This is a genomic window from Microbacterium hibisci, from assembly GCF_015278255.1.
Classification (GTDB): domain Bacteria; phylum Actinomycetota; class Actinomycetes; order Actinomycetales; family Microbacteriaceae; genus Microbacterium; species Microbacterium hibisci.
The window spans coordinates 681,467-796,125 of record NZ_JADIJC010000001.1 but is presented as its reverse complement, the minus strand read 5'-3'; the positions used below and the strand labels follow the sequence as shown (position 1 = coordinate 796,125).

Sequence of the window (114,659 nt, the reverse complement as noted above, 5' to 3'; positions counted from 1 at the left end):
GTTCATGCAGCCCGGCGGCAAGCCCGAGCCGGGGGAGAGCCCGCGCGAGACGCTGAGCCGGGAGCTGCTCGAAGAGCTGGGGCTCGCGGTCGACGCGGCTGAGCTGCAGCCCTTGGGGCTGTTCACGGCCGCGGCGGCCAACGAGCCGGGCTTCCTCGTCGTGGCGGACGTGTTCGAGGTGGCGATCGGCGATCAGGTCCCCGTCATCTCCGCCGAGATCGAGGAGCTGCGCTGGGTGGCGCGCGCCGACGCGGGCGAACTCGAGATCGCGCCGCTGGCGCGGGATAACTTCCTGCCCGGCTGACCGCGCTCCGTCCTACTGCACTGCGCGTGCCTACGGTGCACGGGACAGCGCTGCGCCTGACCGCGCTCCGCCCGACTGCGCTGCGCGTGGCCACGCTGCGCCTGACCGCGCCCTCGGCTACCCCGCAGGCACCTCGTGGATGTCGGATTCGAACGACGAGCCGTTGAGGTCGAGATACAGGCGACGCTCGGTGATCGAGGCGGTCATCGTGTTGCGTCGCTCGAGCGGGCTGGTCGCCGCGTCGAAGAAGCCCGGGTCGAAGCTGTACAGCGGGATCTGCTCCGCACGATGGATGCGCTTGCCCGCCCACAGCGGCGCGACCTTCGCGGGGTCGCGCTGGGTGTACACCGCGACGCGAGAGGCCTGGAGGCTTCCGGTGTGCAGGCGCGCGGCATCCGGAGCTCCCACTTCGATCCACGCGACGAGCGCGCCGGTCAGGTCACGCACCAGAACCGCGGGCTCGTCGGTCGCCGAGATGCCCTCGCTGAACGCGATGCCCTCCTCGTACTCGAGGCAGTACGCGAGCACGCGCGTGAGCATGAAGGCGTCGGTCTCGGACGGATGCCGTGCCAGGCGCACCGACAGATCCTCATAGACGCCGCGATCGACGTCGGCCAGCTGGATATCGAAGGTGTGCATCGTCGCGCCGATCGCCATGAGGATCGAGCCTACGCGGTCACGCGACGAGGCCAGGACTCCCTGCCGCCGTGCGCCGAGTTCAGCCCCTCGGCCACTCGATCAGCAGCAGATTCTGCTTCGTGTCGGCGACCTTCACGTGGCCTTCACCGAAGAGATAGGTCATGCCGTAGCCCTCGGCATCCGTCGCGATCGCGGTCTCGGCGCTCTCGGTGATGTACACGCCCGTCGGGTCGTCGTCTTCTCGCAGCCATCCCTGCGCCACGAGCTCCTCCTGGGTCTCGGTCGCCTCGGACTCCGAGATCGGCGCCCAGCCGTACATCTGCCCGTGGTCGCCCGCAGGGCCCTGGAAGTCGGCCCACATGCACTGCAGGCCGTCGGCCATCTCGGTGCTGCCGATGTAGAGGGGGGACTCCTGCGCCGTCCAGCCGAGGCGCTCGAACTCGGCGACGACGGACGCGCTGATGATCGTCTCGCAGGTCGGCTTCTCTGTCGACGCGGGCTCGGGCTCGGGCGTCGCGGTGGGCCCCGGGGCGGCGGCGGTCGGGGTCTGGGCGTTTCCCGTCGGCTCGGGCGCGGCTTCGGGCGAGCCGGCGCAGGCCGACAGGATCACCGCGGACAGGACGAGGACGGCAGCAGCGCCGAGGATGCGAGGGGCGGGCATCGAGGGTCTCCGTGGGGGATGGGAGGCGGTCGGGGTGTCAGGCGGAATGGAGCAGGTCGAGGTAGGCGTCGTGGAGCACGCGATTGGTCGCGAGCGATGAGCGCTCCGACAGGGAGTCGACGCCGTCGAACGACGTGAAGCGGCCGCCGGCCTCGATGACGATCGGGACGTGCGCGGCGAGGTCGTACTCCTTGACGCCGAACTCGGCGACGAACTCCAGGCGCCCTTCGGCGAGGAGCATGTAGGGCCAGGCGTCGCCGTAGCCGCGGTCGCGCCACACCGACGACGTCAGGCGCTCGAGCGCATCGAGCTTGCCGGCGTCGCGCCATTGGCCGATGCTCTGGAAGCTCACGCTCGAGTCGCCGATCGCGTCGACGGCCGACACGGCGAGGGGCCGGGGTGCGCCGGCGGGCGTGTTCGTCCACGCCCCGTGCCCGGTGGCGGCCCACCAGCGGCGGCCGATCGCGGGCTGGCTCACGACCCCGACGCGCGGAACGCCGTCGATCGCGAGCGCGATGAGGGTCGACCACATCGGGATGCCTTTGAGGTAGTTCGCGGTGCCGTCGATCGGGTCGATGATCCACTGCCGAGCCGAATCGCCGGTGATCCCGAACTCCTCGCCGAAGATCCCGTCGCCCGGACGCTCGGTCTCGAGCAGCGCGCGGATCGCGCGCTCGGTGGCCAGATCCGCCTCCGTGACGTGGCTCGCGTCGGCCTTCAGGCGCACGTCGAGATCGGCGGCATCGAAGCGGGACATGGATGCCGCATCCGCGGCATCCGCCAGGCGCAGAGCCAGTTCGAGGTCGGCCTCGAGGTCCCCCTCGAACGGCGTGTCGAACGTCGACGCGGAGCGAGGGGAGGTCACGGGATCAAGGATAGCCGGGGAGGTTCCCGCCTCGATTTCATGAGACGCGATCGTGATGCTAATGTTGATCCTCGTTCGCCTCGTAGTGAACAACGCACCTCTAGCTCAATCGGCAGAGCAACTGACTCTTAATCAGTGGGTTCAGGGTTCAAGTCCCTGGGGGTGCACCATCACGAAGAGCCGCCTCCTGCACATGCGTGCGCGAGGCGGCTCTTTTCGGCTGTCGTCGTCGCGCAGGAAGGCGAGAATCGCATGAGCTGGGTGCTCTACCGGGAGGGTAGGCGCCGCCCACCCGAGAACGACAAGCGCCGGCTGGCCGCTCGATAGGGTGGGCCACGATGTCAGCTTCTACAATCCGATTCCGCGGCACACCGGTCAGCACGAGCCGCACGACGGTGCGCGCGACCGTGACGGCGTTCCTGGTCGCGACGGCCTCGGTCGCCCTGGTCGCCTGCGCACCGGATCCCGACCTCAGCGCGGTCGAGAGCGAGCTCGCCGCCGTCGAAAACGTGACGGCGGCCACCGCGTCGCCCCAGCACTCCAACTTCCCGTGGGAGACGCAGGTGAACATCGACCTGTACGTCGAGCAGACCGGCGAGGAATCGCTCCTGCACACCGTGCGCGAGATCGCCCCGGTCCTGGCAGCCGACCGGGCGACCTCCCGGTTCAAGACGACCATCAACTTCTACGAAGGCGAGCCGGCCGACTACGGCGAAAACGGGGCCACCAGCTTCGATGTCGCGTATGTGCCGCAGAGCGGCGGCGTCTTCGAGCAGGAACTGGGACTCACCGAGTTCGCCGGCATCGTCTTCGAATCGGGTGACGCCCAGCGCCTCGCCGAAGAGTCCGACTGACCACCGGCGTCAGGCGGCGTCGCCCACGAGCACCGCGGCGGCCTCGTCGGCGGCATCCGCTTCCCGCTCGTCGATGCGGGCGAGCGCGCGTCGTCCGAAGAGGATCGTCGCTGTCGCGATGAGGACAGATGCCGCGGCGAAGACGTACGGCACCGTCGGGCCGTAGGCGTGCCACAGCCACGCGGCGAGCGGCGGAGCGGCCGCCCCACCCAAGAACCGCACGGCGGAGTACGACGACGAGGCGACGGAGCGGGGGAGGTCTGTGGCCTCCATGACCGACTCCGTGAGGACCGTGTTCATGACGCCGAGGAGCAGGCCGCCGACGATGATGCAGAACACGAGCGCCCTGGCGTCATCTACCAGGATTCCCGCGATGACCAGGTCGATCGCGAGCAGCGGCAGCGTCAGCAGCATGACGGTCGTGCGCGCCAGGAAGCGCATCAGGAGGGGTGCGACCCAGACGCTCGTGATCGCGAGGGCGACGCCCCAGCCGAAGAAGGTCAGGCCGATGCCCATGGCCCCGAATCCGAGCGGGAACGGCGAGAAGGCGAGCAGCACGAAGAAGCCGATGTTGTAGAACAGCGCCGTCACGGCGAGCACCGCAAGCGAAGGGATGCGCAGCGCCTGGAACGGCGCCGACAGCTTCACCGGCGCCGGCTTCTCACCGGTTCCGCGCAGCAGCACCAGCACGGCCACGAAGGCGATCGCCATCAGGGCCACGACACCGAAGAACGGCCCCCGCCAGCTCACCTCGCCGAGCAGGCCGCCGAGGAGCGGACCCACGGCGATGCCGAGGCCCAGGGCCGCCTCGTACAGCACGATGGCGGCGCCGCTTCCCCCCGACGCCGCGCCGACGATTGTCGCGAGAGCCGTCGAGATGAACAGCGCGTTGCCGAGGCCCCAGCCGGCGCGGAAGCCGATGATCGCGTCGACGCTGCCGCTCAGCGCGCACAGCAGTGCGAACACGACGATCAGGCCGAGTCCGATCAGCAGCGTGGCCTTCGCGCCGATGCGACTCGAGATCCAGCTGGTGACGAGCATCGCGAGGCCCGTGACCAGCAGGTAGCTCGTGAAAAGCAACTCCGTCTGCACCGGGCTCGCTGCGAGCGACTCGGCGATCGCGGGGAGGATCGGGTCGACCAGGCCGATGCCCATGAACGCGACGACGCAGGCGAACGCGACGGCCCAGACCTGCGCGGGCTGGCGCCATACCGACCCGGTGCTGTGTCCGTGCGCGCTCACCGGGCGACCTCCTCGGCGGTGGCCGACGCCGCGGTGCGCGAGCGGTCGAGCTTGCGCATGAGGACGGATGCCGTGGTCCGCAGCGCGTCCCACTCCTCGGGTTCGAGGTCGTCGAAGTGGGGTGCGAGAGCGGCCGTGAGCTGCCGCATCCACGTCTGGAGCGCCTCGAGTCCCGGCCCGGTGACCTCGACGACGGTCGCGCGCGAGTCCGCGGCATCCGTCGTCTTCTCCACGAGTCCCTGGTCGGCCATCTGGCCGACCAGGCGCGTCATGCCCGGCTGCGTCACGCGGCTGAGGCGGGCGAGTTCGCCGATGCGCAGCGCGCCGTGGTCGCGCAGGATCGTGAGCGTCCGCCATTGGGCGGCCGGGGTCTCATTGGCTGTCTCGAGCGCCGCGACGCGGGTGAGTGCGTGCGCGGCGACGATCAGGGTCTCGATGTCTTGATCGCGGGTCACCAGAGAAGCATACCTGAGATATATATCGGAGGTATCCAAATCGGGCCGACGTTCCGATTCGGTAACGGGCCCGGCGCGGCGGTCGCGCCGACTTGACCGCGACCGCATCTGTTTCCTAGATTGCAAGAACCTGAATCGGATCTCATGTTTGGGATCGAAGCACCGGTTCAGCGCACCAGATCCTTCCAATGGGGAAAGGCACGCACATGCGGGTTACGAAGAAGTTGCTCCTGGGCTCCGTGGTCGTCACGGCAGCGCTCGCCCTGGCGTCCTGCGCGCCGACCGCCGAGACGCCGTCCGGCGAGGCGACCGACGGCGGCGGCCCCGCCGAGGTCACCGTCGGCATCGTCACGAGCGAGTCCGGTCCGCTCGCCGGCTACGGCAAGCAGTACCTCGACGCGTTCGAGGCCGGACTCGACTACGCCACCGACGGCACCGGCGAGATCGACGGCACGACCATCACGGTCGAGAACCGTGACGACGCCGGCGACCCCGACAAGGCCGTCACCGCGGTCAAGGAGCTCATCGGCGAGGGCGTGAACATCATCGCCGGCACCGCGTCGTCGGGCGTCGCGCTGGCGGTCGCGGAACAGGCCGCCCAGAACAAGGTGCTCTACATCTCGGGCCCCGCCGCTGCCGACGCTGTCACCGGCATCAACGAGTACACGTTCCGCTCGGGCCGCCAGAGCGCCCAGGACGTCGCCACCGCGGGCACCTTCCTCGATGACATCGAGGGCAAGAAGGTCACCGTGTTCGCGCAGGACAACGCATTCGGCCAGGGCAATGTCGCGGCCGTCCAGGCGATCCTGGGCGGCAAGGGCGCGACCGTCGAGTCGGTGCTCGTCGCCGAGGACGCGACCGAGTTCACGCCCTTCGCGCAGCAGGTCCTCGCCGGCGCGCCCGACCTCGTGTTCGTCGCGTGGGCAGGCGCAACGTCGGGTGCGATGTGGCAGGCGATGAGCCAGCAGGGCGTGCTCGACGAGATCCCCGTCGTCACCGGCCTGGGCGACGCCGCGACGTTCGGCGCCTACGGCGAGGCCTCCGAGAAGATCAACTTCCTCAACCACTACTTCCCGGGCGCGCCCGGCAACGACGTCAACACCGCGATGGTCGAGGCGATCGAAGAAGCCGGTGGCACCCCCGATCTCTTCAGCCCCGACGGGTTCAACGCGGCGATCATGATCGTCCACGCGATCCAGGAGGGCAAGGGCGACGTCGACGCCATGGTCTCCGCTCTCGAAGGCTTCGAGTTCGAGGGTCCGAAGGGCACCATGACGGTGCGCGAGAGCGACCACGCCCTGATCCAGGAGATGTACCAGGCGAAGCTCGTCGCCAAGGACGGCTCGTTCGTGCCCGAACTCGTCGACACCGTCGCTGCCGACGAGGTCGCGCCGGCCGAGGCCGAGTGACCGGGAACCCCGCGAGCACATGAACAATCCAGTCCCGTCCGCGCCGGTGCCGCCTGCGTTCTCGGCGGAGGCCGCGCGCCGCGGCTCACCGCTGAGGATCGAAGGCCTCGGCCTGCAGATCGGCGGCGCGACGATCCTCGAGGACGTCGAGCTCGACGTCGCCGCCGGCTCCCTCGTGGGCGTCATCGGTCCCAACGGCGCCGGCAAGACCACGCTCTTCAACGTGATCTCCGGGCTCATGAAGCCCACCGCCGGCCGCGTCGTGCTGGACGACCGAGATATCACGACGGCGTCGGTGCCGGCGCGGGCGCGGGCGGGACTGGGCCGCACCTTCCAGACGTCGAGCCTCTTCCCGAAGCTGTCGGTGCTCGAGAACGTGCGACTGGCCGCGCAGGTCTCGCTCGGCGGCTCGGGCTCGCTGCTGCGGTTCCCGCGGCGGACGGATGCCGCAACGGAAGTGGCTCTCGAGAAGCTCGAGGTGGTCGGACTCGGCCACATGCGCGAGGCGCTGGCCGGCGACATCTCGCACGGCGACAAGCGCAAGCTCGAGATCGCGGTGCTGCTGGCTACGGAGGCGAGCATCGTGCTGCTGGACGAGCCGATGGCGGGCGTCGCCTCGGGCGACGTGCCCGGGCTCGTCGAGAACATCCGCGAGATGCAGCGCGAGAAGGGCTGCACGCTCCTGATGGTCGAGCACCACATCGATGTGCTGATGGGCCTCGTCGAGAAGGTCGCCGTCATGTACTTCGGCACGATCATCGCCTACGACACCCCGCAGCGGATCATGGAGAACCCCCTGGTGCAGAGCGCCTACCTCGGCACCGGATCCGCCGGGACGGAGGCCGCATGAGCGCCGCAGAGGCCGCGGCCGCGGCATCCGCCATCCTCACGGTGAGGAACATGCGCTGCACCATCGCCGGGCAGCAGGTCGTCGAGGACGTCTCGTTCGACGTCCCCGCGACCGGCATCACCGCCGTCCTCGGGCGCAACGGCGTCGGGAAGACCTCGACGCTTCGCGGCATCCTCGGGCTCATCTCGCGTCGCGGCGAGGTGCGCCTGGCGGGTGAGCGGATCGACGGACTCGCGACGCACCGCATCGTGCGGCGCGGCGTCGGCTACGTCCCCGAGGACCGCGAGGTCTTCTCGAAGCTCACCGTCGCCGAGAACCTCGCCCTCGCCGAGCGGCAGAAGAACCCGCGGCGGGAGTTCGTCGCCGAGCTCTTCCCCGACCTCGTCGCGCGACGCGATCAGCAGGCCGGCACGCTCTCGGGCGGTCAGCAGCAGATGGTGTCGGTCGCGCGGGCGCTGCTGAACGACAACCGGCTCCTCCTGGTCGACGAGCCGACCAAGGGTCTCGCCCCGAAGATCGTGGGCGAGGTGGCCGACGCGCTGCAGGAGGCCTCGAAGACCGTTCCGATCCTCCTCGTCGAGCAGAACCTCGAGGTCGTCCGCCGACTCGCCGACGACGCCGTCGTCATCGCCGGCGGCCGCGTCGCGCATGTCGGCAAGGCCCGCGAGCTCCTCGACGACGAAGACCTCACCCGCCGCCTCCTCGGCGTCCACGTGGAGCACGCTGCATGAGCACCCTCGTCCTCACCCTCATCACCGGCGTCGGCCTCGGCGCCCTCTACTTCCTCGTCGCGAGCGGGCTGAGCCTGATCTACGGCCTCATGCACGTGCTGAACTTCGCGCACGGCGCATTCCTGACCCTCAGCGCGTTCATGGGCTTCATGGTCGCGCAGGCGGTGGGCACCGACTCGTGGGGCTCCTTCCTGCTGTCGGTTCTCGTCGGAGCCGCCGTCGGCGCGGTGTTCGCGACGCTCACCGAGCTCGTGCTCATCCGCCCGCTGTACGAGCGTCACATCGAGCAGGTGCTCGTCACCGTCGGACTCTCGTTCGCCGCGGTGGCGCTCTTCGAGGGCATCTGGGGCACCGACCCCATCCACATCTCGGGGCCGGCGTGGCTGAAGCAGACCACCGAGGTGCTCGGCGCACGCATCCCGAACACGTACTGGGTGCTGATGATCGCCGCCGTCCTGGTGCTCGCGGCGCTCGTGCTGTTCCTGCAGAAGACGCGGTACGGCATGATCATCCGGGCCGGCGTCGAGAACCGGTCGATGGTGACGGCGCTCGGGATCGACGTGCGACGCTCGTTCACCCTGGTCTTCGCGATCGGCGGCGCGGCGGCAGGCATCGGCGGCGTGCTCGCCATGCACTACTCGACCTTCGTCTCGGCCCACCTCGGGCAGACGCTGCTCATCTTCGCGTTCATCGTCACCGTCGTCGGCGGCCTCGGCTCGCTCACGGGAGCTGCCGTCGCCTCGGTCCTCGTCGCGGTGCTCCAGCAGTTCGCGAACTTCTACCTCGGCGGCACCGGCGACTTCATCGTGGTCATCCTGCTGGCACTCGTGCTGCTGGTGCGTCCGACCGGACTCCTCGGGAGGAAGGCATGACCCTTCGACAGGCTCGGGGACCGGTAGAGCGTTCGGACTCCGGCATCCGTCGACTCGTCCCGGTCGTGATCGGTGCGGCACTGGTCGTCCTGATGGCGATGCTGCCGCTGCTCAACCTCTCGCTGCCCGGGATCCTTCCGACGCCCACGTACATGGCGGGCACCCTCGCTCTCCTGTCACTGTGCATGGTGTTCGCCGCGCTCGCGCTGTCGTACAACCTGCTGCTCGGATCGGGCGGCATGCTGTCGTTCGGGCACGCCCTGTACTTCGGAGCGGGGGCCTACGGGCTCGGCATCGCGCTCGAGCACTTCGGCGTGCCGCTGTGGCCCGGCATCTTCGTCGCCCTGATCGGCGGCATGATCATCGCCCTGGTGACCGGTGCCGTGTCGATGCGGGTCTCGGGCATTCCGTTCGCGATGGTGACGCTCGCGTTCGCGCAGGCGGGCTCGGTGCTCGTACGGCGGAACTCGCAGGTGACCGGCGGTGAGGAGGGTCTGAGCCTCAACACCGAGCAGGTGCCGGACTTCCTGATCGGCGTCGTCAACACGCGCAACCTCTACTGGTTCACCCTCGCCGTGCTCGTGATCGTCTACCTCGTCACGCTCTGGGTCGACACCTCGCGGCTCGGCCACCTGGCCCGCGCGACGCGCGAGAACGAGCAGCGCGTGCGCGTGCTGGGGCTCTCGCCCTACCGCGTGCGGCTCATCGTGTTCGTGATCGCCGCCGCGCTCGCGAGCCTCGCGGGTGTCGCGTACATGCTCCTGCAGTCGGGCACCGTGCCGCGCGCCGTCTCGGCCGACCTCACGATCACCGTGCTCGTCATGGTCGTGCTCGGTGGCGTCGGCTTCCGCTGGGGTGCCATCGTGGGCGGTGTGCTGTACACGCTGCTGGATCAGCGACTGACGGTGCTCGCGGGATCCGAGGTCATCGCCGGCCTTCCCGACGTGCTGCGCATCCCGTTGTCGGAGCCGCTCTTCCTCCTGGGCGTGCTGTTCATCGTCGTGGTGATGTTCCTGCCCGGCGGGATCGCCGGCACCATCGACGCGGCCGTCCGCCGACGTCGCGGCGAGAAGGTGCGCGGGTCGCTGCGGGGCCTGGACGACGCCGAGCACGCCGCCGAGACCGCCGACGCGCCGGTCGAGGTGCGCGCGTGACCTGGACCGACGACCCCGCCCTCGACGACGGCCCCCACACCATCGGGCGCTGGATCGTCGACCGCGCCGCGCAGGCGCCGGAGCGCATCGCGATCGACGACCGCGGCGTGACCACCGACTACGCGACGCTGGCGGCACGCGCGACGGCACTCGCCGATGCGCTGCGCGCCGCCGGCTACGGTCCCGGGGACCGCGTCGCGACGGTGTCGGGCAACTCGACCGACCACGTGGTCGCGTTCTTCGCGTGCGCGGTGGCCGGTCTGGCGTTCGTGCCGCTGTCGTGGCGTCTGACGCCGCGCGAGCTGGCCGATGTGCTCGGCCGCTCGGCGCCGGCGCTGGTGCTGATCGAGGACGAGCACGCGTCGCTGGCCGGTGAGGCGCTGCGCATCGCCGACGGGACCCCTCCGGTCGCGGTGCTCGGCACGACCGGGGTCGAGGCCGGCCCGCCGCCGCGAGAGGCTCCGCGCGACGCGCCGGCGGCGCAGGGAGAAGCAGTGGGGACCGCTGCGCATCGACGGCCTCCCCGCACGCGCCGTCCGGTGCGCGACGACGATCCGCTGCTGATCATCTACACGTCGGGCAGTGAGGCGGCGCCGAAGGGCGTCGTGCTGACCCACGCGAACTGCTTCTGGAACAACCTCGCGCTCGCGCAGGCGCTGCCGCTCACGCAGGACGACGTGGTGCTCGCGATGCTGCCGCAGTTCCACGTCGCAGCCTGGAACTGCCAGCCGCTGCTTGCGTGGTGGGTGGGGGCGACCGTGGTGCTGGAGCGCTCGTTCCAGCCGGCGCGTGTGCTGCAGCTCATCGCCGAGCGCGGTGTGACGGCGATGATGGGCGTGCCGACGCAGTACGCGCTGCTCGCCGTCGACCGTGATTGGCCGGCGACGGATGCCTCATCCCTTCGTCTCGCGCTCGTCGGCGGTGCCACGATGCCGGTCTCGCTGCAGGAGGCGTGGGCGGCGCGGGGCATCGCGCTGACCCAGGGGTACGGCCTCACCGAGGCGGCTCCGAACGTGCTGCACCTGCCCGCGTCGGAGGCGTCCGCGGCGCCCGGCGCGGTCGGGCGTCCGTATCCGCACGTCTCGGTGCGCGTGGTCGATCCGGTGTCGGAGCTGCCGCTCGACGGCGAGGCCACGGGCGAGCTGTGGGTGCGCGGGCCCAGCGTCTTCGCCGGTTACCTCGGCGACGACGACGCCACCGCGCGCGCGATGCGCGGCGAGTGGCTGCGCACCGGCGACCTGGTGTCGCGCGATGCCGAGGGCGTCTACCGGGTCGTCGACCGCCTGAAAGACATCTTCATCTCGGGCGGCGAGAACGTCGCGCCGGCGGAGGTCGAATACGCGCTGTGCCTGCACCCGCTCGTCGAGGCGGCCGCCGTCGTCGGCGTGCCCGAGCCGGTGTGGGGCGAGCGCGGCGTGGCGTTCGTGGTCCCCGTCGCCGGTGCGGCCCTTTCGATCGACGAAGTGCTGGCGCACGCGCGGCGGAATCTCGCGGCCTTCAAGATCCCGGTGCACGTGGAGTTCGTCGACGCCCTGCCGCGCTCGACGATCGAGAAGCTGGCCCGGTCGCGACTGCGCGAGCGCGCGCGGGCGCTGATGGAGCGCTCGGGGGAGAGCGCGAACATGGACGGCGCGCACGCCGGCGGCGTGCGCACGAGGGGGGAGTCCCGATGAGCATCTCCGACGAACTGGTCGATCATGAGGAGGAGCTCGTGTCTTCCGCGACCGGGCGGCCCCTCACCAAGCGCGGCGAGGCGACGCGACGCCGACTGCTCGAGGCGGCGGAGCAGGTGTTCGCCGACCAGGGCTACCACGAGGCCTCCATCGTCAAGATCACCGAGCGCGCCGGCATCGGCCTCGGCACGTTCTACCTCTACTTCGACAGCAAGCAGTCGATCTTCGAGGCGCTCGTGCTCGACCTCAACCGCCGCGTGCGCCACTCGATGTCGGAAGCGATGGAGGGGGCATCCGGGCGCCTCGAGGCGGAGCGCGCCGGGTTCGCGGGCTTCTTCCGCTTCACGGCCGAGCACCCCGCGCTGTACCGGGTGGTGCGGGAGGCGGAGTTCGTCTCACCCGAGGTGCTGCGCACCCACTACACGCGCATCGTCGAAGGCTACGAGGCCGGGCTGCGCGCTGCGCAGACGACCGGCGACGTCGACCCTCAGCTCGACCCGGCCGTCGCCGCCTGGGCGCTCATGGGCATGGGCGAGCTCATCGGCATGCGGTTTCTGCTGTGGGAGCGCGACGCCGACGGCAAGCCGCCTGCGCAGCTCGACCCCGAGGTGTTCGCCGGAATGACCCGGTTCATCGACAACGCTCTCGCGCCGCGAGCGAGCGGAAAGGACGCCTGATGGCAGAGCAGGATCTCGGAGGCAGGCGCGCGCTCATCACCGGCGGCGCGAGCGGCATCGGCCTGGCGTGCGCGCACGAGTTCGCGGCGCGCGGTGCGCACGTGATCATCGCCGATCTGAATGCGCAGGCGGCGACGGATGCCGCCACCGCCGTGGGCGGCGAGGCCTGGGCCGTCGACCTCAGCGACACCGCCGCGCTCGACGACCTGACGCTCGACGTCGACATCCTGGTGAACAACGCGGGCATCCAGCGCGTCTCGCCCATTCCGGAGTTCGACCCGGAGGCGTTCCGGCTCATCCTCCGCCTCATGCTGGAGTCGCCCTTCCTGCTGATCCGCGCCGCTCTCCCGGGGATGTACGAGCGAGGCTGGGGACGCGTGGTGAACATCTCCAGCGCCCACGGCCTGCGCGCGAGCGCCTTCAAGTCCGCGTATGTCGCCGCCAAGCACGGACTCGAGGGGCTTTCGAAGGTCACCGCGCTCGAGGGGGCCGCACACGGCGTCACGAGCAACTGCATCAATCCGGCTTATGTGCGGACCCCTCTTGTCGAGAAGCAGATCGCCGACCAGGCGAAGGTGCACGGCATCCCCGAGAGCGAGGTCGTCGAGAAGATCATGCTCACCGAGAGCGCGGTCAAGCGCCTCGTCGAGGCCGACGAGGTCGCCTCGCTCGCCGGCTGGCTCGTGTCGGACAAGGCCGGCATGGTCACCGGCGCGTCCTACACGATGGACGGCGGGTGGACGGCCCGATGAGCGGCGACCAGGCGGTTCCGGCCACGGCCGGCCACGATTACCGTGCGATCGACGTGCCGGTGGACGGCGGATCGCTGCACGCGGGCGTCTGGGAGCCGACGGGTGCGCACTCCGATTCGCCGACCGTGCTGCTGGTGCACGGAGTCACGGCGTCGCACCTGGCGTGGCCGTTCGTCGTCGACCGGCTGCCGGGTGTGCGGGTGGTGGCGCCCGACCTCCGCGGCCGAGGGCGCAGCAACGGCATCGCCGGCGTGGCCGGCATGGCGGCGCATGCCGCGGACCTCGCTGCGCTGCTGGACTCCCTGGACATCGCGCAGACCGTTGTCGTCGGACACTCGATGGGCGGATTCGTGTCCGTCGTCTTCGCCCACCTGCACCCGGAGCGCGTCTCGCGCCTCGTGCTCGTCGACGGCGGACTGCCGCTCGATGTGCCGGCAGGACTCGACGCCGACGAACTCGTGGCCGGCATCCTCGGACCGACGGCGGCGCGGCTGTCGATGAGGTTCGCGGACACGGGGGAGTACCTCGACTTCTGGCGCAAGCATCCCGCTTTCGCGTCCGATTGGACTCCCGAGCTCGAGCGCTACCTCGCCTACGACCTCGTGGACGACGGCGAGGGGGCGTTCCGGCCGGCGACGAGCTACGCCACGACCGCCGACGACACCGTCGACATGAACACCGGCGACGCGCTGCCGGCGGCGCTGGCCGGGCTGCGGCATCCGTCCCGCCTCCTCACCGTGCCTCGCGGACTGCAGGACGAGCGGCCCGGCCTGTACGCGCCGGAGCATCTCGATCGCCTGCTCGCGGCGTATCCGGGCGTCGAGCACGAACGCATCGACGGCTTCAACCACTACACGATCGTGATGTCGCCCGCCGGCGCCGACGTCGTCGCGGCCGCGGTGCGCGCAGAGCTCGCTCTCGCAGAGGTCTGAGCGGACGTCCGAGGCGTTTCGTCTCGCTCGTTCCTCGCTCGCTCAACGACCGGATCCCAGAGCGCGGTCGTTGAGCGGAGGGCGCTCTGGCGCCCGCAGACGAAACGCTGCGACCGGTGTCAGCGCGAGGCGGCGATGCGCGTCGTCAGCTGGTGGGCATGCGCGAGGAGCGTGCGGCCGAGTTCGGGAAGCCGGTCGGGGCCGAAGCGGAACTCGACGCCGGTGAGGCTCAGCGCCCACTGCGGGTGACCCTCGCGGGTGAAGACGGCGGCGCCGATGCCGTACGAGCCCTCGACGATGAGGCCCGGGTTCACCGCGTATCCCCGCTCCTGGGTGTCACGGAGGCGGGAGCGCAGCCGCTGTTCGCCGTGCGCGGCTCCCCACTCGCGGGGCAGCTCGGGGTGGCGCTCGAAGTACGCGTCCACATCGTGAGGCGGCAGGAACGCGAGGATGGCCAGACCGGCCGACGCGACGCCCAGCGGGAAGCGCACGCCCTCCGACAGCACGAAGGAGCGGATCGGGAAGCTGCCCTCCTCGCGCAGCAGGCAGACCGTCTCGTCCCCTCGGCGCACCGAAAGGAACGCGCTCTCTTCGGTGCGCACGGCGAGGGACCGCACGATGTCGCGTGCCACCGAGGTGATGTCGTAGCGGGATGCCGCGACCGTGCCCATGAGGAACAGCTCCGGTCCGGGCATCCAGCGTCCCGTGTGCTCGTCCTGGTCGACCAGGCCCTCCTGGCGCAGGGCGGTGAGAAGCCGGTGCGTCGTCGGCCGCGTGAGATCGGCGCGCCGGGCGAGGTCGGCCACCGGCATCCCATCGGCTCCGCCCGACGTGACCAGACGCAGAAGGTGGGCCGCCCGCGCGATCGACTGGGCGCCCGGAACGCTGCGTTTGGCGGGGCTGTCCACGATATGGACGCTACGGCGCATCGTGGCCACATGGCAAGCGGACGGGTGGCACCTTCCAGCCGTCCGGCGCAGGATGAGGTCGGACGTCGATGCAAAGGAGCAGAATGATCGACAAGACGTGGGGCTCGGCGGCCGAGGCCGTCGCCGACATCCCCGACGGCGCCTCGCTCGCGGTGGGAGGATTCGGCCTGTCGGGCAATCCGATCGCGCTGATCGACGCGCTGCTCGCACAGGGCACGCGAGACCTCAGCATCGTGAGCAACAACTGCGGTGTGGACGACTGGGGGCTCGGCATCCTGTTGAACGCCAAGCGCATCCGCAAGATGACGTCGTCGTACGTGGGAGAGAACAAGGAGTTCGAGCGCCAGTTCCTGTCGGGTGAGCTCGAGCTCGAGCTCACGCCGCAGGGCACTCTCGCCGAGAAGCTCCGCGCCGGCGGGTCCGGTATCGCCGCGTTCTACACGCAGACGGGTGTGGGCACCCAGGTGGCGGAGGGCGGGCTCCCGCGTCGCTACGCCGCGGACGGCAGCATCGCGGTCGCGTCGCCGGTCAAGGACGTCCGCAGCTTCGACGTCTCGGGCACGGCGAGCGACTACGTGCTCGAGGAGGCGATCGTCACCGACTTCGCGCTCGTGCACGCTCTCCGGGGCGACCGCCACGGCAACCTCGTCTTCAACAAGGCCGCGCGCAACTTCAACCCGCTGGCCGCGATGGCGGGTCGCGTCTGCATCGCACAGGTGGAGGAGCTCGTCGAGCCGGGCGAGCTCGACCCCGACACCATCCATCTGCCCGGCATCTACGTGCACCGCGTCGTGGCGGTCGGGTCCGACATCGAGAAGCGCATCGAACGCCGTACGGTCTCGGTCGCCCAGGCCGCCGCGCGCGAGATGCCGGAAGGAGCCTGACATGCCGCTCACCCGCAACGAGATGGCGGCGCGCGCCGCCCAGGAGCTCCCCGACGGCGCCTACGTCAACCTCGGCATCGGCCTGCCCACCCTCGTGCCGAATTTCGTGCCCGAAGGCGTCACCGTGGTGCTGCAGTCCGAGAACGGCATCCTCGGCGTCGGGCCGTATCCGACCGAGGAGCACGTCGACCCCGACCTCATCAACGCCGGCAAGGAGACCGTGACGACGCTGCCCGGCGCCGCCTTCTTCGACTCGGCGACGAGCTTCGGGATGATCCGGGGCGGCAAGATCGACGCCGCCATCCTCGGGGCGATGCAGGTGTCGGCGAGCGGCGATCTGGCGAACTGGATGATCCCCGGCAAGATGGTCAAGGGCCCGGGTGGCGCGATGGATCTCGTGCACGGAGCCGCGAAGGTGATCGTGCTGATGGAGCACGTCGCGAAGGACGGCTCGGCGAAGATCGTGAGCGAGTGCTCGCTGCCGCTCACCGGCCGTGGTGTCGTGGACCGCATCATCACCGACCTCGCGGTCATCGACGTGACGGATGCCGGACTCGTGCTGGTAGAGGTGGCCCCCGGTGTCACCGTGGACGAGGTGGTCGCGGCCACCGAGCCGGAGCTGACGGTCCCGGACGAACTCAAGGTGGAAGCATGAACAACAACGACGACATCGTCATCGTCGCCGCCGCGCGGACCCCGCAGGGGCGGCTGAAGGGCCAGCTGGCTCCGCTGACGGCGGTGCAGCTGGGCAGCGCCGCGATCAAGGGCGCGCTCGCGCAGGGCGGCATCCCCGCCGAGTCGGTGGACGCGGTGCTCGTGGGTCAGGTGCTGCCCGCCGGCAGCGGTCAGAACCCCGCGCGCCAGGCCGCCGTCGGCGCCGGCATCCCGTGGGACGTCCACTCCAGCTCGGTCAACAAGGTGTGCCTGTCGGGGCTGACGGCGATCATCGACGGGGCACGCATGATCAAGGTGGGCGACGCGACCGTCGTGGTCGCCGCCGGCATGGAGTCGATGACGCGGTCTCCGCACCTCATGATGGGGTCGCGCGACGGCTGGGCGTACGGCTCGATCGAGGTGCTCGACCACATGGCGTACGACGGTCTCACCGACGCCTACGACCGCGAGAGCATGGGCGCATCGACCGAGCGGCACAACGGCCGGCTCGAGATCACGCGCGAGGCGCAGGACGCCGTCGCCGCGCGCTCGCACCAGCGGGCCGCAGCCGCGCAGGCGGCCGGCGTGTTCGACGCCGAGATCGTGCCGGTCGAGATCCCCCAGCGGAAGGGCGACGCCGTCGTCGTGACCAAGGACGAGGGGGTGCGTCCCGACACCACCGTCGACACGCTCGCCGGTCTGCGCCCCGCCTTCGCCGAGGGCGGGTCGATCACCGCCGGCAACTCGTCGCAGATCTCGGACGGAGCGTCGGCCGTCGTGCTCACGAGCCGCTCGCACGCGGATGAGAACCGCTGGTCCGTGCTCGCGGTCGTGGGAGCGTCCGGTCAGGTGGCAGGTCCCGACAACTCTCTGCACTCGCAGCCCGCGCGCGCGATCGAGACGGCGCTCGCGAAGCAGGGGATCGCCGCCGATGACCTCGACATCGTGGAGATCAACGAGGCGTTCGGCGCGGTCGTGGCCCGCTCCCAGTCCGAGCTCGGGCTGTCGGACGACGTGGTCAACCCGCACGGCGGGGGCATCGCGATCGGCCACCCCATCGGCGCGTCCGGCAACCGGCTCGTCGTGCACGCGGTGCACGAGCTCGTGCGCCGCGGCGGCGGTACGGCCGCGGTCGCGCTCTGCGGGGGCGGCGGGCAGGGAGACGCGCTCATCCTGACCCGCTGACAGGCGGTCACCCGAGGTGTCGCGACGGGCCGCTTCCTCGCAGAGGACGCGGCGCGTTGTGGCACCTGGAGCGTGCGGGTGAGGCGATCAGTCCTCGATCTGCCGCTTGACGCGCTCCTTGCGGAGGGCGCGCTCGTTCCCGTGGACGGGGGAGTCCTTCGCGATCTCCTTGCCGCTGCCTGCGCGGCGCAGATCGACGATGGCGCCGACCACCAGGGCCACCGAGATGCCCCAGCTGATCCACGCCAGCACTTGGCGCCACGTGAACGGCTCCTTCTCACGGAGACCCCTCAGCAGCGTCAATCCCCCCGTGAAGGCGGTGAAGAGGCCGGTGCCGAAGAGGTACTTGCGCATGGGCCCACGTTAGCGCGGCAGGTGCGACGCATGCGCCCCTTGACATGGGTGCTCGTGCTCGTCAAGGCCGGACGGCCGGCGCGGGCTCGCTGTTAGCCTGAGCGTGCCGAGTCCACGAACCGTCTGGAGACCGCGTGACAGAGCCCGCCCCCACCGCAGATCTCGTCGTCGTCGCCAACCGGCTGCCCGTCGACCGGGTCCTCGACGACGACGGCGAACCGGGGTGGCGTCGCTCGCCGGGTGGACTGGTCACCGCGCTCGAGCCGGTGATGCGACGCGCCGACGGCGCGTGGGTCGGCTGGCCCGGTCAGCCCGACATCGATGTCGATCCCTTCGAATTCGAGGGGACGCACCTGGTGCCTGTCTCGCTGAGCGCCGACGAGGTGGAGAAGTACTACGAGGGCATGTCGAACGACACGTTCTGGCCGCTGTACCACGACGTGATCGCCGAGCCGCGGTACCGCCGCGTCTGGTGGGACACCTACGTACGGGTCAACCGACGGTTCGCCGAGGCGGCCGCGGCCGTCGCCGCCGAGGGCGGCACCGTCTGGGTGCAGGACTACCAGCTGCAACTCGTGCCGCAGATGCTCCGCGACGCGCGGCCCGACCTCACCATCGGGTACTTCCACCACATTCCCTTCCCGGCATACGGTCTCTACTCCCAGCTGCCCTGGCGGCGGCAGGTGCTCGAGGGGCTGCTCGGCGCCGACGTGATCGGATTCCAGCGGGTGGCGGATGCCGGCAACTTCGCCCGCGCGGTCCGGCGCCAGTTCCGCTACCAGACGAAGGCCACCGGCATCACGGTGCCGAACCCCGACGGAACGACGCGACGGGCCCTGGCCAAGGCGTTCCCGATCTCGATCGACGCGACGTCGTACATCGAGCTGGCTCGCCGGGACGACGTCCGGGCGCGCGCCCGCGAGATCCGCGAGAGCCTGGGCAACCCCAAGAAGATCCTGCTCGGCGTCGACCGTCTCGATTACACCAAAGGCATCCGCCACCGCATGAAGGCGTTCGGCGAGCTTCTCCAGGACGGCCGCATCTCGGTCGAGGACGTGACCCTCGTGCAGGTCGCCAGTCCCAGCCGCGAGCGCGTCGAGGCGTACATGCAGCTGCGCGACGAGATCGAGCTCACGGTCGGCCGCATCAACGGCGATTTCGACACCATGGACCACACCGCCATCCGGTACCTGCACCAGGCCTATCCGCGCGAGGAGATGGTGGCGCTCTTCCTCGCCGCCGACGTGATGCTCGTGACCGCGCTCCGCGACGGCATGAACCTCGTCGCCAAGGAGTACGTGGCATCCCGGATAGACAACAGGGGAGTCCTGGTGCTCAGCGAGTTCGCCGGCGCGGCCGACGAGCTGCCGAGCGCGATCCGCATCAACCCGCACGACATCGACGGCATGAAGGACTCGATCATGCGCGCGATCGAGATGCCCACCGCAGAGCAGGGGCGCCGCATGAGGGCGCTCCGCAAGAAGGTGATCGAGAGCGACGTCGCCCGATGGTCGCGCTCGTTCCTCGACGCGCTGGAAGAGGCGCGCCGGCTGCGCCGCAGCGAGGAGAAGGTGGACGCGTGAGCTCGACCCTCACCGACGCGGCGCGCGACGCGATCGCCCGGCTCGCGGCATCCGATCTCCTTCTCGTCGCCCTGGACTTCGACGGAACGCTGTCGCCCCTCGCCGACGAGCCGATGAGCGCGAGGATGCTCCCCGCGGCACGCGAGGCGGTCGATGCGCTGGTCGCCGCGCCCGACACCGTCGTGGCCTTCGTGTCGGGTCGCAGCCTCGTCGATCTGCGCGTGATCGCCGAGCACGACGACGCCTCGCGGGTGCTGCTCGCCGGATCCCACGGCGCAGAGTTCTGGTCGCCGGGGGAGGGGATCGTCAGCCACGGCGAAGACGATGCCGACGTCGCGCTGCGCGACGCGCTGCGCACCCACGCCGAGCAGCAGACCGCCGGCCTCGACGGCGTGTGGATCGAGCCGAAGACGTTCGGCTTCGGGGTCCACACCCGTCGTGCGACGCCCGAGGTGGCGGCCGAGGCGAACCGGCTCGTCGACGACCTCGTCGCGGCCGAGGCACCACAGTGGCGGCGGCGCACGGGGCACAACATCGTCGAGTTCGCGTTCCGCCACGAAGGCAAGGACTCCGCCATCGCCGAGCTGCGGGAGCGCCTCGGCGCCGATGCGGTGCTCTTCGCCGGCGACGACGTCACCGATGAGGACGCCTTGGCCAGCCTCGGCCCGGACGACGTCGGTGTGCGCGTCGGCGCGGGCGAGACGGCCGCGAGCGTGCGCGTGCCCGACATCGCGGCGCTCGCGGAGCTGCTCCAGCAGCTCGCGGCGGAGCGCACCCGACGACGCGGCTGACGCGGCGTCGCGGGCTCGTCACTCGGGCCGGGGCGCCGTTCCCACGGGAATACACTGAGTCAATGGCCCAGCCCGATTCGCCCGCTGACAACTCCATCGACATCAAGCCCCGCAGTCGCGTCGTCACCGACGGCATCGAGGCCACGACCTCCCGCGGCATGCTCCGCGCCGTCGGCATGGGCGACGCGGACTGGGACAAGCCGCAGATCGGCATCGCGTCGAGCTGGAACGAGATCACGCCCTGCAACCTGAGCCTGGACAGGCTCGCCCAGGGCGCGAAGGAGGGCGTGCACGCGGGTGGCGGCTATCCGCTGCAGTTCGGCACGATCTCGGTGTCGGACGGCATCTCGATGGGCCACGAGGGCATGCACTTCTCGCTCGTCTCGCGCGAGGTCATCGCCGACTCGGTCGAGACGGTGATCATGGCAGAGCGCCTGGACGGCTCGGTGCTGCTCGCGGGCTGCGACAAGTCCATCCCCGGCATGCTGATGGCCTCGGCCCGCCTCGACCTCTCCAGCGTCTTCCTCTACGCCGGCTCGATCGCGCCCGGCTGGGTCAAGCTCTCGGACGGCACCGAGAAGGACGTCACGATCATCGACTCGTTCGAGGCCGTGGGCGCGTGTCTCGCGGGCAAGATGAGCGAGGCCGACCTCAAGCGCATCGAGTGCGCGATCGCCCCCGGTGAGGGCGCTTGCGGCGGCATGTACACCGCCAACACGATGGCCTCCGTCGCCGAGGCCCTCGGCCTGAGCCTCCCCGGCTCGGCCGCACCTCCCTCGGCCGACCGTCGCCGCGACTACTTCGCGCACCGCTCGGGCGAGGCCGTCGTCAACCTGCTGCGCCAGGGCATCACCACGCGCGACATCCTCACCAAGGAGGCGTTCGAGAACGCGATCGCGCTGGCGATGGCCCTCGGCGGTTCCACCAACGTCGTGCTGCACCTCCTCGCGATCGCGCGAGAAGCGGATGTCGACCTCAGCCTGCACGACTTCAACCGCATCGGCGACAAGGTGCCGCACGTGGCCGACATGAAGCCGTTCGGCAAGTACGTCATGAACGACGTCGACCGTCACGGCGGCATCCCCGTCATCATGAAGGCGATGCTCGACGAGGGCCTGCTCCACGGCGACGCGCTCACCGTGACCGGCAAGACGCTCGCCGAGAACCTGGCCGAGCTCGACCCCGACCCGATCGACGGCACGGTCATCCACACCTTCGACAACCCGATCCACGCGACCGGCGGCATCACGATCCTGCACGGTTCGATGGCGCCGGAGGGCGCCGTCGTGAAGACCGCCGGTTTCGACGCGGCCGTCTTCGAGGGCCCGGCCCGCGTGTTCGAGCGCGAGCGCTCCGCGATGGACGCGCTCGAGGCCGGCGAGATCGCCGCGGGCGACGTCGTCGTGATCCGCTACGAGGGCCCCAAGGGTGGCCCCGGCATGCGCGAGATGCTGGCCATCACCGCCGCCATCAAGGGCGCGGGGCTCGGAAAAGATGTACTACTCTTGACGGACGGACGATTCTCAGGCGGCACAACCGGCCTGTGCATCGGCCACATAGCACCCGAGGCGGTGGACGCAGGTCCCATCGCATTCGTGCGCGATGGTGATCTGATACGGGTCGATATCGCGGCTCGCACTCTCGACCTACTCGTCGACGAGGCTGAGCTTGACTCCCGCCGCTCTGGCTGGGAGCCGCTTCCCCCGCGCTATACCCGTGGCGTCCTTGCCAAGTACTCCCGACTCGTGCGCTCCGCTGCAGAGGGCGCGACGACCGGTTGAGCCTGGCTTCCGACATCCCTCCGACCCACTGCTGAGGAAATCACCATGTCAGCCGATACCGCCGCGGCCGTTCCCCGGCCGCCAGCCCGCACCGCCTCGACGCCCGTGCTCACGGGCGCGGAAGCGGTCGTCCGCTCGCTCGATCTGCTGGGGGTGACCGACGTCTTCGGGCTTCCCGGCGGCGCGATCATGCCCGTCTACGACCCGCTCATGGACGACGAGTCCGTCCGCCACATCCTCGTGCGTCACGAGCAGGGTGCCGGGCACGCCGCCGAAGGCTACGCCGCGGCATCGGGCCGCGTCGGCGTGGCCCTGGCCACCTCGGGCCCGGGTGCGACGAACCTCGTCACCGCGATCGCCGACGCCTACATGGACTCGGTGCCGATCGTGTGCATCACCGGTCAGGTCTTCTCAACGCTGATGGGCACGGATGCCTTCCAAGAGGCCGACATCGTGGGCATCACGATGCCGATCACCAAGCACTCCTTCCTGGTCAAGCGCGCCGAGGACATCCCGGGTGCGATCGCGGCCGCCTTCGAGATCGCCTCGACCGGCCGCCCCGGACCGGTGCTCGTCGACATCACGAAGGACGCGCAGCAGGCGGAGGCGCCGTTCGTGTGGCCGCCGAAGATCGACCTCCCGGGCTACCGTCCGGTGACCAAGGCGCATGGCAAGCAGATCCAGGCCGCGGCGCAGCTCATCGCCGAGGCCAAGAAGCCGGTGCTCTATGTCGGCGGCGGCGTCGTGCGTGCGCGTGCGTCGGACGAGCTGCGCGCCCTCGCGGAATCCACCGGCGCACCGGTCGTCACGACGCTGATGGCGCGCGGCGCGTTCCCCGACTCGCACCAGCAGCACCTGGGCATGCCGGGCATGCACGGCACGGTGCCCGCGGTGCTCGCGCTGCAGGAGTCCGACCTGATCGTCGCGCTGGGCGCGCGGTTCGACGACCGCGTCACCGGCAAGGCGGCCCTCTTCGCGCCGAACGCCAAGGTGGTGCACGTCGACATCGACCCCGCCGAGATCTCGAAGATCCGCACCGCCGACGTGCCGATCGTGGGCGACCTCAAGGACGTGCTGGTCGACCTCGACACGGCCTACCGTGCGACGAACCCGGCCGGCACGCTCGACATCGCCGAGTGGTGGTCGTTCCTCGACGGTCTGCGCGACGAGTTCCCGCTCGGCTACACGCAGCCGACCGACGGGCTCATGTCGCCCCAGTACGTGATCCAGCGCATCGGTGAGCTCACCGGGCCCGAAGGCGTGTACGCCGCCGGGGTCGGCCAGCACCAGATGTGGGCGGCCCAGTTCATCAAGTACGAGCGTCCGAACGCCTGGCTGAACTCGGGCGGCGCGGGGACCATGGGCTACTCGGTGCCCGCGGCCATGGGTGCCAAGGTGGCCGAGCCCGACCGTGTCGTGTGGGCGATCGACGGCGACGGCTGCTTCCAGATGACCAATCAGGAGCTCGCGACCTGCGCGATCAACAACATCCCGATCAAGGTCGCGATCATCAACAACTCGTCGCTGGGCATGGTGCGCCAGTGGCAGACCCTCTTCTACGACGGCCGCCACTCGAACACCGACCTCAACACCGGGCACGGCACCGTCCGCATCCCCGACTTCGTGAAGCTGTCGGAGGCATACGGCTGCCTCGCGATCCGCGTCGAGAAGGAGGAGGACGTGGATGCCGCGATCAAGACGGCGCTCGCGACCAACGACCGCCCGGTGGTCATCGACTTCGTCGTGAGCGCCGACGCGATGGTGTGGCCGATGGTGCCCCAGGGCGTCAGCAACAGCTACGTCCAGTACGCGCGGGACCACTCGCCCGCCTTCGCCGAGCAGGAGGACTGACCCCATGCCGAGTCACGTGCTGAGCCTCCTGGTGGAGGACAAGCCCGGTCTGCTGACCCGCGTCGCCGGCCTGTTCGCGCGCCGCGGGTTCAACATCGAGTCGCTCGCCGTGGGCGTGACCGAGGTTCCCGGTCTGTCGCGCATCACCGTCGTGGTCGACGTCGACGAGCTGCCCCTCGAGCAGGTCACCAAGCAGCTGAACAAGCTCATCAACGTCATCAAGATCGTCGAGCTCGACCCCGCGGCATCCGTGCAGCGCGAGCACATGCTGATCAAGGTGCGCGCCGACAATCAGAACCGCTCCAACGTGCTCGAGGTCGTCAGCCTCTTCCGCGCGCAGATCGTCGACTACGCGCCGGATGCGCTCGTGGTGGAGGTCACCGGCGACAAGGGCAAGGTCGAGGCCTTCCTGCGCGCGCTGGAGCCGTTCGGCATCAAGGAGCTGGCGCAGTCCGGCCTCGTCGCCATCGGCCGCGGCGGCAAGAGCATCACCGAGCGCGTGCTGCGCGGCTGAATCCAGACCACGGTCGCTGAGCCTGTCGAAGCGTCCGCCACCCACAGACGGCCCTTCGACAGGCTCAGGGACCGCAAGACCACTACATCAAGGAGAAACACGAAGATGGCTGAGATCTTCTACGACGCCGATGCCGACCTGAGCATCATCCAAGGCAAGAAGGTGGCGATCGTGGGCTACGGCTCGCAGGGCCACGCCCACGCCCAGAACCTCCGCGACTCGGGTGTCGAGGTCGTCATCGCGCTCAAGGACGGCTCGAAGTCGACCGAGAAGGCGCAGGACGAGGGCTTCGAGGTCAAGTCGGTCGCCGACGCGGCCGAGTGGGCCGACCTCATCATGATCCTCGCGCCCGACCAGCACCAGCGCTCGATCTACAACGAGAGCATCAAGGACAAGCTGACCCCGGGCAAGACGCTCGCCTTCGCGCACGGCTTCAACATCCGCTTCGGCTACATCGAGGCGCCCGAGGGCGTCGACGTCATCCTCGTCGCCCCGAAGGCGCCCGGCCACACCGTGCGTCGCGAGTACGTCGCGGGTCGCGGCATCCCCGACATCATCGCCGTGGAGCGGGATGCCTCGGGCAACGCGTGGGCGACCGCGCTCTCGTACGCGAAGGCCATCGGCGGCACCCGTGCCGGCGTCATCAAGACGACGTTCACCGAGGAGACCGAGACCGACCTGTTCGGCGAGCAGGCCGTCCTGTGCGGCGGCGTCTCGCAGCTCGTGCAGTACGGCTTCGAGACCCTGACCGAGGCGGGCTACCAGCCGCAGATCGCCTACTTCGAGGTGCTGCACGAGCTCAAGCTCATCGTCGACCTCATGTGGGAGGGCGGCATCGCCAAGCAGCGCTGGTCGGTCTCCGACACCGCCGAGTACGGCGACTACGTCTCGGGCCCGCGCGTCATCGACCCGCGCGTCAAGGAGAACATGCAGGCGGTCCTGGCCGACATCCAGTCGGGCGCGTTCGCCAAGCGCTTCATCGACGACCAGGACAACGGCGCCGTCGAGTTCCTCGAGCTCCGCGAGAAGGCGGCCGCCCACCCGATCGAGTCGGTGGGCAAGGACCTGCGCTCGCTCTTCGCGTGGAAGCAGCAGGACGCGGACTACGTCGAGGGCTCGGCTGCGCGCTGATCCCATCTCGTGGCTCGGAGGCCCGGCACCCACCTCGTGGTGCCGGGCCTTTCGCGTAGCTGAGAGATTCCTCATCGAGTGGCTCTTGTCGGCGCCGCCGCGCGCGTGATGTGATCCTCGCCATGGGAGAACACATGCCTGAACGCGCGCCGGAATCCGACCTCGAACCCCTGGGCGACAACCCGGCCCGATCCGGTCTCAGCCGACGCAATTTCCTCGTGGGCGTCTCCGCGGCGAGCGTGCTCGCCGCGGCCGGATGGTCGCAGACCCCGAAGGCGGTGGCCGCGCCCGGCGGGCGCTCGGTCACGATCACCGTCATGGGGACGTCCGACATCCACGCCAACGCGCTCAACTGGGATTACTACAAGGACGCCGCCTACAGCGACAGCGCCGGCAACACGATCGGCCTCGCGCGGGTGTCGAGTGTCGTGAACCAGATCCGCGCTGACCGCGGCCGCGATCGCACCCTGCTGTTCGACGCGGGCGACACCATCCAGGGTTCTCCGCTCGGCTTCTACTACGCGACGGTCGATCCCGTCGACGAGTCGGGAGCGGTGCATCCCATCGCGGCGCAGTTCAATGCGATCGGCTACGACGCCGTCGCCCTCGGCAACCACGAGTTCAACTACGGTCTCGACTTCCTCGACTACTGGATCGGGCAGCTGGATGCCCCAGCCCTGGCGGCGAACGCCGTGCACGCGGGTACGACCGAGCCGGCGTACCGGCCGTACATCGTCAAGAAGATGAAGGTGCCGGGCTACAAGCCGATCCGTGTCGGCGTGCTCGGTCTCACGAACCCCGGCGTGGTGATCTGGGACAAGGCGAACGTGAGCGGGCGCGTGGACGTGCTCGACGTGGTCGAGACCGCCGCGCGGTGGGTGCCGGTGATGCGCGGCGAGGGGGTCGACGTGGTCGTCGTCAGCGTGCACGCCGGTGACAGCGGACTGTCGTCGTACGGCAGTGACATCCCCGTCGAGAACGCGTCGGCGATGCTGGCCGAGCAGGTGCCGGGCATCGACGCCATCCTGTTCGGCCATGCGCACAACGACGTGCCGAAGCGCCTCGTGACGAACCCCGACACCGGCAAGCAGGTCATCATGAGCGAGCCCGGGCGCTGGGGGCAGCGGGTCAGCGTCTTCGACCTCACGCTCATGATGGAGCGCGGGCAGTGGCATGTCGAGGCCGCCGAGTCGTACACGGTGAACACCAAGACGGTCGCAGAGGATCCTGCGCTCGTGCAGGTCGTGCAGGCGCAGCACGATGCCGTGGTCGCCTATGTGAACACGCCGGTGGCGACCTCGACCGAGGAGCTGTCCGCGGCCGAGTCGTGCTGGAAGGACACCGCGATCCTGGATTACATCCACCACGTCCAGATCGACACGGTCTCGAAGGCGATCGCGGGCACGCCCGAGGCATCCCTCCCGATCATCTCGCTCGCAGCCCCGTTCAACCGTGCGGCGACCTTCCCTGCCGGCGAGGTCACGATCAAGGACGTGGCGGGGCTCTACATCTACGACAACACCCTCCTCGGGTCGGTGCTCACGGGCGCGCAGATCAAGGACTACCTGGAGTACTCGGCCAAGTACTTCCTCACCGTGGCGCCGGGCGCGCCGGTGGCCCCCGCCACCTGGACGAACGCCGCCGGCACGCCCGACTACAACTTCGATCAGTTCTCGGGCGTGACGTACGACATCGACATCTCGCAGGTCACGGGCTCGCGGATCGCGAATCTCGCCTTCGACGGCACGCCGGTCGCGGCCGACCAGCGGTTCGTCGTCGCCGTGAACAACTACCGGCAGTCCGGCGGCGGTGGATTCCCGCACGTCGCCGCAGCCCCGGTCGTCTACAACGCCCAGGTGGCGATCCGCGAGGCGATCGTCGCGTACGCGTCGGCCACCGGCGTCATCGATCCGGCGGACTTCCATGTCGTGAACTGGAGGCTGGTCCGCGCCGGCGTGCCCGTGTTCTGACCCGGGCAGCGCGCGCATCGTGGGCGATGAGCGGCTGTGATCGCGGCCGGGGCGTATCACCAGGGTCCGGCCGCGACTCACAGCACTCATACCTCGCCAACCGGCGAGCACCACGAAAGGAAACGGCCATGGACGGGTACAGCCTGACCTTCACGGCCGACCGGCTCGATCGCGAGCGGGCGGCCGCCCTGAATCGCGAGAACGAGATTCTTCGCAGCATCGCCGATCGCGGCGTCACCATCGGCCCTGAGAGCCCGACGGCCCACGTCGGCGCGCGGGTGGGCGTCTGGATCCGCGACCTTTTCGCGGGACCGCGTCCCGTGCGATTCGCCTGAATCCGTAGAGACCCGCCGCCCGGAGCGCGGCGGGTCTCACCATGTCTGCGGGCCTGCTCCGGCCCGGCTAGGCTCGCGGCATGTCAGCTGCGCGTCCCGTCGAGATCGCCGTCCAAGACCCCGCCGGCGCACGGGCGGCCATGCAGGCGGGCGCCGCCCGACTCGAACTCTGCCAAGCTCTCGAGCTCGGCGGGATCACGCCCTCTCTCGGTCTGCTCGAGGCCGTCCTCGCGGCGGTCCCCCCTGCCGCGGTGAATGTGCTGGTGCGCCCGCGCGGCGGGGGATTCGTGTACAGCGAGGAGGAGGTCGCGGTCGTCGCCGCCGACATCCGCGCCTGTGTCGATCGCGGCGCGGGCGGCGTGGTGGTGGGCGCGCTGACCGCGTCGGGCGACCTCGATGTCGAGGCATTGCGGAGATGGCGGGATGCCGCGGGCTCGGCGACGCTCGTGTTCCACCGTGCCGTCGACGCCGCGGCCGACCCGTCCGCGGTGTTCGACGCGCTCGTGGCGGAGGGCGTCGACCGCGTCCTCACGTCGGGCGGTGCCGCTCGATCCATCGACGGGCTCGACGCCCTCGCGCGCTTCGCCGCCCGCTCCGGCGCGGTGGAGGTGATGGCGGGTGGGGGTGTGCAGCCGGCCGACATCCCGGCGCTCTTCGCCGCGGGCGTGAATGCGGTCCACCTGTCGGCCCGAGGTCGCGACGGGTTCGACGCACCGGCCGGGCCCGGTGGCGGTTCCGCCGGACACGATGTGACCGACGCGACCATCGTCGCCGAGGCCGTCGCTGCGGCGGCGCGCTGAACCGACCGTCTCGACGACGTACACCGACTGATCGCCCGGCCGCCCGCGCGGGTTCACCTCGGCGGGCCACGGTCGAGGCGTGCACGCCACGTACCGTGTGACCACATTCCTCGCCGCATCCGTGATCCTCGTGGGGGTGGCGGCGGCGCTCGGCGGCTCAGGCGGCGCCGCTGCCGCGCCGGTCGCGTCGCGCGCCGGATCGCCCGCGGTCGCGTCCGCCGCCGGAGCGCCCGCGGGCGCGTCGCCCGCCGCACCGCACGCCGGCGCGTCGCCCGCCGCACCGGTGGCCGCAGAGCGCATGCCGGCGAGGTCAGGCGCCGTCCGGCTGACGGAGGTCGCCCCCGCCCGAGCGTCGGGGCGCTCTGAGGGCTTCTTCGAGCTCATGAACCCCGGCGAGCATCCGGTCGAGCTCAGCGGCTACGCGGTGTACCGCTGCGATGACGAGGGACTGCGGGCGCGCCCGACCGACCCCGAGGCCGATCTGCGCGGCGTCGCCCTGGCGCCGGGAGAGCGGCGGGCCTTCGCCACGGCACGGCTGTCGGAGCGCGGGTACGGCCTGGTCGTCGTCGACCCCGAGGGTTCGGTCGTCGACGCGGTCGCCGTGTTCCCCGACGATCCCGCCCCGATGATGTCGGAGTGCGGCGGGCGCGCCGAGCTGCCGGTGACCACCGCCGCGGCGCTCGATGAGAGCTGGCAGCGACTCGAACTCGGGAGCGGCGCCGATGACCGGTGGCTGCGGGCCACCGCGACGCCGGGAGCGTCGAACGGGCTGCCTCGTCCGGCGACGTCCGGCGTGAGGATCGACGAGATCGCCGCGGCGGGTCCCGGCGGCCACGGCGACGACTTCGTCGAGCTGAGGAACACCGCTACCACCGCCGTGGCGCTCACCGGCTGGCGGCTCTACCGCTGCACGGCGAGCGGCGCCGCACCGACCGAGGCACTGCAGCACGTGTTCGGTGCCGGTGCCGCACTCGCACCGGGGGAGCGCCTCGTCATCGGCGGCCCGGACTTCGAGGGCGCCGCCTCCGTGCGTACCGCCACCTCTCTGGCGGACAGCGTCTCGGGTGCGCTCCTCGTGACATCAGACGGGCGGCGGGTCGACGGCGTGGGCGTGTCGTCCCACGAAGACACGGCCTGCCAGACCGGTCGCGACAAGCTGCCCTCCGCGCTGGACTACCGCACCGGCGAGAGCTGGCAGCGGCAGCCCGACGGCGGCTTCTCGATCGCGACCCGCACTCCCGGCGACGAGAACGCGGCGCCGGCCGCGGGCGCGGCATCCGTCTCCGCCTTCTCGTACCGCGACGGACCGGGTGTCGTCGTCAGCGAACTCGCCAACGATCCGGTGATCGAAGGGATGCCGCGCCGCAACTTCGTCGAGCTGGCGAATGTCGGCGACGTCGAGGTCGACCTGTCGGGCTGGACGCTCGTCGCGTGCGGAGTGGACGGGTTCCGCCGCGTCGAAGACCTCGCGGTGATCGCGCCGCGCACCGTGCTCGCCCCCGACGAGACGTGGACGGCAGCGCTGGCCGGCACTCCGCTCGCCGGCGCGGCGGACGCGCGCTTCGAAGTCGCGCTCGCGCTCGAGGGTGCGGGGGTCTGGCTCGAAGACGCGGAGGGACGCCGCGTCGACAGCGTGGGCGTCTACCACCGCAATGAGATGGACGCCAGCATCGACCGCGACAGTCCGTGCACGAAGGGCATGCCGCTGTCGACGTTCGCGGTGGACCGGCTGCGCGGCGAGACGCTCCAGCGCACCGGCTTCACGGGAGATGATGCGACCGACTTCGTGCCCGCCGCCGCGACCCCGGGGGTGCGCGCCTGGCCGCGGTCGCCCTCGACCGATGACCTGGTGACGAGAGCGCTCGACCTCGCCCGCGCGAGCGCCGCCGACGACGCCGTCGGCACACCCGCCGCGTCGGGAGTGCAGACCGCCCCTGTGAAGCAGGGCACTCCCGTGGAAGTCGTGGAAGCCTTCGCCGGGTCGTCGCCGGCGCCGCTCGAGGCACTCGACGCGCCTGAGGAGCGGGCTGTCTCCACCGCCGAGCCGGCCGCCCGCGACGACGCCTACGGCCTGCCGTACGTGCGCCTGCGCGTGGCGGTTCCGCCCGACGGCAGCGCCCTGACCTGGCAGGGACGCACGGTGGGTCGCGCGCTGCTGAGGCTCTCGGTGTGGACGCCGTCGTCCGTCGCGGCCGCAGGCGCTTGGCGGACGCTCGACGAGGCCGCGGGCGGCGCGACGGCGGCGGATGCCGCGGCCGACGCGCGCGTGACGCTCGAGGGATCCGTGCGACCCGTCGAGGTCGTCTCGGGCGTCGCCGAGCTGCTGGTGCAGGTCGTGCCCGGCGACACCGCGGTCTCGGAGCCCGACGGGATAGCCGACGCCGCAGACTACGACCTCGCCATCGGGCACGTCACCGACACGCAGTACTACTCGGAGGCGTATCCGGAGGTCTACGCGGCTCAGGTGGCCTGGCTCGCCGAGAACGCGGATGCCCGCAAGCTCGCCTTCGTGACGCACACCGGCGACCTCATCCAGAACTGGGTCGATCCCGCGCAGCCCGAGGACCGTGCGCGTCGCGAGTACGCGCTCGCCTCTCGCATGCAGGCGGTGCTCGACGCGAAGGGCATCGCCAACAGCGTGCTGCCCGGCAACCACGACAACAAGCGCGGTGTCAGCAACGCATTGTTCAACGACTACTTCGGCCCCGCGCGGTACCGCGACCAGCCCTGGTACGGCGGGTCCCTCACGCCCGACGACAACAGTGCGAACTGGTCGGCCTTCGAGGCCGGGGGAGCCCGCTTCGTCATGATCTCGCTGCCGTACGCCTACGGCGAGCGCGAGATCTCGTGGGCGGAGGCGGTCGTCGCGGCGCACCCGCGGGCGAACATCGCGATCTCCACGCACGAGCACCTCACCCCGGCGACCGGCGGCGTCGGCGCCGAGCGCTCCACCACGTCGCGCTGGGTCTCGCACGGCGACCTGCTGTGGGAGCGGGTGGTCGCGCCGAACCGGAACGTCGTGCTCGTCCTCTCGGGACACTTCCACGGGGTGGGCGCGATCGTGACCGAGAACGCCGGCGGCATCCCCGGTCACACGGTGGTGGAGGCGCTCGGCGACTATCAGGAGTTCCGCACGCCGACGGGGGAGCGCGCCACGGGCTTCCAGCGGCTGCTGCAGATCGACCTCGCCGCCGGCGTGCTCGCCGTCGACACCTTCTCGGTCCCGCTGTCGGCCACCGCGAGCCACCCGTACGACTACGTTCAGTTCCTGCCCGACGACGGCAATGCCGCCACGCCGTCGAACGAGCGCCCCTGGCGCATCCTCGCCCAGGGCCTGCAGGGGCGGTACACCGCGGGCGACGACGCCTTCTCGGTGCCGCTCTCGCTCCAGCACGCGAAGGCGGTGGAGACGGATGCCGTCACCTCGGCACCGTGAGGTATCACGGCGCCCGTGATCCCCTCCGTAGCGAAGGGGGCGATCGCCCGCCATCCGCATCGCTAGGAGTCGTCATGAACGTCGAACCGTGGAGCACCGTCGCACCGGGAACGCCCACCCAGCTGGCCTGGAGCATCCAGCACCTGCTCAAGGCCCACGGGCACGCCGTCGCCCTCGACGGGGTGTACGGGCCCGCGACCGCCGCGGCGGTCGCCGCCTTCCAGACCTCGAAGGGTCTCGCCGCCGACGGCATCGTCGGCCCCCTCACCTGGCAGCAGCTGGTCATCCCCGTGAAGCAGGGATCGACGGGCGATGCCGTGCGCGCACTCCAGCGGCTCGGCCTGCAGCGGTCGCCCGGCGAGCCCGTCCTCGCCGTCGACGGGAACTTCGGCCCGATCACCAAGGAGCGCGTCGAGTTCTTCCAGGAGTCGTGGGGTCTCACGCTCGACGGCATCGCGGGCCGCGAGACGTGGTCGTTCCTCAGCACCTTCGTGCCCGGTCCGCGTCCGTGGCCGCTCGTGAAGCAGGGGTCGTCCCAGGCCACGAACTGGCGCGTGCTCGCGGCACAGCACCTCCTGCGCGCCCGCGGCGCGACCATCGCGGCCGACGGCGTGTTCGGCCCGCAGAGCGGGCAGGCGACGCGTGCCTTCCAGCAGACGCTGCGCGCGGTCGAGATCTCGACCACCCTGGGCCAGCTCGACTGGCCGAGCCTCATCATGACCGTGAGGCAGAACGATGGGCCCGAGAGCCCGAAGGGCGACGCGGTGCGCGCGCTGCAGACCCTTCTGGCAGATCTCGTGGTCGACGGCGACTTCGGCCCGGCGACCGATACCGCCGTGCGCGAGTTCCAGGGCATGTTCGCGCCGCCGGCGGACGGCATCGTCGGCCCGAACACCTGGCACGCCCTGGTGATGCGCCTCTTCGACTGACCGGACTGCGCCCTTCGGCTGACCGGACTGCGCCCCTTCGGCTGACCGATCGGGGCCGTCGAGCCGCCGCCTCGCCGGTGTGCTCGCGGCCCCGCCGGGTCGCCCGCACTACGCTGGTGGCGTGACGACCGGACGCGACGACGACGCCCTCACCTGGGACGGCGACGACGACCCCACGCTCGACCTCGGCGCGTCCGTGGGGGCCGACGAGACCGACCGCCCCGATGCGCCGCGCACGTCGGCGGAGGCGTCCGGCGCGACCTCTCCCGGCGCGTCGTCCGGCGCGACCTCTCACGGCGCGTCGTCCGGCGCGACCTCTCCCGGCGCTGCGTTGCCGGAGGGCTACACGGCCGTGGGCAAGGGCAGCGAGGCGGTGGCGTCCGCGAATGCGCGGGCCGAGGCATCCGTCGCCGCCGAAGTCGCCGCGGAAGAAGGAGTCGAAGCCGCAGACCAGCGACCGTCCCTCGGGAACGGCGCACTCGTCGGCCTCGGCGTGCTCGGCGGCGTGTACCTGCTGTACGCGATCGGCTGGCTCATCGGCGGACTCCGCCTGCAAGGCCGCGCACAGTATCTCGTCTTCGACGTCATGTACCAGGGAAGCCTGTGGCTCGCCGTCCTGGCGCCGCTGCTGTGGTTCGGGACGACGTTCCTGCTCACCCGCGGCTCGCGCGCGTGGGTGCGGTTCGTCTGGCTCGCGGCGGGTGTCGTGCTGCTGCTGCCGTGGCCGTTCGTGATGATCGGGGCGATCGGACAATGAGCGAGAACGTGACGGATGCCGCGACCCCGGCGTCGAAGCGCGGCAAGACGCCCACCTGGCTCGTCGCGGCGATCGCCGGCATCGTCGGCCTCTTCTACGCCTACGCGGTCTGGAACGCCATCGGCAACCTCGTCGCCACGGTGCAGGTCTTCTCCGACGCCGGGGTCGCCCTGAACGCCCTCGGCTGGTTCATCTGGATCTTCGCCGCGGTCTTCCCCCTCGTCGTGTGGGGCGGCGCCTTCGCCATCGGGTACCGGCGCGCACCCCACGAACTCCTGCTGGTGATGCTGACCGGGCTGGCGCTCGTCGCCGTCTTCTGGCTGAACGTCGTCGCCTACACGACGCTCAACTCGGCGTCGTTCCTCGCCTGAGCGTCGTCACACGGTCGGGCGTGCGGGCGCACGGGAGGTAGGCTGGCACAGGCCTCGCCCCCGACGGCGTGCGGCGCGGCATCCGGTCTGCCCTGCTCCGCGCGTTCGCGCATGCCCCACGAAGGAACACCCGTGCCGAAGCCTGTCGTCCTCATCGCCGAAGAGCTGTCTCCCGCCACGATCGACGCCCTGGGTCCGGACTTCGACGTCCGCACCGTGGACGGCACCGACCGGCCGGCGCTCCTGTCGGCGCTGGCCGACGCGAACGCGGTGCTGATCCGCTCGGCGACGAAGATCGACGCCGAGGCGATCGCCGCCGCGCCGGTGCTCAAGGTCGTCGCCCGCGCGGGCGTCGGACTCGACAACGTCGACATCAAGACGGCGACCACCGCGGGCGTCATGGTCGTGAACGCGCCGACCTCCAACATCATCTCGGCCGCCGAGCTCACCGTCGGCCACATCCTGAGCCTCGCCCGCCGCATCCCGGCGGCGCACGCGTCGCTCGCGGCCGGTGCGTGGAAGCGCAGCTCGTACACGGGCACCGAGCTCTTCGAGAAGACGGTCGGCATCATCGGCCTCGGGCGCATCGGCGCGCTCATCACCGCGCGTCTGCAGGCGTTCGGCGTGTCGGTCATCGCGTACGACCCCTACGTCACGCCCACCCGCGCCCAGCAGCTCGGCGTGCAGCTGGTCGAGCTCGACGAGCTGCTCGCCCAGAGCGACTTCGTCACGATCCACATGCCGAAGACCCCCGAGACGACCGGCATGATCGGCACCGAGCAGTTCCGCCTGATGAAGCCCACGGCGTACGTCGTGAACGTCGCACGCGGCGGCCTCATCGACGAGGAGGCCCTGTTCACGGCCCTCACCGACGGTGAGATCGCCGGCGCCGGCCTCGACGTCTTCACCAGCGAGCCGCCGGCCCAGGACGGCACCGCGTTCCCGCTCCTCAGCCTCCCGAACGTCGTCGTGACGCCGCACCTCGGCGCGTCCACCGACGAGGCGCAGGAGAAGGCGGGCGTCTCCGTGGCGAAGTCGGTCAGGCTCGCCCTCGAGGGCGACCTGGTGCCCGACGCGGTCAACGTCGCCGGCGGCATCATCGACCCGTTCGTGCGTCCGGGCATCTCGCTCGTCGAGCAGCTGGGCCAGTTCTTCACCGGGCTCGCGCACAGTGCCCTCACCAGCCTCGACATCGAGGTGCGGGGCGAGCTCGCCGCCTACGACGTCAGCGTCTACCGCCTCGCCGCGCTCAAGGGCATCCTCGCCAACGTCGTCAGCGAGAACGTCTCGTACGTCAACGCCCCGCTGTTCGCCGAGCAGCGCGGGATCGAGACGCGCCTGATCGTCGAGGCCGAGAGCCCGCTGTACCGCAACATCACGATCCTCCGCGGCACGCTCGCCGACGGCTCGGTGCTCACGGTGGCCGGCACCCTCGCCGGCACGCGCATGGTGCCCAAGGTCGTCGGCATCAACGGCTACGAGATCGAGGTGCCGATCGAGCGCCACCACCTCGTCATGCGCTACGCGGACCGCCCAGGCATCGTCGCCATCTACGGCCAGAAGCTCGGTGACGCCGGCATCAACATCGCCGGGCTGCAGGTCGCCCAGGCGGACGCCAGTGGCCGCGCCCTCTCCGTGCTCACGGTCGACTCGCCGGTGCCCGACACCGTGCTCGACGAGATGCGCCAGGCGGTCGGGGCCGACCTCTTCCGCCTCATCGAGGTCACCGAGGACTGACGGCGACGTGCCGCTGCGTCCGGCCCGGCCCCGGGTGCGGCCCCGGACTGCTCAGTCGCGCGCGGCGCGCTCGACGAGGGCGACGAGGTCGTCCATGGCGGGGCCGCGGGGGACCGGTCCCGGGATCGCGCCGCCCGACAGGGCGTTGTTGAAGTAAAGGCCGTCACTGACGAGCATCACGAGATCCAGCGAAACAGCGTCCCTGGTGTGATCGCGCAGCGCGTCCGCCCATCGCTCGCGGATGCCCCGGAGCGCTTCGGCGGCGGCTGCGCTGCCACCCTGGGCCAGCCGCGAGGTCGCCAGCACTGTGCGGTCGAGCGGGTCGTTCTCCATGGCCGAGGAGCGCAGGAAGTAGGCGATCGGCCCCTCGGTCGCCGCGGTCATCGCCGCGACGTCGGCGTCGACGAGCTCCGACAGCCGCGCGACGAGGCCGGCTTCCAGGGCTTCCTTCGTGCCGAAGTGGTACAGCAGACCGCCCTTCGACACCCCGGCGGCCCGCGCGGTCGCGTCCATCGTGGCCGAGCGTTCACCTTCCTCGATGAGGATGTGCTCGAACGCGTCGAGCACCTTCTCGCGGGCGAGGGGAGGGCGGCTCATGCGGTCGATCGTATCGACAGCGGCTGCGGCATCCTGTTACTATACCGGCTGGACGGTGTAGAAATGATGACGCTCACTCAAGAACTCTCGCTCGCGGACGCCCAGGCGCGAAAGGTCGGCTGGCGCGGCTGGGCGGCGCTCGTCGTGCTCATGCTGCCGGTGCTGCTCGTCTCGGTCGACAACACCGTGCTGAGTTTCGCGCTGCCCTCGATCGCCCTCGAGCTCGGCCCCACGAGCGCGCAGCAGCTGTGGATCATCGACGCGTACCCGCTCGTGCTGGCGGGTCTTCTCGTGACGATGGGCACCCTCGGCGACCGGTTCGGACGGCGACGGATGCTGCTCATCGGCGCCACCGGCTTCGCTGCGGTGTCGGTGCTCGCCGCCTTCGCGCCGAGCGCCGCATGGCTGATCGCCGCGCGCGCCGCGATGGGCGTGTTCGGGGCGATGCTGATGCCGTCGACGCTGTCGCTGCTGCGCAGCATCTTCACCGACCGTGACCAGCGCCGTCTGGCGATCGCCGTGTGGGCCGCGATGTTCTCCGCCGGCGCCGCGCTCGGCCCGATCGTGGGCGGCCTCCTGCTCGAGCACTTCTCCTGGGGCTCGGTGTTCCTGCTGTCGGTGCCCGTGCTCATCCCGCTGCTGGTGCTCGCCCCCCTCCTCGTTCCGGAGAGTCGCGACCCGAAGCCGGGCCGGATCGACCCGCTCAGCATCGCGCTGTCGATGGCGACGATGATCCCGATCGTGTACGGCATCAAGGAGCTGGCCGTCCACGGCTTCGTCGTGGCCGCGTGGCTGCCGATGCTGGTCGGACTCGGCTTCGGCGTGGTCTTCGTGCGGCGGCAGCTGCATGCCGCATCGCCGATGCTCGACATGCGGCTCTTCCGCCTCGGGACCTTCAGCGGCGCGCTGCTGGTCAACCTCCTCAGCGTGATCGCGCTCGTGGGCTTCCTGTTCTTCGTCGCCCAGCACCTGCAGCTGATCGTCGGCCTGTCGCCGATGGAGGCCGGCCTCGCGCTCGTGCCGGGGCTCGCGATGATGATCGCCGCGGGGCTCGCGGTCGTGCCGATCTCGAAGAAGTGGCCTGCTCGACTCGTGGTGCCGGTCGCGCTGGTGTTCTCCGTCGGGGGCTACGTCACGGTGGCGTTCGCGACCGGGCCCGAGAGCATCGCGGCGCTCGTCGCCGCCTTCGTGTCGCTCGGGATCGGCATCGGCGCGGCCGAGACCGTGTCGAACGAACTCGTGCTCGCCAGCGCCCCGCCCGCGAAGGCCGGCGCTGCGAGCGCCGTGTCCGAGACCGCGTACGAGCTCGGCGCGGTGCTCGGGACCACGGTATTGGGCGGCATCCTCACCGCTCTGTACCGCGCGAATCTCGTCGTGCCGGAGGGGGTTCCGGATGCCGCGGCCGCCGCCGCGTCCGAGACGCTCGCCGGGGCCGTCCACGAAGCCGAGGCCATCGGCGGCAGTGCGGGCCAGGCGCTGTTCGACGCAGCCGCCACCGCGTTCGACGCCGGCGTCACGGTCACCGCTCTCATCGGCGCGGGTCTCGTGGTCATCGCGGGTGTGATCGCGGCCACTACCCTGGGAGGATCCCGCCAGAAGTCGTAGGAGCACCATGTCGCGTGTCGTGAAGCTGGCCGTCATCCCGGGTGACGGCATCGGTCCCGAGGTCATCGCCGAGGCGGAGAAGGTGCTGGATGCCGCAGCAGCGGGCAGCGGCATCCGTTTCGAGAAGACCCGATTCTCGCTGGGAGCGGGACGCTTCCTCGAGACCGGCGACACCCTGACGACGGACGACCTCGAGGCGATCAAGGGGCACGACGCGATCCTGCTCGGCGCGGTCGGGGGAGTGCCCGGCGACCCGCGGCTCAAGAACGCCAACATCGAGCGCGGCCTGCTGCTGAAACTGCGGTTCGAGCTCGACCACTACGTGAACCTGCGCCCGTCGAAGCTCTACCCCGGCGTCCCGGGGCCGCTCGCCGAGCCGGGCGAGATCGACTTCGTGGTCGTGCGTGAAGGCACCGAGGGCCCGTACGTGGGCAACGGCGGATCCATCCGCACGGGCACGCCGCACGAGGTGGCCAACGAGACCTCGGTCAACACCGCCTTCGGTGTGGAGCGCGTCGTGCGCTACGCCTTCGACCTCGCGGAGCGCCGAGGCAAGAAGCTGACGCTGGTGCACAAGACCAACGTGCTCGTCCACGCCGGCGGGATATGGAAGCGCCTGGTGGACGAGGTGGCGCTCGAGCACCCCGACGTGACCGTAGACTATGTGCACGTCGACGCGGCCACCATCTATCTGGTCACGAACCCGGGCCGATTCGACGTCATCGTCACCGACAACCTCTTCGGCGACATCCTGACCGACCTGGCCGGCGCCGTCACCGGTGGCATCGGCCTCGCCGCCTCGGGCAACATCAACCCCGACGGCGCGTTCCCCTCGATGTTCGAGCCCGTGCACGGTTCGGCGCCCGACATCGCAGGACAGCAGAAGGCCGATCCCACGGCCGCGATCCTCTCCGTCTCATTGCTGCTCGATCACCTCGGGCTGCACGACGAGGCCCAGCGCGTCACCACCGCGGTCGAGGAGGATCTGGCCGCACGCGGCTCCACTCCCCGTACCACCGCGCAGGTCGGCGACGCCATCGCCGCACGGCTCCCGGCGTAACCTGGAACCGGCAAGCGCCTCTCCGCCCCGCGGTACACGCCCGCACGAAAGCACAGGCCCGTCATGACTCTCATCGACTCCGATCCCGACACCGGACTCGCACCCCTCGAGTTCACCGTCAACCGCAACCTCCAGGCGAAGAGCGCCGAGGCGCGGGACCAGATCCTCGCCAACCCCGGCTTCGGCACCAGCTTCACCGACCACATGGTCGACATCTGCTGGTCGGTCGGCGGCGGATGGCACCGTCCCCGCGTGCAGCCGTACGGTCCGCTGTCGCTCGATCCCGCTGCCGCCGTGCTGCACTACGGCCAGGAGATCTTCGAGGGCATCAAGGCCTACCGCCACGCCGACGGCTCGATCCACACCTTCCGCCCCGATCAGAACGGTCGTCGGCTGCAGCGCTCGGCGCGGCGCCTGGCGCTTCCCGAGCTGCCGGTGAGCTACTTCATCCAGTCGCTGCGCGAGCTCATCGCGGTCGACGGTGACTGGGTGCCGTCGGGTGAGGACCAGAGCCTGTACCTCCGGCCGTTCATGTTCGCCAAAGAGGCGTTCCTGGGCGTGCGCCCGGCGCACAAGGTCGGCTACTACGTCATCGCCTCGCCCGCCGGCGCCTACTTCAAGGGCGGCGTGCGGCCGGTCTCGATCTGGCTGAGCGAGGACTACGCGCGCGCCGGCAAGGGCGGCACGGGCGCGGCGAAGACCGGTGGCAACTACGCCGCGAGCCTGCTGCCGCAGTCGGAGGCGTACGAGAACGAGTGCGACCAGGTCGTGTTCCTCGACCAGGACCGCAACGTCGAAGAGCTCGGCGGCATGAACGTCGTCTTCGTCTACAAGGACGGCACGATCGTCACCCCGCAGTCCGATTCGATCCTCGAGGGCATCACGCGCGACTCGATCCTGCAGCTCGCCCAGGACCGCGGCCACAAGGTCGAGGGCCGGGCGGTGGCCTTCGACGAGTGGCGCGAGGGCGTGGCGTCGGGCGACATCGTCGAGGTGTTCGCGTGCGGCACCGCAGCGGTCGTCACTCCCATCGGCGTTCTCAAGGGCAAGGACTTCATCGACGAGCAGCCGACCGGAGAGCTGGCTCTGTCGCTGCGCGAGGAGCTCACCGACATCCAGTACGGCCGACGCGAAGACAAGCACGGCTGGCTCGTGCGCCTCGACGCCTGACGGCCACCGTCGCAGAGCCCCGACCGTGCCCCGCACGGTCGGGGCTTTCGGCGTCGGAGGGCATGGCTAGGCTGAACTGGTGAGGATCGCGCGCTTCAGCCACAACGATGCCATCCGGTTCGGAATCGTCGACGAGGGAGACCTGGTCGTCCTCGCTGGAGACCCGATGTTCGCCGGGTTCGAGACGACGGGGGAGCGCGTGCCGCTTTCCGACGTCGCGCTGCTGGCACCGGTGATCCCGCGCTCGAAGCTGGTGTGCGTCGGTCGCAACTACCGCGACCACGCGGCCGAGCTCGGCAACGACGTCCCGACGGCGCCGATGCTGTTCTTCAAGCCGAACACCTCGGTGATCGGGCCCGGCGACGCCGTGGTGCTGCCCCAGGGTTCCGACTTCATCAGCTTCGAGGGCGAGCTCGCGGCGGTCATCGGCCGGATCGCGAAGAACGTCCCCGCCGAGAAGGCGCTCGAGTACGTCTTCGGCTACACGATCGCGAACGACCTCACCGCCCGTGACTGGCAGAAGTCCGACGGTCAGTGGGCGCGCGCCAAGGGCTTCGACACCTCGTGCCCGCTCGGCCCCGCGATCGAGACCGACTTCGACGTCGACGGACCGGCGGTCATCACCACCCGGCTCAACGGCGAGGTGCGTCAGGAGGGGCCGATCAGCGACATGATCTTCTCCCTCGCAGACGTCATCGCCTTCGCATCGGCGGCGTTCACCCTCCTCCCCGGCGATGTGATCCTCACCGGAACCCCCGCCGGCGTGGGGCAGATCAGCGCGGGCGACACGGTCGAGGTCGAGATCACCGGGCTCGGGACGCTCCGTAACCCAGCCCGCGATGCCTGACACCGGCGCTGCCCCGACCGCCGACGTCGCGCCGACGCCTGCGGAGGTCGCGGGCGTTCAGCGACGCACCGTCTGGGTGCTGTCGCTCGGGCAGGTGCTGGGCGGACTGGCGTTCGGTGCCACCCTGTCGCTGGGCGCCGTGCTGGCCGCCGAGCTCTCGGGCGATGAGTCGTTCTCAGGACTGGCGGCGGCGGCGGTCACGTTCGGCACCGCACTGACGGCGGTGCCGCTGGCGGCGATCGCCCGGCGTCGCGGTCGGCGGCTGTCGCTGACGACCGGTATGGCGGTGGCTCTCATCGGCGTCGCGCTGGTCATCGTCGCGGTCGGCGTGCGCGCCTTCCCTCTGCTGCTGGTCGGCTTCCTGATCATCGGGTCGGGTCAGGCGGCCAATCTCCAGTCGAGGTTCGCGGCGACGGATCTGGCGACGGATGCCTCGCGCGGGCGCGACCTGTCGATCGTGGTGTGGGCGACCACCGTCGGCGCGGTCCTCGGTCCCAACCTCACGGGTCCCGGCGAGGTGGTCGGCGCGGCCGTGGGCATGCCGCCGCTGACCGGCGCGTACCTGTTCACGCTGGTCGCCCAGGGCCTCGCGATCGTGCTCTACCTCGTCGCGATGCGCCCCGACCCGCTCCTGCTCGCTCAGCGCGTGGTCGCGACCGCGCCCGCAGGGAGCCGCCCGATCGCCCGCGCCGACCGTCCCGTGGCGGCGCGGTACGCGATCTTCGCCGTCGCGGCCGCGCACGGCACGATGGTGTCGGTCATGGCGATGACGCCCGTGCACCTGACCCATCTGACGCACGGTGCCAGCGAGGCGGCCACCCTCTCGATCATCGGACTGACGATCAGCCTCCACATCGCCGGCATGTACGTGCTCTCGCCGGTCTTCGGCATCCTCGCCGACCGCATGGGTCGCGTCCCGACGATCCTCGTCGGGCAGGCGCTGCTCGCCGCGGCGCTGCTGACGGCGTCGTTCGGCGAGGCATCGACCACCGCCGTGACGGTGGCGCTGATCCTGCTCGGCCTGGGCTGGAGCGCCTCGACGGTCGCCGGCTCCACGCTGCTCACCGAGTCGTCTTCAGAAGTCCTGCGCACCCGCCGACAGGGCATCAGCGACTTCACGATGAGCATCGTGGGCGGCATCGGCGCGATCGCCGCCGGGGCGGTGCTCGGCTCGATCGGCTACGGCGGGCTCGCTCTCGTCGTCATGGTGCTGGTCGCCGCGTCGGTGCTCCTCGCTCCGCTGGGCTGGCGGGCGTCCGCGCGGCCGACGCCGGAGCCGGCGAACGGCTGACGCCACCCGCCCGAGACCGGCGACTCAGAACCGCGTCTCGATGAGGTCGGTGACGACGGCTGTCTCCGGATCGAAGGTCGCGTCGTCGAGCGACTCCACCACCGGGATCAGGCACCACTTGTCGAACATCGTGCAGGGGTGCGAAAGCCCGAACACCACCAGGTCGCCGATGCGGAGCCGTGAGTCGGGCGAGACCCGCACGAAGCCGTGCTGATCGCTCAGCTTGGTCATCTCGGCACCGGGCAGCGGCATCCGCGCGCCTTCGGCGCTGATCGCGTACAACGGCACCGGCAGTCCCTCGTCGAAGGGGAAGTCGCGCTTGCCCGCGTCGACGATCGCCGTCTCGGCGTCTCGGCGCGACACCACGCGGGCGAGTCCGCGGGCAGCGGCACGCAGCCCCGCGCCCTCGAAGGGTGAGTTGCGGCGGTAGTAGCCGTGGTCGTGGACCACGTACGCCCCGGAGCGCAGGACGAATCGCGCGCGATCGCCGGCGACGGATGCCGCGGCGAAGGCCTTGCCGACGACGTCGGGGTACGCGCTGCCGCCGGCCGAGACCACCACGTCCCGGTCGTCGTACAGGTGGGCGATCGCGTCGTGGACCGCGAGCAGCTCCCCGATGTATGCACGCGCCGAGGCCAATGCGTCATCGCCCCGGCCGTGCGCGACCGATCCCTCGTATCCGGTGACGCCGGCGAGTCGCACCGCCGGCGACGCGGCCGCGCGCTCGGCCACCGCGACGGCGTCCGCGAACGACCGGGCGCCGGTCCGTCCCCCCGGTCGGCCGACGTCGACGAGGACCTCCAGCGGCGCGGCGGGCGCGTCGCCGAGGGCCCGCTCGATGAGATCGATCGCCCGCGTATCGTCCACCCAGCTCCACACCCGTGTGCCTGCGCCGACGAGATCGGCGGTCCAGCGGACGACCTCGGGCTGCGACAGCTGGTTGGCGAGCATGATCGCCGGGATGCCGGCATCCGCCGCCACGCGAAGCTGCGCCGGGTTTGCGACGGTGATGCCCGTCGCCCCGGCGTCGAGCTGACGCTGCCACAACTGCGGCGCCATCGTCGTCTTACCGTGGGGCATCAGCTCGAGACCGCGTGCGGCGACCCACTCGGCGAGGAACGCGATGTTGGCGTCGAGTGCGCCGTCGTCGACGACCAGGAGCGGTGTCCAGAGATCCGCGAGCCGCGGTCCCGCGGCCAGGAAGTCGGCGACGGTCCGTCCGGCCGCGCCGACGGGCAGGCCCTTCTCGCCCGCGTCGAGGATGCGGGTGGAGGGGCGCGGAAGGGGCGCCATCAGTGGCCCGGCAGCACCGCGACGACGTCGATCTCGACGAGGATGTCGAACAGCTCGGAGCCCACGGTGGTGCGCACCGGGTACGGCTCGGCGAAGAACTCCGCGTACGCGCGGTTGTACTCGGCGAAGTCCCGCTTGAGGTGCTGGAGGTGCGCCGTCACCTTGACGACGTCGTCGAACGACGCCCCCTGCGCGGCCAGCACGCTCCCGACGTTGCGGAGCACCTGCTGCGTCTGCTCGTAGACGCCGCCGGCGACGACTTCGCCGGTCGCCGGATCCTGCGGCCCGAAGCCGGCGGTGAACAGCAGCCCGGCGGCGGCGACGCCGTGACTGTAGGGCCCGGCGGGCTTCGGTGCGTTCTCGAGGAGGACAGCGTGCTTGGTCATGGGTTTCCTTTCGAGGGGGAGGGGGATCGGCGCAGTCCACGCCCGGTGACGACACCGGTGAGGGCTCCGCCGCGGAGCACGTGCCCGCCGTTGACGAACACGTCGTCGATGCCGTCGGCCGGCCGGCGCGGGGATTCGTAGCCGGCGGCATCCGTCACGGTCGCCGGGTCGATGACGGCGACGTCGGCCACGGCGCCCGTGCGCAGGATGCTGCGATCGGCGAGCCCGAAGCGGTCGGCCGTTCGCGACGACAGGTGCACGGCGGCCTGCTCCCACGAGAACGACCGGCCGACGTAGGTGCCGAGGAACCGTGCGAACGCGCCCCACGCGCGCGGGTGCGGAACCGCGCCGACGAAGATGCCGTCGGAGCCGCCGGTGTGCGCCGGGTGGGCGAAGAGGCGGGCGAGGTTGTCGATCGGCCGCTCGTCGCTGACGGCCATGACGGCGTTCACCTCCAGGCGTCCGGCGATCAGCAGGTCGAGCGTCGCGTCCTCCACAGAGGTGCCGCGTCGGCCGGCGATCTCGTGGAGAGTGAGTCCGGGTGCCCACGCCCAGTCGGCTGCCGGTGTGTGGCCGACGCGGATCATCGACGGCCATCCGGGCCCGAGGCTCGGCTTGTCCGCCACGGTCGGAAACCACTCGGCGCGCAGGCGCGCGCGCTCGGCGGGATCGGCGAGGCGCGCGAGGGCCGTGTCGACGTCGAGAGCGCTGTACTCCGGCGGCAGCACGGCCATCGACACGAGCGTGCAGCCCCGCGTGTACGGGTACATGTCGAACGAGAGGTCGGCGCCGGATGCCGCGGCCTCCGTCAGCAGGCGCTCGGCGTCGGCCGCGTCGACGTGCAGGTGCGAAATGTGGCCGCGGACGCCACCGTGCGGCTTTCCCGGAGCACAGATCGCGACGACCTCGCGAAGCCCCGCCGCGGTGTTCGTCTCGTAGCCGCCGCGCATGTGGGTCGCATAGAGCGCGCCGGCCGCCGCGACCGGAGCGCAGAGGTGCGCGAGCTCCTCGGTGTCGGCGAAGATGCCCGGGACATAGTCGAGGCCCGTCGACAGCCCGAGCGCACCGGCCTCGAGACCCTCGGCCACGAGCCGCTGCATGCGCGCCAGCTGCGCGGCATCCGCTCGTCCGAGCTGCATCCCCATCACCTCGTGCCGCACGGTGCCGGCGGGCACGAGGTATCCGACATTGACGGGCGTCGTCTCGTCGTAGGTGCGCAGCAGCTCCGCCACACCGCCGCCGGTGTAGGTGGGGTGCGGGCCGTTGATCGCCGCGAAGTACCGGCTCGCCCACACGCCGTCGCCCGGCGCGTACGAGACGCCGTCCTGACCGCCGATCACGGTCGTGATTCCCTGACGCAGCAGTGCGAGCTGCACATCGGCGTCGAACACCGCCCCGTCGGCGTGCGAATGGGCGTCGATGAATCCGGGCATCACCAATCGCCTGGCACAGTCGACGACGGCATCGCCGTCGCGCGCGTCGACCTCGCCGATGCGCCCGATCCGGTCGTCGACGATCTCGAGGTCCGCCCTCCGCCCGACGGCGCCGGTCCCGTCGATCACCGTGCCGCCACGGAGCACCGTGCGGTCGGGGTGGGGGGTCATGCGGCCTCCGTCGGTGCGCGGCCCGGTGATCCGCGTCAGCAGTCTACGCAGTCGGCGGAGGCGCCCGCGGGCGCCTCGTGGGCGTCAGCGACCGAGCGCCGCCAGGGCCAGATCGACGTCGTCCTCGTCGTTGAAGAGGTGGAACGCCACACGCGCCCGGCCCGAGCGGCCCGATGCCGTGATGCCGGCCGCGGTCAGCCGGGCGAGCGCCGCGCCGTCGCTGTCGGTCCACGTCACGATCGCCGACGCCCGTTCCGGCTCGGCGACGCCCAGGCCCCGCCGGAACGCCGCCGCGAGCCCGGTCGCGTGCGCGTGCAGCTCCGACGGCGCGAGGGCCGCGAACAGCTCCAGCGCGGGCGCCGCACCGACGAACGCCTGCCACGCGGGCGAGACGTCGAACCGCCGCGCGTCGCGCGCGAGCTCGACGTCGGGCCCGTAGCACGACGCCCACGGGTCGTCGCCGGCATACCACCCGGCGTGGATCGGCGACATCCGTGCGGCGAGGCGCTCCGAGACGGTGAGGAACGTCACGCCGCGGGGCGCGCAGAGCCACTTGTAGGCGTGGCACACGACGGCATCGAAGGCGGATGCCTCGACCGGCAGCCATCCGACCGCCTGCGTCGCATCGCACAGCGTGAGGGCGTCGTGGGCGGCAGCAGCCGCGGCCACGGCGCCGGCGTCGGCCACCTCGCCGGTCGCCGACTGCACCGCGGAGAACGCCACCAGCGCCGTCTCGGGTCGCACGTGGTGCGCGAGCTCCCGCAGGGGAGCGGTGCGGACACGGATGCCGCGCCCGGCGTGGACGAAGGGGAGCACGACCGACGAGAACTCGCCCTCCGGCACGAGGACTTCGGCGCCGTCCGGCAGGGCCGAGGCGACGGTGGCCGCGGCGACCGACGTCTGGGAGCTGATCGCGACCCGCTCGGCGCCGACGCCCACGAGTGAGCCGAACAGCGCGCGCGACCGCTCGACCGCTGCGCCGTAGGCCGCGAGATCCGGTCGTCCGGACGCCGAGGCGTCGAGGTCGGCCCGCACGGCGGCGCGCGTGGCGCGGGTGGGCAGGCCCACGGTGCACGCGGCGAGGTAGTCGCGACCGCCGTCGAACTCGCGGCGCGCGGCGTCGATGGCAGGCGAGGAGGCGATGACGGACATGTCTCCAGGGTCGCGGTGTTCACACGTCACGTCTACGGCAGGTGTTCCATGAGAGACATCACGTCTGGTTATGATTCCGGTGTGACCGATGCGTTCGACGACGACCCGGGGTTCGACGCCCGCGAGCTGCGCGTCGTCAAGGCGGTCTCCGACGCGGGGTCGATCACCGGGGCCGCGGCGGCGCTGGGCTACAGCCAGCCCGCAGTGAGCCAGCAGCTCAAGCGACTCGAGCAGCGCCTCGGCGTGCCCATCGTCGAGCGGGTCGGCCGGAGCGTGCGCCTCACCGACGCCGGCCGGATCCTCGCGCGCCACGCGCCGGCGGTGACGACCGCCCTGGATGCCGCTGCCGGCGAACTCGCCGAGCTCCGTGGCCTGCGCGCGGCGCGCGTCCGCCTCATGGGCTTCCCCTCGGCCTCGCCCACGATCGTGCCGCGGCTGCTCGCAGACCTCGCGCAGCGGCATCCGGGCATCTCCCTCACCTATGTCGAAGCCGAGCCGCCCGAAGCCGTCGACGCGGTGCGCGAGGACCGCACCGACATCGCCCTCACCTTCAGCTATCCGGGCGACCGCGAGGACCCGCACGGCAGCAGCGCTCGGGGGCTGGCGGTCACCGTGGTCGGCACCGACGAGCTGCTCGCGGTCGTGCCTGTCGGGCACCCGGCGGCGGGGAGCACGGTGGTCGAGGTCGGCGCCCTCGCGGACGACGACTGGATCGCCGGCTGTCCGCGGTGCCGCGGCCACCTGCTCGAACTGTGCGGACGCGCGGGCTTCGCGCCCCGCATCGCGTTCGAGACCGACAACTTCGTCGCCGTCGAAGGGCTCGTCGCGCAGGGCATCGGGGTGGCGACGCTGCCGCGCATGGCCGTCGAGTCGTTCCCTCAACTCCCGGGAGTGGCGGTCGTGCCGCTGCCCGCCGGTGAGCAGCGCACGATCCACACGGTGACCGCTCGTGGCGCCGAACGCGTGCCCGCCGTGCGCGCCACGCTGAACGCCCTCGCTCGCCTCATCGCCGAGCCGGCACTCCGACTGTGACGGCGGCATCCGGTCGCGCAGCCGCCGCCGATGCCCACGGCGGCGGCTGACTAAACTCGGAGGCGATGTCTTCTTCGCCTGATCCCCGCACCACGACCGCCGCCGGTGCCGATGTCCGCGTCCGCTTCTGCCCGTCGCCCACGGGCCTGCCGCACGTCGGTCTCGTCCGCACCGTGCTGTTCAACTGGGCGTACGCGCGTCACAACGGCGGCAAGCTGGTGTTCCGCATCGAAGACACCGACGCGGCGCGCGACAGCGAAGAGAGCTATCGTCAGCTGCTCGACGCGCTCACCTGGCTGAAGATCGACTGGGACGAGGGGGTCGAGGTCGGTGGCCCGCACGCGCCCTACCGCCAGTCCGAGCGCCACGGCATCTACCGCGAGGTGCTCGACAAGCTCATCGCGTCGGGTGCGGTGTACGAGAGCTACTCGACCGCGGAGGAGATCGACGCCCGCAACGAGGCCAACGGCCGTGCCAAGCAGCTCGGCTACGACAACTTCGACCGGGACCTCACCGACGATCAGAAGGCCGCGTTCCGCGCCGAGGGCCGCGAGCCGGCCTGGCGGCTGCGCGTGCCCGACGAGGACCTCACCTACGTCGACCTGATCCGCGGCGAGGTGACCTTCCCCGCCGGATCCTTCCCCGACTTCGTGCTGGTGCGCGCCGGGGGAGTGCCGCTGTACCCCTTCGTGAACCCCGTCGACGACGCGCTGATGGGCATCACGCACGTCATCCGCGGCGAAGACCTCATGCCGTCGACGGCCCGCCAGCTCGCGCTCTACGGTGCGCTGGTGGATGCCGGGGTCACGACGTTCATCCCGCGCTTCGCGCACATGCCGCTCGTGCTGGGCGAGGAGGGCAACAAGAAGCTCTCCAAGCGCGACCCGAAGGCCGACCTCTTCCTGCAGCGCGAGAAGGGCTTCATCCACGAGGGGCTGCTGAACTACCTGGCGCTGCTCGGCTGGTCGATCGGCCCCGACCGCGACGTCTTCTCGCTGGAGGAGCTCGTCGCCGCCTTCGACATCGTCGACGTCAACCCGAACCCGGCCCGCTTCGACCAGAAGAAGGCCGAGTCGATCAACGGCGACCACATCCGGATGCTCGAGCCCTCCGACTTCGCCGCGCGCCTCGTGCCCTATCTCGCGGCCGCGGGCGTGGTGGACGAGTCGCCGACGCCCGCGCAGCAGGCGATGCTCGCCGCGGCGGCCCCGCTCGTGCAGGAGCGGATGCAGCTGCTCGGCGATGCGCCGGGCCTTCTCGGCTTCCTCTTCTCGGACTCCATCGCCTACCAGGAGGACGCACTGGCGTCGCTGCCCGCGAACGCGAACGAGGTGCTGATCGCCTCGGTCGGCGCCCTCGAGGTCGTGCCCGAGACGGAGTTCACCGCCGCCGCGGTGCAGGACGCACTGGCCGGCGCGCTCGTGTCGCCCGTCGAGGACGGCGGCCTGGGCCTCAAGCCCCGCGTCGCCTACGGTCCGCTGCGCGTCGCGCTGAGCGGACGCCGCGTGTCGCCGCCGCTCTTCGAGTCGATGGAGCTGCTCGGCAAGTCCGCGTCGATCCGTCGCCTGGCGGCGCTGGTCGACGCGCGCGGGTGACGGCTCGGTTTGGAGCACGTGCCGGCGTCGCGTAGACTCATTCCTCGGCACGGCTTCGGCTGACAGCCTTGGGGTATGGTGTAATTGGCAACACGGCTGATTCTGGTTCAGTTGTTCTTGGTTCGAGTCCAGGTACCCCAGCAGTAAATTTCGCAGGATTCCGCAGCAGAATCTACCCTCGTTTCGAGGTGTCTGCACCCGTCTGATCGGGCTCGGGACCAGAAACGGGACCAAGTCCTGGCACCCATGCCCGTGCGCGGGGTTCGTGTCCCGATCTCCACGCTCTGGGGGCATCGCCGTCTTCGTGGGACGGATGCCTATGCGGACTCGGGTGGATCCTGTGCATCATCGCCTGGCGCGCGCGACGGGATGTCGGTTGGTTTCAGCGAGCGGAGGCGTTCCTTCGCACGGGATTGAAGCGGGGTTGGAGGTTTCGACCTGTCCGCGTGCCGGTCCTCCGCTCTGGCCTCCGCCCCTCGCTTGTCGCGAGCGGCCCCCCGTTGGTCCGGCGCCTGGTCATTCGGCTGATCGGATCCGCTGCTCATCTTGTGACGGTAGGGCCCTCACATGTGCACGCTCTCAGGAACCGAGCGCGTCGCCACACGAACGCCGGCGATCACCGCGGATGTTTCGCGCTCGAGCCGTGCCCTGCGACGGCGGCGTACGCTCGGTGGATGGAACCGCCGAACGCGTGCAAGGCCAGATTCGACGAGGTGGTTGCCGGCGGCCGCCGCCGCGTCACTGTCGGCATCGAAATCCTCGACCGGGAGTCCGACGGGTCGGTCCCCACCGCAGCGTGGTTCCGCGGCGAGGAATACCGCCTCGACATCGAGGATGAGGCGGGCGTTGCAATCTACGTGAGACGCCTCTAGGGGATCGCACCGGCGTTCGCCGGGCGACGGCTGCCGGCATCGACTTTTCACGTGAGCGCCGGCGCTGACGCGGTCTCATCGGCATGAGCAATGGCGACCAGGACTTGTTGCAGGAAGCCGGCGACGATATGCGCATCGCCGAGCGTCAGACCGGAGGCGATTGCGCGCAGGGCGGTGGTGAGCGGGTCGACATCGTCCGGGTTCACGGTGTCGTCGACCAGACGGACGATCTTCTTGCGACGGTCATCAGGGCTGCGGGCGACCCTCACGAGGCCGCGGGACCGCAGCCGGTCGACCAGCGCGGTGCCCGACGGAGCCGCGAGACGCAACGCAGCCACGATCATCGTCGCGGTCACCTCGGAAGTCTGTCCGCTCTCCGCAAGGAACCGCATTGCGGCTCGTTCCGTCTCGCTCAGCTCAGAAGCCCGGGACCGGCGCCTCCCGATCCGCGCATCAGCGCGTCGCACGCTCTCCAGCAGCGCCCAGACGTCGGGACGGCGCAGCTCGGCTACGCCCTCGGCGGCAACCATCTCCGACATGTCATGCCCCTTGTCCCGGACCCCCAGCGGAAACCCGGATTGGATGTTCTCTCGCGCTTGGACCGTCCTTGACCGAACGTTTCGACATTGAAAGGTGAGACCGGCAACCTCACCACACCGTCGCGTCGATCGCGTACGCCATTGACGCGCGCCGCGATCGCGGGTAGCAACACACGCGGGCGGACCAGAGGCATGCGTCTTCGATCTGCAGCTGAAGGAGTCGGTACGACCGCCCGGATCGACGAGATCCAGATCGACCTCGGTGAGGGTCCGTCGTGGGAGGCGCTTCGTACGCGGCGCCCGGTCGCCGCAGCCGATCTGCGAGCGCAAGGCGGAGCACGCTGGCCGGGAGCCTGCGCGGCGCTCCTAGAACTGGAGGTGGGGTCGCTCTACGCTTTTCCCCCCTTCGTCGGGACGGTGAGCATCGGGTCGATCGGGATCTACTCGGCCGGCGCGCGCGATCTGTCCGACTCCGACCTTGCAGGTATGAGTGGGCTGGCCGCGATCGTCTCGGTCACGCTCCTGCGCCGGGCATTGGATCGTCTCGAGGTGCTGGTCGAGGAGTCCGAACTCGCGCAGGCACAGCTCCAGCGTGCGCTGGACAGCCGGGTGGTGATCGAGCAAGCCAAGGGATATCTCGCTCAACGGCACAACATCGACATGGATCAGGCGTTCGCGCGAATCCGGAGTCACGCCCGCTCCACGCAGGCTCGGATCGGCGTCGTCGCAGCCGACATCATCGCCGGGCGACTGGTCTTCTGACCGCGCCGGCGTGCCGCCGCTTGCCGGATCCGGCTAGACGGTTTGCCGATGCTGGAGCAGCGGACACTCGAAGGGGTCGCGTTCGCCGAGCCCCACCCTGTTGATGTAGCGGACTACGAGTCCGTACGACTGCCAGAGACCCGTCTCGGTATACGCCACGCCGTTCTCCCGGCAGTAAGCCCGGATCATCGTGGACGCCTGGCGGAGATGCGGTCGGGGCATCGACGGGAACAGGTGATGCTCGATCTGATAGTTGAGCCCTCCCATGGCCGTGTCCAGCAGTCGGCTGCCTCGGATGTTCCGGCTCATGAGCACCTGACGACGGAGGAAGTCCACCTTCACGTCGGCCGGGACGAGAGGCATCCCCTTGTGGTTCGGAGCGAACGCCATACCCATGTAGACACCGAACACCCCGAGCTGAACGCCGATGAAGGCGAACGCGATCCCCGGCGACAGCACCAGGAACACGAGTGCGACGAACCCGATGATCCGGACGGCGAGGAAGGCGATCTCGATCGGACGGCGACGCAGCGGCTCTCGCGAGAACACACGACGCACGCTCGATGCGTGCAGCGAGAGACCTTCCAGCAGCAGGATCGGGAAGAAGAGCACCCCCTGGTGAGCGATCAACCAGCGCAGTGGTCCGCTGCGGCTGGCGCGCCGACGGTCCGCCTGCTCCGGCGTGAACGCGATGACAGGGAGTTCGATATCGGGATCGCTGCCGATCTTGTTCGGGTTGGCGTGATGGCGTGTGTGCTTGTGCTGCCACCAGCCGTAGCTCATGCCCACAAGGAGATTTCCGATCACCAGAGTGGTCCAGTCGTTCCACCGACCGGACCGGAAGACCTGCCGGTGTGCAGCATCGTGCCCGAGCATGGCAACCTGCGTGAGAACGACGGCCAGCACGGCTGCCGTCACCAGCTGCCACCAGGTGTCGCCGATCAGGACTAGGCCGGTGAGCACACCCGCGATGGCGATCGGGGCCGCGACGAGCTTCGTCCAGTAATAGCCGTAACGACGACGCATGAGGCCGCTTCGGATCACCATCTGCGACAGTTCCGTGTAGTGATTCGGCGTCGCGGACCGCACGGATGCTGTGATCGATGCGGAAGGAGAGACGGCCATCTTGTGCTCCTGTCATGTGAAGCGCGCACAGATCGTGTCGCATCAATGACGAAGTCCGGGCCATCTGCTCTCAGGGTAAACCCGTGAGACGCCGCCTCCCGCGGCGTCACGGTGAACCCACAGGAAGGCGGCAAGCGGCAAGACCCCGGACGCCGGCGGGGCAGCAGCCGAGAGACGCTCGATCGGCGCGACGGCATCGGTCGTGGCCGGCGCCGCGCGCGGAGTTCGCGGAACCTGTGAGGCGCACATGTTGGGGGCGTACCGTCAGGTCGTGGAGACGCAGACACGAACGAGCGGTGCAATCGCCGCGACGCTGGGCCCGGGATCGGTGCTGGTGGGGTCACCGAGCGTTCCCGCTCGTTTACGGCATCACCGGGCTGAAGAGAGGGCGTTCATGTCCGGATGGTGGGAAGAGCTTGTCCATGCGGTCACCGGGCGCGTCCGTCGTCATGATGACCTGCCAGACCTGCGTCGGTTGGAGTCGCGCTCTGTCGCCTTGGAACGCACTCACTACCTCGTCAACGATCGCGAGCGTCAGGGGCGTGAGCGTCGCCCCTACGTCCTTCGATGCGAGCCTGACAGCTCCCGAGGGTCGGTCAACATCGCCGTGGTGTCGAACGGGCGGGGTGTGGGCTATCTGCCGGCCGATGTGGCGGCGGAGATTCGGCCCTTCCTGGACCGGATCGGAGGCGCTGCCATCGTCAACGGTGCCGGGGTGAAGACCGGAAGCATCCGGCTCTGGGTCGATCTGCCCACGCGGAGCGCACTTCACGGGTTCGTCAGCGCGGAGGCGGCGCACATGACGGACGCCGGCGAACGAAGAGAGACAGCGCGAGGGAGCCAATCGGACCGGCAGAGGTTCGCCCGCTTCAGTCGAGCGGAGCAGTGAGGCCGGCCTCGGAGATCGCGGCGACCGCCCGCACCCTCAGTTGTTCTCGGCTCAGTCCACGCACGCCGGCCACACGAGAAGACCTCCGCTGCGGGTGGCTTTCGTCCCCGTGCCGGCAGTCCGGCGCTCGCCGCGCCCAAGTTCCGTGAACTCACGGATCTGCCGGGCGGCGCAGGGTGTGACGCTGGGCAGGTGCGCATCGAGATCTGGGTCGACAGCAGTGATCCGCCGGCGGGCCGCGTCGGGGACGATGGCGAGGCGCTGCCGTTCTGCGGATGGATCGATCTCTTAGCCGTGCTGTCCCGCGTCGTCGGATCGTCGGGCGATGTAGAGGGCGAGTTCGGTGCGGGAACGCAGGCCCAGCTTGCTGAGGACGTTTGACACGTGCGTCTCCACCGTGCGGCGCGACACGCTCAGCGACTGAGCGATCTCCGGGTTGGTCGCGCCGGTGGCCACATGGCCCGCTATGCGCTCCTCGGTGCGGGTGAGGGCCTCCCAGCCGAACATGGGCCGCGTGCGGGGCTGGTTGCGGATCGGGATCCCCGCACGACGGAACACGGCGCGGGCGCGGATGACGTCATGGTCGGCGCCCACGTCGGAATACGAGCGGAGGGATGCCTCGGCCAGCACCCGGCGTTCGTCCTCGGGGGTGGTCGACGCCTGCGCCGCGAGCTCCGCCGTCCGGGCATGATCGAGGCGACGCGGTCCGTCCGCGAGCATGCGCGTCGCCTCGACGAGAAGCTCTGCACTGCCGGTCGCGCGTCCGCGGACGGCCAGCGCGGTGGCGCGCAGATGCGAGACACCAGGGTTGCGGGCGGCCAGCGCGGTCAGCACGTCGACCACTTCGTGAGCACGGTCGCGGGTGCCCGCGACCGCGTGGGGCGCGGCATCCGCCATCATCGCGGCGTCGACGAGACCGAGGGCGACTTCCGCGCAGTCCATCAGCATGTCGGCGTCGCGCAGCTCCTCCCAGCCCTGCGACAGCACGGTGAAGACGGCGTCGTCGTCCGGACGGGCGCGGTGGGGCTGGCTCAGGCCCAGCCAGATCCAGCTGCGTCCGCGCCCGGCCCACCGCGCGCGGTCGGGAAGCGGGTCGAGCAGCGCCGCCCATTCGCGCGACGCGTCGGGCCCGTGCTGACGCGCGACCACGCACGCCCGCAGGCCCGTCACGGGGCCGCTCATGCGCACGTCCATCGAGCCGACCAGGTCGCGGTGGGCGTCGAGCTCCGCAGAGATGTCGGAAAGGTTGCCGACGTGGCTGCGCACCTGCGCGCCGAACGCGTGGGCGGCGAGCACGCCCGTCCGGTACCCGAGCATCTCCGAGACCTGGAGTCCGCGCTGCAGGAGCCCGAGGAGGTCGGAGGTGCGACCAGCGTCCGCCAGGGCGAGTGCGAGAAGCGCGTGGGGGAACGACTCGATCGAGGCGAACGACGCGTGCTTGTCGGCGAGTTCGGTGGCCCGCGTGAGGAGGGCGATCGCGTCATCGAGGTCGCCCCGCAGGTCGGCGATCTGCCCGTGCAGCGTGAGGGCGAGCACCTCGGCGCCGTGGTTGCCGGCCTGGGCGGCCAGGGCGGCGCCCTCCCGCGCGAGCCGTTCCGCGCCGGACAGGTCACCGAGCATGAAGCGCGGCCACCCCGCGAAGGCGAGATGGGCGGCGCGATCGGCGGGCTCCAGCACCTGAGACGCGGCGTAGCGCTCCGCCTCGTCGCGCGCCGCGTCGTTGCGGTGCTCTTGCATCAGCGCGTGGGTGTAGGCGGCGGAGAGGCCGGGGAGCACATCCGGGGGAACCTCGTGCTGCAGCGCCCGTTCGGCGAGCGCGCTCGAGTGCGCCGCCTGGCCGGCGCTGAGAGCGGCACGCGAGAGGCCGGCGAGGGCGCGCACGTTCGCCGGATCACCCGGGGTGCTCGTCGCCACGACCCTCTCCCACAGCTCTGCTGCCGTGGTGGGTGCGACCGCCGCCGTGCTCTGCGCCAAACGGAGCATCCACTCGTGGTCCTCCGGCGATGTCGGGGCCTGCAGCAGGTGCGCGGCGACCGTCGCGGGCGCCATGTGCGCCGCGTCCAGCCGCACCGCGATCTCGCGCTGCAGCTGGCCACGCACCGCCGCGGGGAGGTCGTGCACCAGCACTGCCTGGATGAGCTCGTGACGGAATCCGAGGACGTCGGGCTCGGCCTCCTCGAGGAATCCCGCAGCGAAGGACTCCCGGAGCAGCGGCACCAGCGCACTCATCGGCTGATCGGCGACGACCCGCAGCTGCGCCACGGAGAACCGCGTGCCCAGCAGCGCGGCCGTGGTCAGCAACTCCCGGGTCTGGGCGCTCAGATGACTGAGGTGTCGCATCATGACCATCCCCAGCGACGGAGAGGGGCCGACCGGAGCGTCCAGGAGCGCCTCACCGTCGGCGGTGATCCGGATGGCCCCGTCACGCACCAGGGCGCGGATCATCTCCGTGAGGAAGAGCGGGTTGCCGCCGGCCGCTCCGACGTAACGCTCCAGCACCCCTCCCACCCGCCCGCCCGTCATCCGCTCCGTGATCGCCACGCAGGTCGGCGGGGTGAGGGGACCCAGTTCGACAGCCACCAGCTGGCCGCGCTCGCTGAGTACGCTCAGCAGATGATCGAGCTCCGCGGGTGTGTCGTGCGACGCCTGCGTGCGCATGGAGCCGAGGATCACGAGCGGCAGCTGGTCGAGCGTGCGGCTCAGTCGCGTCAGGAGGCCGAGGGACGCGGCATCCGCCCACTGCAGGTCTTCGAGCACGATGACGGTCGGTCCGGCCGCGACCACATCGATCACCGACAGGAGCCTCTCGCCGATCGCGTGCTCGTTCTGCTGAGAGGCGAGGCTCCGGTCCTCATCACCGAGCAAGGGGGCGAAGGCCTCGAGCAGCAGCCCGTGCGACCGACGCCGGTTCATCGCGTCGGCCGACGCGCGGAGCACGGTGCGGCCCTCCGACAGCTGCGCGACCGCTGCGGACAGCAGCGTGGTCTTGCCGATGCCGCCCTCTCCGAGCACCAGCAGGAAGCGGCCGGAGTCGGTCGCACGGGCTTCGCTCAACCGCGCGAGCTCGGCGTCGCGGCCGAGGAACACGCCGCGCAGCGCGGGCGTCACGGCAGCGTGGCGCGTCGTCGTGTGCATGCCATCGTCCCCCTGTCGCCCCCACAGCGACTCCCCAAGACTCTTGCGCAGAGTCTAGAGCGGGGGAGGCTCGGTGTCTCGTGATCCGGCGGCGCCGTACGCGTCGCGTCTCGTCGCGGACTGGCTGGTCGCCGCCCCCGGCCGGCAGCACCAGCGGCTGCCGGGCACGATGGCCTTCGCCGACATCTCGGGCTTCACGCGGCTCACCGAGCGCCTCACGCGACAGGGCCGGATCGGCGCGGAGCTTCTCAGCGACACCCTGGACCAGACTTTCGCCGCACTGCTGGAGCCGGCATTCGCCGAGGGTGCCGATCTGCTCAAGTGGGGCGGCGACGCGGTTCTCCTGTTCTTCCGCGGCGACGATCACACCGCCCGCGCGGCCCGCGCGGCGCACCGGATGCGGGGGGCTCTCCGCGACCTCGTGCGCACCCGTGGCACGGGCATGCCAACGTCGGCGCCGCTGCGGATGTCGATCGGCGTCCACACCGCCGACGGCGGAACCGTGGCCCACGGATTCGACTTCTTCCTCGTGGGCGACGCTGCCAGCCACCGTGAGCTGATCGTCGCCGGGCCGGAGATCAGCCGCCTCGCACGCGTCGAGCAGGCGTGCGCGGCGGGACAGATCCTGTTGAGCGGCGCCGCCGCCGCCCGGCTGCCCCGCGGGCTCTGCGGCGCCGCCGTGGAGGTGGACGGAGAAGTCGCCCGCGCGCTGCGGTCGTCTCCGCGAGCGGATGCCGCAACCGCGCCGGCACCTGCGTCCGTGCCGGCACCGGGACCGGCACCTGCGTCCGTGCCGGCACCTGCGCCGACGCCCGCACCTGCGCCCAGGCCTCTGCCGCCCGTGTCGGTGCCGTCCGTCCCGGTGCCGTCCGTGCCTGTGGAGCTCGCCGACACCTTGCCGCCCGGCATCCGTGATCAGCTGCGGGCCGGCGCGACGGACCCCGAGCATCGGCCGGTCGCAATCGGATTCGTCCAGTTCACCGGTCTGGACGCGCTGCTGGCCGACCGCGATGGCGATGCGGACCCCCACGACGCCGTGGCGGCCGTCGAGGCGGCCGTCAGCGCCGTGCAGCGGGCCTGCCTGCGGCACGGAGCGACGTTCTTCGAGTCCGACATCTCCGTGGACGGCGCGAAGATCATGCTCACGGCGGGGGCGCCGCGCAGCGTCGGCCGTGACGCGGAGCGGATGCTGCGCACCGCCCGCGACATCGCAGACGTCCGCGGTGCGCTCGGCGTCCGGGTGGGTGTGAACACCGGTCACGTCTTCGCCGGCGAGATCGGTCCCGCGGTGCGGCGCACGTATTCGATCAAGGGCGACCCGGTGAACCTCGCCGCGCGACTGCTGGGCCGCGCGGAGCCCGGGCAGGTGGTGGCGACCGCAGGCGCGATGGGAGGACTGCGCCACGCGTTCGAGACGGCGCCGCTGGCGCCGTTCGCGGTGAAGGGCAAGCGGGAGCCGGTCCACGCCGTCCTCGTGACGGGCGCGCGGAGCGGCCGCGACGACGACGCCCCGCCGTTCGTCGGCAGGGAGGCGGAATCGGCGGTGCTCGCGGCCGCGGTGTCGTCGGCATCGGCGGGACGCGGATCCGTCGTGGATGTCGCCGGCGAGGCCGGCATCGGCAAGTCGCGCCTCGTCGCCGAGATCTCGACCCCGGCGCAGATGCGGGTGCTGAAGGTCGCCGTCAGCGACTACCAGACGGCGACCCCCTACGCGGCTGTGGGGATGCTCGTGCGACAGGTCGTCGGCATCGGGGCACACGATGAGCCTGCCTCCGCCGCCGCGCGGCTGACGGCGACCGTGTGGGAGGACGCGCCCCGGCTGCGTCCGTGGCTGCCGCTGCTTGCCGTGGTATTGGACCTCGACGTGCCGTCGACGCGCGAGGTCGATGAGCTGGATCCGCGGTTCCGCCGTGGTCGCATCGAAGCGGTGACGATCGACCTCCTCGTGGCACGGCTGTCCGAGCCGGCGCTGCTGGTGATCGAAGACGCCCATCTGATGGACGAGGCGTCGGCTGCGCTGATGGAGCGCCTCGAGAGCGTCGTGGCGCGGCACCCGTGGTGCGTCGTCGTCACGCGCCGCGACATCGCCGTGGGGTATGTGCCGACCGGCGCAGGCGAGGGCGATCGTCGGATCGCGCTCGGCGGGATCGGGCAGGATGCCGCCCGGGAACTGCTCGAGGCCGCGAGCGGCACGTCGCGTCCCAGCCGCCACACGCTCGCCGCGATGGCCGATCGGGCCCAGGGCAACCCGCTCTTCCTCGCGTCGCTCGCTGCGAGCACGAGAGGCGGAGCGGTGCGCGGCGATCTCCCGGATTCGGTCGAGGCGCTCCTGCTGGTCGACATCGACCGGCTCGCCCCCGCCGATCGCACCCTCCTGCGCCTCGCGGCCGTACTCGGTGCGCGGTTCGATGCAGAGACGCTCGCGGCGGTGGGCGGAGAGGCGATCACGCCGGACGACATCTCGGCGCGCCTGCACGAATTCGTGCGCGCCGGTGAGGGAGGCGAACTCGAGTTCCGGCACGCCATGGTGCGCGATGTCGCCTACGCCGGACTGCCGTTCCGGCTGCGTCGGCGCATGCACGAGCGCGTCGCGATCGCGCTTCAGGCCGCAGGGGACCGATCCGCGCGCCCTGACCTGCTGAGCCTCCACTTCCACGCGGCCGGTCTCCACGAGCAGGCATGGTCGTCCTCCGTGCAGGCCGCCGAGGACGCCCGGGCGAAGTACGCATACGCGCAGGCCGCCGCATTCTTCGCGCGGGCGCTCGACAGCGCATCGCAGCTGCCGCGCGTTCCCGACGGCCGATCGGATGCCGCCACCGCCCTCGGCGAGTGCCTCGATATGGCCGGCGACTCCGGCGGCGCCCTCGCCGCCCTGCGCCGGGCTCGCCGCGACCTGCGCGGCGACGCCGTCGCCACCGCCGAAGTGATGCACAGGGAAGCCCGGATCACCCTCCGGCTCGGACGCTATCGCTCGGCGCTCGCGCAGCTGAGCCGGGCGACACGGGTGCTCGACGGCGTCGACAGCGCGGCGGCGGACGGCGTGCGGGCGCGGATCGCCACCTGGTACGGGTTCTGCCTTCATCTGCAGCGTCGTGACGACACCGCGGTGCGATGGGGGCGGCGAGGCGTCGCGTTCGCTGAGGCCTCGGGTGACGACGAGATCCTCGCCAACGCGTGCAACGCGCTCCACCTGTCGTACGGCGCGTCGACGCTCAGCGAGGATCGACCCTATGGGCAGATCGCGCTGCGGCTGTACGAGCAGCTGGGCGACCTCAGCGGTCAGGCGCTCACGCTCAACAACCTCGCGATCGACGCCTACAACGAAGGCCGCTGGAACGAGGCGATCGAGGCCTTCGCGCGCGCCGCCGAGAGCTTCCACCGGCTCGGCGACGAGGCCGATGAGGCGACCGCGCGATACAACAGGTCGGACGTGCTCGTCGCGCAGGGCAGGCACGGCGACGCGCTTCCGGAGCTGGGGGCGGCATTGCAGCTCGCGCGGCGCGTGGATGACGAGGAGCTCGTCGGACTGGCGCTGCGCGAGCAGGCCCGGGCGCAGTCGGGCACCGGCGACCACGCTCGCGCGTCGACCACCTTCGGGGACGCGCGCGCCGTCCTCGCCGGGCTCGACCTGGCGACGGAAGTGGCACTGCTGGACGCCGCGCAGGCGGAGTCGCTCGCCGACGCCGGCCGGTTCGGTGAGGCACTGGAGCTGCTGGAGCGGACGATCGCCTCGGCGCAGACGAAGGCGTCGGAGACGCTGACCCGCCTGCACCGGATCCGGGCTCAGACCCTGATCGCCGTGGGCGACGCCGACGCGGCCGAGGCCGCGGCACGGGCCGGGCTCGCCCAGACCACCGGAAACTACGGCGGCTACGAACCCGCGCTGCTGCGGCTGGTTCTCGCCGAGGCGACGCGGGACGCCGAGCTGCAGGCGGCGTCTCGGCGATTCCTGGAGTCGCTCGGTGTGGTCGGCTGAGGTCGGCGGCTACTTGATCGTGCCCCGGACATCGTTGAGGAAGAGCACGACCAGATGGAGGTCTCCGGCGTTGTCGCGGGTGCTCGCGGTCGTGTCGGTGCAGAACTCCTGATCCGGGCCGATGACGCCCTTCGCCGGACAGGCCGGCGTGGTCGCCAGCGCGCCGGTCGCCGTCTGCGACCACAGCGCGCGGAACTGCGACACGCCACCCTGGCCGCACACCGACTTGTCGCACACGATCGTCATCCGCGCCGGGGCGGTGCGGGTGTACAGATCCGTCATGTCGGCGAGGAACTGCGTGACGAGAGCCCCGGGCCGGCACGTGTCGCCGGCGGGGCAGGCGCCGAGTGAGAGCGCGACCGTGCCCGTCGCTCCGCGCGGCAGAGCCAGCACGCCGCACATGGGGTGCGCGGCATCGACCGTGGCGCAGCCGGTGCCGTCGGCGCCTGCGACGCCCTGCTTGAGCGCGGCCGATTGGCCGTCGAGGAGGTTCAGAGCGAGATCGACGGGGAAGGATGCCGTGACCGCTGTGAGGACGGACTTCTTGTTCACCGTCTGCACGCTGACTCGCAGCGCGGCGGAGACCGCCGAGTAGGACGTGCTGATCGTGGCGCTCGAGGCGCCCGCGGGGATCGTCGCCCGCGTGACCGCCAGCCCGCCGGGGCCCGGGGCGGTGAGGATCACATCAGTGGCGGTCGGGTAGCCGGCGGGGATGGTACCGCTCCACAGCGACACCTCGATCTCGAACGGCGTGTCGATCGCGGCGAGCACCCCGGGCATCGATGCCGCGGGGACGCTCGACAGCTGCGAGGCGATCCCCGGGTCGGTGCGGGCGACCGCGCTGATCGACGTGGGCTTCGCGGCGGGCGCCGCCGCGGCGGGGACCGCCATGGCGAGCGGCGCAACCAGCGCCAGCACTCCCACCGCTACGGCGACGACGCGCCGGCGAGCGGCGTGTAACGGCTGAGATGACATGGCACGGCTCCTCGTCGGTTCAGGTCATCCCAGCCTCGCGGGCGGGCGCGCGGAAAAGATCCGTGAGATCACTGAGGTTTCGGCGTGCGCGCTCCCGCATCCTTGGCGACATGGCGATCGAGTCTCGTGCGGGCACCGGCTCCCCACCGCACGACGGCGCATCGCGCCCGGCGGCCGGTCGCAGCCGCGTCCCCGGACGCACGGTCCTGCTCGTGGCGTCCTTCGGTGCGCTGCTCGCCTTCCTCGACGCGACGATCGTGAACATCGCGTTCCCGAGCATGCGGGAGGACTTCCCCGACGAGTCCATCGGCACGATCTCGTGGGTGCTCAACGCCTACAACATCGTGTTCGCGTCGTTCATGATCGTGTTCGGACGGCTCAGCGACGTGATGGGCCGCCGCCGGCTGTATCTCATCGGGGTGGGGGTGTTCACGCTGGCATCCCTGGTGTGCGCGGCGGCACCGTCGGTCGCGGTGCTGGTGGTGGCCCGGGTGGTGCAGGCGCTCGGTGCGGCGATGCTCGTGCCGGCCTCGCTGGCGGTCGTGATCGATGGGGCGCCGGCGGGTAGGCGTGCGCGGGCGGTGGGGCTCTGGGCCGCCGCCGCGGCCGTCGCGGCCGGGCTGGGACCACCCATCGGCGGCATCCTGGTGGAAGCGGGCGGCTGGCGGTGGGCGTTCTGGATCAATCTGCCGCTGGGAATCCTCGCCTGGTGGCTCGGCCGCGGCCTGCTCGTCAACAGCCGGGCACCGGGTCGTCGGCGCATGCCGGATCTGCGCGGCGCCGTCCTGCTCGCGGGCGCTCTCGGACTGACCACGCTGTCGATCATCAAGGGATCCGAGTGGGGCGCGTCGAGCGTGACGCTGTGGCTCGTCGTCGGCGGTGCGGTCGTGCTGTTCGCGGCGTTCGTCGCCAGCTCGATGCGGCACCCCGTGCCCGTTCTCGACCTCGCCATGATGCGCAACCGGCCGTTCCTCGTGGCCAACATCGTGACGCTGGTCGCCGGCGTCGGTTTCTTCGCCTACATGCTCACCAACGTGCTGTGGCTGCAGTACGTGTGGCAGTACTCCGTCTTGGATGCCGGTCTCGCGCTCGTGCCCGGTGCGATCGTCGCGGCGATCACCGCGGGGCTGCTCGAGCCGGTGGCGGCGAGGTACGGCTACCGGTGGATCATCGCCACGGGCTTCGTCGTGTGGGCTCTGGGGTACGTGTGGTATCTGACCGTCGTGGAGGTCACGCCCGACTTCTGGCTGCAATGGCTCCCTGGCCAGATCATCAGCGGGGTCGGCGTCGGCGCGACCCTGCCGCTGCTGGCGGCGTCCACCCTGGTCACGCAGCCGGGCGGGCGGTATGCGACCGCCTCAGCGGTGATCTCCAGCGCACGCCAGATCGGAGGGACCATCGGCGTCGCGCTGCTGGTGGTCATCCTCGGCACCCCGTCCGCGATGACGATCGTCGACGATCTGCGCGACGGGTGGAAGCTGTGCATCGCATCCTTCGTCGCGGGAGCCGTGATCACGCTCTTCATGGGACGGGTGCGTCCGCCGACGGATGACGGGGGCCCGGAGCCGATCGACCCGTCACGGCTTCACGAACCGGATGCCGAGCGATCGGTGCTGCTGCGGCGCGAGCTTCCACCCGTCGAGGAGTCGCTGTTCGCGCGGCTCCCGGCGGCCGTCCGCGAGCGCATCGAGCAGACGGCGCCGCACCGGACCGTGGCGGCGGGGGAGTGGCTGCTGCGGCAGGGCGATCCGGCGTCGTCCATGTTCGTGCTTCTCGCCGGCCGTGCGGAGGTGGTGATCGGCGGGCGGGTCGTGCGCGAACTCGGGCCGGGCGCGGTGATCGGCGAACTCGCCCTGCTCACGGGCGGGGTGCGTTCCGCGTCCATCCGGGCGCGTCGCGACTGCCGGCTGATCGAGGTCCCGCGCGCGGTGCTCGACGAGGCGATCGGGCAGGATCCGGCCGCGCTCTCCGCGCTCGTGACCGCGCTGGCCCACCAGCTCGCGAATGCCAGTCCACCCACCGCGCCCCGGGCGTCTCGCCCGAGTCTCGTGGCTGTGGTCGGCGCGAGCGCGGGCGCCCCGGTCCGAGACGTCGCGGCCGCGCTGGAACGGGCACTCTCCGTGCATCTGCGGGTCGCCGCCATGCACGAGCCGCACACGCCCGACGAGATCGATCGTGCGGAGCGGACGCATCAGCTGGTGCTGCTGGTCGCGCCGGGCGGCGACGCGGAATGGGCGGCCCGCTGTGCGCGCGAGGCCGACGCGGTCGTGCTGGTCGCCGCCGGCGAGGAGCCGCCGGACGGCGTGCCGCTCTCGCCGACCCGTCCCGAACTGGTGCTCGTGGCCTCGTCGGAGCGGGGCGTCGCACGTGAGACGCGACAGGTCTGGCTCGACGCCGTCGATCCCTGGCGCTTCAGCGAGGTCGGCCGGGGTGACCTGGCCGCCACAGGACTTCCGCCGGGGATGCGCGGGCTCGTCGACCGGCTCGCCGGTCGGTCGCTCGCGCTCGTCTGCGGCGGGGGAGGAGCGCGTGCGCTGACCCACATCGGGGTGCTGCTCGAACTCGAGGCCGCCGGCATCCATGTCGATCGGGTCGCCGGCACCAGCATGGGCGCTGTCATCGGCGGCCTGTACGCCACGGGCGTGAGCGCGGCCGAGGTCGGCGACGCCGCGTACCGCGAGTTCGTGCGCCACGACGTGTTCGGCGACTACGGGCTGCCGCGCACGTCGCTCATCCGCGGCAGGCGCGTGCAGCGGTCGCTCGCGCGCAGTTACGGCGACTGGCGGATCGAGGAGCTGCCGCGCGGGTTCCGATGCGTCAGCACGGACCTCATCACGCGCTCCGCCGTCGTGCACCGCTCCGGACCCCTGGTGGACGCGATGAGAGCCACCTCACGGATCCCCGTGGTGTTCACCCCGATCGTCAGCGAGGGGCGTCTGCTCATCGACGGGAGCGTCCTCGACAACCTTCCGGTCGACACCGTCACCGAACGCGCGGAGGGGCCGATCATCGCTGTCAACATCTCGGCCGGCAGCCGCAGGCCGCCGGCCGCGCCGGGACAGCCGCCGCCCCCGGTGCGCATCCCGCCGCTCGGCGAGACGATGATGCGGACCTTCATGATCAACGGCGGCGACGCCGCGGGGGCGCAGCGTCTCGGCGCCTGGGTGATCACGCCGCACTCGATGGGCGTCGGCTTCCTCGAGTTCCACCAGTTCGATCGGCTCGTCGAGTCGGGACGCGCCGCAGCCCGCACGCTGCTGGATCAGACCGGGGGAGATCTGTTCGCCGCCTCGAGCAGGTGATGGTCGGGTCGCGATCGACCACGCCGTGCGTCCGGGCGATGTCCGCCGCTTCCACACCGTCGCCGCGGATGCAACCCCCTCGGTTCTCGCCCCAGCCGGCGTAGCGTTCACGCCAGGTTGCGAGGGGTGGGGCACCGATGAGTACACCGTCCGCCCTGGTCGCCGATCGCTACCGGCTCGTGAGGATGCTGGGAGCGGGCGGGATGGGCGTCGTGTGGCAGGCGTGGGACACACGCCTGCGGCGACCGGTGGCGCTCAAGATGCTGCGCACGCAGCCCGAGCTCACCGACAGCGAGCGACAGGTCGCCACCGACCGGGCGATGCGCGAGGCCCGGAACACCGCCGGCCTTCACCACCCGCACGCCGTCACGGTGTTCGACGTCGTCGAGCACGAGGGGCAGCCCTGCATCGTCATGCAGCTGATCGAATCCACCCCGCTGTCGGAACTCCTGCGCGAGCACGGCGCGCTGACGCCGCTCGAGACCGCGCGGATCGGAGCGCAGGTCGCGTCGGCGCTCGCGGCCGCACACGACTTGAAGATCGTCCATCGCGACGTGAAGCCGGGCAACATCCTGATCGCGGGAGACGGCTCGGCGATGATCAGCGACTTCGGCATCTCGCACGCACTGGGCGATACGACCATCACCGCCACGGGGATGATCCACGGCACCCCGGCGTACCTGGCTCCCGAGGTGGCGCGCGGCCTTCCGACGAGCTTCGCCTCCGACGTGTTCTCGCTCGGCTCGACGTTGTATGCGGTGGTCGAGGGGGAACCGCCGTTCGGCACCGACCGCAATCCGATCGCGCTGCTGCACAAGGTGGCTCGCGGCGGCTACCCGGTTCCGAAGCACGCCGGGCCGCTGGCAGCGCCGCTTCGCCGCATGCTCGCCTCGCAGCCGAAGCGCCGGCCCAGCATGCAGTCGGTGGCGGAGATCCTCATGTCGCTGCAGCACGAGCACGCGGCCGCGGATCTCTCCGACGACCTGCGCACGCTGGGATTCGGCGCCCACGCTGTCACCGCGGCTGCCGGTGTCGCGCCGGCGGGTGCGCCGAACCGTGGCAGCGCCGACGAACATCCCGCGACGCCCGAGACGATGCCGTTCACGCAGGCCGCGGCGGCGGCGTCGGCTGAGGAGCACCCAGACGGGCCGGGGGCGGCCGCGACGGTCCCGCTCGGGGATCACGCCGCGGCGGTCCCGCTCCGCGAGGACGCGCCGACGGTCCCGCTCGAAGACGACGCCGCAACGGGGGCGCACGATGACACCGCGCCGCCTCCGCCCGAAGTCCCGATCTCCGACCCGCTCGGCGCGCCGTCGCTCCCTGCGCCCATCGGGCGGACACGGCCGATGGACCAGCCCACGAGCTACCAGCCGCCGACGGCGGAGACCGAGCCGCTGGGCCGCGCGGCGCCCGCGGCCCCCGCGGTCGGCGAGGCCCCGGCGTGGACGACGCAGACTCCGCAGGAAAAGGCGCCGCGGACCACCACCCGGCGCCGTCGTGCCGGAATCATCGCGGGTGCGGTCATCCTGCTCGTCGCGCTGGGGGTCGGCGCTGCGCTGGTTCTCAATCTCCTGCGTCCGGGCGGCGTGCCGGAGGCGGATCCCACGCCGGCGCCGGCGGCGAGCACGACGGCTCCCGAACCGACGAGCGGAACACCCCAGCCCGTCGCGCCCCCCGCCACCCCTTCGGCGCCTCCGACCGAGGTGCCGAGGGAGGAGGAGCCCGCGCCGGTGGCACCCGAGCAGCGGGTGACCGACACCATCTCCGGCTACTACGCCATGATGCCGGGTGACCGCGACGCCGCCTGGCCCCTCATGACTGCCGACTATCAGGAGAACCACGCCGGCGGGCGCGGGGGGTACGACGCGTTCTGGTCTCAGGTGGCCGAGGTCTCGGCGTCACAGGTGAGCGCCACCGGTCCGGATCAGGGGCAGGCGACCCTGACCTATCGGTTCCACGACGGTCGCGTCGTGGAGGAGGTGACGAGGTATCGCTTCGTCGACGAAGGCGGCGTGCTGAAGATCGCGGCGACCGAGGTGCTCAGCAGTCGCGGACTCTGAGGCGTGCGGCTCCGGTGCCGTCCACTTCCTCCGGGGAGAGCACCTGGGCCACGGCCTCCCGTCCGAGGGCGAAGTAGTCGGGATTGTCGTCGCTGTGGGCGAGCAGCATGAGCGCGACGGCCACCGCCCAAGCGTGCGACCGGATCCAGACCGCGTCGTCGTAGCGGTCTCCCGCGGTGTCGACGAATCGTGATCGCCCCTCGGCGTCGAAGGCCAGCCACGCGACCGCGAGGTCGTAGGCCGGATCGCCGGCGGTCACGTCGCCGAAGTCGATGATCCCCGCGAGCGTCTCGCCGTGGGCGACGAGGTTGCCCGGGTGCAGATCCCCGTGGATCCAGACCGGCGGGCGATCCCACGGCGCCGCCGCGACGCCGCCGCGCCAGATTCCCAGGAGAGCGGTTGCGGATGCCGCGTCCACCGTGCCGCGGCCCTGCAGGTCGCGCACCCGCGCCTCCACCGCGTCGGCGCGGGCGGCGAGCGGATGGCCCCGGAACCGGTTGACGGGGTGGTCGGCGGGGGCGTCGACATGCAGTGCCGCGAGGGCGTGTGCGAGAGTTCCGGTCCACGGCGTCCGCCGGGACGCGGTGACGTCCAGCGCCCGCTCGCCTTCGATCCACGGCACCACCGACCAGACCCACGGATAGCCCTCGCCGGCCACGCCGTGCACGAGCGGTGCGGGAACCCGGACGCCGAGAGGCGCGAGTCGGTCGGCGATCCCCGGGAGCACTGCCTGCTCGTGCCGAACCAGGGGGGCCGCGACCGCTCGCCGGGGAAGACGGACGGCGTAGTCCTCGCCGAGTCGCCACACCTCGCTGTCCCAGCCCTCCGCAACCTTCGTGAGGCTCAGCCGGTCGACGTCGGGGATCGCGGTCTTCGCCTGGCTGCTCAGCAGTCTGCGGATGAGCGCCTCGGTGATCTGGACTTCGGCAGCAGGTTTGTCGGGCACTGTTCGAAGATACTTGGTTGCGTTTATGTGGGAACGTGTTGTATTGTGTGGGAATCCGATGAAGGGTGTCCACATGTACGCGACGGAGCGCCACGAGCAGATCGAGCTCCTGCTGGCCTCTCAGGGCCGTGTCGGCGTCGTCGAGCTCTCAGATCGCTTCGACGTCACGACCGAGACGGTGCGGCGCGACCTCGATCTCCTCGAATCGCGCGGTGCGCTGCGCCGTGTGCACGGGGGAGCAGTGGCCCGCGAGCGTGCCAGCACCCGCGAGCCCTCGCTCGCCGAGCGGCTCGAGCGCCACGGCAGCGCCAAGGCGGCCATCGGCCGCCGCGCGCTCGACGCGCTCGGCGCCGACTTCAGCGGCTCCCTGTTCCTCGACGCCGGCACGACCACGAGCGCCGTGGCCGCCGCGCTGACCCCGCGGCTCGCCGAGTCCCGCATCGAGGTGGTCACCCACTCGCTCACCCTGGGCCACACGCTCGCCGGCGTTCCCGGCGCGTCGCTGTCGCTGGTGGGCGGGCGGGTCCGCGGGCTCACCGCCGCGGCGGTGGGCGCCGACACCGTCCGCACGATCGGTGCACTCCGCCCCGATGTGGCCTTCGTGGGCACCAACGGCGTGTCCGCGGGCTTCGGACTCAGCACGCCGGATCCCGACGAGGCCGCGGTCAAGCGCGCGATCGTCCAGTCCGCGCGCCGAGTGGTCGTCGTGGCCGACGCGGAGAAGCTCGGTGCCGAGCTGCTCGTCGGCTTCGCGTCGCTGTCAGACATCGACGTGCTGGTGACGGATGCCGCGCCCGACGCCGAACTCGCGTCCGCGCTCACGGAGGCCGATGTGGAGGTCTGGCTCGCATGATCGTCACACTCACCGCCAACCCCTCCCTGGACCGCACGATCACGCTGCCGGCGGCGCTGCGGGTCGGTGACGTGCAATCCGCCGCGTCGGCACGCGAGGATGCCGGGGGAAAGGGCATCAACGTCGCCCGCGCCGTCACCGCGGCCGGTGAAGAGTGCACCGCGGTCCTCCCGCTCGCCATCGGCGACCCGTTCGCCGCCGCGCTGCGCGAGGCGAACGTGCACACGCACCGGGTCGCCGTGGCCGGCGCCGTCCGGGCCAACCTCGCGATCACCGATCCGGCCGGGGTCACGACGAAGCTGAATCTGCCGGGCGCCGGGCTGTCGCCCGACGAAGTCGGCGGGGTCATCGACGCGGTGGTCGCGGCATCCGTCGGCGCACGCTGGCTCGTCCTCGCGGGCTCGCTGCCTCCCGGCGCAGGCGAGGACTTATACGTCCGCGTGATCGCCGCGGTCCGTGCGGCGCACGGGGCGGCCTCCCCGCTCGTCGCCGTCGACACGTCGGGCGCGGCTCTGGCCGCCGTGGTCGCCGACGGCGCGCCCGATCTCATCAAGCCGAACGACGAGGAGCTCTCCGAGCTCGCCGGCGCGACGCTCGGCCAGGCCGACGCGGGCGCGATCGCCGACATCGCGCGCACGATCGTGCCGACGCGCGCACGCTCCGCCCTCATCACGCTCGGGGCCCGCGGCGCCCTGCTGGTCGACGCGGACGGCGCGTGGGCGGCGACACCGCCGCCCATCCAGGTCGTCAGCACCGTCGGCGCCGGCGACAGCTCACTCGCGGGCTACGTGCTCGCCGCCACGCGCGGTGCCGGCCCCGAAGAGCGGCTTCGCCTGGCCGTCCGCTACGGGGCGGCCGCGGCATCCCTTCCCGGCACGCAGGCGCCGGCCCCCGCGGACCTGCCCTCGGGCGACGTGCCCGTCACCAGACTCGCCGAGCATTCATCCACCCCACGACCCAGGAGGTCATCGTGACCGACACCATCACCCCAGGCCTGGTGAGCCTCGACGCGCCACTGGGCGCCGACAAGGCCGCCGTCATCCGGTCGCTCGCCGCCCGCGTCGTCGCGCAGGGCCGCGCGATCGACGCCGACGCGCTCTTCGACGACGCGTGGGCGCGCGAGCAGAAGGACGAGACCGGGCTTCCCGGCGGAATCGCCATTCCCCACGCCAAGAGTGCGGCCGTCACGACGCCCTCCCTCGCATTCGCGCGGCTGAATCCGGGCGTCGACTTCGGAGCGCCTGACGGCGCGGCCGACCTCGTCTTCCTCATCGCCGCGCCCGCGGACGCAGCCGAAGCGCACCTGGCGGTGCTGTCCAAGCTCGCCCGCAGCCTCATGCAGGAGGACTTCACGTCAGGTCTGCGCGCCGCGACGACCGACGACGACGTGGTCGCGATCGTGCAGACCGCCATCGGGGAGAGGGACGCCGCAGCCGCCGCGGCGCCCGCAGCAACAGCCGCCGCCCCCGCCGCAGCAGCCGCCCCCGCGGCAGCCGCCGTCGCGCCTGATGCCCTCACGATCGATGGACGTCCCGCCCGGATCGTCGCCGTCACCGCGTGCGCGACCGGCATCGCGCACACCTTCATGGCCGCCGATGCGCTCACCGCCGCCGGCAAGAAGGCCGGTGTCGACCTCGTCGTCGAACCCCAGGGCTCGAGCGGCTACCAGGCGCTCCCCGCCGACGTCATCCGCGGAGCCGACGCCGTCATCTTCGCCACCGACGTCGACGTGCGCGAACAGCAGCGGTTCGCCGGCAAGCCCGTCGTGCGCTCCGGGGTCAAGCGGGGCATCGAGCAGCCCGAGCTGCTCGTGGCCGAGGCCGTGGCCGCCGCCAACGACCCGACGGCGACGCGCGTCGGCGGCGAGGCCGCGACGGCGTCGGCCGCGCCCGCCGAGACGCTGTCGTGGGGCGCCCGCATCCAGCGGATCCTCCTCACCGGCGTGAGCTACATGATCCCGTTCGTCGCGGGCGGCGGTCTGCTGATCGCCCTCGGCTTCCTGTTCTTCGGCGACGACTACGCCGCCCCGAACAATGCGACGACCGTGATCGTCGAGAACTCGCTGTGGGATCTGCCCGAAGGCGGACTGGGCATCTACCTCGGGTCGGTGGCGTTCGCCATCGGCGCTGCGTCGATGGGCTTCCTCGTATCTGCCCTCGCCGGGTACATCTCCTTCGCGATAGCCGACCGCCCGGGCATCGCGCCCGGCTTCGTGGCCGGCGCGATCGCCGTGACGATGAATGCCGGCTTCATCGGCGGCATCGTCGGCGGTCTGCTCGCCGGTGTCACCGCATGGTGGATCGGCACGTGGCGCGTGCCGCGCTGGCTGCGCGGACTGATGCCCGTGGCCATCATCCCGCTGCTGGCGTCGATCGTGGCGTCGGGTCTCATGGTGCTGTTCCTCGGACGGCCCATCGCGACGCTGATGGTGTTGCTCACCGACTGGCTGAACCAGCTCGCCGGCAGTGCGGGCATCGTCGCGGTCGGGGTCGTCCTCGGCCTCATGATGTGCTTCGACCTGGGTGGCCCCGTCAACAAGGTCGCCTACGCCTTCGCGGTCGCGGGGCTCGCCGCCGCCACGCCGGAGAACACCACGCCGTACCTGATCATGGCGGCCGTGATGGCCGCGGGCATGGTGCCGCCGCTCGCGATGGCGCTCGCGTCCACGGTGCTCGCGCGCAATCTCTTCCCGCCGGTGGAGCGTGAGAACGGAAAGGCGGCGTGGCTGCTCGGCGCGGCGTTCATCAGCGAGGGTGCCATCCCCTTCGCGGCGGCGGACCCGCTGCGCGTGATCCCCGCCTCGATGGTCGGCGGCGCGGTGACCGGTGCGCTCACGATGGTCTTCAGCGTGCAGTCGCTCGCGCCGCACGGCGGACTCTTCGTGTTCTTCGCCATCGACCCGTTCTGGGGCTTCCTCGTCGCGATCGCCGCCGGAACCGTGGTCTCGGCCTTCGCGGTGATCGCCCTCAAGAAGTGGGTGGGCCGCAAGGAGCTCGAGCAGGCCGAGGCCGTCGAGATGGCCGTACCCGTGGCGGCCTGAGGTCGTCGTCCGACAGAATCGGAAGCGTCGACCGGCCGAGGTCCGACGCAGACAGGAGAGAACCATGGCAGAACGTCAGGCCACCATCGCCAGCAGCTCCGGACTCCACGCCCGCCCCGCGAAGCTCTTCGTGCAGGCCGTGCAGGCGCAGCCCGTCCCGGTCACGATCGCCGTCGAAGGCGGCCCCGACCTCAACGCCGGCAGCATCCTGTCGCTGATGGGTCTGGGCGCCTCGCAGGGCACGGTCGTGACCCTGAAGGCCGACGGTGACGGCGCGGACGAGGCGCTCGACGCCCTGGTCGCCCTTCTGGAGACCGATCTCGACGCCCAGTAGAAAACTGACCGCCCGTCCGGCCGCGTCGCCGCACGGGGAGAACGAGACGACGGATGCCGCAGATCGAAGCTGCTGCGGCATCCGTCGTCCGCGTCTGCGGAGTGTGGGTCAGATGTCGGTGCCCTCGCCCGGGTTCAGCGCGACGAGTTCGCCGCCGCCCTGCTCGGCGGCCCACGCGAGCCGTGCGCGCCCCATGTCGCGGCCGGCGACGGAGAGCGTCATGTCGTGGGTTCCGAACACGCGCCGCGGCGCGACCGCGAGGACGAAGTCCATCGCCTCGCCGATCTTGAGCCACGGCGCGCCGACGGGCGAGGCGAGCAGCTTCACCGACCGTCCCTCGGGGACGGCGTACGAGTCGCCCGGATAGTAGAAGTCGTCGTTGACGAGCACTCCGACGTTGTCGACGACCGGGATCGACTTGTGGATCACGGCGTGCGTGCCGCCGAAGAACTCGAGGCGGAACGGCTCGAGGTCGATGACGTCGCCGGGGTGGACCAGGGTGATGTCGTAGTCGCCGGCGACCTTGGCAACGCCCTCGGGTGCGAAGATCGGCGTGTTCGGGAAGGTGCCGAGGATGCGGTCCAGGTGGTCCGCGGTCCAGTGGTCGGGATGCTCGTGCGTGATCACGATCCCGACGACCCCCTCGAGCTCGCCGAGGGGAGCGGTGAAGGATCCGGGGTCGATCACCAGCGTCTTGCCGGTGTCGACCAGGGTGAGGGTGGCGTGCTCGAACTTCGTGACTCGCATGCGTCGAGTCAAGCGTTCCGCCGCCGCCCGGGCAAGGAGAACCGGGATCCCCGTGCCGATTTGGAGAGGGCCTGCGCGCCGTGGCATAATCGAACGGTTGCCTGAACGGCCCCATCGTATAGCGGCCTAGTACGCCGCCCTCTCACGGCGGTAACGCGGGTTCGAATCCCGCTGGGGTCACCAGTCAAGCAACACGTCGCAACAGCCGTTGCGGCACGCTGTACGGCCCCATCGTATAGCGGCCTAGTACGCCGCCCTCTCACGGCGGTAACGCGGGTTCGAATCCCGCTGGGGTCACACAGAAATCGAAAGCCCGGTCCACCAGGACCGGGCTTTCGGCTTGTCCGGCAGCCGGGGCGAGAGGTCGGGAGGCCGTCGTCAGAGCGCGGCCATGGTCAGGACGACGACGGCCGACAGACCACCGCAGCCGACGACGAAGAGCGTCAGCGCGAAGAGCAGGGCCGAGCCGGGAAGCCCTCGCGGGTCGTCGTCGACGAGCGCGCGGTTGACGCGGAGGTGGCGTGCGCGCGCGAGCGTCCACAGCACCACGGCGAAGGCGAGGCCGGCGATGCCCGGCGCGAGCAGCAGCTGGGCCTGGGCGGAGTCGGACGCGGCGGCGGGCAGCACCCGCAGCGCGACGAGCGAGCCGACGCCGATCGCGAGCGCGGTGCGCCGCCACGCGAGCTCGGTGCGCTCGGGCTGCAGACCCGGATCGAACACGCGCCGGTCGGTCATCGGAGGATCACGCCGAGGAGCACGAGCGCGCCCACCCCCACGATGACGACTGCCAGCGCGATGCTCGTGGTCGAGCCGGGCAAAGGCGAACCGGCGCGCAGCGCACGCTCCGTGCGACCCCACTCCTGCCACGCCAGGACCGGGAGCAGCAGACCCGCGACGATGAGGACGAGAGAGGCGGCCAGTCGGAGCCCCGACTGCAGATCCAGGCCGAGCGCCTCCAGCGCCACGCCGCCGGCGATCAGCGCCAGCGCCGTCCGGTTCCAGGCGAGGAATGTGCGCTCGTTGGCGAGGCTGAATCGCGCATCGGGCTCTTGGCCCGTTCCATACACCGACTGGGGGAATCTCCGGCGGGTCACCGTCTCACCGTATCGGCGCGCCGCCCGGATGCGCCGACACGGTCAGCAGAGGTCTCAGTCCCGCCGCTCGGCGGCGGTGGCGGCATCCGTCTCCGCCCGCCGCAGGCGCTCCGCCCTGCGCCGGCGGCCGAGGCGGATGACGCCCCACACGATCAGGCCGACGACGCCGGCGACCGCCAGCCAGGGGATCAGGAAGCCGAGGGCGACGACGATGCCGTTCAGGGTGGCGACGAGTCCGTTCCAGCCCGCGGCCAGACCGTCGCCGAAACCCGCGGGGTCGGCGGTGACGGGCTCGACGTCCGGGACCACGGTGACCGAGAGCGTCGACATGGCGACCTGCTCGTCGAGCATCTCGAGCTGCTGCTGGTACGACTCGAGGAGCGCCTGGCGCTCGGCCAGGGCCGACTCCGCCGCGATGAGATCGGTGACGCTCTGCGCCTGCGCCATCAGCTCGGCGAGGCGGTCCACCGACGCCTGTGCCGCGTCGATCCGGGCCTGCAGATCGAGGGTCTGGGCTGTCACATCCTGTCGCGAGACGTTGGTCGCGGTGACCTCGCCGACGTCGTCGAGCTCGTCCACCATGTCGGGAAGCTCGTCGGAGGGCACGCGGACGGTGATCCATGCGCCGTCGGTGGGAGACGGGGAGGGGTAGGTGTCGTAGACCATTCCGCCCTCGGGCGTCATCGGGTAGACCCTGCCGTCGCTGCCGACGCTCATCGACTCCACATAGCCGCCGTGGGCGACCGCGGAGTTCCCGATCGCACGCACCGCCGCGTCGACCTCGTCGACCCTCACGGTCGCCGAGGCCGTCGTGATGATGTCACGGTCGGTCTGCGCCGCTCCGGCAGCTCCGACAGCTCCGCCGGCGGCGTCGCCCTGGCCGGACGACTCCTGGCCGAGCGTCAGCGGGCCGGCGTCGCGCGAGTCGGTCACGGCCGCGTCGGATCCGCTCTCGGCGCTGCCGCCGTCGGCGGGCGCCTCCGGCGCTACAGCGGGCTGTTCGAGAGACGTGATGTCGGGTCCGTCGATGAGACTGCCGACGGACGGCGCGATGACGGCCGCCACTGCGATGATCGCGGCCGCCGCTCCGCCCGCGAGCCACAGCTGCCCGCGCCGGGTGGTCTTGCGCGAGCGCCCGCGGGCGATGTCGGCGAACAGCGCGTCCTCGATCTCGTCGATGCGCTCGGGGGTCAGTTCAGGCAGGGAGGAAGGGGTCCCCGCGGGCCGGGTGTTCATGTGCTCTCCTTCACGACGGTCCGCAGACGCGTGCGGATGCGGGAGAGACGATTGCGGACGACGCCATGGGCCACGCCGAGTTCGTCGGCGGCGGCCTGATAGGCGTAGCCCTCCGTGGCGCAGAGCCGGAAGATCGCCCGATCGAGCTCGCCGAGGCCAGCGACCTCGCGAAGGATCGCCTCGGCCAGTTCCGCGTCGATCACCTGCTGCTGGACGTCGACGGTCGCCGGGAGGGTCTCGTCGACGGCTGCCGCGGTGTGCTCGCGATCGCGGCGCTGCCGTCGCACGCGGTTGGCGCTCTGGAAACGGCAGATCGTTGCGAGCCAGGGCAGCAGCGAGTCTCCGGCGAGGTCGAGACCCGGCAGCTTGCGCCAGGCGACGAGGAACGTCTCCTGGGTGACCTCCTCGGCGTCGGCCGGATTGCCGACCAGCCCGTGCGCCAGCCAGTACACCGGCCGCACGTACGCCCGGTAGAGCGTGCGGAAGGCGCGCTCGCTCCCACCCGCGGCCAGCACCACGAGTTCGGCGTCGCCGGTGGCACCCGGCGGGCGGTCGTCGGCCATCCCCATCCTCCGAATCATCTCTCACCCCGTCAGTGTCCGCGAGGTCCGCATCGTCTCACGGCGCACGGGTCCCGCTTCCCGGCTGTATCCTGTTCCGAGCGAGAGGGAGTATCCCGTCACCGCGCATCCGTCATCACGGGTCCCGATACCGCGACCCCGGGTGTGCGCCGCAGGCGATCCGCCGGCGGGGGAGAGACTTTCGGCATCGACCGACCCCTCACACGTTCCCCCTTTCGAAAGGCCCTGAATGGACCTCGAACTCCCGCTGTGGTTCGAAATCGGATCCCTCGTGATCCTCTCCCTGATCCTCCTCGCGGATCTGCTGCTGATCCTGAAGCGGCCGCACATCCCCTCGACCCGGGAGTCGACGCTGTGGGTCGTGTTCTACGTGACGCTCGCCCTCATCTTCGCGGGGATCATGTGGATCGTCGCCGGGCCCGAGTACGCCGGCCAGTTCGTGGCCGGCTGGCTCACCGAGTACAGCCTCTCGATCGACAACCTGTTCGTTTTCGTGCTCATCATGAGCCAGTTCGCGGTGCCGCGCCGCTACCAGCAGGAAGTCCTGATGGTCGGCATCATCATCGCCCTCGTGCTCCGCGGCATCTTCATCCTCGTGGGCGCCGCGGTCATCGAGCAGTTCAGCTGGGTGTTCTACATCTTCGGCGCCTTCCTCGTGTGGACGGCCTGGCGGCAGGCCTTCCCGGGCGGCGCGCACGACGATGAGGTGAAGCAGGAGGCGTTCGTCGTGCGCCTGCTGCGTCGCACGATCGACATCAGCGACCACTACGACGGTGCGAAGATCCGCACCGTCGTCGACGGCAAGAAGATGTGGACGCCGATGATCATCGTCTTCGCGGCGATCGGCGTGACCGACCTGCTGTTCGCGATCGACTCGATCCCCGCGATCTTCGGCATCACCCAGAGCGCGTTCATCGTGTTCACGGCGAACATCTTCGCCCTGATGGGTCTGCGCCAGCTCTACTTCCTCCTGGGCGACCTGCTCGACCGCCTGCGCTACCTCCACTACGGCATCGCGTTCATCCTCGCGTTCATCGGCCTGAAGCTCGTCTTCCACGCCATGCACGTGAACGAGCTCCCGTTCATCAACAACGGCGAGCACATCGAGTGGGCGCCCGAGATCTCCACCTGGATGTCGCTGGGCGTGATCGTGCTGTCGATGGCCGTCGCGACGATCGCGAGCCTCGTCGCCTCGGCTCGCGAGCGGCGAGCGGCGACGCCGGATGCCGCGGCCGCGGTCGTCGCCGACGAGAAGGGCACCCCGCCCACGGTGGAGCAGCCGCACTCCGACGAAGGTCGCTGACCTCTCGCTTCGCGCCGGGCCGTCCTCGACGCCCGGCGCGAAGTCGTGCGTGCACGCAGCCACGGGCAGCCTTATGACGCCCCCGACCGGCCGTCAGCGGCGGCGGTGGTAACCTGGGCGACGTGCGGATCGCTCGCCTCCTCCTTAGCGGCCGCGACGAGTCCTAGTTCCCAGGCCTCACTCGTCGCGGAGTTTCGTCGCGGGCCCCACCCCAGGGCAGAGTCCCTTCTGAGGAGAACTGAGCAATGAGCATTCCCCACGCAGCCGGCATTCCCGACCGCCCGCGCACCCTCGCCGAGAAGGTGTGGGACGACCACCTCGTCGTCAAGGGCGAGGACGGCCAGCCCGATCTGATCTACATCGACCTCCACCTCGTCCACGAGGTCACCAGCCCGCAGGCTTTCGACGGCCTGCGCGCGGAGGGTCGTCCGGTGCGCCGCCTCGACCTCACCATCGCCACCGAGGACCACAACACCCCGACGCTCGACATCGACAAGCCGATCGCCGACCTGACCAGCCGCACGCAGATCGAGACGCTGCGTCGCAACGCCGCCGAGTTCGGCGTCCGTCTGCACTCGCTGGGCGACGCCGAGCAGGGCATCGTGCACGTCGTGGGCCCGCAGCTGGGCCTCACCATGCCTGGGATCACCGTCGTCTGCGGCGACTCGCACACGTCGACGCACGGCGCCTTCGGCGCGATGGCGTTCGGGATCGGCACGAGCGAGGTCGAGCATGTGCTGGCGACCCAGACGCTGCCGCTCAAGCCCTTCAAGACGATGGCCATCACCGTCGAGGGCGAGTTGAGGCCCGGCGTCACCGCGAAGGACATCATCCTCGCCGTCATCGCGAAGATCGGCACCAACGGCGGCCAGGGCTACGTGCTCGAGTACCGCGGCAGCGCCATCCGGTCGCTGTCGATGGAAGGCCGCATGACGATGTGCAACATGTCGATCGAGGCGGGCGCCCGCGCCGGCATGGTGGCGCCCGACGAGACGACGTTCGCCTATCTCGAGGGGCGCCCGCATGCGCCGAAGGGGCAGGACTGGGACGACGCCGTGGCCTACTGGCGCACGCTGCCCAGCGACGAGGGTGCGGTGTACGACGCGGAGGTCTTCCTCGACGCGAGTGCACTCGAGCCCTTCGTCACCTGGGGGACCAACCCCGGCCAGGGCGTCTCGCTGAGCGACTCGGTGCCCTCGCCGGACGACTTCGCAGACCCCAACGAGCGTGCCGCCGCCGAGCGCGCCCTGGAGTACATGGATCTCGTTCCCGGCACTCCGCTCAAGCAGGTGCCCGTCGACGCGGTGTTCATGGGGTCGTGCACCAACAGCCGCATCGAGGACCTGCGCGCGTTCGCGTCGGTCGTCGAGGGTCGCAAGAAGGCCGACGGCGTGCGTGTGATGGTCGTGCCGGGCTCGGCGCGCGTGCGGCTGGAAGCCGAGGCGGAAGGCCTCGACAAGGTCTTCACCGAGTTCGGCGCCGAATGGCGCTTCGCGGGCTGTTCGATGTGCCTCGGCATGAACCCCGACCAGCTCGCGCCGGGGGAGCGCTGCGCCTCGACGAGCAACCGCAACTTCGAGGGCCGGCAGGGCAAGGGCGGACGCACGCACCTGGTCTCGCCGCTCGTCGCCGCCGCGACCGCCGTGCTGGGGCGCCTCGCGAGCCCGAGCGATCTTCCCGCGCCCGTCGCGGCCGCAGCCGAGGGCACGGAGGTCTGAGATGGACAAGTTCACGACGCACACCGGAGTCGCCGCGCCGCTGAAGCGCTCGGCGGTCGACACCGACCAGATCATCCCCGCCGTCTACCTCAAGCGCGTCACCAAGACGGGCTTCGAGGACGCGCTCTTCGCGAACTGGCGGCAGGATCCCGACTTCGTCCTCAACCAGCCCGTGTACGCCGGGGCGAGCATCCTCGTCGCAGGCCCCGACTTCGGCACAGGCTCGAGCCGTGAGCACGCCGTCTGGGCGCTGCGCGACTATGGCTTCAAGGTCGTCCTGAGCCCGCGGTTCGCCGACATCTTCCGGGGCAACGCCGGCAAGCAGGGCCTGGTCGCGGGCGTGATCTCGGAAGACGACCTCGAGGCCGCGTGGGCTGCTCTCGAGGCTGCCCCCGGGGCGACCATGACGGTCGATCTCGAGGGCCGGACGGCCACGATCGGCGAACTGAGGCTCGGTTTCGAGATCGACGATTACACTAGGTGGCGGCTTCTCGAAGGGCTCGACGACATCGGGCTCACCCTGCGCGACGAAGACAAGATCGCGCAGTTCGAGGCTCGCCGAGAGGCGTGGCGGCCGCGGACGCTTCCCGTTCCGTAAGCCGGGCCGGGCGCCCGAACCCGGGTACCCGACCGCCGCAAAGCACCTCTTGCACACCAAGTGAGGATCCACCGGATGAAGCCACTTCTGAATGTCGCCGCAGGCGAGAGCACAGCTGCGAAGGCGGGGGAGCAGGAAGTGACCGGTGAGGTTCTGGCGATCCGCGGCGGTCGGCCGCTGACGGGACGCGTCGAGGTCAAGGGGGCGAAGAACCTCGTCACCAAGGCCATGGTCGCGGCCCTTCTCGGAGAGACGTCCAGCACGCTGCGGGATGTGCCCGACATCAGCGACGTCCAGGTCGTGCGCTCGCTGCTCGAAGTGCACGGCGTGCGGGTGTGGGACGGTGAAGAAGAAGGCACCATCCACTTCGACCCGAGCGGCGCGGTGGCGGCGCACTTCGAGGCGATCGACGCGCACGCGGGCGCATCGCGCATCCCGATCCTGTTCTGCGGGCCGCTCCTGCACCTGCTCGGCGAGGCGCTCATCCCCGACCTCGGCGGCTGCCGCATCGGGGACCGCCCGATCAACTTCCACATGGACGCGCTCCGCGCGTTCGGCGCGGTCGTCGACAAGAGCTACGAGGGCATCCGCATCACGGCCCCCAACGGCCTGCACGGCGCGAACATCGAGCTGCCGTACCCCAGCGTCGGCGCCACCGAGCAGGTGCTGCTGACGGCGGTGCGAGCCAAGGGCGTCACCGAGCTGCGCAACGCGGCGATCGAGCCCGAGATCATGGATCTCATCGCGGTGCTCCAGAAGATGGGCGCGATCATCTCGTACGAGCCGAACCGCGTCATCTTCATCGAGGGCGTGGACTCGCTGCGCGGCTACGACCATCGGGCCATCTTCGACCGCAACGAAGCCGCCTCATGGGCGTGCGCCGCACTCGCCACTGACGGCGACATCTTCGTGGGCGGCGCCCGCCAGCAGGAGATGCTGACCTTCCTCAACGTCTTCCGCAAGGCGGGCGGCTGGTTCGACGTCCACGAGGACGGCATCCAGTTCCGCCGCGACGGACGGCTGAAGTCCGTCGTCGTCGAGACCGACGTGCACCCCGGCTTCATGACGGACTGGCAGCAGCCGCTCATCGTCGCGCTCACCCAGGCCGAGGGGCAGTCCACCGTCCACGAGACGGTGTACGAGAACCGGCTGGGCTTCACCGAGGCGCTGAACCTCATGGGCGCCGACATCGTCGTGCATCCGCGCGGCCTCGACGCCCCCGGTCGGCGTGTCCCGCGTCGCGCACTCGAGCAGGCCGCGGTCATCAACGGTCCCACGCCGCTGCACGGCGCCGACGTGGTCGTGCCCGACCTCCGCGGCGGCTACAGCTACGTCATCGCCGCGCTGGCGGCCGAAGGCGAGTCGATCGTGCGCAACGTGGGAATCATCCGTCGGGGCTACGAGAAGTTCTTCGCCAAGCTCGACATGCTCGGCGCCGACTTCGACGTCATCGGATAGTCCGGTGGCGACCGATCGACTGCGGGCCTCGACGGAGAAGACCCGACCGAGCGTCTTCTGGCCGCTTGCGGCCATCGTCGTGCCCCTCGTCGGCCTGATCTTCAAGATCGAGGTCGAGGGCGGCGAGAACCTCCCGCGCGAGGGCGCGTACGTCCTCGCCCCGAACCACCTCAGCGAGATCGATCCACTCGTCGTCGCGGTGGCGGTCTGGCGGGTCGGCCGCGCCCCGCGCTTCATGGCCAAGGAGAGTCTCTTCCGGGTCCCCGGCCTCGGCTGGGCGCTGCGCGCCACCGGCATGATCCCTGTGGCGCGTGCCACGTCGGCCTCGGCGGCGCGCGCGACGCTGGAGGCGTCCGAGACCCTTGCGCGGCATGGCCGCGGTGTGATCGTGTACCCCGAGGGATCGCTCACCCGCGAGCCCGGGCTGTGGCCCATGCGCGGCAAGACCGGTGCGGTCCGGCTGGCGCTTGCCGGCGGCATCCCGGTCATCCCCATGGCGCACTGGGGCGCCCAGCAGGTGCTCCCGCGCTACGGCAAGCTCAAGCTGTGGCCGCTCCGCCGCCGCGTGCGGGTTCTGGTCGGCCCGCCGGTCGACCTGTCGGAGTACGCCGATGCCGGGACCTCCCAGACCGCGCTCGTCGAGGCGACCGACGTTGTGATGGCCGACATCGCCGGCCTGCTGTCGCAGCTGCGTGCCGAGCCCGCCCCGGTGGAGCGGTGGAATCCGGCCGATCACGGCCAGAAGGAGACGGGCCGCCTTGAGCCGTAGGGACGCCGCGCGCCCGCGCGTCGCCGTGATCGGCGCGGGCAGCTGGGGCACGACATTCGGGAAGATCCTGGCCGACGGCGGCGCGCACGTGACCATGTGGGCCCGGCGCCCGGAGCTGGCGACCGAGATCCAGGAGGGCAAGCGCAACAGCGAGTATCTCCCGGGCATCAACCTGCCCCGCGACATGCACGCGACGCACCACCTCTCCGAGGCCCTCGACGGAGCCGACCAGGTCTATCTGTCGATCCCCAGTCAGGCCGTCCGGCAGAACCTCAAGGCCGTCCGTCCGCTCATCTCGAAGACCGAGACGCCGATCGTCTCGCTCATGAAAGGGGTCGAGCGCCGGACGGGCCTGCGGATGAGCCAGGTGATCGAGCAGGAGCTGCACTGCGACCCGGCGCGGGTCGCGGTCGCGTCCGGGCCGAACCTCGCTCTCGAGATCGCGCGGGAACAGCCCACCGCGGCGGTCATCTCGTCGACCAGTCAGGAGACCGCCGAGGCGGTCGCACGGCTGGCCCGCAACCGCTACTTCCGCACGTTCGTCAACACCGACGTCATCGGCACCGAGTTCGGCGGCGTGCTCAAGAACCTCATCGCCGTGGCGATCGGCATCGTCGACGGCGTCGGCTACGGCGAGAACACCAAGGCGTCGATCATCACGCGGGGTCTGGTCGAGATGACCGACTTCGCGGTCGCCTTCGGCGCCCATCCCGAGACCCTGCAGGGCCTCGCCGGACTCGGCGACCTCATCGCCACGTGCCAGTCGCCGCTCAGCCGCAACAACACCGCCGGGCGCCTGCTCGGCCAGGGCTACCGCTTCGACGACGTCGTCAAGCAGATGAACCAGACGGCGGAGGGTCTCGCGTCGGTCGCGCCGATCCTGCAGCTGGCTCGTGAGGTGGGCGTGCAGATGCCCATCGTCGAGCAGGTGAAGATGGTGCTCGACGGAACCATGAACCCGCGCGACATCGCGCCGCATCTGACGACCGATGACGACACCCCCCAGGGCGAGAGGACGACGAATGGACAAGCCGGCGGTGGCGGTGCTCTTTGGCGGTCGATCCAGCGAGCACTCGATCAGTTCCGCAACGGCGGGAGGGGTGCTGCGGGCGATCGACCGTGACCGCTACCGGGTGATCCCCATCGGCATCACCCGGGAGGGCGTCTTCGTCCTCGAGGACGACGAACCCGACAAGTTCGCGCTCGACGCCGAACGCCTGCCCGAAGTGGTCGACAACGGCACCCGCGTCGTGTGGCCCGAAGGCGGTGCCGACCGCACGCTCCGGGTCCGCCGTCCCGACGGCGCCCTCGACGAGCTGGGCGGCGTGGACGTCGTCCTGCCCATCCTGCACGGCCTCCACGGCGAGGACGGCACGGTCCAGGGCTTCTTCGACACGCTCGGCATCCCATACGCGGGCGGGGGCGTGCTCGACTCGGCACTGTGCATGGACAAGCACTTCATGAAGATCGTGCTCGCCGCCGCCGGCGTGCCCGTCTCGCCGTGGGTCACCGTCACGCGTGCGCGGTGGGAGAGCGACCCCGAAGGGGTGCGAGCGGATGCCGCAGCCCTCGGCGAGCCGTCCTTCGTCAAGCCCGCCCGCGCGGGGTCGAGCGTCGGAGTCTCGAAGGTGCACGATGGGTCGGAGCTCGACGCAGCGCTGGCGCTGGCGTTCGCCGAGGACGACAAGGTGCTCATCGAATCCGCGATCGTCGGCCGCGAGGTCGAGGTCGCGATCCTCGAGGGACGCGGCGGCGCCGGGCCGCGCGCATCGCTCCCGGGCGAGATCGTGCTCACCACGCGCGAGTTCTACGACTTCGAGGGCAAGTACCTCGGCGGCGACGGCGCGGACGTGGTGTGCCCCGCCGATCTGACCGACGCCGAGATCGCGGCGATCCAGGATCTCGGCATCCGCTCGTTCCTCGCCGTCGACGGCAAGGGGCTCGCGCGTGTGGACTTCTTCCTGACGGCCGACGGCCTCTACGTGAACGAGCTCAACACGATGCCGGGCTTCACGCCGATCTCGATGTTCCCGAAGTGCTGGATCGCCTCGGGCATGTCGTACGGCGAACTCATCAGCGAGCTCGTCGACACCGCCCTCGAGCGCGCGGGTGCGATGACCGCCGCGGCGTCCGCGCGCTGACGGTCGTCGGCGCCGCCGTCACGGAGCGGGCGTCGCCTCTTCGCGAGGCAGGCACCGGCCGTCGACGGGGAGCACGCTCACGATGGGCGACAGCGCGTCGAGCACGTCGCGGCTCGACACGCCGTTCCCCTCGTCGTCGGCCGTGGTGTCGAGGTAGATCTCGACGGCGGGAGTGCGTCCGAAGGTCGTGACGCGGAACCGTGGGGCGTCGCTGTCGTCGATGATCCAGTCCACGCCTGCCACCTCTTCACAGCGGAGCGTCGTCGGCCCGGGCGGCTCGACGCCGCACGTGAGCAGCACCTTCGACGGCTCGCCCCACGCGCCGGTCGCCTGCGCGTCGGTCCACCGCCGCGGCTGCCCGCTGACGCTGCCGGGAAGGTTCGACGTCACCTCCGCGCACAGCGCCGCATTCGCCTCGGGTGCCGGGTCGAGATCGACCGTCTGGCTGCAGCCCGTCAGGCCGGCCGCCGCGACCGCGACGAGCCCGAGGGCGACCAGGAGGGAAGGAACACGCACCGTTCCAGGCTAACCCGGCGGCGCGGTCGCTCCCGTCGGCGACGGTAGCGTGGTCGTGTGGTCGACGAGCGCAGGGATCCGACGGTGGGCGAGCTCAGCGAGGGACGCATCCTGCGGCGGATCCTCGAGCGGCTCGGCGAGTCGAACGCGCTGGTGGGGCCGGGCGACGATGCCGCCGTCATCGCGGCCGCCGACGGCCGGGTGGTCGCGACCGTCGACACGCTCGTGCACGGTCCGGATTTCCGCGTGGCGTGGTCGAGCGCATTCGACCTCGGCTACAAATCCGCCGCGGTGAACCTCGCCGACGTCGCCGCGATGGGCGCCACGCCCACCGCGCTCCTCGTCGCTCTCGCCATGCCGGACGCGACGCGGCTGTCATTCGTCACCGGCCTCGCCGACGGCCTGCGCGCGGCGTGCCGCGATCTGGCCCCCGGCTGTCGCGTCGAGGGCGGCGACCTCACCGTCTCCGATACGCTCACCGTCGCCGTGACGGCGCTGGGCGCTCTCGCGGGCCGTCCGCCCGTGCTGCGGTCAGGTGCTGCGGCCGGTGACATCGTCGCGGTCGCAGGGGAACTCGGACGCGCCGCGCGCGGTCTGCGGACCCTGTTCGAGCGGTTCACGGATGCCGAGGGCCGGCCGATCCCGGTCGACGAGAGCGTGCTGGGGGCGGAGGAGCTCGCCGACCTGGCGGCGCAGCTGCGGCCGTCCCCGCCGGTGTGGCTCGGCCCCGAGGCGGCGGACGCCGGAGCGACCGCGATGATGGACGTGTCGGACGGGCTCGTGCTCGACGCCTCCCGGTTGGCGGCGGCGTCGGGCGTCACCGTCGCCCTCGAGTCGCCGCTCCTCGGCCGCGACCCCGCTTCCGCCCTCGCCGGCGGCGAGGACCATGCGCTGCTGGCGACCTTCCCGCCCGATCGCGTGCTGCCGCACGGGTTCGAACGCGTCGGCCTGGTGCGGCCCCAGGGTGACGAGCCCGTGCTGGTCGACGGTCGGCCGTTCGAGGGACGAGGCGGCTGGGATCCATACCGGGACTGGGACGCGGGCACGGGCTGAGGCGCCGGATCGGCGGCGACCTCCCGCGATGTCGCGGGAGAACGCTACGGTGACACGGTGACCCACCTGCTTCCCCGCTCGACGCCCGAGCTCCAGTCCGTGCCGGCTGCGGCGATCTCGCGGCTGATCTCCGCCCTGGACGGGATCGACCAGCTCCACACGCTGACCGTGGTGCGACACGGCCACGTCATCGCCGAGGCGACCTGGGCGCCCTATCAGCGGGAGCTGCCGACAGCGATGTACTCGGTGAGCAAGAGCTTCACGTCCATCGCCGTCGGGCTCGCCGTCTCGGAAGGCCTGCTCGCGGTGGACGACCGCGTCGTCGATCTGATCCCCGAATTCGCTCCCGAGCATCCTTCCGAGCACCTGCGCGCGCTGCGCGTGCGCCACCTGCTCACGATGACCACCGGCCACAGCGAGGAGCCGCCGCTGTGGGAGGGGGACTGGGTGCGTGCCGCCCTCGCGGCCGATCTGCCGTACGAGCCGGGGACGCACTGGCTCTACAACACCCCCGCGACGCACGTGCTGTCGCAGATCGTGCAGGTGCGGACCGGACAGCGACTGCTCGACTATCTCCGCCCGCGTCTGTTCGACCCGCTGGGCTTCCGAGACCCGCTCTGGCAGCAGAGCCCGGCCGGCGTCGACGCGGGCGGGTTCGGCCTGTTCATCCGGCCGGAGGAGCTGGCAGCTTTCGGCCAGCTGCTCCTCGACGGGGGTGTCTGGCGGGGGCGCAGACTCGTGCCCGCCGAGTGGATCGACCAGGCGACCAGCAAGCAGGTCGCCAACGAGCCGGGCGACCGGGACTGGAACCAGGGCTACGGCTTCCAGTTCTGGAGGTGCCGCCACGGCGCCTACCGCGGCGACGGCGCGTTCGGCCAATACGTCGTCGTCCTCCCGGAACACGACGCGGTGGTCGCGATCACCGGAGGGCTGCCCGACATGCAGCAGCCCCTGGACGCGATCTGGGAGTTCCTGCTGCCCGCGTTCGACTTGCCGGCGCCGGCGCCGGCGCCGGCGGCGGCGGTGGACCTGCCCACGCCCGTCCCGGCAGTGGGCGGAGAGCTCCGCCCACAGTCGGTCGCGTACGAGTACGACGGCGTGATCCGGTCGCTGCGCGTGGCGGAAGGGGTGGTCGAGATCGACGGCCGGCAGCTCCGCTGCGTCCCGGACTCGTGGTCGATCGGGGAGTTCCCCGAGGACCCGTCGGTCGATCGGTTCTGGTACGGCGATCAGGTGGCGATCTCGGGCGGCTGGAAAGGCGAGACGTTCACGGCGGACGTGCGACTGCTGCAGGACGCGTCGACCTTCCGGCTGGTGCTCGACGGCAGCGGGCACCTTCGCGTCACGCGCGATGTGGGCTTCGACGGCACCGAGGTGTGGGAGGGGGATCCGGCTCAGTCCGACGTGGTCGCCCACCACAGCGCGGTGTCGCCGTAGCGCTTCCCGCGCGTGGCCGTGAGGCCGTCGGGCAGCGAGGGCTCGGGGGAGCGCGAGGCGCGTTCGATGACGACGTCCGCGCCTGGGCCGAGGAGAGGCACCAGCAGCGCGAGCGTCGAGGCGAGCTCGGTCTCGCCGACGTCGTAGGGCGGATCGAGGAACACCAGGTCGAACGGCCCTCTCGCGGCCCGCAGGAACGCGTCGGCCGACGAGCGATGCACGCGGATCACCGCGTCGGTCCCCACGGCTTTGGTGACGCGGGCGGCGTTGCGCTGTGCGACGGTCGCCGCCTTGGGGGACTTCTCGACGAGGTCGGCGGAGGCCGCACCGCGGCTGACCGCCTCGAGGGCGAGGGCACCGGAGCCGGCGTAGAGATCCAGCACCGCCGCGCCGCGGAGAGCGTCGGAGGACTCGAGCGCGCCGAACAGCGACTCCCGGACGCGATCGCTGGTGGGGCGGGTGCCGGCGTCGGGGACATCGAGCGAGAGGGAGCCCGCACGGCCGGCGATGATGCGCGTCACTCCTTCACGATATCGGTCGTGCCGGGCGCGCCGGCCGGGACGCCGCCGGCCGATCGCCATGCACCTCGTGGGCGGCGCGCGAGACGTCGCCGGGCGAACCTAGACTCATGGCGTGGCCTCCTTCACCCTCGACTCGAGCCTCGGCGGCGCGATCGGCGGCAAGACGGCGTCCGCACTCGAGCGCGCCTTCGGGATGACCACGGTCGGCGACCTGCTCGTCCACTATCCCCGTCGCTACGCCCGCCACGGCGAGCTGACACCGATCTCGACGCTGCCGCTCGGCGAGCCGGTGACGATCGTCGCCGAGGTCCGCCGCGTCAGCGAACGACGCATGAAGAACCGCAACGGGTCGCTGCTCGAGGTCGTGATCAGCGACGGCAACGGCGAGATGTCGCTGACGTTCTTCAACCAGTCGTGGCGCGTTCGCGACCTGCAGCCCGGCAGACAGGGAATCTTCGCGGGCAAGGTGGGGATCTACAAGGGCGTGCAGCAGCTCGCCCACCCCGACTACGAGCTCTTCGAAGACGCGGACACCGCGCGGATGAAGGTGCAGGCCAACGCCAACCTGCCCATCCCGATCTATCCGGCGACGAGCACGGTCGCCAGCTGGCAGCTGCAGAAGACGGTGGAGCTGGTCCTGGACGGCCTCGGCGAGATCCCCGAGCCGCTCACGGAAGAGCTGCGCGCACGCTACGGCCTCATCGACGCCCGCACGGCGGTCGAGCACATCCACCGCCCGACCGACTTCAGCCAGATCGAGCCGGCACGGGCGACGCTGCGCATGCAGGAGGCATTCGTCCTCCAGGTGGCGCTCCTGCAGCAGCGGCAGTTCGTCCGGGCCCTGTCGGCGACGAAGCGCCCACCGGGCTCGCTGCTCGAGCGGTTCGACGCGGCGCTTCCGTTCCCGCGCACGCCCGACCAGATCTCAGTCGGCGACGACGTCGCGCGCGACCTCGAGGGGGACTGGCCCATGAACCGCCTCGTCCAGGGCGAGGTCGGCTCGGGAAAGACGCTGGTCGCGCTCCGTGCGATGCTTCAGGTCGCGCAGTCCGGTGGCCAGTCGGCGCTCATCGCGCCCACCGAGGTGCTCGCCGCGCAGCACGTGCGCTCGATCGCCCGCATGCTCGGGCCGCAGCTGGCGCCGGAGCTCATGCCGACGCTCCTCACCGGGCAGCTTCCCGCGGCCGAGCGCCGAAAGGCGGCGCTGCGGGCAGCGTCGGGGCAGGCGCTCATCGTCGTCGGCACGCACGCCCTCCTGAGCGAGAGCACGACCTTCGCCGATCTCGGATTGGTCGTGGTCGACGAACAGCACCGCTTCGGCGTCGAGCAGCGGGAGTCGCTCCGCGCCAAGGGTTCCTCGCCGCACGCGCTGGTGCTGACGGCGACGCCGATCCCGCGCACGGTGGCGATGACCGTGTTCGGCGATCTGGACGTCTCCACGATCCGCACGATGCCGGCTGGGCGCGCCGGCATCGAGACCTACGTCGCGCCGCTGGCGGAGCGCTCGAGCTGGTTCGGGCGCGTGTGGGAGCGCATCGCCGAAGAGGTGGCTCAGGGCCGTCAGGCGTTCGTCGTCTGCGCCGCGATCGACGCGGAGAAGCTCACGAAGGACGACACCGCGGACGAACCGGCCGGCGACACCGGCGGCGAGGCCAGCCGTACCCGCTGGGGCGTCGTGCAGGTCGCGGAGCTGCTGTCGCGGCATCCGTCGTTCTCCGGCATCCGGGTCGAGATCCTGCACGGGAAGATGCCGTCGGACGAGAAGGATGCCGTGATGCAGGCCTTCGCCCGCGGCGACGTCGACGTGCTCGTGGCGACCACCGTCGTCGAGGTGGGCGTCGATGTGCCGAACGCGTCCACCATGGCGATCCTCGAGGCCGACCGCTTCGGCGTGTCGCAGCTGCATCAGCTGCGGGGACGCGTCGGCCGCGGCGGGGTGCCCGGCCTGTGCCTGCTCGTGACGGAGGCGCCGCTCGGGACGCCCGCGCGGGAGCGGGTGGATGCCGTCGCCTCGACCCTCGACGGCTTCGCGCTGGCGGAGGTCGACCTCGAGCTGCGCGGCGAGGGCGACGTGCTCGGCGACGCGCAGTCCGGCGCCCGGTCGTCGCTGCGGCTGCTGCGGGTCGTGAAGGACGCCGACATCATCTCCGAGGCGCGCGTCGCCGCCGAGCAGCTGCTCGCCGACGATCCCGCTCTGCTGCGGCACCCCGGCCTGGCCGCGGCCCTCGAGCGGAACGTCAGCATGGCCGAGCGCGCGGCGCTCGCGAAGAACTGAGGCGGCGGGACGGTGCTGCGGCGGCCACTAGGCTGGTCGGCATGAGCAGCCGGATCGCCGTCGTCCCGGGATCGTTCGATCCGCCGACCCTCGGTCATCTCGACGTGATCCGGCGCGCGGCGTCGCTGTACGACCAGCTCCACGTGCTCGTGGTCCACAACCCCGGCAAGGAGGCGATGCTGCCGATCGCGCAGCGTCAGGCGCTCCTCGAGCAGTCGATCGCCGAGACCGACATCGACGGCGAGGTCATCGTCGCCTCGTGGAGCGTGGGTCTGCTGGTGGACTACGCGACGGACGTCGGGGCCTCCGTGCTCGTGAAGGGCATCCGCTCGCAGGTCGACGTCGCCTACGAGACGCCCATGGCGATCGTCAACCGTCACCTCGCGCATGTGGAGACGGTGTTCCTGCTTCCCGACCCGGCGCACGCGCTCGTGTCGAGCTCGCTGGTGCGCCAGGTGGCCTCACTGGGCGGCGACGTCTCGCCGTTCGTCCCGCCGGCCGTCGCCCGCTTCCTCGACACCGGCGCGCGCGGCATCTGAGCCGCCCTCGAAGCCCGGCCCCGCCGGCCGCGGCTAGGCTGGAGTCGTGGTCAGAAAGAATGTGACGGGTCCCTTCGTCCTCCCGGTCCGCGACATCGTCCACCGTCCCGGCGAGATGCGCGAGCACACCATCGACATGCCCGCTCCCGACAAGTGGGGCGAGGGTCTCGTAGCCGTCCCGGAGGGCGAGCCGGTCGCGATCGACGTGCGACTCGAATCGGTGCACGAGGGGATTCTGGCCTCCGGCGAGGTCGACACCGAGTACACCGGCATCTGCAGCCGCTGCCTCACCGACATCGCCGAGCGGGTCGAAGTCGAGTTTCAGGAGCTTTTCGCGTATCCTGGGGAGGACGAAGCTGACTTCGAGGTTCAAGACGACCACGTGGATCTTGAAACTCTGGTCAGGGAAGCGGTCGTCCTGTCGCTTCCATTTCAGCCGGTGTGTCAGCCGGATTGCCCCGGCCTCGATCCGGCCACGGGCGAGCGGCTGACCGAGAACGCCGGATCGCAGCAGAGCGAGCCTCTCGATCCACGATGGGCTGCGCTCCAGGACTTCACCACGACCAACGACGACGAATCACCGCGCTCCCGCGGCTGACCGCGTCGAGAACACAGAGAAGAGCAAGCCATGGCAGGCAACCCCCCGAAGCGGAAGGTCTCCCGTTCCAATACGCGCTCGCGTCGCGCGCAGTGGAAGGCCGAGGCGCCCGCCCTCGTCAAGACCGTCGAGAACGGCAAGGTCGTCTACAGCCGTCCGCACCAGGCGAAGGTCGTCACCGACTCGCAGGGCACTGAGCTGTTCCTCGAGTACAAGGGCCGCAAGGTCGCCGACGTCTGATCGTCGCGCACCTGACGTGACCGACGTCGCTGCCGAGCGCATTCCGCTCGCAGACCTCACACAGAAGCTCGGAGTCGATATCGACCCCGAGCTTCTGTCGCTGGCGCTCACCCACCGTTCCTGGGCGTACGAGAACGGCCAGGTGCCGCACAACGAGCGTCTCGAGTTCCTCGGCGACTCCGTCCTCGGGCTCGCCGTCACGGTGCGCCTGTTCACCGGTCACCCCGAGCTCGAAGAGGGCGCGCTCGCGAAGCGGCGTGCCAGCGTCGTCTCGACGGTCGCGCTGGCCGAGATCGCGCGGGGAATCGGCCTCGGGGAGCACCTGCTGCTCGGCCGCGGCGAGATCCTCACGGGTGGGCGCGACAAGGACTCGATCCTCGCCGACACGATGGAGGCGATCTTCGGGGCGACCTACCTCGCGTCAGGAGCGGATGCCGCCACCGGCCTGGTGCTGCGGCTCGTCGAGCCCCTCCTCGCCGACCCCGAGCGCTACGGCGCGGCGATGGATCCGAAGACGGCGCTGCAGGAGCTCGCCGCGCGCGGAGCGCTGCTGCCGCCGGCCTACTCCGTCACCTCCACCGGACCCGACCACGACCGGCGCTTCACCGCGACAGTGACGGTCGGCGACCTCACCGCCGAAGGCGCCGGCACCAGCAAGAAGCACGCCGAGATGGCCGCCGCGCTCACCGCGTGGCGCGAACTCAGCGGACGTGCCTGAGCTTCCCGAGGTCGAGGTCGTCCGCGCCGGCCTCGCCCCTGCCGTCACCGGCGCCCTGGTCCTCGGCGTCACCGCGACCGACGAGCGCGCGCTGACGCGACACCTCGGCGACGGCGCCGACTTCGAAACCAGGCTGACGGGACGCGTGGTGAGCGCCGCGGCCCGGCGGGGGAAGTTCCTGTGGCTCCCGCTGCAGCCCCGCGTCGGCGACGGACCGGCCGAAGAAGCCGTCGTCGGGCACCTCGGCATGAGCGGGCAGATGCTCCTGCGTCCGCCGGGCGCCGCCCCGGAGCGGCATGAGCGCGTGCGGTTCGACCTGGCGCACCCGGTCCACGGCGAGCTCTCGGTGGTCTTCGCCGACCAGCGCACCTTCGGCTCTCTCGCCATCGACTCGCTCGTGACCACGCCCGACGGCGCGCCCGGCGGATACGGGTGGGGCGAGGCATCCGTCCCCTCCCAGGTGGCGCACATCGCGCGCGACCCGCTGGATCCGGCCTTCTCCGACGTAGGATTCCGGCGCGCCCTCGCGCGCAAGGAGTCGGCGATCAAGCGGGTGCTCCTCGACCAGACGGTCGTGAGCGGCGTCGGCAACATCTACGCCGACGAGTCGCTCTGGGCCGCGCGCATCCATCCCGAGACGTCCGCGCGGGCGCTTTCGACGCGTGCGGTGAACCGTCTGCTCGCCGAGGTGCGTCACGTGCTCGACAAGGCTCTCGCCGAGGGCGGCACCAGCTTCGACGCGCAGTACGTCAACGTCAACGGGCAGGCCGGCTACTTCGCGCACTCGCTCAACGCGTACGGCCGCACCGGGGAGCCGTGTCCCCGATGCGGCCGTCCCATCGTGCGCGTGTCGTTCACGAACCGCTCGAGCCACTTCTGCGCCCACTGTCAGCGAGCGCCGCGGCATCGAACGACCTGATCGCGCGACGATCAGAGGTCGAGCACCTTCTTCCACGCGCCCGCGTACGAGGCGGGGACGAAGCCGATCGTCTCGTTGATGTCGAGCATGTGGCGGTTCTCCTCCGCGTTGAACGTCGAAACCCGAGGCGATTCGGGCACGAGTTCGCGCCAGCGGAGCAGGTTCGCGCACTTGACGATCGTGCCCAGGCGGTGCCCCCGGTGCTCCTTGACCACCAGCGTCCCGAACTGCTGTGTCGCGCCGCTGTGATCCTCGGCGATGGCCAGCTCGTTGTAGGCGGCGACCCGGCCGGTCGGCACATGCACCACCACCGCCACCGAGACGGTCAGCCCCTGCGCCTGCAGTCGCGCGTCGCGACGTGTGACACGGGCGGCATCCCAGTGCTGCTCGTCGATCACCAAGCCACCCGCAGGCACATCGGTCGACATGCGCGACAGCGCATAGGCGAATCCGTCGACGTATTCGGGCGGTGTGGGCGAGGTCCAGGTGACCGACCGGTACTCGTCGCCTGCTGCTGCCAGGGCGTCGGCGTGCATGCGCTCCACCAGCGAGAAGTCTCCCGTCAGGTCGAACACGCTGTTGCGCTCGACCTGCTCCAGGGTGAATCCGTTCGCGAGCTGGAACCGCGTCTGCGGGTCCGATGCAGGGATCGAGCCCCACGCCGTCGACGGCGCGAGACGCTCGCCGCCGGCGTCCGGCCGGTGCAGCGTCCACGTCTGGATCGTGGCCAGTCGGCGCTCACGCGCCTCTCGCTCGACCTCCGCGAGGAGAAGCTCCTCGACGCCTTCTGCGCGGTGCGGCGGATCGACCATCAAGTCGAATTCCACCGTGCTCGCGTCGGCCTCGGTCGAGATCATGAGCTTGACGGCCCCGAGCATCTCGTCGCCACGGAGGGCGGCGAAGCCGAGCTGGGTCCAGTCGGTCTGGTCCTGCCAGGAGCCGAGCATCTCGTCCGGCTCTTCGTGGAGGTAGTCGTGTCCCGCGTCGTGCAGGCATACCGCATTGGCGATCCGCACCATCTCGAGGAACAGGCGCGCGTCGCCGGCGTCCGTCGACTCCGGAACCGGGATCCTCTCGATCGTCAGCGGCGGGGCCTGCGCGGTGGTTTCGGCCACGTCAGTCATCGAGCACCTTCTTCCATGCGCCGACGTACGCGATCGGAGCGAAGCCGATCGCCTCGTTGATGTCCAGCATGGGCCTGTTCTCCTCTGCGTTGTAGGTGACGACTCGATCCGAGTCGGGGGCCACGTCGCGCCAGGACAGGAGCCCCGCGCACTTGACCAGCGTGCCCAGCCGGTGCCCGCGGTGCTCTTTGAGGACCAGGGTGTCCTCCTGGTGGCTGGTCGCGGAGCGGTCCTTGCCGATCACGAGCTCATTGAAGGCGCACAGCTCGCCGCTCTCGATGTGCTGCGCCGCGGTGACCTGGAGCGTGCGGCCCGACGACGTGTAGCGGGCGTCGTGCTCGGCGATGCGGGCGGCGTCCCAGGTCTCCTCGTCGAACTCGAGAGCCGCCGACGGCGTGTCCGTCGACATGCGCGACTTCATCCAGGCGTACCCGTCGACGAACTGCTCGGGCGTCGGAGCGACCCACTGCACGACGCGGTACTGCGGCGAGGCGGCTTTCGCGTCGGCGAGAAGGCGTTCGACGAGGTCGAACGAGCCCTTGAGGTCGAACGCGCTGTTGCGCTCCACCTGCTCGAGCATGTAGCCGTGGCGGAGGTAGAAGCGGGCGATGTGATCCTCAGGGATCTCGCCGAAGCCGGTCGGCGGAGCGAGGTGCGGACCGGGCGCCGCCGGGTGCTCGGCCATCGACTGCAGCACCGTGCGCCCGTGCTCACGCGCCGTGCGCTCGACGAGCTCGTAGGCGGCGGAGCCGATGCCGCGTCCCCAGGTCTCGCGCAGCAGCTCGACGAGCCAGAACGCGCCCTTCGAGTCGGACTCGTGCGGGAGGTCTACGCCGACGCGGCCGATCATCCTGTCGTCGTCGAAGACCACCCAGGCCAGTCGTGTCTCGTAGTCGCTGGGCTGGTAGTGGGGGAGCAGTTCGTCCGCGGTCATGGTGTTGTCGTCGTGTCCGGAGATCTCGCGGTAGATCTCGTTGCGCACGCGCGTCATCTCGACGAAGTCGGCGGCGTCGGGGTCGTCGATGGTGGCCGGTACGGCGAGCGGCCGGAACTCGATTCCGGTGATGGTGGTCATTTTCGGTGCGTCCTTGCGTTGCGAGTGGATGTGGGTCGTGTCAAGGGGTGGGTCCGCCGCCCACTGAGGGGCGGCGGACCCGAGGACTGTCACAGCGGGTGCGCGAGGAGGACCCCGCGGAGGTAGGCCAGCCTGCGGGCCTCCTCCTCCTGCTGCTGCCGGTAGGCCGAAGCGTGCCGGTGGCGATCGTCGGCGAACCGCGTGCGCTGTGCGCTCCACAGAAGCAGCCGGAGGCCGACATGCAGGGCCAGGCGGTCGAGGAGCGAGATGCGGTCGTCGCGGCTCGGGAGCCGCAGCGTATCGGGAAGGCCCGAGGGGCGCTGCGGCGCGTGCAGAGTGTTCATGATTGCTCTTTCGTGTGGGAAGGATGCCTCGGGCGAGCGCCGGAGGCGGAGATGCCGTGCCGCAGCACGACGGGTCGGAGATGCAGGGGGAGCGCGCTCAGCACCGCGATGCGGGTGCGGCGCAGCAGACAGGTCGCGCCCGGAAGCGGGCAGACTCGGCCCCTGCGGGGATCAGATGGCGGCGGGGAAGCGGCCGCTCAGCACAGCGCCGAAGGAGACGGTCCCCGACGCGACGGCACGAATCGCTCCGCCATCACGGGCGGCGATTCCAGTGGGATTCATCAGCATCATCGGGGGACCTCCTTTCTCGACTTCAGACGCAGAGAGTGACGCTAGCGTGCCCGGGATACCCGCGTCAAGCTTTCTCGCAGATTCGGTGATCTCATGGCGTGTCGCGATCGCGTCGGCCCGGCCCGTCGGCCCGGTATCGGCGTCCCGCTCCGGTAGCGTAGGCGGGTAAACGAGCCGGGGTGGGGGCGTGCCATGCACCTGAAGAGCCTGACGCTCAAAGGGTTCAAGTCGTTCGCCCAGCCGACGACCTTCGCCCTCGAGCCGGGTGTCACCTGCATCGTCGGTCCGAACGGCTCGGGCAAGTCCAATGTCGTCGACGCGCTCGCCTGGGTCATGGGGGAGCAGGGCGCCAAGACTCTCCGCGGCGGCAAGATGGAGGACGTCATCTTCGCCGGCACCGCCACCCGCGGCCCGCTCGGTCGCGCGGAGGTGCAGCTCACGATCGACAACAGCGACGGCGCGCTTCCGATCGAGTACTCCGAGGTGACGATCTCGCGCACGCTTTTCCGCAACGGCACGAGCGAGTACGCCATCAACGGCGAGCCGTGTCGCCTGCTGGATGTGCAGGAGCTCCTGAGCGATTCCGGTCTCGGTCGCGAGATGCACGTCATCGTCGGCCAGGGCCGCCTCGACAGCGTGCTGCAGGCGACGCCGGAAGACCGTCGGGGGTTCATCGAGGAGGCGGCCGGCATCCTCAAGCACCGTCGCCGCAAAGAGAAGACGCTGCGCAAGCTCGACGCGATGGAGACGAACCTCACGCGCCTCAGCGACCTGGCGGGCGAGCTCCGACGGCAGCTCAAGCCGCTGGGACGGCAGGCCGAGATCGCCCGTGAGGCGGCCACGATCGCCGCGGTCGTCCGCGACGCCAAGGCGCGGCTCTTCGCGGACGAGCTCGTCGGGCTTCGCGCCGAGCTCGCCTCGCACGCGCAGAGCGAGCAGGAGCGCCACGCGGAGCGGCTGGTGCTGCAGGAGCGGCTCGACAACGCCCGCGTGCGGATCGAGCAGCTCGAGAGCGATCAGCGTTCCGAGGCAGTCGACCGCGCGCGTCGCGTGGCGCACGGGCTCGAGCGGGTGCAGGAGCGACTCCGCAGCCTGTACGCGCTGGCCGGTCAGCGGCTGGCGCTGCTCGGCGACGCCGAGGATGAGGGGCGCATCGAGCTGACGACGGTCTCGCAGGCGATGATCGATGAGGCGCGCGGCGAGATCGACGAGGTCTCGGACGGACTCGGCGCCGCGCAGGACGCCGCTGCCGAGGCCGCACGCGAGGTGACGCGCGCGCGGGCCGAGCTCGATGCGCTCGACACCGACATCGCGGCGCAGAGTGCGCTGGTGTCGGAGCACGACATGCGCATCACCGCGCTGCGCGGCACCGCGGAGGCCGCGGCCTCCGCTCTGGCCGCGGTGCGTGGCGCGGTCGAGCGGCAGCAGCGGGCGCTCGATGCCGCACTCGTACGCCGTGCCGACGCCGAGGAGATCCTCGCCGGCGTCGACCCCGACCTCGTGCCCGAGGGATCGTCGGCCGATCAGGCCGCGGCCTACGAGCGGGCGCAGCGCGATGCCGCCGAGGCGGAGGCCGAGACGGCGTCGCTGCGTGAGCGGCTCCACGCCGCCGAGAGGGAGCGCGAGGCGCTGACCGCGCAGACGACGGCCCTCAGCCGCGCGCTCGATGTGAAGAACGGCGCCTCGGCGCTGATCGCCGACGAGCATGCCGGTGTCCGTGGCCTGGTGGGCGACGCGGTCCAGGTGAGAGCGGGCTTCGAGGCCGCGATCGCCGCGGTCCTCGGACCGATCGCCGAGGGTGTGCTCGTCGACGACCGCGCGAGCGCGTTCGCCCTGGCGGATGCCGCACGGGAGGCCGACGCCGGCCTCGTCGACATCGTCATCGCCGACGCGGGGACGATGCGGCCGACCTTCCCGGAGATCGCGGGCGTGACGGCGGCCCGCGAGGTCGTGACCGCGCCCGAAGGCGTGCTCAGCCTGCTCTCGTACGTGGTCGTGGCAGACGATCTCGATACCGCGCGCGCGGCGGGGGCGGCGCTGGCCGACGCCGCGTCGGGTGGCCCGATCACCGTCGTCACGCGCCGCGGCGAGGTCTACACCCGATCCTCGCTGCGGGCGGGCTCGGGGGCGTCGCGATCGCGGCTGGAGCTGGCGGCGGAACGGGATGCCGCAGCCGAGCGCCGCGACGAGATCGCCGTGGTGGCCGGCTCACTGCGGGAGGCGTTGGGCGACGCGACCCGCGAGCTCGAGGCCGCCCGGCACCGGACGAAGACCGCGCTCGCGACGCTGCGCGAATACGACGCCGCCCTGGCCGCACATGCCGAGCAGGTCAACCGCGCCACCGTCCGCCACGAGGCAGCGGTGGCGGAGTGCGACCGGCTCGCCGCCGGCGTGGCGCAAGCGGCCGCAGCGGTCGAAGACGCCGAGGCCTCCGCGCGGTCGGCGGACGATCAGCTCACGGCAGCGCTCGAAGCGCCGCGGCCGATCCTCGATGCCTCGGCCCGCGAGGGCATGCTCGCCGCGCTCGAAGAGGCGCGTGACGCCGAGATGCGCGCCCGTCTCGACGTCGAGACACTGCGCGAGCGCATCCGCGCCGGTGAAGCGCGCGTCGTCGCCCTGGAACGTCAGCGCGAACGGGAGCGCGGGGCGGCCGCCGAAGCCGCGCGCCGTGCCGTGATCCGGCGCGCCCAGCGCGAGATCGCCGCCGGAGTGGCCGGCCAGCTGCCCGCGGTCATCGACTCGGTGGACCGCTCCCTCGCGCAGGCGCGCGCGGAACTCGTCGCAGCCGAAGCCGAGCGCACCGCTGTCAGCGCCGAGCTCGGTCAGCTGCGGGCTCAGGAGTCCTCGGTGCGCGAGCGGCTGGCGAGCCTCACGGAGAGCGTCCACAGCCTCGAGCTCCAGATCCACGAGAAGCGGCTTCACGTCACCGGCCTGCTCGAACGCGTCCAGTCCGAATTGAGTCTCGACGAAGACATTCTCATTTCGGAATATGGTCCTGACCAGCCTGTGCCGGCCGCGGGGTCCGGTGCCACTCCGACTGAGGGCGACGGGCAGGAAGCGGCATCCGTCCCCTACGACCGCGCGGCGCAGCGCCGGAGGCTGCAGGAGGCGGAGCGGAAGCTCGCGCAGCTCGGTCGCGTCAATCCGCTCGCTCTCGAAGAGTTCGAGGCCCTCGAGCAGCGGCACAAGTTCATGACGGAGCAGCTGGCCGACCTCACGCAGACGCGCAAGGACCTGCTGACGATCATCGAGGAGCTCGACGAGCGGATGCAGTCGATCTTCCTCGCCGCGTTCGAAGACACGAAGGTCGCGTTCGGCGAGGTCTTCCCCATCCTCTTCCCCGGGGGCACGGGGTCGATCTCGCTGACCGACCCGGATGCACCGCTCACCACGGGCATCGAGGTCGCGGTGCGGCCGGTGGGCAAGAAGATCGAGCGGCTGTCGCTCCTGTCGGGCGGCGAGCGCTCCCTGGCGGCCGTGGCGCTCCTCACCGCGATCTTCAAGGCGCGGCCGAGTCCCTTCTACATCCTCGACGAGGTCGAGGCGGCCCTCGACGATGCCAACCTCGGGCGGCTGCTCGGCGTCTTCGAACAGCTGCGGGCGTCCAGCCAGCTCATCGTCATCACGCACCAGAAGCGCACGATGGAGATCGCCGACGCGCTGTACGGGGTCTCGATGCGCCAGGACGGCGTCTCGGCCGTGGTCGGCCAGCGGGTCGGCGAGCGCGTCGCGTGACGGCATCCGTCCGTCGCTCGCCCGCCCCGGCGAGCCAATAGGGTTTAACCCATGGCAGAGAGCTCCTGGTCGCTCGGTCGCGCGCTGCGCGGCATGTTCGTCAAGCCCACGATCGACGAGAACACGTGGGAAGACCTCGAGACGGCGCTGCTGACGGCGGACTTCGGTCCCGACATCACCGAGCGGATCGTCGACGAGCTCCGCGACAAGGTCGAGCGCTTCCGCACCACCGACCCGCGCGACCTCCAGCGCATGCTGAAGGAGACCCTCGAAGAGCACTTCGCGAAGTTCGACACCACCCTGCGTCTCACCGAGCGGCCGGCCGTCGTGCTCGTCGTCGGCGTGAACGGCGTCGGCAAGACCACCACGATCGGCAAGTTCGCCAAGTTCCTGCAGCGCTACGGGCGATCCGTCGTCGTCGGCGCGGCAGACACGTTCCGCGCGGCCGCCGTCGACCAGCTCGCCACCTGGGCCGAGCGAGGCGGGGCGACCATCGTGCGGCCGCAGCAGGAGGGCCAGGATCCGGCATCCGTCGCCTTCCAGACGATCGAGTACGCCAAGAACACCGGCACCGAGATCGTCCTCGTCGACACCGCCGGACGCCTTCACACCAAAGGCGGGCTCATGGACGAGCTCAGCAAGATCCGCCGGGTCATCGAGAAGCAGGCGCCCATCAGTGAGGTGCTGCTCGTGCTCGATGCCACCACCGGCCAGAACGGCGTCATGCAGGCCCAGGCGTTCCTCGAGCACGCCGGGGTGACGGGTCTCGTGATCACGAAGCTCGACGGCTCCGCCAAGGGCGGATTCGTCCTCGCGGTGCAGGAGCGCACCGGAATCCCGGTGAAGCTGCTGGGCCAGGGCGAGGGCATCGGAGACCTCACCGGCTTCACCCCGCACGTGTTCGCGGCATCCCTCGTGGACTGATCCGAGGCGCCGATCGCACCGAATCCGCGCCATGCCGCGTTCGGGCTATCGCCGACGCGCTCGTTGCGCTTTCATGGGGTCATGGCGATCGAGCACGACTACTTCGGACTCCTCGAATCGGGGCCTGACGGATCGATCTTCTGGTCGGAGAACGTCGAGTTGGGCGACCAGTCCGTCACGGTGGATCTGACGGCCCCCGACCAGGACGACGTCTCCGAGGCGGCGCTCGACGTCGCGGCCGCGCTGATCTCCTCGATCGAGGACATCGATCGGAGCGCGCGCAACGCGATGGTGAACGAACTGAGCGATCGCACCAGCGAGGTGACCGAGTACATCCTGCAGCAGCAGGAGGCGCTGGGGGAGGCGCTCGAGGACGTTCTGGTCGACATCTCTGGCGACGTCCACATCGACGTCATCCGCTCGCTGCAGCTCATGAGCATGACGATCCTCGCCGACGAGCACGGCGGCGCCGACCCGTTCGCGGTGCTCGAGTACGCGCTCGACCCCGACGCCACCGACGACGTGCTGCTGGTGAACCTCGACTCGGACGGCGGCGTGCTGTCCGTGACGAGCGCGGACTGAACCCGCGCGGTTCGCCCGGCTTCGCCCGGCCGGCGCGCCTCAGACGGCCTGCGCGAACCCGCGCTCGACGTGTACGTCCTCGGCGATGTGCGCGAGGTGATCGGGGATGCTGCGGCCCTTCGAGAGCATCGACTGCGCCCATAGGCGCCCTGCCCGATACGACGACCGCACGAGCGGGCCGGCCAGCACGCCGAGGAAGCCGATCCGCTCGGCCTCCTCCTTGAACTCCACGAACTCCTGCGGCTTGACCCAGCGGGCGACCGGAAGGTGCCGGGGCGTCGGGCGCAGGTACTGGGTGATCGTGATGATGTCGGTGCCCGCGGCGTGCAGGTCTTCCAGCGCCTGCACGACCTCCTCAGGCTCCTCGCCCATGCCGAGGATGAGGTTCGACTTGGTGATGAGGCCCGCGTCGCGCGCCTGCGTCAGCACGTCGAGCGACCGCTCGTACCGGAAGGCGGGCCGGATGCGCTTGAAGATGCGCGGCACCGTCTCGACGTTGTGCGCGAACACCTCGGGCCGGCTGTCGAAGACCTCTCCCAGCAGCGCCGGGTCGCCGTTGAAGTCGGTCGCCAGGATCTCGACCCCGGTGTTCGGGTTCATCGCGTGGATCTGCCGCACCGTCTCGGCGTGCAGCCACGCGCCGCCGTCGGCCAGGTCGTCGCGCGCGACGCCCGTGACGGTCGCGTACCGCAGGTTCATGCGCACGACGCTCTCGGCCACGCGGCGCGGCTCGTCGATGTCGTAGTCGGCCGGCTTGCCGGTGTCGATCTGGCAGAAGTCGCAGCGGCGGGTGCACTGCGAGCCGCCGATGAGGAACGTCGCCTCGCGGTCCTCCCAGCACTCGTAGATGTTGGGACAGCCGGCCTCCTGGCAGACCGTGTGCAGCTCCTCGGTCTTCACGAGAGAGTGCAGCGCCTGGTACTCCGGTCCCATCTTCGCCCGGGTCTTGATCCAGTCCGGCTTCCGCTCGATGGGCGTCTGGGCGTTGCGCACCTCGAGGCGCAGCAGCTTGCGTCCGTCAGGACCGGAGGAGGGGACGGATGCCGCGCCCGCGGCGCCCGCCGACGCGCTCGAGGCCGTGCCGCACGCGCTCATGCCGGCACCCCCGCGAAGTCGGCGGCGAACACGCGGGTCACGGTGTCGTGCACGTCGGCGGGGGCGATGTCGGCGCCGGCGATCTCGCTGAGCGTCGTCACCCCGGCATCCGTGATCCCGCACGGGATGATCCCGCGGAAGCCGGCGAGGGAGTTGTCGCAGTTGAGGGCGAAGCCGTGCATCGTGACGCCGCGCTGCACGCGCACACCGATGGCGGCGACCTTGTCCTCACCGAGGGGGCGGCGCACCCACACGCCGCTGCGGCCTTCGACCCGATAGCCCTCGACGTCGTACTCGGCGAGCACCTCGATCAGCAGCTGCTCGAGCCGGCGCACGTGTGCGACGACGTCGACCGGTTCGGCCAGCCGGACGATCGGATAGCCGACGAGCTGGCCCGGGCCGTGCCACGTGATCTTGCCGCCGCGGTCGACGTCGACGACGGGCGTGCCGTCGGTCGGGCGTTCGTGACGCGCGGTACGCGCGCCCGCCGTGTACACCGGTTCATGCTCCAGCAGCAGCAGCGTGTCGGGCCGCGTGCCCGCGACCACGCCGGCGTGCACCTCGCGCTGGAGGGCCCAGCCGTCGAGGTAGGGGACGTAGTCGGGGGAGAGGCCGACAGTCTGGATGTCGAGCATCGTGCTCCTTCGCTTGTGGCGATTGCTGGATCGCGTCCAACAATACATCCGGGTCGCCGCGTCGACGCGGGGGCGTGTCCGTCGCCGCGAATCGGCGCGCGCCGCGCGTCGCGCCCTAGGGTGGCTTCATGTCCACGGAGTCGCGCGCGGGAAGGCCCAAGGCGTCGTCGCGTGAGACCATCGCCGAGGCCGCCTGCGAGCTGTTCCTCGAGCAGGGCTACGAGCAGACCTCGATCGTCGACATCGCCCAGCGAGCCGGGGTCAGCCGCTCGAGCTTCTTCAACTACTTCTCATCGAAGTCGGATGTGCTCTGGGCCGGGCTCGACGAGCGGCTCACGACCTTCGAAGAGACCCTCGCCGGCGAGGACGGGACGGATGCCGCAGCCGCCGTCCGCGCCGCGACGCTGGCCATCGCCGACTCGTTCGTGCCCGACAGTCTCGCCCTCGGGATCGTCAATGCCACCGCCATGGGACTCGAGGCGGAGTACGAGCGCGATGCCGCACTGCGCCGTGCGCGCGTGGCGCGGGCGGTGTCGGCGCGCCTGGTGCGCGCCGGTGCCGACCGTGTGCGCGCCGAAGTCGCCGGCGCCGCCTGGGGCGGTGCGGTGCTCGCCGCCATCGAGGCCTGGGCGCACGACGGCGCCGGGCGCACCTCGCTCTCCCGCTTCCTCTCCCTGGCCGCCGACGCGGCGGCGCCGGTGTCATCGCCGGTGCCGGTCGGTGAGGTCGCCCAGCTGCGCGTGGTCGTGCAGGCGGCGGCCTTCGAGCAGACCCTGGCGTTCTATCGCGACGTCGTCGGGATGCCGCAGGCCGAGGCGTATGAGGCAGACGGGGGCGCGCGCGTCGCGATCCTCGCGGCAGGGCGCGCGACGCTCGAGATCGCCAATCCCGCCCAGGTGGAGTTCATCGACCGCGTCGAGACCGACGGCGACGCCCCGAGCGACCGCATCCGCCTGGCGCTCGAGGTGGCAGACACCGATGCCGCGGTCGCGCGTCTGGATCACGGCGGCGCCGAGATCGAGGCGTCCGCCCGCGTCACGCCCTGGAACTCGCGCAACGCGCGCCTGCGGGGTCCGGGCGGTCTCCAGCTCACGCTCTTCCAGGAGCTCGGCCCCGCAGGCTGACCCGCGGTCGCGGAGTCGCCGGCGCATCCGGCGACTCGCGTCCGCGCGGTGCTCTTCCGGCGACGTCCGAGACGGTGGACGATGGTCCCCATCGCACATCGTCGTGGGAGGTCACCGTGGAATCGGCATCCGCGTCCGCCTGGCATTGCTCGGTCGCCCTCGTCGGTGCGACGAGTTCGGGCAAGACGATGCTGGCCGAGGCGCTGCTGCACCGCGCCGGCGCGATCTCGCGCCTCGGGTCGATCGAGCAGGGCACGACCGTGTGCGACCACGAACCCGAGGAGATCGCGCGCCACACGACGCTCGGGCTGTCTCCGGCCTGGCTGTCATGGCGTTTCGCCGACGTGGACCACGGCATCACGCTGATGGACACGCCCGGGCACCCCGACTTCGTGGGGGCCGTCGACGCGGCGCTCGCGGTCGCCGATGTGGCCGTCCTCGTCGTGAGCGCCATCGACGGCGTGACGGCCGGCGCCCGCGCCGCGCGGTCGGCGGCAGGGGCCGCCGGTGTCGCGAGGGTCGTCGTCGTGACGCAGGAGGACCGCGCGCGTGCCTCGTTCCGCGCCGTGCTGGATCAGCTCCGCGGAGAGTTCGGCGACCGCGTCTGGGCGCTGGAACTGCCGGTAGGGGAAGCGCAGTCGTTTCACGGAGTCGCAGACGTCTTGACCGAGCAGGCTGTGCTCTACGACGCCGACGGCGGTCACCACGATGCCCCGGTCCCGTCCGAGCTCGCGGAGGAGGAGCACCGCCTGCACCAGGAGGTCACCGAGGAGATCGTGTCGCGCGACGACGAGCAGCTCGAGGCATACCTCGAGGGGCGCGAGCCGCCGCCGGCCGAGCTCGGACGAACCCTCGCCCGCATGGTGGCCGCGGGTGACGGCATCCCGGTCGTGGTGTGCTCGGCGACGACGGGCACCGGCATCGACCGCGTCCTCGACCTCCTGTGCGAGTTCGCGCCCGCCGTGGCCGACCGTGACAGCAGCATCCTGCTGGGTGTGGACGAAGAAGGCCAGGGAGGCAGCGAGCACGACGTGGCCTCCGACCCTGCGGGCGACACGCTCGTCCACGTATTCCGCACGGTCGCCGACCCGTTCGTGGGCCAGATCGCGATGCTGAAGGTGCTCTCCGGCGTGCTGCGTCCCGGTGACCGCCTGCGCAACGCGACCACAGGCGTCGATGAGCGGATGCCGGGGCTATTCCGACTGCGGGGGGCCGACCACCTGCCGGTCGACGCGCTGCGCGCCGGCGACATCGGGGCCGTCGCCAAGCTCGCCGGCACGCCGTCGGGCTCGCTCCTGTGGAGTCGAGCGCAGACCAACGCCCGGCCTGCGCGGCTTCCCGCTCGACCGCCGGTCTTCGCGACGAGCCTGCGACCGGTGTCGCAGTCGGACGACACGAAGCTCACCACGGCGCTCGGTCGCCTCCTCGCCGAGGACCCGACGCTCGTCGTGGATCGCGCGGGGCCCGACACGATCCTGCGCGGACTCGGCGACACGCACGTGGCGGTCGCGGTCGAGAGACTCGCAAGGGTGCTCGGCGTGCATGTCACGACGGCGCCAGCGCCGGTCGCCTACCGCGAGACGATCGCGCACGGCGCGGCGGCCGAGGGAAAGCTCAAGAAGCAGTCCGGCGGGCACGGTCAGTTCGCCGTCGTCATGCTGCGAGTCGCTCCGCTGCCTCCGGGCGGCGGTTTCGAATTCGTCGACTCGGTGGTCGGCGGCGCCGTGCCGCGCTCCTACATACCGGCGGTCGAGAAGGGCGTGCGCGACGCCCTCGCTTCCGGGGGAACGCTCGGGCATCCCGTCGTCGACGTGCGCGTCGAGCTCTACGACGGCAAGTCGCATTCGGTCGACTCGTCGGAGATGGCCTTCCGCACGGCCGCGGCGATGGGGGTCAGGGCGGCGCTCGCTCAGGCCGGCGCGGTGCTGCTCGAACCGGTCTCCACTGTCGTCGTGACCGTGCCGGCTGCCGGGCAGGGGCTGGTGCTGACGGACCTGTCGGGAAGGCGCGGTCGCGTGGTCGGGACGGAGACCGACGCGGATGGACGCACCCGCGTGATCGCGACCGTCCCTGAGGCCGAGCTTGCGCGGTACGTGCTCGATCTGCGCGCGCTCACCGGCGGTCAGGCGGAGCTGATGCTCACGCCGTCCGGCTACGAGCGCGCGCCCGAGGGTGCCCACGCGTGAAGACGCGGCGCTCCGCCCCGTGAACGCTCGCCCGTCGCGAAGCGCTGCATCGGGCGGCAGATCGGGACAGGCGGGCGGAACGCGGCGACGGCGGCGGGCTGCGGCATCCGCTCGCGTAGAATCGGGGCATCATGGCGACTTTCGGCACTCTCTCCGACCGGCTCACCGAGACCTTCCGCAACCTCCGCACCAAGGGCAAGCTCACGCCCGCGGACGTCGACGGCACGGTCCGTGAGATCCGGCGCGCGCTGCTCGACGCCGACGTGGCGCTGCCCGTCGTCAAGGAGTTCACCGCCAAGGTGCGCGAGCGCGCGCTCGGCGACGAGGTCAACCGGGCGCTCAACCCGGCGCAGCAGGTCGTGCAGATCGTCAACGAGGAGCTCATCGCGATCCTCGGCGGCGAGCAGCGCCGTCTGCAGTTCGCCAAGAACCCGCCGACCGTGATCATGCTTGCGGGCCTCCAGGGATCGGGCAAGACGACGTTCGCCGGAAAGCTCGCCCGCCAGCTCGAGAAGGACGGCCACACGCCGCTCCTCATCGCCGCCGACCTCCAGCGTCCCAACGCCGTCAACCAGCTGCAGGTGGTCGCGCAGCGCGCGGGCGCCGCGATCTACGCGCCCGAGCCCGGCAACGGCGTGGGCGACCCGGTGAAAGTCGCCAGGGACGGCGTCGAGGTCGCCCGTCGTCAGCAGCACGACGTGGTCATCATCGACACCGCCGGGCGTCTCGGCGTCGATGCCGAGCTGATGAAGCAGGCCGCCGACATCCGCAAGGCGACCGACCCCGACGAGGTGCTGTTCGTCATCGACGCGATGATCGGACAGGACGCCGTCAACACCGCCAAGGCGTTCCAGGACGGCGTGGACTTCACCGGCGTCGTGCTGTCGAAGCTCGACGGTGACGCCCGTGGAGGTGCGGCGCTGTCGGTGGCATCCGTGACGGGACGCCCGATCATCTTCGCGTCGACCGGTGAGGGTCTCGAGGACCTCGAGGCGTTCCACCCCGACCGCATGGCGTCGCGCATCCTCGACCTCGGCGACATCCTCACGCTCATCGAGCAGGCGCAGCAGGCCTTCGACGAGGAGGAAGCGCTCAAGGTCGCCGAGAAGCTCGCCACCGAGCAGTTCACTCTCGAGGACTTCCTCGAGCAGATGCAGCAGATGCGCAAGATGGGCTCGATGAAGAAGATGCTCGGGATGCTCCCGGGCATGGGCTCGATGAAGCAGCAGCTCGAGGACTTCGACGAGCGCGAGATCGACCGCACCGAGGCGATCATCCGCTCGATGACACCGGCCGAGCGCCGCAACACCAAGCTCCTCAACGGCTCCCGCCGGCTTCGTATCGCGCGCGGCTCCGGGATGACCGTGACGGACGTCAACCAGCTCGTGCAGCGCTTCGACCAGGCGGCCAAGATGATGAAGACCGTCGCCCGCGGCGGTGTGCCGAACATCCCGGGCATGGGGCCGGTCCCCGGCGCCGGACGCCCGGGTGCCTCGTCCAAGCGCGGCAAGCAGCAGAAGGCCAAGGGCTCGCGGTCGGGCAACCCGGCCAAGCGCGCCGCCGAGAACGCCGGCATCGCCGCGCAGGCCGCTGAGGCGCCGACCGGGTCGGGCTTCGGCCTCGGCGCGGCGGCCGCCGGCGCCGGCGGGAAGGGCATGCCCAGCGAGGCCGACCTCGCCGAACTGCAGAAGATGCTCGGTCGCGGCTGACGCCGGATCGAATGGATGCCGCGCCCGCGGCATCCGTCGCCTGAAACGCCTCGTGGTCAGTGGCCGAGCGCGGCGAGGTGCTCGCGGAGCGTCGGGCCGGAGCGGAACTCGCCGACGAGGTGGCGCACGACCTCGCGGAGGTCGCCGTCCGCCGCGTCGGCGATCGCAAGCTGCCGCGAGTAGCTCGCGCCGCCCGTCATGATCGCCTCGATGCCCGACAGCTCGCGCGCGCACTTGAGCTCGACGGCGATGTCGGCGACCTCTGCCAGCGTCTCGCGCAGGTGATCGGTGACGAGTCGCTGGGTGCCTTCGTGGTCGACGATCACGCGGGCGTCGAGGCCGTAGCGGGCCGCCCGCCACTTGTTCTCGCGGATGAACCACGGCTGGATCGTCTCGAGCGGCAGGCCCTCATCGATCCGCCGCGAGAAGAGCTCGACCAGCGCCTGCACCAGCGCGGCGATCGCGGCGAGCTCGGGCAGCGTCGACATGCCGTCGCACGCGCGCACCTCGATCGTGCCCCAGCGCGGAGCCGGCCTGATGTCCCAGCGCACCTCGGTGGCGTCCTCCATCACTCCGGTGCGCACCATGTCTTCGAGGTACCCCTCGAACTGGCGCCAGTCCTGGAGCGGCCAGGGCAGCCCCGCCGTCGGCAGCTGCTGGAACACCAGTGCGCGATTGGAAGCGTAGCCGGTGCGTTCGCCCGCCCAGAACGGGCTCGAGGCCGACAGCGCCTGCAGGTGCGGGAGGTAGACGGCGAGGGCGTTGATGATGGGGAACACCTTGTTGACGTCGTTCACGCCGACATGGATATGGATGCCCCAGATCATCATGTTGCGTCCCCACCACTGGGTGCGCTCGATGAGCTTGTGATAGCGGGTCTTGTCGGTGACGCTCTGGTCGTACCACTGCGCGAACGGATGGCTGCCCGCGCACAGCAGATCGATGCCGTGCCGGTCGGTGTACGTGCGGACTGCGGCGATCGCGTCGGCGATGTCGTCGACGGCGGCGGCGACCGTGTCGCCGATGCCGCTGGTCACCTCGACGGTGTTCGTGAGCAGCTCGCCCGTGACGGTGTAGCGCTCGAGGCTGGAGTCCTCTTCGAGGGCGGCGAGCAGGTCGGGAGCTGCGGGGATGAGGTCGCCGGACGCGGTGTCGGCGAGCATGAGCTCCCATTCCAGACCGACGGAGGAGCGGGAGGATGTCGCGAAGGGCACCGTCATGGGCACAGTCTCGCATGGGGACACATCGCACCCGCTTGGTTCACGGCATGCTGCGTCATCTGGCAGAATAGAGGGCTGGATCACCCGCTCGACCCTCTATCCAGCGCGGAGATCCTCCCTTCAGAGCTTCCGCCGGGTGTGCACCCCACGCTCCAGGCGATCGGTTCAATCACTTTCCACACATTCAGGAGAATCGTGGCTGTCAAGATCCGTCTCAAGCGCCTCGGCAAGATCCGTGCGCCCTACTACCGCATCGTCGTGGCCGACTCGCGCACCAAGCGCGACGGCCGTGTCATCGAGGAGATCGGCAAGTACCACCCCACCGAGGAGCCCTCGTTCATCGAGGTCGACTCCGAGCGTGCGCAGTACTGGCTGTCGGTCGGCGCGCAGCCGACCGAGCAGGTGCTCGCCATCCTCAAGCTGACCGGCGACTGGGGCCAGTTCAAGGGCGACAAGGACGCGGTCTCGACCGTGAAGACCCGCGAGGACAAGGCCGCCTTCGAGGTGGACTCCTCGAAGAAGTCGGTCATCAAGCCCAAGGCTGAGAAGAAGGCCGAGGAGCCCGCCGAGGCTCCCGCCGACGAGGCGACCGACGCGGCCGACGAGGCCGCCGAGTCCGCCGAGTAATCCGTTGCTCGCCGCCGCGCTCGAACACGTCGTCAAGGGGATCGTCGATCACCCAGACGACGTCCGCATCGACTCGTCCACGTCGCCGCGAGGCGACGTGCTCGAGGTGCACGTCCACCCCGAGGACCGGGGTCGCGTGATCGGGCGCGGCGGCCGCACGGCCAAAGCCCTGCGCACTCTCATCACCGCCCTCGCCGACGGGCGCCGTGTGCGCGTCGACGTGGCGGATGACTGAGGTGTCAGGCGAGAACACCGCGGGATCGGGCGCTGACGCCCGCAAGCCCGTGAACGCCGTTCCCCCCGCCGGCAAGACCCAGCTGCGCGTCGGCCGCCTCGTGAAGGCGCACGGTCTGAAGGGCGCGATCAAGCTCGAGCTGTACACCGACGACCCCGAGGGTCGCTTCGTACCCGGCGCGACCTTCACCCTGCAGGTGCCGGAGTCGTCGCCGTGGCACGGCAAGCCGCTCACGGTGCGCGAGTTCAAGTTCATGAACAGCCACCCGGTGGCGTTCTTCGAGGGCGTGGACGACAGGTCCGCGGCCGAGGAGCTGCTCCGCGCGATCCTGTGGATCGACGAGGACGCGCAGTCCTCACCCGCCGAGGACGACGCCTGGTTCGACCACCAGCTGGTCGGTCTCGACGTGTTCCGCGACGGTCAGGTCGTCGGCAAGGTCGCGCGCGTCGATCATCTCCCGGCGCAGGACCTGCTCATCGTGAAGGTCCGCGACGAAGAGGTGCTCGTGCCGTTCGTCAAGGCGATCGTGCCCGAGGTCGACATCGCCGCCGGGCGCCTGATCGTCACGCCGCCCGCCGGACTCTTCGAGGAGCTTCCGGACGACGGCGACGAGGCTCCCGCCGAGCCCGACGAGGACGAGGACGCTCCCTCGGCCTGAGCGCCTTCACGACGCGGCGCGGCCGCGCGTGCGGCAGATGTGATCTGCGGGAAACACGGCGGGAAACGCCCCGGAACCTCCATCCGGGACCATGTGAGGCATGGGCGAAGTGCGCACCGTGTGCTCCTACTGCGGCGTCGGCTGCGGTATCTCGGTGACGACCTCGCACGCCGGGGCGGGGCATCCGCTCGCCATCGCGAAGGTCGCCGGCGACCGCGCCCACCCGACCAACGCCGGGCGCCTCTGCACGAAGGGCGCGACCCACGCGGAGCTCATGCAGGCTCCCGGGCGCATGACCTCGGCACACGTGCGACCGCGGCGCGGCGAGCCCGCGGCATCGGTTGCGGTCGCTGATGCGGTGACGGATGCCGCGGCCCGCCTGCGCGCGATCCTCGACGAGCACGGCCCCGATGCCATCGCGCTCTACGTCTCGGGACAGATGAGCATGGAGGCGCAGTACCTCTCCAACAAGCTCGTGAAGGGATACCTGCGCGGCATCCACATCGAGTCCAACTCGCGGCTCTGCATGGCCTCGGCCGGAACCGGCTACAAGCAGTCGCTCGGCGCCGATGGGCCTCCCGGCTCGTACGAGGACTTCGACAGGGCCGACCTGTTCTTCGTCATCGGATCGAACACGGCGGACTGCCACCCGATCCTGTTCCTGCGCATGGCGGACCGCCTCAAGCAGGGTGCGAAGCTCATCGTCGTCGACCCGCGCCGGACGACGACGGCCGACCGCGCCGACCTCTTCCTGCAGATCCAGCCGGGCACCGACCTCGCCCTGCTGAACGGGCTGCTGCACCTGCTCGTGCAAGCCGGCGACATCGACGAGGAGTTCATCGCCGCCCACACCGAGGGGTGGGAGCACATGGCAGAGCTTCTCGCCGAGTACCCGCCGACGCGGGTCGCCGAGCTGACGGGGCTCGCCGAGGACGACATCCGCACCGCCGCGCGCTGGATCGGCGAGGCCGGCGAGTGGATGACGCTGTGGACCATGGGACTCAACCAGTCCACGCACGGCACCTGGTCGACGAACGCCATCTGCAACCTGCACCTCGCGACCGGCGCGATCTGCCGGCCCGGCAGCGGGCCGTTCTCGCTGACCGGCCAGCCGAACGCCATGGGCGGCCGCGAGATGGGGTACATGGGGCCGGGCCTGCCGGGCCAGCGCGCAGTCTTCAGTCCCGCCGACCGCTCGTTCGTCGAAGACGTGTGGGAGCTGGAGCCCGGCACCATCCGGGCCGAATCGGGCTCGGGCACGATCGACATGTTCCGCCGGGCCGCGGAGGGTGAGATCAAGGCCGTCTGGATCATCTGCAGCAATCCCGTCGCATCGGTCGCCAACCGCAAGACGGTGATCGAGGCGCTCGAGACCGCCGAGCTCGTCATCGCGCAGGACGTCTACACCGAGACCGCGACGACCGCCTACGCCGACATCCTGCTGCCCGCGACACTGTGGATCGAAGCCGACGGCGTCACGGTCAACAGCGATCGCACGCTGACGCTGGTCCGCGACGTCGTCCCGGCACCGGGGGAGGCGCAGCCGGACTGGCTCACGATCTGCCAGATCGCCCGCGCGATGGGCTTCGAGGGGTTCGACTTCACCTCGAGCGACGAGGTGTTCGACGAGATCCGCCGGTTCTGGAACCCCCAGACCGGGTGGGACCTGCGCGGCGTCACCTACGAGCGGCTGCGAGAGACGCCCGTGCAGTGGCCCGCGCCGCCGGACGACGCCGAGACGCGGCATCCGATCCGCTATCTCAACGACGGCGTGAGCCAGTCGCTCCACGTCGAGGACGACGGCACGGTTCCCCGGCTGGCGTTCGCGACGCCGTCGCGGCGCGCGCAGTTCCTGGCGCGGCCGCACCTCGCGCCGGCCGAGCTGCCCGACGACGACTACCCGTGGGTGCTCAACACCGGCCGCCTGCCGCATCACTGGCACACCTTGACCAAGACCGGCCGCGTGGCCAAGCTCGCGAAGCTGCACCCCGGCCCGTTCGTCGAGGTGCACCCGGACGACGCGCAGAGCCACGGCATCGCCGACGGCGACCAGGTCGAGGTCGCCTCCCGTCGCGGGCGCTTCGTGGTGCCGGCCGTCGTCACCGACCGGGTGCAGCGCGGCGGTCTCTTCGCGCCCTTCCACTGGAACGACGAGCACGGCGAGTACGTCACCGTCAACGCCGTGACGAGCGACGCCGTCGACCCGCTCTCGTCGCAGCCGGAGTTCAAGTTCGCCGCCGTCTCGCTCCGGCGGGTGGGCCCGGGCCCCGGAGCAGCGGAGTCACCCTCGGCGTCCGCGGACGCCGCGCTCGCGGGTGCGGGCGTCGACCTCACCCCGCCGGCGCTCAGTGATCGCGAAGGCGCCTATCTCGCCGGGTTCCTCTCGACGGTCCGGTCGGTGTCGCTCGCGCCGGGCGAGGTGCCCGTGCTGCCGGCGGAGGCGCCGCTCGGGGCCCTGGCCCGCGCCTGGTTCGACGGTGTGCTCGCGGGCGCGTTCTCGCGGGCCGTCGTCACGCAGGCTCCCACGGACGCGGCGGACGAGGTCGTGGTGCTGTGGGGATCGCAGACCGGGAACGCCGAAGAGTTCGCCGCGTCGGCGACTGCGGCCCTCGCCGCACGCGGCATCCCCGCGCGGGCGCGGAGCATGGCTGAACTCCGGGCCACGGATCTCACCGACGTGCGGCGGCTGCTCGTCGTGACCTCCACCTTCGGCGACGGAGGCCCACCCGACAATGCCGCCGCGCTCTGGCACGAGCTGAACGCCGACGGCGCACCCGAGCTGTCGGGGCTCCGCTACGCCGTCCTGGCGCTCGGGGACTCCAACTACGACGACTTCTGCGGCCACGGACGGCGTCTGGACGCGCGGCTGGGCGAACTGGGCGCCACGGCGCTGCTGGAGCGCCTAGACCTCGAACCCGACGCCGACGAACCTCGCGAGGCGTGGCTCACCCAGATCCTCGAGACGCTGACGGCCGAGGGTGCGGCGGTCGCGGCATCCGTCTCCGCACCCGCAGCGCCCGCCCGACGCCTCTTCACACGCGGCAACCCGGTGCACGCCCCGCTCGTGCGCAACGAGCTGCTGAGCGGACCCGGCTCGCAGAAGGAGGTGCGGCGCTTCGCGTTCGACCTGTCCGCGTCGGGCGCCACCTACGAGGCGGGCGACTCGCTCGGCGTGGTGTGCGCGAACTCGCCCGCCGTCGTCGCCGAGTGGCTCGATGCCACCGGCATCGCACCGCACGCGATCGTCGAGCTCGACGGCGAGGAGCGCACCTTCGCCGACGCGCTGCGCACGCGGCTCGACATCACGAAGACGCCGGTCGACCTGGTGCGCTTCATCGCCGAGCGCAGCGGCGACAGCATGCTCGCCGCACTGCTGCGGCGCGAGAACAAGGGTCGGCTGGAGCAGTTCCTGTGGAGCCAGCAGGCCGTCGACCTGGTCCGCGACTTTCCGGTGGGGGCGACGGCAGCGGACTGGGCCGGCGTGCTCAAGCGCCTGCAGCCCCGCCAGTACTCGATCTCGTCGAGCCCGAAGACCGACCCCGACACCGTCGAGCTGACGGTCTCGGTGGTGCGCTTCGAGACCGAGACCGGCCGTGCGCGCGGTGGCGTCTGCTCGACCTTCCTCGCCGACAGCGACGCGCTCGTGGCGCCTGTCTACCTGCAGCGGTCGCCGGCCTTCCGTCCGCCGTCGATCGGTGACAGGCCGATGATCATGATCGGTCCGGGCACGGGCGTGGCACCGTTCCGCAGCTTCCTGCACGACCGTCGCGCCGACGGCCACACCGGCCGCAACTGGCTGTTCTTCGGCGAGCAGCACGCGGCGAGCGACTTCTACTACCGCGACGAGCTCGCCGAGATGCACGAAGACGGATTCCTGACGCGCCTCGACGTCGCCTTCTCACGCGACCAGCGGCAGAAGATCTACGTGCAGGACCGCATGGTCGAGCACGGCGCGCAGCTGTGGCGGTGGCTCGAGGAGGGGGCTCACGTGTACGTGTGCGGCGACGCCCTGCGCATGGCCAAGGACGTCGACGCGACGCTGGTCGCGATCGCGCAGCAGCACGGCAAGCTCTCCGAAGAAGCCGCCGCCGAGTACATCCGTGGCATGGCCGCCGACGAGCGCTACGCCCGC

General features: G+C 71.0%; 100 protein-coding genes and 4 tRNA genes (2 of these 104 running past the window's edge). 74 read left to right on the top strand and 30 right to left on the bottom strand.

Annotated elements, in window-relative coordinates:
• Positions 1-304: the 3' portion of an NUDIX hydrolase gene (locus IM770_RS03770; protein ID WP_307785364.1), read on the top strand. Its footprint begins 113 nt before the window's first position; 304 of the gene's 417 nt are visible here — the last part of the coding sequence; the start codon falls outside the window, past its left edge; it ends in the stop codon at positions 302-304.
• Between the two features lie 117 nt (positions 305-421).
• Here IM770_RS03770 and IM770_RS03765 read toward each other — a convergent pair whose 3' ends face one another.
• The 3 genes from IM770_RS03765 to IM770_RS03755 form a co-directional block, all read right to left on the bottom strand.
• Positions 422-961: a YaeQ family protein gene (locus IM770_RS03765; protein WP_203579748.1), complete on the bottom strand. Its 540-nt coding sequence runs from the start codon at positions 959-961 to the stop codon at positions 422-424.
• Positions 962-1,022: 61 nt separating this feature from the next.
• A complete protein-coding gene (locus IM770_RS03760; RefSeq protein WP_203579747.1) occupies positions 1,023-1,604 on the bottom strand; it encodes a hypothetical protein in 582 nt (193 codons plus the stop codon).
• Between the two features lie 37 nt (positions 1,605-1,641).
• The gene (locus IM770_RS03755; protein WP_203579746.1) at positions 1,642-2,469 is read right to left on the bottom strand and encodes an inositol monophosphatase family protein; all 828 of its coding nucleotides are present in this window, start codon (positions 2,467-2,469) and stop codon (positions 1,642-1,644) included.
• 94 nt (positions 2,470-2,563) lie between these two features.
• On the opposite strand from IM770_RS03755, the gene IM770_RS03750 reads away from it, so the two are divergent.
• Both IM770_RS03750 and IM770_RS03745 read left to right on the top strand, forming a co-directional pair.
• Positions 2,564-2,639: transfer RNA gene (locus IM770_RS03750), tRNA-Lys, on the top strand.
• 168 nt (positions 2,640-2,807) lie between these two features.
• Positions 2,808-3,323 carry a hypothetical protein gene (locus IM770_RS03745; RefSeq protein ID WP_203579745.1) on the top strand — a complete coding sequence of 172 codons (516 nt, stop codon included), beginning with the start codon at positions 2,808-2,810 and terminating at the stop codon, positions 3,321-3,323.
• Positions 3,324-3,332: 9 nt separating this feature from the next.
• Here IM770_RS03745 and IM770_RS03740 read toward each other — a convergent pair whose 3' ends face one another.
• Together IM770_RS03740 and IM770_RS03735 are read right to left on the bottom strand one after the other, a co-directional pair.
• Positions 3,333-4,565 (bottom strand): MFS transporter, encoded by a 1,233-nt coding sequence (locus IM770_RS03740; RefSeq protein ID WP_203579744.1) that lies wholly within the window; start codon positions 4,563-4,565, stop codon positions 3,333-3,335.
• On the bottom strand, positions 4,562-5,020 hold the full coding sequence (locus IM770_RS03735; RefSeq protein WP_203579743.1) for a MarR family winged helix-turn-helix transcriptional regulator: 459 nt from the start codon (positions 5,018-5,020) through the stop codon (positions 4,562-4,564). The genes IM770_RS03740 and IM770_RS03735 overlap by 4 nt, the downstream gene beginning before the upstream one ends.
• A 206-nt stretch (positions 5,021-5,226) precedes the next feature.
• On the opposite strand from IM770_RS03735, the gene IM770_RS03730 reads away from it, so the two are divergent.
• From IM770_RS03730 to IM770_RS03690, 9 genes are read left to right on the top strand one after another with little or no spacing between them, the layout of a single operon-like run.
• Positions 5,227-6,429 carry a substrate-binding domain-containing protein gene (locus tag IM770_RS03730; RefSeq protein ID WP_203579742.1) on the top strand — a complete coding sequence of 401 codons (1,203 nt, stop codon included), beginning with the start codon at positions 5,227-5,229 and terminating at the stop codon, positions 6,427-6,429.
• Between the two features lie 19 nt (positions 6,430-6,448).
• Complete coding sequence (locus tag IM770_RS03725) at positions 6,449-7,279, top strand: ABC transporter ATP-binding protein (RefSeq protein ID WP_239065620.1); 831 nt, start codon at positions 6,449-6,451, stop codon at positions 7,277-7,279.
• Positions 7,276-8,010 (top strand): ABC transporter ATP-binding protein, encoded by a 735-nt coding sequence (locus tag IM770_RS03720; RefSeq protein ID WP_203579741.1) that lies wholly within the window; start codon positions 7,276-7,278, stop codon positions 8,008-8,010. Before IM770_RS03725 ends, IM770_RS03720 begins: the two co-directional genes overlap by 4 nt.
• Positions 8,007-8,882: a branched-chain amino acid ABC transporter permease gene (locus IM770_RS03715; RefSeq protein WP_203579740.1), complete on the top strand. Its 876-nt coding sequence runs from the start codon at positions 8,007-8,009 to the stop codon at positions 8,880-8,882. Before IM770_RS03720 ends, IM770_RS03715 begins: the two co-directional genes overlap by 4 nt.
• The gene (locus IM770_RS03710; protein ID WP_203579739.1) at positions 8,879-10,036 is read left to right on the top strand and encodes a branched-chain amino acid ABC transporter permease; all 1,158 of its coding nucleotides are present in this window, start codon (positions 8,879-8,881) and stop codon (positions 10,034-10,036) included. Before IM770_RS03715 ends, IM770_RS03710 begins: the two co-directional genes overlap by 4 nt.
• On the top strand, positions 10,033-11,709 hold the full coding sequence (locus IM770_RS03705; protein ID WP_203579738.1) for a class I adenylate-forming enzyme family protein: 1,677 nt from the start codon (positions 10,033-10,035) through the stop codon (positions 11,707-11,709). Before IM770_RS03710 ends, IM770_RS03705 begins: the two co-directional genes overlap by 4 nt.
• Positions 11,706-12,386, top strand: a complete 681-nt coding sequence (locus tag IM770_RS03700) for a TetR/AcrR family transcriptional regulator (protein ID WP_203579737.1) — start codon at positions 11,706-11,708, stop codon at positions 12,384-12,386. Before IM770_RS03705 ends, IM770_RS03700 begins: the two co-directional genes overlap by 4 nt.
• The gene (locus IM770_RS03695; RefSeq protein WP_203579736.1) at positions 12,386-13,138 is read left to right on the top strand and encodes a 3-hydroxybutyrate dehydrogenase; all 753 of its coding nucleotides are present in this window, start codon (positions 12,386-12,388) and stop codon (positions 13,136-13,138) included. The genes IM770_RS03700 and IM770_RS03695 overlap by 1 nt, the downstream gene beginning before the upstream one ends.
• Positions 13,135-14,070 (top strand): alpha/beta fold hydrolase, encoded by a 936-nt coding sequence (locus IM770_RS03690; protein ID WP_203579735.1) that lies wholly within the window; start codon positions 13,135-13,137, stop codon positions 14,068-14,070. Before IM770_RS03695 ends, IM770_RS03690 begins: the two co-directional genes overlap by 4 nt.
• Positions 14,071-14,189: 119 nt before the next feature.
• Here IM770_RS03690 and IM770_RS03685 read toward each other — a convergent pair whose 3' ends face one another.
• Positions 14,190-14,999, bottom strand: a complete 810-nt coding sequence (locus IM770_RS03685) for an IclR family transcriptional regulator (RefSeq protein WP_239065619.1) — start codon at positions 14,997-14,999, stop codon at positions 14,190-14,192.
• A gap of 83 nt (positions 15,000-15,082) precedes the next feature.
• Here IM770_RS03685 and IM770_RS03680 point away from each other — a divergent pair, with 83 nt between their 5' ends.
• The 3 genes from IM770_RS03680 to IM770_RS03670 are packed head-to-tail and all read left to right on the top strand — an operon-like array spanning position 15,083 to position 17,722.
• Positions 15,083-15,883, top strand: coding sequence for a CoA transferase subunit A (locus IM770_RS03680; RefSeq protein ID WP_203579733.1), 801 nt, complete (start codon positions 15,083-15,085; stop codon positions 15,881-15,883).
• Between the two features lies 1 nt (position 15,884).
• The gene (locus tag IM770_RS03675; RefSeq protein ID WP_203579732.1) at positions 15,885-16,538 is read left to right on the top strand and encodes a CoA transferase subunit B; all 654 of its coding nucleotides are present in this window, start codon (positions 15,885-15,887) and stop codon (positions 16,536-16,538) included.
• Positions 16,535-17,722: an acetyl-CoA C-acetyltransferase gene (locus IM770_RS03670; protein ID WP_203579731.1), complete on the top strand. Its 1,188-nt coding sequence runs from the start codon at positions 16,535-16,537 to the stop codon at positions 17,720-17,722. Before IM770_RS03675 ends, IM770_RS03670 begins: the two co-directional genes overlap by 4 nt.
• Positions 17,723-17,809: 87 nt before the next feature.
• Here IM770_RS03670 and IM770_RS03665 read toward each other — a convergent pair whose 3' ends face one another.
• Entirely contained in the window at positions 17,810-18,076 is a 267-nt protein-coding gene (locus IM770_RS03665; RefSeq protein WP_203579730.1) for a hypothetical protein, read from the bottom strand.
• A gap of 134 nt (positions 18,077-18,210) precedes the next feature.
• Between IM770_RS03665 and IM770_RS03660 the strand changes: the two genes are divergently transcribed.
• The 14 genes from IM770_RS03660 to serA all read left to right on the top strand — a co-directional run bounded on the left by IM770_RS03660 (position 18,211) and on the right by serA (position 36,062).
• A complete protein-coding gene (locus IM770_RS03660) occupies positions 18,211-19,659 on the top strand; it encodes an alpha,alpha-trehalose-phosphate synthase (UDP-forming) (protein ID WP_203579729.1) in 1,449 nt (482 codons plus the stop codon).
• Positions 19,656-20,450 (top strand): trehalose-phosphatase, encoded by a 795-nt coding sequence (otsB, locus tag IM770_RS03655; protein ID WP_307785363.1) that lies wholly within the window; start codon positions 19,656-19,658, stop codon positions 20,448-20,450. The genes IM770_RS03660 and otsB overlap by 4 nt, the downstream gene beginning before the upstream one ends.
• Before the next feature lie 62 nt (positions 20,451-20,512).
• On the top strand, positions 20,513-22,231 hold the full coding sequence (gene ilvD, locus IM770_RS03650) for a dihydroxy-acid dehydratase (protein ID WP_203579727.1): 1,719 nt from the start codon (positions 20,513-20,515) through the stop codon (positions 22,229-22,231).
• 45 nt (positions 22,232-22,276) lie between these two features.
• Complete coding sequence (locus IM770_RS03645; RefSeq protein WP_203579726.1) at positions 22,277-24,082, top strand: acetolactate synthase large subunit; 1,806 nt, start codon at positions 22,277-22,279, stop codon at positions 24,080-24,082.
• Between the two features lie 4 nt (positions 24,083-24,086).
• Entirely contained in the window at positions 24,087-24,596 is a 510-nt protein-coding gene (ilvN, locus tag IM770_RS03640) for an acetolactate synthase small subunit (protein ID WP_203579725.1), read from the top strand.
• On the top strand, positions 24,597-25,727 hold the full coding sequence (ilvC, locus tag IM770_RS03635; protein ID WP_372430634.1) for a ketol-acid reductoisomerase: 1,131 nt from the start codon (positions 24,597-24,599) through the stop codon (positions 25,725-25,727).
• A 134-nt stretch (positions 25,728-25,861) separates the two neighbouring features.
• Entirely contained in the window at positions 25,862-27,697 is a 1,836-nt protein-coding gene (locus tag IM770_RS03630; RefSeq protein ID WP_239065618.1) for a 5'-nucleotidase C-terminal domain-containing protein, read from the top strand.
• A 128-nt stretch (positions 27,698-27,825) separates the two neighbouring features.
• On the top strand, positions 27,826-28,032 hold the full coding sequence (locus IM770_RS03625; RefSeq protein ID WP_203579722.1) for a hypothetical protein: 207 nt from the start codon (positions 27,826-27,828) through the stop codon (positions 28,030-28,032).
• A gap of 80 nt (positions 28,033-28,112) precedes the next feature.
• The gene (locus IM770_RS03620) at positions 28,113-28,832 is read left to right on the top strand and encodes a copper homeostasis protein CutC (RefSeq protein WP_203579721.1); all 720 of its coding nucleotides are present in this window, start codon (positions 28,113-28,115) and stop codon (positions 28,830-28,832) included.
• Positions 28,833-28,911: 79 nt separating this feature from the next.
• Positions 28,912-32,268, top strand: a complete 3,357-nt coding sequence (locus IM770_RS03615) for a lamin tail domain-containing protein (RefSeq protein WP_203579720.1) — start codon at positions 28,912-28,914, stop codon at positions 32,266-32,268.
• Between the two features lie 74 nt (positions 32,269-32,342).
• Positions 32,343-33,197: a peptidoglycan-binding domain-containing protein gene (locus IM770_RS03610; RefSeq protein ID WP_203579719.1), complete on the top strand. Its 855-nt coding sequence runs from the start codon at positions 32,343-32,345 to the stop codon at positions 33,195-33,197.
• Positions 33,198-33,318: 121 nt separating this feature from the next.
• Complete coding sequence (locus IM770_RS03605; protein WP_203579718.1) at positions 33,319-33,954, top strand: DNA polymerase III subunit gamma/tau; 636 nt, start codon at positions 33,319-33,321, stop codon at positions 33,952-33,954.
• Positions 33,951-34,325 (top strand): bacitracin resistance protein, encoded by a 375-nt coding sequence (locus IM770_RS03600; protein WP_203579717.1) that lies wholly within the window; start codon positions 33,951-33,953, stop codon positions 34,323-34,325. The genes IM770_RS03605 and IM770_RS03600 overlap by 4 nt, the downstream gene beginning before the upstream one ends.
• 132 nt (positions 34,326-34,457) lie before the next feature.
• Positions 34,458-36,062 carry a phosphoglycerate dehydrogenase gene (gene serA, locus IM770_RS03595; protein WP_203579716.1) on the top strand — a complete coding sequence of 535 codons (1,605 nt, stop codon included), beginning with the start codon at positions 34,458-34,460 and terminating at the stop codon, positions 36,060-36,062.
• A gap of 51 nt (positions 36,063-36,113) precedes the next feature.
• On the opposite strand, the gene IM770_RS03590 is transcribed toward serA, so the two are convergent.
• Complete coding sequence (locus IM770_RS03590) at positions 36,114-36,659, bottom strand: TetR/AcrR family transcriptional regulator (protein WP_203579715.1); 546 nt, start codon at positions 36,657-36,659, stop codon at positions 36,114-36,116.
• Between the two features lie 66 nt (positions 36,660-36,725).
• Between IM770_RS03590 and IM770_RS03585 the strand changes: the two genes are divergently transcribed.
• From IM770_RS03585 to IM770_RS03565, 5 genes are all read left to right on the top strand, one after another.
• Positions 36,726-38,264, top strand: coding sequence for an MFS transporter (locus IM770_RS03585; RefSeq protein ID WP_443673269.1), 1,539 nt, complete (start codon positions 36,726-36,728; stop codon positions 38,262-38,264).
• Between the two features lie 7 nt (positions 38,265-38,271).
• Positions 38,272-39,324: a 3-isopropylmalate dehydrogenase gene (locus tag IM770_RS03580; RefSeq protein WP_203579713.1), complete on the top strand. Its 1,053-nt coding sequence runs from the start codon at positions 38,272-38,274 to the stop codon at positions 39,322-39,324.
• A gap of 63 nt (positions 39,325-39,387) precedes the next feature.
• Positions 39,388-40,494 (top strand): branched-chain amino acid aminotransferase, encoded by a 1,107-nt coding sequence (locus IM770_RS03575; protein ID WP_203579712.1) that lies wholly within the window; start codon positions 39,388-39,390, stop codon positions 40,492-40,494.
• 79 nt (positions 40,495-40,573) lie between these two features.
• On the top strand, positions 40,574-41,341 hold the full coding sequence (locus tag IM770_RS03570; RefSeq protein WP_203579711.1) for a fumarylacetoacetate hydrolase family protein: 768 nt from the start codon (positions 40,574-40,576) through the stop codon (positions 41,339-41,341).
• Positions 41,334-42,632, top strand: a complete 1,299-nt coding sequence (locus IM770_RS03565) for an MFS transporter (protein WP_203579710.1) — start codon at positions 41,334-41,336, stop codon at positions 42,630-42,632. Before IM770_RS03570 ends, IM770_RS03565 begins: the two co-directional genes overlap by 8 nt.
• Before the next feature lie 24 nt (positions 42,633-42,656).
• Here IM770_RS03565 and IM770_RS03560 read toward each other — a convergent pair whose 3' ends face one another.
• The 4 genes from IM770_RS03560 to IM770_RS03545 form a co-directional block, all read right to left on the bottom strand.
• Positions 42,657-43,925, bottom strand: coding sequence for a type III PLP-dependent enzyme domain-containing protein (locus IM770_RS03560; RefSeq protein WP_203579709.1), 1,269 nt, complete (start codon positions 43,923-43,925; stop codon positions 42,657-42,659).
• Positions 43,925-44,311: a RidA family protein gene (locus IM770_RS03555; protein WP_203579708.1), complete on the bottom strand. Its 387-nt coding sequence runs from the start codon at positions 44,309-44,311 to the stop codon at positions 43,925-43,927. The genes IM770_RS03560 and IM770_RS03555 overlap by 1 nt, the downstream gene beginning before the upstream one ends.
• On the bottom strand, positions 44,308-45,915 hold the full coding sequence (locus IM770_RS03550) for an N-acyl-D-amino-acid deacylase family protein (protein WP_203579707.1): 1,608 nt from the start codon (positions 45,913-45,915) through the stop codon (positions 44,308-44,310). Before IM770_RS03550 ends, IM770_RS03555 begins: the two co-directional genes overlap by 4 nt.
• Before the next feature lie 84 nt (positions 45,916-45,999).
• Positions 46,000-47,067 carry an aminotransferase class V-fold PLP-dependent enzyme gene (locus IM770_RS03545; protein ID WP_203579706.1) on the bottom strand — a complete coding sequence of 356 codons (1,068 nt, stop codon included), beginning with the start codon at positions 47,065-47,067 and terminating at the stop codon, positions 46,000-46,002.
• An 81-nt stretch (positions 47,068-47,148) separates the two neighbouring features.
• On the opposite strand from IM770_RS03545, the gene IM770_RS03540 reads away from it, so the two are divergent.
• From IM770_RS03540 to IM770_RS03525, 4 genes are all read left to right on the top strand, one after another.
• Positions 47,149-48,099 (top strand): LysR family transcriptional regulator, encoded by a 951-nt coding sequence (locus IM770_RS03540; RefSeq protein ID WP_372430629.1) that lies wholly within the window; start codon positions 47,149-47,151, stop codon positions 48,097-48,099.
• A 65-nt stretch (positions 48,100-48,164) separates the two neighbouring features.
• Entirely contained in the window at positions 48,165-49,694 is a 1,530-nt protein-coding gene (gene gltX / locus IM770_RS03535) for a glutamate--tRNA ligase (RefSeq protein WP_203579704.1), read from the top strand.
• A gap of 69 nt (positions 49,695-49,763) precedes the next feature.
• Positions 49,764-49,835: transfer RNA gene (locus IM770_RS03530), tRNA-Gln, on the top strand.
• Between the two features lie 533 nt (positions 49,836-50,368).
• The gene (locus tag IM770_RS03525; protein ID WP_203579703.1) at positions 50,369-50,566 is read left to right on the top strand and encodes a hypothetical protein; all 198 of its coding nucleotides are present in this window, start codon (positions 50,369-50,371) and stop codon (positions 50,564-50,566) included.
• Positions 50,567-50,613: 47 nt separating this feature from the next.
• Here the strand turns inward: IM770_RS03525 and IM770_RS03520 are convergent, their stop codons facing one another.
• Entirely contained in the window at positions 50,614-51,105 is a 492-nt protein-coding gene (locus IM770_RS03520) for a MarR family winged helix-turn-helix transcriptional regulator (RefSeq protein WP_203579702.1), read from the bottom strand.
• Between the two features lie 87 nt (positions 51,106-51,192).
• Between IM770_RS03520 and IM770_RS03515 the strand changes: the two genes are divergently transcribed.
• Positions 51,193-51,867, top strand: a complete 675-nt coding sequence (locus tag IM770_RS03515) for a GAF and ANTAR domain-containing protein (protein ID WP_203579701.1) — start codon at positions 51,193-51,195, stop codon at positions 51,865-51,867.
• Between the two features lie 33 nt (positions 51,868-51,900).
• Here IM770_RS03515 and IM770_RS03510 read toward each other — a convergent pair whose 3' ends face one another.
• Entirely contained in the window at positions 51,901-52,992 is a 1,092-nt protein-coding gene (locus IM770_RS03510; RefSeq protein ID WP_203579700.1) for a fatty acid desaturase family protein, read from the bottom strand.
• A gap of 271 nt (positions 52,993-53,263) precedes the next feature.
• On the opposite strand from IM770_RS03510, the gene IM770_RS03505 reads away from it, so the two are divergent.
• A complete protein-coding gene (locus IM770_RS03505) occupies positions 53,264-53,881 on the top strand; it encodes a hypothetical protein (protein WP_203579699.1) in 618 nt (205 codons plus the stop codon).
• Positions 53,882-54,169: 288 nt separating this feature from the next.
• On the opposite strand, the gene IM770_RS03500 is transcribed toward IM770_RS03505, so the two are convergent.
• Positions 54,170-57,016 (bottom strand): helix-turn-helix transcriptional regulator, encoded by a 2,847-nt coding sequence (locus IM770_RS03500; RefSeq protein ID WP_203579698.1) that lies wholly within the window; start codon positions 57,014-57,016, stop codon positions 54,170-54,172.
• Between the two features lie 73 nt (positions 57,017-57,089).
• Here IM770_RS03500 and IM770_RS03495 point away from each other — a divergent pair, with 73 nt between their 5' ends.
• Positions 57,090-60,992: an AAA family ATPase gene (locus IM770_RS03495; protein WP_203579697.1), complete on the top strand. Its 3,903-nt coding sequence runs from the start codon at positions 57,090-57,092 to the stop codon at positions 60,990-60,992.
• A 9-nt stretch (positions 60,993-61,001) separates the two neighbouring features.
• On the opposite strand, the gene IM770_RS03490 is transcribed toward IM770_RS03495, so the two are convergent.
• Positions 61,002-61,967 carry a hypothetical protein gene (locus IM770_RS03490; RefSeq protein ID WP_203579696.1) on the bottom strand — a complete coding sequence of 322 codons (966 nt, stop codon included), beginning with the start codon at positions 61,965-61,967 and terminating at the stop codon, positions 61,002-61,004.
• A 110-nt stretch (positions 61,968-62,077) separates the two neighbouring features.
• Between IM770_RS03490 and IM770_RS03485 the strand changes: the two genes are divergently transcribed.
• Positions 62,078-65,269, top strand: coding sequence for an MFS transporter (locus IM770_RS03485; protein ID WP_203579695.1), 3,192 nt, complete (start codon positions 62,078-62,080; stop codon positions 65,267-65,269).
• Positions 65,270-65,406: 137 nt separating this feature from the next.
• Positions 65,407-67,329: a serine/threonine-protein kinase gene (locus tag IM770_RS03480; RefSeq protein WP_203579694.1), complete on the top strand. Its 1,923-nt coding sequence runs from the start codon at positions 65,407-65,409 to the stop codon at positions 67,327-67,329.
• Here the strand turns inward: IM770_RS03480 and IM770_RS03475 are convergent.
• Positions 67,310-68,275, bottom strand: coding sequence for an aminoglycoside phosphotransferase family protein (locus IM770_RS03475; protein WP_203579693.1), 966 nt, complete (start codon positions 68,273-68,275; stop codon positions 67,310-67,312). The two genes, IM770_RS03480 and IM770_RS03475, sit on opposite strands and share 20 nt — an antisense overlap.
• Positions 68,276-68,348: 73 nt before the next feature.
• Between IM770_RS03475 and IM770_RS03470 the strand changes: the two genes are divergently transcribed.
• The 4 genes from IM770_RS03470 to IM770_RS03455 all read left to right on the top strand — a co-directional run bounded on the left by IM770_RS03470 (position 68,349) and on the right by IM770_RS03455 (position 72,502).
• Positions 68,349-69,128, top strand: a complete 780-nt coding sequence (locus IM770_RS03470; protein WP_203579692.1) for a DeoR/GlpR family DNA-binding transcription regulator — start codon at positions 68,349-68,351, stop codon at positions 69,126-69,128.
• Positions 69,125-70,102 (top strand): 1-phosphofructokinase family hexose kinase, encoded by a 978-nt coding sequence (locus IM770_RS03465; RefSeq protein ID WP_203579691.1) that lies wholly within the window; start codon positions 69,125-69,127, stop codon positions 70,100-70,102. The genes IM770_RS03470 and IM770_RS03465 overlap by 4 nt, the downstream gene beginning before the upstream one ends.
• Positions 70,099-72,168, top strand: a complete 2,070-nt coding sequence (locus IM770_RS03460; RefSeq protein WP_203579690.1) for a PTS fructose transporter subunit IIABC — start codon at positions 70,099-70,101, stop codon at positions 72,166-72,168. Before IM770_RS03465 ends, IM770_RS03460 begins: the two co-directional genes overlap by 4 nt.
• A gap of 64 nt (positions 72,169-72,232) precedes the next feature.
• Entirely contained in the window at positions 72,233-72,502 is a 270-nt protein-coding gene (locus IM770_RS03455) for an HPr family phosphocarrier protein (protein ID WP_203579689.1), read from the top strand.
• A 108-nt stretch (positions 72,503-72,610) separates the two neighbouring features.
• Here IM770_RS03455 and IM770_RS03450 read toward each other — a convergent pair whose 3' ends face one another.
• Complete coding sequence (locus IM770_RS03450) at positions 72,611-73,249, bottom strand: MBL fold metallo-hydrolase (RefSeq protein ID WP_203579688.1); 639 nt, start codon at positions 73,247-73,249, stop codon at positions 72,611-72,613.
• A 107-nt stretch (positions 73,250-73,356) separates the two neighbouring features.
• Here IM770_RS03450 and IM770_RS03445 point away from each other — a divergent pair.
• Both IM770_RS03445 and IM770_RS03440 read left to right on the top strand, forming a co-directional pair.
• Positions 73,357-73,432, top strand: a tRNA-Glu gene (locus IM770_RS03445).
• Positions 73,433-73,473: 41 nt separating this feature from the next.
• A tRNA-Glu gene (locus IM770_RS03440) sits at positions 73,474-73,546 on the top strand.
• An 81-nt stretch (positions 73,547-73,627) separates the two neighbouring features.
• Here the strand turns inward: IM770_RS03440 and IM770_RS03435 are convergent.
• From IM770_RS03435 to IM770_RS03420, 4 genes are read right to left on the bottom strand one after another with little or no spacing between them, the layout of a single operon-like run.
• Positions 73,628-73,984: a DUF202 domain-containing protein gene (locus IM770_RS03435; protein WP_203579687.1), complete on the bottom strand. Its 357-nt coding sequence runs from the start codon at positions 73,982-73,984 to the stop codon at positions 73,628-73,630.
• Complete coding sequence (locus IM770_RS03430; RefSeq protein WP_203579686.1) at positions 73,981-74,343, bottom strand: YidH family protein; 363 nt, start codon at positions 74,341-74,343, stop codon at positions 73,981-73,983. The genes IM770_RS03435 and IM770_RS03430 overlap by 4 nt, the downstream gene beginning before the upstream one ends.
• A gap of 54 nt (positions 74,344-74,397) precedes the next feature.
• The gene (locus IM770_RS03425) at positions 74,398-75,579 is read right to left on the bottom strand and encodes a DUF4349 domain-containing protein (RefSeq protein WP_203579685.1); all 1,182 of its coding nucleotides are present in this window, start codon (positions 75,577-75,579) and stop codon (positions 74,398-74,400) included.
• On the bottom strand, positions 75,576-76,142 hold the full coding sequence (locus tag IM770_RS03420) for an RNA polymerase sigma factor (RefSeq protein ID WP_203579684.1): 567 nt from the start codon (positions 76,140-76,142) through the stop codon (positions 75,576-75,578). Before IM770_RS03420 ends, IM770_RS03425 begins: the two co-directional genes overlap by 4 nt.
• A gap of 247 nt (positions 76,143-76,389) precedes the next feature.
• Here IM770_RS03420 and IM770_RS03415 point away from each other — a divergent pair, with 247 nt between their 5' ends.
• From IM770_RS03415 to IM770_RS03385, 7 genes are all read left to right on the top strand, one after another.
• Positions 76,390-77,463 (top strand): TerC family protein, encoded by a 1,074-nt coding sequence (locus IM770_RS03415; RefSeq protein ID WP_203579683.1) that lies wholly within the window; start codon positions 76,390-76,392, stop codon positions 77,461-77,463.
• A gap of 245 nt (positions 77,464-77,708) precedes the next feature.
• Complete coding sequence (leuC, locus tag IM770_RS03410) at positions 77,709-79,181, top strand: 3-isopropylmalate dehydratase large subunit (RefSeq protein WP_203579682.1); 1,473 nt, start codon at positions 77,709-77,711, stop codon at positions 79,179-79,181.
• Position 79,182: 1 nt separating this feature from the next.
• Entirely contained in the window at positions 79,183-79,779 is a 597-nt protein-coding gene (gene leuD / locus IM770_RS03405) for a 3-isopropylmalate dehydratase small subunit (protein ID WP_203579681.1), read from the top strand.
• Between the two features lie 75 nt (positions 79,780-79,854).
• Positions 79,855-81,237, top strand: coding sequence for a UDP-N-acetylglucosamine 1-carboxyvinyltransferase (gene murA / locus IM770_RS03400; protein WP_239065617.1), 1,383 nt, complete (start codon positions 79,855-79,857; stop codon positions 81,235-81,237).
• Between the two features lie 4 nt (positions 81,238-81,241).
• Positions 81,242-82,006: a lysophospholipid acyltransferase family protein gene (locus tag IM770_RS03395; protein ID WP_307785362.1), complete on the top strand. Its 765-nt coding sequence runs from the start codon at positions 81,242-81,244 to the stop codon at positions 82,004-82,006.
• A complete protein-coding gene (locus tag IM770_RS03390; protein WP_203579680.1) occupies positions 81,996-83,129 on the top strand; it encodes an NAD(P)H-dependent glycerol-3-phosphate dehydrogenase in 1,134 nt (377 codons plus the stop codon). Before IM770_RS03395 ends, IM770_RS03390 begins: the two co-directional genes overlap by 11 nt.
• Complete coding sequence (locus IM770_RS03385) at positions 83,029-84,147, top strand: D-alanine--D-alanine ligase family protein (protein WP_203579679.1); 1,119 nt, start codon at positions 83,029-83,031, stop codon at positions 84,145-84,147. The genes IM770_RS03390 and IM770_RS03385 overlap by 101 nt, the downstream gene beginning before the upstream one ends.
• 18 nt (positions 84,148-84,165) lie before the next feature.
• Here IM770_RS03385 and IM770_RS03380 read toward each other — a convergent pair whose 3' ends face one another.
• Positions 84,166-84,663 carry a DUF3515 family protein gene (locus tag IM770_RS03380; RefSeq protein WP_203579678.1) on the bottom strand — a complete coding sequence of 166 codons (498 nt, stop codon included), beginning with the start codon at positions 84,661-84,663 and terminating at the stop codon, positions 84,166-84,168.
• A 57-nt stretch (positions 84,664-84,720) separates the two neighbouring features.
• On the opposite strand from IM770_RS03380, the gene thiL reads away from it, so the two are divergent.
• Together thiL and IM770_RS03370 are read left to right on the top strand one after the other, a co-directional pair.
• On the top strand, positions 84,721-85,716 hold the full coding sequence (gene thiL, locus IM770_RS03375; protein ID WP_203579677.1) for a thiamine-phosphate kinase: 996 nt from the start codon (positions 84,721-84,723) through the stop codon (positions 85,714-85,716).
• A gap of 57 nt (positions 85,717-85,773) precedes the next feature.
• Complete coding sequence (locus IM770_RS03370; protein WP_203579676.1) at positions 85,774-87,153, top strand: serine hydrolase domain-containing protein; 1,380 nt, start codon at positions 85,774-85,776, stop codon at positions 87,151-87,153.
• Here the strand turns inward: IM770_RS03370 and rsmD are convergent.
• A complete protein-coding gene (gene rsmD, locus IM770_RS03365; RefSeq protein ID WP_203579675.1) occupies positions 87,111-87,674 on the bottom strand; it encodes a 16S rRNA (guanine(966)-N(2))-methyltransferase RsmD in 564 nt (187 codons plus the stop codon). The genes IM770_RS03370 and rsmD overlap by 43 nt on opposite strands.
• Before the next feature lie 112 nt (positions 87,675-87,786).
• Between rsmD and IM770_RS03360 the strand changes: the two genes are divergently transcribed.
• The 6 genes from IM770_RS03360 to mutM all read left to right on the top strand — a co-directional run bounded on the left by IM770_RS03360 (position 87,787) and on the right by mutM (position 92,963).
• A complete protein-coding gene (locus IM770_RS03360) occupies positions 87,787-89,949 on the top strand; it encodes an ATP-dependent DNA helicase RecG (protein ID WP_203579674.1) in 2,163 nt (720 codons plus the stop codon).
• Positions 89,950-89,990: 41 nt separating this feature from the next.
• Positions 89,991-90,488 carry a pantetheine-phosphate adenylyltransferase gene (coaD, locus tag IM770_RS03355; RefSeq protein WP_203579673.1) on the top strand — a complete coding sequence of 166 codons (498 nt, stop codon included), beginning with the start codon at positions 89,991-89,993 and terminating at the stop codon, positions 90,486-90,488.
• A gap of 115 nt (positions 90,489-90,603) precedes the next feature.
• The gene (locus IM770_RS03350; protein ID WP_239065615.1) at positions 90,604-91,086 is read left to right on the top strand and encodes a YceD family protein; all 483 of its coding nucleotides are present in this window, start codon (positions 90,604-90,606) and stop codon (positions 91,084-91,086) included.
• A gap of 30 nt (positions 91,087-91,116) precedes the next feature.
• Positions 91,117-91,326, top strand: a complete 210-nt coding sequence (gene rpmF, locus IM770_RS03345) for a 50S ribosomal protein L32 (RefSeq protein ID WP_050721097.1) — start codon at positions 91,117-91,119, stop codon at positions 91,324-91,326.
• Between the two features lie 16 nt (positions 91,327-91,342).
• Complete coding sequence (gene rnc, locus IM770_RS03340) at positions 91,343-92,044, top strand: ribonuclease III (RefSeq protein ID WP_203579672.1); 702 nt, start codon at positions 91,343-91,345, stop codon at positions 92,042-92,044.
• Positions 92,037-92,963, top strand: coding sequence for a bifunctional DNA-formamidopyrimidine glycosylase/DNA-(apurinic or apyrimidinic site) lyase (gene mutM / locus IM770_RS03335; RefSeq protein WP_203579671.1), 927 nt, complete (start codon positions 92,037-92,039; stop codon positions 92,961-92,963). Before rnc ends, mutM begins: the two co-directional genes overlap by 8 nt.
• 11 nt (positions 92,964-92,974) lie before the next feature.
• On the opposite strand, the gene IM770_RS03330 is transcribed toward mutM, so the two are convergent.
• The 3 genes from IM770_RS03330 to IM770_RS03320 all read right to left on the bottom strand — a co-directional run bounded on the left by IM770_RS03330 (position 92,975) and on the right by IM770_RS03320 (position 95,506).
• Entirely contained in the window at positions 92,975-94,087 is a 1,113-nt protein-coding gene (locus IM770_RS03330; RefSeq protein WP_203579670.1) for a GNAT family N-acetyltransferase, read from the bottom strand.
• Positions 94,080-95,162 (bottom strand): GNAT family N-acetyltransferase, encoded by a 1,083-nt coding sequence (locus IM770_RS03325; RefSeq protein WP_203579669.1) that lies wholly within the window; start codon positions 95,160-95,162, stop codon positions 94,080-94,082. The genes IM770_RS03330 and IM770_RS03325 overlap by 8 nt, the downstream gene beginning before the upstream one ends.
• Positions 95,163-95,251: 89 nt before the next feature.
• Positions 95,252-95,506, bottom strand: coding sequence for a hypothetical protein (locus tag IM770_RS03320; protein WP_203579668.1), 255 nt, complete (start codon positions 95,504-95,506; stop codon positions 95,252-95,254).
• Positions 95,507-95,989: 483 nt separating this feature from the next.
• Between IM770_RS03320 and smc the strand changes: the two genes are divergently transcribed.
• The 3 genes from smc to IM770_RS03305 all read left to right on the top strand — a co-directional run bounded on the left by smc (position 95,990) and on the right by IM770_RS03305 (position 101,038).
• Entirely contained in the window at positions 95,990-99,532 is a 3,543-nt protein-coding gene (smc, locus tag IM770_RS03315; RefSeq protein ID WP_203579667.1) for a chromosome segregation protein SMC, read from the top strand.
• Between the two features lie 51 nt (positions 99,533-99,583).
• Positions 99,584-100,456: a signal recognition particle-docking protein FtsY gene (gene ftsY, locus IM770_RS03310; RefSeq protein ID WP_203579666.1), complete on the top strand. Its 873-nt coding sequence runs from the start codon at positions 99,584-99,586 to the stop codon at positions 100,454-100,456.
• Between the two features lie 81 nt (positions 100,457-100,537).
• Complete coding sequence (locus tag IM770_RS03305) at positions 100,538-101,038, top strand: DUF2004 domain-containing protein (protein ID WP_109210622.1); 501 nt, start codon at positions 100,538-100,540, stop codon at positions 101,036-101,038.
• Positions 101,039-101,077: 39 nt separating this feature from the next.
• On the opposite strand, the gene lipA is transcribed toward IM770_RS03305, so the two are convergent.
• Both lipA and lipB read right to left on the bottom strand, forming a co-directional pair.
• On the bottom strand, positions 101,078-102,133 hold the full coding sequence (lipA, locus tag IM770_RS03300; protein ID WP_372430628.1) for a lipoyl synthase: 1,056 nt from the start codon (positions 102,131-102,133) through the stop codon (positions 101,078-101,080).
• A complete protein-coding gene (gene lipB / locus IM770_RS03295) occupies positions 102,130-102,768 on the bottom strand; it encodes a lipoyl(octanoyl) transferase LipB (RefSeq protein ID WP_239065614.1) in 639 nt (212 codons plus the stop codon). The genes lipA and lipB overlap by 4 nt, the downstream gene beginning before the upstream one ends.
• Positions 102,769-102,896: 128 nt before the next feature.
• On the opposite strand from lipB, the gene IM770_RS03290 reads away from it, so the two are divergent.
• The 3 genes from IM770_RS03290 to ffh all read left to right on the top strand — a co-directional run bounded on the left by IM770_RS03290 (position 102,897) and on the right by ffh (position 107,787).
• A complete protein-coding gene (locus IM770_RS03290; RefSeq protein ID WP_203579664.1) occupies positions 102,897-103,892 on the top strand; it encodes a TetR family transcriptional regulator in 996 nt (331 codons plus the stop codon).
• 116 nt (positions 103,893-104,008) lie between these two features.
• Positions 104,009-106,078: an elongation factor G gene (locus IM770_RS03285; protein ID WP_307785360.1), complete on the top strand. Its 2,070-nt coding sequence runs from the start codon at positions 104,009-104,011 to the stop codon at positions 106,076-106,078.
• Positions 106,079-106,209: 131 nt separating this feature from the next.
• A complete protein-coding gene (gene ffh / locus IM770_RS03280) occupies positions 106,210-107,787 on the top strand; it encodes a signal recognition particle protein (protein ID WP_203579663.1) in 1,578 nt (525 codons plus the stop codon).
• Between the two features lie 56 nt (positions 107,788-107,843).
• Here ffh and IM770_RS03275 read toward each other — a convergent pair whose 3' ends face one another.
• On the bottom strand, positions 107,844-109,007 hold the full coding sequence (locus IM770_RS03275; protein WP_203579662.1) for a glutamate--cysteine ligase: 1,164 nt from the start codon (positions 109,005-109,007) through the stop codon (positions 107,844-107,846).
• Positions 109,008-109,202: 195 nt separating this feature from the next.
• On the opposite strand from IM770_RS03275, the gene rpsP reads away from it, so the two are divergent.
• The 4 genes from rpsP to IM770_RS03255 form a co-directional block, all read left to right on the top strand.
• Positions 109,203-109,634 carry a 30S ribosomal protein S16 gene (gene rpsP / locus IM770_RS03270; RefSeq protein WP_203579661.1) on the top strand — a complete coding sequence of 144 codons (432 nt, stop codon included), beginning with the start codon at positions 109,203-109,205 and terminating at the stop codon, positions 109,632-109,634.
• Positions 109,635-109,638: 4 nt separating this feature from the next.
• A complete protein-coding gene (locus tag IM770_RS03265; RefSeq protein WP_109210617.1) occupies positions 109,639-109,869 on the top strand; it encodes an RNA-binding protein in 231 nt (76 codons plus the stop codon).
• Positions 109,862-110,527, top strand: a complete 666-nt coding sequence (rimM, locus tag IM770_RS03260; protein WP_203579660.1) for a ribosome maturation factor RimM — start codon at positions 109,862-109,864, stop codon at positions 110,525-110,527. The genes IM770_RS03265 and rimM overlap by 8 nt, the downstream gene beginning before the upstream one ends.
• Positions 110,528-110,627: 100 nt before the next feature.
• On the top strand, positions 110,628-114,659 hold the 5' portion of the coding sequence (locus tag IM770_RS03255) for a bifunctional nitrate reductase/sulfite reductase flavoprotein subunit alpha (protein WP_203579659.1). 12 nt of this gene lie beyond the right edge of the window; only the first 4,032 of its 4,044 coding nucleotides appear in the window; the start codon lies at positions 110,628-110,630; its stop codon lies off the right edge, out of view.

Excerpts from the sequence above, each read along its gene's own strand:
- IM770_RS03765 (WP_203579748.1), bottom strand. The coding sequence starts at position 961 with ATGGCGATCGGCGCGACGATGCACACCTTCGATATCCAGCTGGCCGAC.
- IM770_RS03760 (WP_203579747.1), bottom strand. The coding sequence starts at position 1,604 with ATGCCCGCCCCTCGCATCCTCGGCGCTGCTGCCGTCCTCGTCCTGTCC.
- IM770_RS03745 (WP_203579745.1), top strand. The coding sequence starts at position 2,808 with ATGTCAGCTTCTACAATCCGATTCCGCGGCACACCGGTCAGCACGAGC.
- IM770_RS03730 (WP_203579742.1), top strand. The coding sequence starts at position 5,227 with ATGCGGGTTACGAAGAAGTTGCTCCTGGGCTCCGTGGTCGTCACGGCA.
- IM770_RS03725 (WP_239065620.1), top strand. The coding sequence starts at position 6,449 with ATGAACAATCCAGTCCCGTCCGCGCCGGTGCCGCCTGCGTTCTCGGCG.
- IM770_RS03720 (WP_203579741.1), top strand. The coding sequence starts at position 7,276 with ATGAGCGCCGCAGAGGCCGCGGCCGCGGCATCCGCCATCCTCACGGTG.
- IM770_RS03715 (WP_203579740.1), top strand. The coding sequence starts at position 8,007 with ATGAGCACCCTCGTCCTCACCCTCATCACCGGCGTCGGCCTCGGCGCC.
- IM770_RS03710 (WP_203579739.1), top strand. The coding sequence starts at position 8,879 with ATGACCCTTCGACAGGCTCGGGGACCGGTAGAGCGTTCGGACTCCGGC.
- IM770_RS03700 (WP_203579737.1), top strand. The coding sequence starts at position 11,706 with ATGAGCATCTCCGACGAACTGGTCGATCATGAGGAGGAGCTCGTGTCT.
- IM770_RS03695 (WP_203579736.1), top strand. The coding sequence starts at position 12,386 with ATGGCAGAGCAGGATCTCGGAGGCAGGCGCGCGCTCATCACCGGCGGC.
- IM770_RS03690 (WP_203579735.1), top strand. The coding sequence starts at position 13,135 with ATGAGCGGCGACCAGGCGGTTCCGGCCACGGCCGGCCACGATTACCGT.
- IM770_RS03685 (WP_239065619.1), bottom strand. The coding sequence starts at position 14,999 with ATGCGCCGTAGCGTCCATATCGTGGACAGCCCCGCCAAACGCAGCGTT.
- IM770_RS03680 (WP_203579733.1), top strand. The coding sequence starts at position 15,083 with ATGATCGACAAGACGTGGGGCTCGGCGGCCGAGGCCGTCGCCGACATC.
- IM770_RS03675 (WP_203579732.1), top strand. The coding sequence starts at position 15,885 with ATGCCGCTCACCCGCAACGAGATGGCGGCGCGCGCCGCCCAGGAGCTC.
- IM770_RS03670 (WP_203579731.1), top strand. The coding sequence starts at position 16,535 with ATGAACAACAACGACGACATCGTCATCGTCGCCGCCGCGCGGACCCCG.
- IM770_RS03665 (WP_203579730.1), bottom strand. The coding sequence starts at position 18,076 with ATGCGCAAGTACCTCTTCGGCACCGGCCTCTTCACCGCCTTCACGGGG.
- ilvD (WP_203579727.1), top strand. The coding sequence starts at position 20,513 with ATGGCCCAGCCCGATTCGCCCGCTGACAACTCCATCGACATCAAGCCC.
- IM770_RS03645 (WP_203579726.1), top strand. The coding sequence starts at position 22,277 with ATGTCAGCCGATACCGCCGCGGCCGTTCCCCGGCCGCCAGCCCGCACC.
- ilvN (WP_203579725.1), top strand. The coding sequence starts at position 24,087 with ATGCCGAGTCACGTGCTGAGCCTCCTGGTGGAGGACAAGCCCGGTCTG.
- IM770_RS03630 (WP_239065618.1), top strand. The coding sequence starts at position 25,862 with ATGCCTGAACGCGCGCCGGAATCCGACCTCGAACCCCTGGGCGACAAC.
- IM770_RS03625 (WP_203579722.1), top strand. The coding sequence starts at position 27,826 with ATGGACGGGTACAGCCTGACCTTCACGGCCGACCGGCTCGATCGCGAG.
- IM770_RS03620 (WP_203579721.1), top strand. The coding sequence starts at position 28,113 with ATGTCAGCTGCGCGTCCCGTCGAGATCGCCGTCCAAGACCCCGCCGGC.
- IM770_RS03610 (WP_203579719.1), top strand. The coding sequence starts at position 32,343 with ATGAACGTCGAACCGTGGAGCACCGTCGCACCGGGAACGCCCACCCAG.
- IM770_RS03600 (WP_203579717.1), top strand. The coding sequence starts at position 33,951 with ATGAGCGAGAACGTGACGGATGCCGCGACCCCGGCGTCGAAGCGCGGC.
- IM770_RS03590 (WP_203579715.1), bottom strand. The coding sequence starts at position 36,659 with ATGAGCCGCCCTCCCCTCGCCCGCGAGAAGGTGCTCGACGCGTTCGAG.
- IM770_RS03585 (WP_443673269.1), top strand. The coding sequence starts at position 36,726 with ATGACGCTCACTCAAGAACTCTCGCTCGCGGACGCCCAGGCGCGAAAG.
- IM770_RS03580 (WP_203579713.1), top strand. The coding sequence starts at position 38,272 with ATGTCGCGTGTCGTGAAGCTGGCCGTCATCCCGGGTGACGGCATCGGT.
- IM770_RS03575 (WP_203579712.1), top strand. The coding sequence starts at position 39,388 with ATGACTCTCATCGACTCCGATCCCGACACCGGACTCGCACCCCTCGAG.
- IM770_RS03565 (WP_203579710.1), top strand. The coding sequence starts at position 41,334 with ATGCCTGACACCGGCGCTGCCCCGACCGCCGACGTCGCGCCGACGCCT.
- IM770_RS03560 (WP_203579709.1), bottom strand. The coding sequence starts at position 43,925 with ATGGCGCCCCTTCCGCGCCCCTCCACCCGCATCCTCGACGCGGGCGAG.
- IM770_RS03555 (WP_203579708.1), bottom strand. The coding sequence starts at position 44,311 with ATGACCAAGCACGCTGTCCTCCTCGAGAACGCACCGAAGCCCGCCGGG.
- IM770_RS03550 (WP_203579707.1), bottom strand. The coding sequence starts at position 45,915 with ATGACCCCCCACCCCGACCGCACGGTGCTCCGTGGCGGCACGGTGATC.
- IM770_RS03545 (WP_203579706.1), bottom strand. The coding sequence starts at position 47,067 with ATGTCCGTCATCGCCTCCTCGCCTGCCATCGACGCCGCGCGCCGCGAG.
- gltX (WP_203579704.1), top strand. The coding sequence starts at position 48,165 with ATGTCTTCTTCGCCTGATCCCCGCACCACGACCGCCGCCGGTGCCGAT.
- IM770_RS03525 (WP_203579703.1), top strand. The coding sequence starts at position 50,369 with ATGGAACCGCCGAACGCGTGCAAGGCCAGATTCGACGAGGTGGTTGCC.
- IM770_RS03520 (WP_203579702.1), bottom strand. The coding sequence starts at position 51,105 with ATGTCGGAGATGGTTGCCGCCGAGGGCGTAGCCGAGCTGCGCCGTCCC.
- IM770_RS03510 (WP_203579700.1), bottom strand. The coding sequence starts at position 52,992 with ATGGCCGTCTCTCCTTCCGCATCGATCACAGCATCCGTGCGGTCCGCG.
- IM770_RS03500 (WP_203579698.1), bottom strand. The coding sequence starts at position 57,016 with ATGCACACGACGACGCGCCACGCTGCCGTGACGCCCGCGCTGCGCGGC.
- IM770_RS03490 (WP_203579696.1), bottom strand. The coding sequence starts at position 61,967 with ATGTCATCTCAGCCGTTACACGCCGCTCGCCGGCGCGTCGTCGCCGTA.
- IM770_RS03485 (WP_203579695.1), top strand. The coding sequence starts at position 62,078 with ATGGCGATCGAGTCTCGTGCGGGCACCGGCTCCCCACCGCACGACGGC.
- IM770_RS03480 (WP_203579694.1), top strand. The coding sequence starts at position 65,407 with ATGAGTACACCGTCCGCCCTGGTCGCCGATCGCTACCGGCTCGTGAGG.
- IM770_RS03470 (WP_203579692.1), top strand. The coding sequence starts at position 68,349 with ATGTACGCGACGGAGCGCCACGAGCAGATCGAGCTCCTGCTGGCCTCT.
- IM770_RS03465 (WP_203579691.1), top strand. The coding sequence starts at position 69,125 with ATGATCGTCACACTCACCGCCAACCCCTCCCTGGACCGCACGATCACG.
- IM770_RS03455 (WP_203579689.1), top strand. The coding sequence starts at position 72,233 with ATGGCAGAACGTCAGGCCACCATCGCCAGCAGCTCCGGACTCCACGCC.
- IM770_RS03450 (WP_203579688.1), bottom strand. The coding sequence starts at position 73,249 with ATGCGAGTCACGAAGTTCGAGCACGCCACCCTCACCCTGGTCGACACC.
- IM770_RS03435 (WP_203579687.1), bottom strand. The coding sequence starts at position 73,984 with ATGACCGACCGGCGCGTGTTCGATCCGGGTCTGCAGCCCGAGCGCACC.
- IM770_RS03425 (WP_203579685.1), bottom strand. The coding sequence starts at position 75,579 with ATGAACACCCGGCCCGCGGGGACCCCTTCCTCCCTGCCTGAACTGACC.
- IM770_RS03420 (WP_203579684.1), bottom strand. The coding sequence starts at position 76,142 with ATGGCCGACGACCGCCCGCCGGGTGCCACCGGCGACGCCGAACTCGTG.
- IM770_RS03415 (WP_203579683.1), top strand. The coding sequence starts at position 76,390 with ATGGACCTCGAACTCCCGCTGTGGTTCGAAATCGGATCCCTCGTGATC.
- leuC (WP_203579682.1), top strand. The coding sequence starts at position 77,709 with ATGAGCATTCCCCACGCAGCCGGCATTCCCGACCGCCCGCGCACCCTC.
- leuD (WP_203579681.1), top strand. The coding sequence starts at position 79,183 with ATGGACAAGTTCACGACGCACACCGGAGTCGCCGCGCCGCTGAAGCGC.
- murA (WP_239065617.1), top strand. The coding sequence starts at position 79,855 with ATGAAGCCACTTCTGAATGTCGCCGCAGGCGAGAGCACAGCTGCGAAG.
- IM770_RS03385 (WP_203579679.1), top strand. The coding sequence starts at position 83,029 with ATGGACAAGCCGGCGGTGGCGGTGCTCTTTGGCGGTCGATCCAGCGAG.
- coaD (WP_203579673.1), top strand. The coding sequence starts at position 89,991 with ATGAGCAGCCGGATCGCCGTCGTCCCGGGATCGTTCGATCCGCCGACC.
- IM770_RS03350 (WP_239065615.1), top strand. The coding sequence starts at position 90,604 with ATGCGCGAGCACACCATCGACATGCCCGCTCCCGACAAGTGGGGCGAG.
- rpmF (WP_050721097.1), top strand. The coding sequence starts at position 91,117 with ATGGCAGGCAACCCCCCGAAGCGGAAGGTCTCCCGTTCCAATACGCGC.
- IM770_RS03330 (WP_203579670.1), bottom strand. The coding sequence starts at position 94,087 with ATGACTGACGTGGCCGAAACCACCGCGCAGGCCCCGCCGCTGACGATC.
- IM770_RS03325 (WP_203579669.1), bottom strand. The coding sequence starts at position 95,162 with ATGACCACCATCACCGGAATCGAGTTCCGGCCGCTCGCCGTACCGGCC.
- IM770_RS03320 (WP_203579668.1), bottom strand. The coding sequence starts at position 95,506 with ATGAACACTCTGCACGCGCCGCAGCGCCCCTCGGGCCTTCCCGATACG.
- smc (WP_203579667.1), top strand. The coding sequence starts at position 95,990 with ATGCACCTGAAGAGCCTGACGCTCAAAGGGTTCAAGTCGTTCGCCCAG.
- ftsY (WP_203579666.1), top strand. The coding sequence starts at position 99,584 with ATGGCAGAGAGCTCCTGGTCGCTCGGTCGCGCGCTGCGCGGCATGTTC.
- IM770_RS03305 (WP_109210622.1), top strand. The coding sequence starts at position 100,538 with ATGGCGATCGAGCACGACTACTTCGGACTCCTCGAATCGGGGCCTGAC.
- lipA (WP_372430628.1), bottom strand. The coding sequence starts at position 102,133 with ATGAGCGCGTGCGGCACGGCCTCGAGCGCGTCGGCGGGCGCCGCGGGC.
- lipB (WP_239065614.1), bottom strand. The coding sequence starts at position 102,768 with ATGCTCGACATCCAGACTGTCGGCCTCTCCCCCGACTACGTCCCCTAC.
- IM770_RS03290 (WP_203579664.1), top strand. The coding sequence starts at position 102,897 with ATGTCCACGGAGTCGCGCGCGGGAAGGCCCAAGGCGTCGTCGCGTGAG.
- ffh (WP_203579663.1), top strand. The coding sequence starts at position 106,210 with ATGGCGACTTTCGGCACTCTCTCCGACCGGCTCACCGAGACCTTCCGC.
- IM770_RS03275 (WP_203579662.1), bottom strand. The coding sequence starts at position 109,007 with ATGACGGTGCCCTTCGCGACATCCTCCCGCTCCTCCGTCGGTCTGGAA.
- rimM (WP_203579660.1), top strand. The coding sequence starts at position 109,862 with ATGACTGAGGTGTCAGGCGAGAACACCGCGGGATCGGGCGCTGACGCC.